Annotated in this window: 100 protein-coding genes and 1 pseudogene; 51 read left to right on the top strand and 50 right to left on the bottom strand. The window is 61.3% G+C overall.

Annotated features, from left to right (window positions below; genetic code table 11):
* Positions 1–562: AlgP family protein (locus E4P00_RS23605; RefSeq protein WP_248133157.1), on the bottom strand; the 562-nt coding region annotated here is incomplete at its 3' end.
* A 192-nt stretch (positions 563–754) separates the two neighbouring features.
* Between E4P00_RS23605 and E4P00_RS23600 the strand changes: the two genes are divergently transcribed.
* Positions 755–1,432 carry an FKBP-type peptidyl-prolyl cis-trans isomerase gene (locus tag E4P00_RS23600; protein WP_248133156.1) on the top strand — a complete coding sequence of 226 codons (678 nt, stop codon included), beginning with the start codon at positions 755–757 and terminating at the stop codon, positions 1,430–1,432.
* Positions 1,433–1,484: 52 nt separating this feature from the next.
* Here the strand turns inward: E4P00_RS23600 and E4P00_RS23595 are convergent, their stop codons facing one another.
* The 7 genes from E4P00_RS23595 to E4P00_RS23565 all read right to left on the bottom strand — a co-directional run bounded on the left by E4P00_RS23595 (position 1,485) and on the right by E4P00_RS23565 (position 7,873).
* Positions 1,485–1,943 carry an Rsd/AlgQ family anti-sigma factor gene (locus E4P00_RS23595; protein WP_078822615.1) on the bottom strand — a complete coding sequence of 153 codons (459 nt, stop codon included), beginning with the start codon at positions 1,941–1,943 and terminating at the stop codon, positions 1,485–1,487.
* Between the two features lie 208 nt (positions 1,944–2,151).
* Positions 2,152–2,673 (bottom strand): disulfide bond formation protein B, encoded by a 522-nt coding sequence (locus E4P00_RS23590; RefSeq protein WP_248133155.1) that lies wholly within the window; start codon positions 2,671–2,673, stop codon positions 2,152–2,154.
* A gap of 237 nt (positions 2,674–2,910) precedes the next feature.
* The gene (locus E4P00_RS23585) at positions 2,911–4,152 is read right to left on the bottom strand and encodes a heme biosynthesis protein HemY (protein ID WP_005792433.1); all 1,242 of its coding nucleotides are present in this window, start codon (positions 4,150–4,152) and stop codon (positions 2,911–2,913) included.
* A gap of 5 nt (positions 4,153–4,157) precedes the next feature.
* Positions 4,158–5,273, bottom strand: a complete 1,116-nt coding sequence (locus tag E4P00_RS23580; RefSeq protein ID WP_032878787.1) for a uroporphyrinogen-III C-methyltransferase — start codon at positions 5,271–5,273, stop codon at positions 4,158–4,160.
* A gap of 18 nt (positions 5,274–5,291) precedes the next feature.
* Positions 5,292–6,050, bottom strand: a complete 759-nt coding sequence (locus E4P00_RS23575; protein ID WP_248133154.1) for a uroporphyrinogen-III synthase — start codon at positions 6,048–6,050, stop codon at positions 5,292–5,294.
* A complete protein-coding gene (gene hemC, locus E4P00_RS23570) occupies positions 6,047–6,988 on the bottom strand; it encodes a hydroxymethylbilane synthase (RefSeq protein ID WP_248133153.1) in 942 nt (313 codons plus the stop codon). Before hemC ends, E4P00_RS23575 begins: the two co-directional genes overlap by 4 nt.
* Before the next feature lie 138 nt (positions 6,989–7,126).
* Positions 7,127–7,873, bottom strand: a complete 747-nt coding sequence (locus E4P00_RS23565) for a LytTR family DNA-binding domain-containing protein (RefSeq protein ID WP_078822617.1) — start codon at positions 7,871–7,873, stop codon at positions 7,127–7,129.
* A gap of 501 nt (positions 7,874–8,374) precedes the next feature.
* On the opposite strand from E4P00_RS23565, the gene argH reads away from it, so the two are divergent.
* Positions 8,375–9,769, top strand: coding sequence for an argininosuccinate lyase (gene argH, locus E4P00_RS23560; protein ID WP_005792438.1), 1,395 nt, complete (start codon positions 8,375–8,377; stop codon positions 9,767–9,769).
* Between the two features lie 97 nt (positions 9,770–9,866).
* On the opposite strand, the gene E4P00_RS23555 is transcribed toward argH, so the two are convergent.
* Positions 9,867–10,526, bottom strand: coding sequence for a glutathione S-transferase (locus E4P00_RS23555; protein ID WP_032878779.1), 660 nt, complete (start codon positions 10,524–10,526; stop codon positions 9,867–9,869).
* Between the two features lie 126 nt (positions 10,527–10,652).
* Here E4P00_RS23555 and E4P00_RS23550 point away from each other — a divergent pair, with 126 nt between their 5' ends.
* From E4P00_RS23550 to E4P00_RS23540, 3 genes are all read left to right on the top strand, one after another.
* Positions 10,653–10,937, top strand: a complete 285-nt coding sequence (locus tag E4P00_RS23550; RefSeq protein WP_032878776.1) for a hypothetical protein — start codon at positions 10,653–10,655, stop codon at positions 10,935–10,937.
* A 95-nt stretch (positions 10,938–11,032) separates the two neighbouring features.
* Entirely contained in the window at positions 11,033–11,287 is a 255-nt protein-coding gene (locus E4P00_RS23545; protein ID WP_003195403.1) for a TIGR02647 family protein, read from the top strand.
* Positions 11,288–11,455: 168 nt separating this feature from the next.
* On the top strand, positions 11,456–14,296 hold the full coding sequence (locus tag E4P00_RS23540; protein ID WP_248133152.1) for a class I adenylate cyclase: 2,841 nt from the start codon (positions 11,456–11,458) through the stop codon (positions 14,294–14,296).
* Here the strand turns inward: E4P00_RS23540 and rnk are convergent.
* The 3 genes from rnk to cyaY form a co-directional block, all read right to left on the bottom strand.
* Entirely contained in the window at positions 14,293–14,703 is a 411-nt protein-coding gene (gene rnk, locus E4P00_RS23535) for a nucleoside diphosphate kinase regulator (protein ID WP_005792442.1), read from the bottom strand. The two genes, E4P00_RS23540 and rnk, sit on opposite strands and share 4 nt — an antisense overlap.
* A 131-nt stretch (positions 14,704–14,834) precedes the next feature.
* Positions 14,835–15,053, bottom strand: a complete 219-nt coding sequence (locus tag E4P00_RS23530) for a DUF1289 domain-containing protein (RefSeq protein ID WP_248133151.1) — start codon at positions 15,051–15,053, stop codon at positions 14,835–14,837.
* 2 nt (positions 15,054–15,055) lie between these two features.
* Positions 15,056–15,388: an iron donor protein CyaY gene (gene cyaY / locus E4P00_RS23525; protein ID WP_032878767.1), complete on the bottom strand. Its 333-nt coding sequence runs from the start codon at positions 15,386–15,388 to the stop codon at positions 15,056–15,058.
* Between the two features lie 238 nt (positions 15,389–15,626).
* On the opposite strand from cyaY, the gene E4P00_RS23520 reads away from it, so the two are divergent.
* Genes E4P00_RS23520 through E4P00_RS23495 form a run of 6 tightly spaced genes read left to right on the top strand, consistent with a single transcriptional unit; the run spans position 15,627 to position 20,209 of the window.
* On the top strand, positions 15,627–15,794 hold the full coding sequence (locus tag E4P00_RS23520; protein WP_003195417.1) for a lipoprotein: 168 nt from the start codon (positions 15,627–15,629) through the stop codon (positions 15,792–15,794).
* A 9-nt stretch (positions 15,795–15,803) separates the two neighbouring features.
* The gene (gene lysA / locus E4P00_RS23515; RefSeq protein WP_248127662.1) at positions 15,804–17,051 is read left to right on the top strand and encodes a diaminopimelate decarboxylase; all 1,248 of its coding nucleotides are present in this window, start codon (positions 15,804–15,806) and stop codon (positions 17,049–17,051) included.
* 3 nt (positions 17,052–17,054) lie between these two features.
* On the top strand, positions 17,055–17,885 hold the full coding sequence (dapF, locus tag E4P00_RS23510; RefSeq protein WP_078822621.1) for a diaminopimelate epimerase: 831 nt from the start codon (positions 17,055–17,057) through the stop codon (positions 17,883–17,885).
* 13 nt (positions 17,886–17,898) lie between these two features.
* Complete coding sequence (locus E4P00_RS23505; protein WP_005792447.1) at positions 17,899–18,615, top strand: DUF484 family protein; 717 nt, start codon at positions 17,899–17,901, stop codon at positions 18,613–18,615.
* 2 nt (positions 18,616–18,617) lie between these two features.
* Positions 18,618–19,517: a tyrosine recombinase XerC gene (xerC, locus tag E4P00_RS23500; protein WP_032878757.1), complete on the top strand. Its 900-nt coding sequence runs from the start codon at positions 18,618–18,620 to the stop codon at positions 19,515–19,517.
* Positions 19,514–20,209 carry an HAD-IA family hydrolase gene (locus E4P00_RS23495; RefSeq protein ID WP_078822622.1) on the top strand — a complete coding sequence of 232 codons (696 nt, stop codon included), beginning with the start codon at positions 19,514–19,516 and terminating at the stop codon, positions 20,207–20,209. Before xerC ends, E4P00_RS23495 begins: the two co-directional genes overlap by 4 nt.
* Positions 20,210–20,403: 194 nt before the next feature.
* Here E4P00_RS23495 and sutA read toward each other — a convergent pair whose 3' ends face one another.
* The 4 genes from sutA to glnK all read right to left on the bottom strand — a co-directional run bounded on the left by sutA (position 20,404) and on the right by glnK (position 23,184).
* Positions 20,404–20,736, bottom strand: coding sequence for a transcriptional regulator SutA (gene sutA, locus E4P00_RS23490; RefSeq protein ID WP_032878753.1), 333 nt, complete (start codon positions 20,734–20,736; stop codon positions 20,404–20,406).
* Positions 20,737–20,838: 102 nt separating this feature from the next.
* Positions 20,839–21,264 carry a secondary thiamine-phosphate synthase enzyme YjbQ gene (locus tag E4P00_RS23485; protein ID WP_005792453.1) on the bottom strand — a complete coding sequence of 142 codons (426 nt, stop codon included), beginning with the start codon at positions 21,262–21,264 and terminating at the stop codon, positions 20,839–20,841.
* A 209-nt stretch (positions 21,265–21,473) separates the two neighbouring features.
* Positions 21,474–22,811, bottom strand: a complete 1,338-nt coding sequence (locus E4P00_RS23480; RefSeq protein WP_032878752.1) for an ammonium transporter — start codon at positions 22,809–22,811, stop codon at positions 21,474–21,476.
* A gap of 34 nt (positions 22,812–22,845) precedes the next feature.
* A complete protein-coding gene (gene glnK, locus E4P00_RS23475) occupies positions 22,846–23,184 on the bottom strand; it encodes a P-II family nitrogen regulator (RefSeq protein WP_002555808.1) in 339 nt (112 codons plus the stop codon).
* A 422-nt stretch (positions 23,185–23,606) separates the two neighbouring features.
* Here glnK and E4P00_RS23470 point away from each other — a divergent pair, with 422 nt between their 5' ends.
* Together E4P00_RS23470 and E4P00_RS23465 are read left to right on the top strand one after the other, a co-directional pair.
* Positions 23,607–23,870, top strand: coding sequence for an accessory factor UbiK family protein (locus E4P00_RS23470; RefSeq protein ID WP_122675333.1), 264 nt, complete (start codon positions 23,607–23,609; stop codon positions 23,868–23,870).
* Between the two features lie 215 nt (positions 23,871–24,085).
* Positions 24,086–25,582: a YifB family Mg chelatase-like AAA ATPase gene (locus tag E4P00_RS23465; protein ID WP_005792457.1), complete on the top strand. Its 1,497-nt coding sequence runs from the start codon at positions 24,086–24,088 to the stop codon at positions 25,580–25,582.
* A 6-nt stretch (positions 25,583–25,588) separates the two neighbouring features.
* Here the strand turns inward: E4P00_RS23465 and E4P00_RS23460 are convergent, their stop codons facing one another.
* On the bottom strand, positions 25,589–26,164 hold the full coding sequence (locus tag E4P00_RS23460) for a TetR family transcriptional regulator C-terminal domain-containing protein (RefSeq protein ID WP_032878749.1): 576 nt from the start codon (positions 26,162–26,164) through the stop codon (positions 25,589–25,591).
* Positions 26,165–26,276: 112 nt separating this feature from the next.
* On the opposite strand from E4P00_RS23460, the gene E4P00_RS23455 reads away from it, so the two are divergent.
* Positions 26,277–27,191, top strand: a complete 915-nt coding sequence (locus E4P00_RS23455) for an ABC transporter six-transmembrane domain-containing protein (protein ID WP_179119857.1) — start codon at positions 26,277–26,279, stop codon at positions 27,189–27,191.
* Between the two features lie 3 nt (positions 27,192–27,194).
* Here the strand turns inward: E4P00_RS23455 and E4P00_RS23450 are convergent, their stop codons facing one another.
* Positions 27,195–29,171 (bottom strand): methyl-accepting chemotaxis protein, encoded by a 1,977-nt coding sequence (locus tag E4P00_RS23450; RefSeq protein WP_148853801.1) that lies wholly within the window; start codon positions 29,169–29,171, stop codon positions 27,195–27,197.
* Between the two features lie 177 nt (positions 29,172–29,348).
* On the bottom strand, positions 29,349–30,269 hold the full coding sequence (locus E4P00_RS23445; protein WP_078822626.1) for a LysR substrate-binding domain-containing protein: 921 nt from the start codon (positions 30,267–30,269) through the stop codon (positions 29,349–29,351).
* Positions 30,270–30,420: 151 nt separating this feature from the next.
* On the opposite strand from E4P00_RS23445, the gene E4P00_RS23440 reads away from it, so the two are divergent.
* A complete protein-coding gene (locus tag E4P00_RS23440) occupies positions 30,421–31,824 on the top strand; it encodes a NorM family multidrug efflux MATE transporter (protein WP_248133150.1) in 1,404 nt (467 codons plus the stop codon).
* Between the two features lie 139 nt (positions 31,825–31,963).
* Here E4P00_RS23440 and E4P00_RS23435 read toward each other — a convergent pair whose 3' ends face one another.
* Positions 31,964–33,628: a bifunctional diguanylate cyclase/phosphodiesterase gene (locus tag E4P00_RS23435; RefSeq protein WP_005792463.1), complete on the bottom strand. Its 1,665-nt coding sequence runs from the start codon at positions 33,626–33,628 to the stop codon at positions 31,964–31,966.
* A 265-nt stretch (positions 33,629–33,893) separates the two neighbouring features.
* Here E4P00_RS23435 and rep point away from each other — a divergent pair, with 265 nt between their 5' ends.
* Both rep and E4P00_RS23425 read left to right on the top strand, forming a co-directional pair.
* Positions 33,894–35,903: a DNA helicase Rep gene (rep, locus tag E4P00_RS23430; protein ID WP_032878742.1), complete on the top strand. Its 2,010-nt coding sequence runs from the start codon at positions 33,894–33,896 to the stop codon at positions 35,901–35,903.
* A 58-nt stretch (positions 35,904–35,961) separates the two neighbouring features.
* Complete coding sequence (locus tag E4P00_RS23425; protein ID WP_043046890.1) at positions 35,962–36,534, top strand: xanthine phosphoribosyltransferase; 573 nt, start codon at positions 35,962–35,964, stop codon at positions 36,532–36,534.
* A 147-nt stretch (positions 36,535–36,681) separates the two neighbouring features.
* On the opposite strand, the gene E4P00_RS23420 is transcribed toward E4P00_RS23425, so the two are convergent.
* From E4P00_RS23420 to dadA, 6 genes are all read right to left on the bottom strand, one after another.
* Positions 36,682–38,604, bottom strand: coding sequence for an acetyl-CoA hydrolase/transferase C-terminal domain-containing protein (locus tag E4P00_RS23420; RefSeq protein WP_216090478.1), 1,923 nt, complete (start codon positions 38,602–38,604; stop codon positions 36,682–36,684).
* Positions 38,605–38,742: 138 nt separating this feature from the next.
* On the bottom strand, positions 38,743–39,153 hold the full coding sequence (locus E4P00_RS23415) for a c-type cytochrome (RefSeq protein WP_032878737.1): 411 nt from the start codon (positions 39,151–39,153) through the stop codon (positions 38,743–38,745).
* A 181-nt stretch (positions 39,154–39,334) separates the two neighbouring features.
* Positions 39,335–39,883: a cupin domain-containing protein gene (locus E4P00_RS23410; RefSeq protein WP_005792468.1), complete on the bottom strand. Its 549-nt coding sequence runs from the start codon at positions 39,881–39,883 to the stop codon at positions 39,335–39,337.
* 116 nt (positions 39,884–39,999) lie between these two features.
* On the bottom strand, positions 40,000–41,073 hold the full coding sequence (gene alr, locus E4P00_RS23405) for an alanine racemase (protein WP_005792469.1): 1,074 nt from the start codon (positions 41,071–41,073) through the stop codon (positions 40,000–40,002).
* Positions 41,074–41,151: 78 nt separating this feature from the next.
* Positions 41,152–41,505, bottom strand: coding sequence for a RidA family protein (locus E4P00_RS23400; RefSeq protein WP_005792470.1), 354 nt, complete (start codon positions 41,503–41,505; stop codon positions 41,152–41,154).
* The gene (dadA, locus tag E4P00_RS23395; RefSeq protein WP_248133149.1) at positions 41,477–42,778 is read right to left on the bottom strand and encodes a D-amino acid dehydrogenase; all 1,302 of its coding nucleotides are present in this window, start codon (positions 42,776–42,778) and stop codon (positions 41,477–41,479) included. Before dadA ends, E4P00_RS23400 begins: the two co-directional genes overlap by 29 nt.
* A 156-nt stretch (positions 42,779–42,934) precedes the next feature.
* On the opposite strand from dadA, the gene E4P00_RS23390 reads away from it, so the two are divergent.
* Complete coding sequence (locus tag E4P00_RS23390; RefSeq protein ID WP_003176896.1) at positions 42,935–43,423, top strand: Lrp/AsnC ligand binding domain-containing protein; 489 nt, start codon at positions 42,935–42,937, stop codon at positions 43,421–43,423.
* A gap of 5 nt (positions 43,424–43,428) precedes the next feature.
* On the opposite strand, the gene E4P00_RS23385 is transcribed toward E4P00_RS23390, so the two are convergent.
* Complete coding sequence (locus E4P00_RS23385; protein WP_005792472.1) at positions 43,429–43,782, bottom strand: YkgJ family cysteine cluster protein; 354 nt, start codon at positions 43,780–43,782, stop codon at positions 43,429–43,431.
* A 115-nt stretch (positions 43,783–43,897) separates the two neighbouring features.
* Between E4P00_RS23385 and E4P00_RS23380 the strand changes: the two genes are divergently transcribed.
* Positions 43,898–45,190, top strand: a complete 1,293-nt coding sequence (locus tag E4P00_RS23380; RefSeq protein ID WP_032878732.1) for an FAD-binding oxidoreductase — start codon at positions 43,898–43,900, stop codon at positions 45,188–45,190.
* Here the strand turns inward: E4P00_RS23380 and E4P00_RS23375 are convergent, their stop codons facing one another.
* Positions 45,191–45,415 (bottom strand): DUF1127 domain-containing protein, encoded by a 225-nt coding sequence (locus E4P00_RS23375; protein WP_078822630.1) that lies wholly within the window; start codon positions 45,413–45,415, stop codon positions 45,191–45,193. It lies immediately after the preceding gene.
* A gap of 166 nt (positions 45,416–45,581) precedes the next feature.
* On the opposite strand from E4P00_RS23375, the gene E4P00_RS23370 reads away from it, so the two are divergent.
* On the top strand, positions 45,582–47,006 hold the full coding sequence (locus tag E4P00_RS23370; protein WP_103734160.1) for a PLP-dependent aminotransferase family protein: 1,425 nt from the start codon (positions 45,582–45,584) through the stop codon (positions 47,004–47,006).
* A 62-nt stretch (positions 47,007–47,068) separates the two neighbouring features.
* Complete coding sequence (locus tag E4P00_RS23365; protein ID WP_248133159.1) at positions 47,069–48,637, top strand: phospholipase D family protein; 1,569 nt, start codon at positions 47,069–47,071, stop codon at positions 48,635–48,637.
* Positions 48,638–48,648: 11 nt separating this feature from the next.
* Here the strand turns inward: E4P00_RS23365 and E4P00_RS23360 are convergent, their stop codons facing one another.
* A complete protein-coding gene (locus E4P00_RS23360; RefSeq protein WP_248133148.1) occupies positions 48,649–49,791 on the bottom strand; it encodes an MFS transporter in 1,143 nt (380 codons plus the stop codon).
* Positions 49,792–49,941: 150 nt separating this feature from the next.
* Entirely contained in the window at positions 49,942–51,435 is a 1,494-nt protein-coding gene (locus tag E4P00_RS23355; RefSeq protein WP_248133147.1) for an aldehyde dehydrogenase, read from the bottom strand.
* Positions 51,436–51,665: 230 nt separating this feature from the next.
* Here E4P00_RS23355 and E4P00_RS23350 point away from each other — a divergent pair, with 230 nt between their 5' ends.
* On the top strand, positions 51,666–52,028 hold the full coding sequence (locus tag E4P00_RS23350; RefSeq protein ID WP_032878723.1) for a cupin domain-containing protein: 363 nt from the start codon (positions 51,666–51,668) through the stop codon (positions 52,026–52,028).
* Between the two features lie 71 nt (positions 52,029–52,099).
* Here the strand turns inward: E4P00_RS23350 and rpmG are convergent, their stop codons facing one another.
* Both rpmG and rpmB read right to left on the bottom strand, forming a co-directional pair.
* Complete coding sequence (rpmG, locus tag E4P00_RS23345; RefSeq protein WP_003176906.1) at positions 52,100–52,255, bottom strand: 50S ribosomal protein L33; 156 nt, start codon at positions 52,253–52,255, stop codon at positions 52,100–52,102.
* Between the two features lie 11 nt (positions 52,256–52,266).
* Positions 52,267–52,500: a 50S ribosomal protein L28 gene (gene rpmB / locus E4P00_RS23340; RefSeq protein WP_003176907.1), complete on the bottom strand. Its 234-nt coding sequence runs from the start codon at positions 52,498–52,500 to the stop codon at positions 52,267–52,269.
* Between the two features lie 458 nt (positions 52,501–52,958).
* On the opposite strand from rpmB, the gene E4P00_RS23335 reads away from it, so the two are divergent.
* Entirely contained in the window at positions 52,959–54,551 is a 1,593-nt protein-coding gene (locus E4P00_RS23335) for an ABC transporter substrate-binding protein (protein ID WP_032878722.1), read from the top strand.
* A 57-nt stretch (positions 54,552–54,608) separates the two neighbouring features.
* On the opposite strand, the gene radC is transcribed toward E4P00_RS23335, so the two are convergent.
* Positions 54,609–55,283 (bottom strand): DNA repair protein RadC, encoded by a 675-nt coding sequence (gene radC / locus E4P00_RS23330; protein WP_216090481.1) that lies wholly within the window; start codon positions 55,281–55,283, stop codon positions 54,609–54,611.
* Between the two features lie 143 nt (positions 55,284–55,426).
* Here radC and coaBC point away from each other — a divergent pair, with 143 nt between their 5' ends.
* The 4 genes and pseudogenes from coaBC to argB all read left to right on the top strand — a co-directional run bounded on the left by coaBC (position 55,427) and on the right by argB (position 59,683).
* The gene (coaBC, locus tag E4P00_RS23325) at positions 55,427–56,635 is read left to right on the top strand and encodes a bifunctional phosphopantothenoylcysteine decarboxylase/phosphopantothenate--cysteine ligase CoaBC (protein WP_015886530.1); all 1,209 of its coding nucleotides are present in this window, start codon (positions 55,427–55,429) and stop codon (positions 56,633–56,635) included.
* A gap of 5 nt (positions 56,636–56,640) precedes the next feature.
* Positions 56,641–57,096 carry a dUTP diphosphatase gene (gene dut / locus E4P00_RS23320; protein ID WP_016975923.1) on the top strand — a complete coding sequence of 152 codons (456 nt, stop codon included), beginning with the start codon at positions 56,641–56,643 and terminating at the stop codon, positions 57,094–57,096.
* A 248-nt stretch (positions 57,097–57,344) separates the two neighbouring features.
* Positions 57,345–58,757: pseudogene (locus tag E4P00_RS23315) on the top strand (phosphomannomutase/phosphoglucomutase); the annotation flags it as partial.
* Positions 58,758–58,777: 20 nt separating this feature from the next.
* Positions 58,778–59,683: an acetylglutamate kinase gene (gene argB, locus E4P00_RS23310; RefSeq protein WP_003213275.1), complete on the top strand. Its 906-nt coding sequence runs from the start codon at positions 58,778–58,780 to the stop codon at positions 59,681–59,683.
* A 166-nt stretch (positions 59,684–59,849) separates the two neighbouring features.
* On the opposite strand, the gene pyrE is transcribed toward argB, so the two are convergent.
* Entirely contained in the window at positions 59,850–60,494 is a 645-nt protein-coding gene (pyrE, locus tag E4P00_RS23305; protein ID WP_003195489.1) for an orotate phosphoribosyltransferase, read from the bottom strand.
* A gap of 82 nt (positions 60,495–60,576) precedes the next feature.
* On the opposite strand from pyrE, the gene E4P00_RS23300 reads away from it, so the two are divergent.
* Positions 60,577–61,356 (top strand): exodeoxyribonuclease III, encoded by a 780-nt coding sequence (locus E4P00_RS23300; RefSeq protein WP_003195493.1) that lies wholly within the window; start codon positions 60,577–60,579, stop codon positions 61,354–61,356.
* Between the two features lie 58 nt (positions 61,357–61,414).
* On the opposite strand, the gene E4P00_RS23295 is transcribed toward E4P00_RS23300, so the two are convergent.
* Positions 61,415–61,783, bottom strand: a complete 369-nt coding sequence (locus tag E4P00_RS23295; protein WP_005792486.1) for a DUF4870 domain-containing protein — start codon at positions 61,781–61,783, stop codon at positions 61,415–61,417.
* Between the two features lie 22 nt (positions 61,784–61,805).
* Positions 61,806–62,528, bottom strand: a complete 723-nt coding sequence (rph, locus tag E4P00_RS23290) for a ribonuclease PH (RefSeq protein ID WP_005792487.1) — start codon at positions 62,526–62,528, stop codon at positions 61,806–61,808.
* A 214-nt stretch (positions 62,529–62,742) separates the two neighbouring features.
* On the opposite strand from rph, the gene E4P00_RS23285 reads away from it, so the two are divergent.
* From E4P00_RS23285 to E4P00_RS23260, 6 genes are all read left to right on the top strand, one after another.
* Positions 62,743–63,606 (top strand): YicC/YloC family endoribonuclease, encoded by an 864-nt coding sequence (locus E4P00_RS23285; RefSeq protein ID WP_005792488.1) that lies wholly within the window; start codon positions 62,743–62,745, stop codon positions 63,604–63,606.
* 10 nt (positions 63,607–63,616) lie between these two features.
* Positions 63,617–64,237 (top strand): guanylate kinase, encoded by a 621-nt coding sequence (gmk, locus tag E4P00_RS23280; RefSeq protein ID WP_003213284.1) that lies wholly within the window; start codon positions 63,617–63,619, stop codon positions 64,235–64,237.
* Positions 64,238–64,404: 167 nt separating this feature from the next.
* Complete coding sequence (rpoZ, locus tag E4P00_RS23275) at positions 64,405–64,668, top strand: DNA-directed RNA polymerase subunit omega (RefSeq protein ID WP_003176920.1); 264 nt, start codon at positions 64,405–64,407, stop codon at positions 64,666–64,668.
* Between the two features lie 60 nt (positions 64,669–64,728).
* Positions 64,729–66,834: a bifunctional GTP diphosphokinase/guanosine-3',5'-bis pyrophosphate 3'-pyrophosphohydrolase gene (spoT, locus tag E4P00_RS23270; protein WP_005792489.1), complete on the top strand. Its 2,106-nt coding sequence runs from the start codon at positions 64,729–64,731 to the stop codon at positions 66,832–66,834.
* A gap of 24 nt (positions 66,835–66,858) precedes the next feature.
* Positions 66,859–67,239 (top strand): RidA family protein, encoded by a 381-nt coding sequence (locus tag E4P00_RS23265; protein ID WP_010566963.1) that lies wholly within the window; start codon positions 66,859–66,861, stop codon positions 67,237–67,239.
* A gap of 56 nt (positions 67,240–67,295) precedes the next feature.
* On the top strand, positions 67,296–68,036 hold the full coding sequence (locus E4P00_RS23260; protein WP_032878714.1) for a hypothetical protein: 741 nt from the start codon (positions 67,296–67,298) through the stop codon (positions 68,034–68,036).
* Between the two features lie 126 nt (positions 68,037–68,162).
* Here E4P00_RS23260 and E4P00_RS23255 read toward each other — a convergent pair whose 3' ends face one another.
* Entirely contained in the window at positions 68,163–69,014 is an 852-nt protein-coding gene (locus E4P00_RS23255; protein WP_248133146.1) for an SDR family oxidoreductase, read from the bottom strand.
* Positions 69,015–69,202: 188 nt separating this feature from the next.
* Between E4P00_RS23255 and exbB the strand changes: the two genes are divergently transcribed.
* The 6 genes from exbB (at position 69,203) to E4P00_RS23225 (ending at position 76,001) form a co-directional block, all read left to right on the top strand.
* Positions 69,203–70,186 carry a tonB-system energizer ExbB gene (gene exbB, locus E4P00_RS23250; RefSeq protein ID WP_032878712.1) on the top strand — a complete coding sequence of 328 codons (984 nt, stop codon included), beginning with the start codon at positions 69,203–69,205 and terminating at the stop codon, positions 70,184–70,186.
* Positions 70,187–70,192: 6 nt separating this feature from the next.
* On the top strand, positions 70,193–70,618 hold the full coding sequence (gene exbD / locus E4P00_RS23245; protein ID WP_003195519.1) for a TonB system transport protein ExbD: 426 nt from the start codon (positions 70,193–70,195) through the stop codon (positions 70,616–70,618).
* Positions 70,615–71,361: an energy transducer TonB gene (locus tag E4P00_RS23240; RefSeq protein ID WP_005792493.1), complete on the top strand. Its 747-nt coding sequence runs from the start codon at positions 70,615–70,617 to the stop codon at positions 71,359–71,361. Before exbD ends, E4P00_RS23240 begins: the two co-directional genes overlap by 4 nt.
* Before the next feature lie 157 nt (positions 71,362–71,518).
* On the top strand, positions 71,519–72,439 hold the full coding sequence (locus E4P00_RS23235; protein ID WP_032878710.1) for a hydrogen peroxide-inducible genes activator: 921 nt from the start codon (positions 71,519–71,521) through the stop codon (positions 72,437–72,439).
* Positions 72,440–72,447: 8 nt separating this feature from the next.
* Complete coding sequence (gene recG / locus E4P00_RS23230) at positions 72,448–74,523, top strand: ATP-dependent DNA helicase RecG (RefSeq protein WP_032881178.1); 2,076 nt, start codon at positions 72,448–72,450, stop codon at positions 74,521–74,523.
* 77 nt (positions 74,524–74,600) lie between these two features.
* Positions 74,601–76,001 carry an aminoacyl-tRNA deacylase and HDOD domain-containing protein gene (locus E4P00_RS23225; protein ID WP_005792496.1) on the top strand — a complete coding sequence of 467 codons (1,401 nt, stop codon included), beginning with the start codon at positions 74,601–74,603 and terminating at the stop codon, positions 75,999–76,001.
* Between the two features lie 132 nt (positions 76,002–76,133).
* On the opposite strand, the gene E4P00_RS23220 is transcribed toward E4P00_RS23225, so the two are convergent.
* The 13 genes from E4P00_RS23220 to tagH all read right to left on the bottom strand — a co-directional run bounded on the left by E4P00_RS23220 (position 76,134) and on the right by tagH (position 93,640).
* On the bottom strand, positions 76,134–76,508 hold the full coding sequence (locus tag E4P00_RS23220) for a hypothetical protein (protein WP_032803751.1): 375 nt from the start codon (positions 76,506–76,508) through the stop codon (positions 76,134–76,136).
* 124 nt (positions 76,509–76,632) lie between these two features.
* On the bottom strand, positions 76,633–77,559 hold the full coding sequence (gene tagQ / locus E4P00_RS23215) for a type VI secretion system-associated lipoprotein TagQ (protein ID WP_032878708.1): 927 nt from the start codon (positions 77,557–77,559) through the stop codon (positions 76,633–76,635).
* An 84-nt stretch (positions 77,560–77,643) separates the two neighbouring features.
* The gene (locus E4P00_RS23210; RefSeq protein WP_032878707.1) at positions 77,644–79,356 is read right to left on the bottom strand and encodes an SUMF1/EgtB/PvdO family nonheme iron enzyme; all 1,713 of its coding nucleotides are present in this window, start codon (positions 79,354–79,356) and stop codon (positions 77,644–77,646) included.
* Positions 79,349–80,533 (bottom strand): hypothetical protein, encoded by a 1,185-nt coding sequence (locus E4P00_RS23205; RefSeq protein WP_078822638.1) that lies wholly within the window; start codon positions 80,531–80,533, stop codon positions 79,349–79,351. The genes E4P00_RS23210 and E4P00_RS23205 overlap by 8 nt, the downstream gene beginning before the upstream one ends.
* The gene (locus E4P00_RS23200) at positions 80,533–81,237 is read right to left on the bottom strand and encodes an ABC transporter ATP-binding protein (RefSeq protein WP_078822639.1); all 705 of its coding nucleotides are present in this window, start codon (positions 81,235–81,237) and stop codon (positions 80,533–80,535) included. Before E4P00_RS23200 ends, E4P00_RS23205 begins: the two co-directional genes overlap by 1 nt.
* Positions 81,237–84,215 carry a serine/threonine-protein kinase gene (locus E4P00_RS23195; protein WP_248133145.1) on the bottom strand — a complete coding sequence of 993 codons (2,979 nt, stop codon included), beginning with the start codon at positions 84,213–84,215 and terminating at the stop codon, positions 81,237–81,239. The genes E4P00_RS23200 and E4P00_RS23195 overlap by 1 nt, the downstream gene beginning before the upstream one ends.
* Positions 84,212–84,931: a protein phosphatase 2C domain-containing protein gene (locus tag E4P00_RS23190; protein ID WP_005792503.1), complete on the bottom strand. Its 720-nt coding sequence runs from the start codon at positions 84,929–84,931 to the stop codon at positions 84,212–84,214. The genes E4P00_RS23195 and E4P00_RS23190 overlap by 4 nt, the downstream gene beginning before the upstream one ends.
* The gene (gene tagF, locus E4P00_RS23185) at positions 84,932–85,585 is read right to left on the bottom strand and encodes a type VI secretion system-associated protein TagF (RefSeq protein ID WP_103734146.1); all 654 of its coding nucleotides are present in this window, start codon (positions 85,583–85,585) and stop codon (positions 84,932–84,934) included.
* A complete protein-coding gene (tssM, locus tag E4P00_RS23180; protein WP_248133144.1) occupies positions 85,582–89,082 on the bottom strand; it encodes a type VI secretion system membrane subunit TssM in 3,501 nt (1,166 codons plus the stop codon). Before tssM ends, tagF begins: the two co-directional genes overlap by 4 nt.
* Positions 89,079–90,368 (bottom strand): DotU family type VI secretion system protein, encoded by a 1,290-nt coding sequence (locus tag E4P00_RS23175; protein WP_078822642.1) that lies wholly within the window; start codon positions 90,366–90,368, stop codon positions 89,079–89,081. Before E4P00_RS23175 ends, tssM begins: the two co-directional genes overlap by 4 nt.
* A 6-nt stretch (positions 90,369–90,374) precedes the next feature.
* Positions 90,375–91,709, bottom strand: a complete 1,335-nt coding sequence (gene tssK, locus E4P00_RS23170) for a type VI secretion system baseplate subunit TssK (RefSeq protein ID WP_005792507.1) — start codon at positions 91,707–91,709, stop codon at positions 90,375–90,377.
* A gap of 18 nt (positions 91,710–91,727) precedes the next feature.
* A complete protein-coding gene (gene tssJ, locus E4P00_RS23165; protein WP_005792508.1) occupies positions 91,728–92,237 on the bottom strand; it encodes a type VI secretion system lipoprotein TssJ in 510 nt (169 codons plus the stop codon).
* A gap of 56 nt (positions 92,238–92,293) precedes the next feature.
* Entirely contained in the window at positions 92,294–93,640 is a 1,347-nt protein-coding gene (gene tagH, locus E4P00_RS23160; RefSeq protein WP_032878694.1) for a type VI secretion system-associated FHA domain protein TagH, read from the bottom strand.
* Between the two features lie 393 nt (positions 93,641–94,033).
* On the opposite strand from tagH, the gene tssA reads away from it, so the two are divergent.
* The 11 genes from tssA to E4P00_RS23105 all read left to right on the top strand — a co-directional run.
* Positions 94,034–95,053: a type VI secretion system protein TssA gene (tssA, locus tag E4P00_RS23155; RefSeq protein WP_032878693.1), complete on the top strand. Its 1,020-nt coding sequence runs from the start codon at positions 94,034–94,036 to the stop codon at positions 95,051–95,053.
* Positions 95,054–95,107: 54 nt separating this feature from the next.
* Complete coding sequence (gene tssB, locus E4P00_RS23150; protein ID WP_003195557.1) at positions 95,108–95,614, top strand: type VI secretion system contractile sheath small subunit; 507 nt, start codon at positions 95,108–95,110, stop codon at positions 95,612–95,614.
* Positions 95,615–95,616: 2 nt separating this feature from the next.
* Positions 95,617–97,113, top strand: coding sequence for a type VI secretion system contractile sheath large subunit (gene tssC / locus E4P00_RS23145; RefSeq protein ID WP_005792511.1), 1,497 nt, complete (start codon positions 95,617–95,619; stop codon positions 97,111–97,113).
* A 171-nt stretch (positions 97,114–97,284) separates the two neighbouring features.
* Positions 97,285–97,773 carry a type VI secretion system tube protein Hcp gene (locus tag E4P00_RS23140; RefSeq protein ID WP_005792512.1) on the top strand — a complete coding sequence of 163 codons (489 nt, stop codon included), beginning with the start codon at positions 97,285–97,287 and terminating at the stop codon, positions 97,771–97,773.
* Between the two features lie 78 nt (positions 97,774–97,851).
* The gene (tssE, locus tag E4P00_RS23135; protein ID WP_005792513.1) at positions 97,852–98,367 is read left to right on the top strand and encodes a type VI secretion system baseplate subunit TssE; all 516 of its coding nucleotides are present in this window, start codon (positions 97,852–97,854) and stop codon (positions 98,365–98,367) included.
* Entirely contained in the window at positions 98,364–100,223 is a 1,860-nt protein-coding gene (gene tssF, locus E4P00_RS23130; RefSeq protein ID WP_148853787.1) for a type VI secretion system baseplate subunit TssF, read from the top strand. Before tssE ends, tssF begins: the two co-directional genes overlap by 4 nt.
* The gene (tssG, locus tag E4P00_RS23125; RefSeq protein ID WP_216090489.1) at positions 100,187–101,230 is read left to right on the top strand and encodes a type VI secretion system baseplate subunit TssG; all 1,044 of its coding nucleotides are present in this window, start codon (positions 100,187–100,189) and stop codon (positions 101,228–101,230) included. Before tssF ends, tssG begins: the two co-directional genes overlap by 37 nt.
* A complete protein-coding gene (gene tssH, locus E4P00_RS23120) occupies positions 101,223–103,877 on the top strand; it encodes a type VI secretion system ATPase TssH (RefSeq protein ID WP_248133143.1) in 2,655 nt (884 codons plus the stop codon). Before tssG ends, tssH begins: the two co-directional genes overlap by 8 nt.
* Positions 103,878–104,033: 156 nt before the next feature.
* Positions 104,034–105,980 (top strand): type VI secretion system Vgr family protein, encoded by a 1,947-nt coding sequence (locus E4P00_RS23115; RefSeq protein ID WP_248133142.1) that lies wholly within the window; start codon positions 104,034–104,036, stop codon positions 105,978–105,980.
* Positions 105,981–105,995: 15 nt separating this feature from the next.
* Positions 105,996–106,430, top strand: a complete 435-nt coding sequence (locus E4P00_RS23110) for a DcrB-related protein (RefSeq protein ID WP_248133141.1) — start codon at positions 105,996–105,998, stop codon at positions 106,428–106,430.
* 14 nt (positions 106,431–106,444) lie between these two features.
* Positions 106,445–107,593, top strand: a 1,149-nt coding sequence (locus E4P00_RS23105; RefSeq protein ID WP_248133140.1) for a DUF6531 domain-containing protein, incomplete at its 3' end; no start/stop codon positions are given.

The raw sequence follows: 107,593 nt of genomic DNA, 5'->3' as shown, positions 1-107,593 counted from the left end.
CTGCTGGTTTGGCAGCTGCAGTTTTAGCGGCTGGCTTGGCTGCTGGTTTGGCGGCAGCGGTTCTAGCAGCTGGCTTGGCTGCTGGTTTGGCAGCTGCAGTTTTAGCAACTGGCTTGGCAGCAGTGGTTTTGGCAGCGGGCTTGGCTGCAACTTTTGCGGGTGTACGAGCCCCCAGCGCTTTAGCTACGGCTTCCTTCACACGACCAACGCCTTGGGCCAGCTTCAGGCTTTCTTGAGCGTCTTTTTTGAGTTGGGAAATGTAGCTGCGGGTTTCAGCTTGACGATCCTTGAGGGCATCCAGCAGGTCCTCAAGTTCTTTGACTGCGCCCTTGGCTTTGGCTTGCGCCTTGGACTTGCCGGCAGTAGCGGCGTCTTGCAGTTTGGTACGGGACTTGTGCAGCTTTTCTTGCGCTTTACCGCGTTGTTTTTCCAGTTTGGCGAGCAGTTTTTCTGCATCAGCCAAGGCTTGGGAGCACGCGCTTTCCAGATGTTCGAGCAAGCTGCCCGAAAGTTGTTGGAGCAAGTGCAACGGGGTATTTACAGGCTTCTGTTTGGCCGACATGGTTTACCTCCTGGCTGACGTGGGTGCGGCTCATACTAGCCCTCTGCTCTTACCGCCGCTAGCGCATGTTGACAGTATCGTTGGGCTTGCGTTGCACGGTACGAAAATTCTTATCGATATAACGCAAATGCTCACCAGTTTTTACGTACTCACACTGGCATAATCCGTCGCACTTTCGCCGGGAGAATGTCCATGTCGCGTTATCTTTTTCTAGTGCTTGGCTTGGCGATCTTCGTGGCCGATGCGAGCGAGCAATCGCCGTCAAAAAACACTGCCACAGAGGCGCATGATCTAGCCTATAGCTTGGGCGCAAGCCTCGGCGAACGGTTGCGCCAGGAAGTCCCCGACCTGCAGATCCAGGCCCTGCTCGACGGCCTCAAGCAAGCCTATCAAGGCAAGCCGCTGGCGCTCGACAACGCGCGCATCGAACAGATTCTCACCGAGCACGAAGCGCAAAACGCCGCCAACGCCCAGCTACCTCAAAGTGAAAAAGCACTCGCCGCCGAACAGCAATTTCTAACTCGGGAAAAAGCCGCCAGTGGTGTTCGTGAATTGGCAAATGGGATTCTGCTCACAGAGCTGGCACCGGGCACTGGCAACAAGCCGTTAGCCAGCGATGAAGTGCAGGTGAAATACGTGGGCCGACTGCCTGACGGAACTGTCTTCGACAAAAGTACGCAACCACAATGGTTTCGCCTGAACAGCGTGATCAGCGGTTGGAACAGTGCATTGCAACAGATGCCGGTGGGTGCGAAATGGCGTCTGGTGATTCCTTCAGCCCAGGCCTATGGCGCAGACGGCGCAGGTGAGTTGATCCCGCCCTATACACCGCTGGTGTTCGAGATAGAACTGCTCGGCACTCGCCACTGACCCATAAAAAACGGTGCGACATGCGCACCGTTTTTTATCTCCCTACCAAGCTTCAGACTTGGGTGGCAGCCTCTTCCTTATGGGCGTTGTGCAGTACTTCGATCAAGCAGTCTTCCAGCTCGAAACGTTCATGCAGCAGCGCGCCCAGTTCTTTGAATTTTTCCGCTACGCATTTCCCTGCGTCACACAGGTCGGTGAACGCCAGCAGTTTTTCCGTGATCACATCGATGCGCGGGTAAATAGTCTCTGCCAGGTCGAGGCCACGCTGGTCGTCGAAGGCTTGCGCCTCTTTGGTCAGTTGCTCGTAGACGCCGAAATGGCCTGCCGATACGTAGTCAACCAGTACCCCACAGAAATCCTGCAATGGCTCGCGATTCTCACCCAATGCTTCGGGCTTGGCACCGAGAGCATCAAAGGCCCGAACCAGTTCGTGGCGTGCCTTCAGCCAGCTGTCGATCAGCTTGTGCACCCCACCCCAACGTTCCTGAGCATTCTGACAACTTTCCAGCATGATGATCTCTCTTCCCTATAGGGGCGCTGCTGCTCTGTACCTGCGCAACACTTGAAGGATTAAGCAGCAGTCGAACAAAGCCGCGTCTGACAAATGGTTTGGATACGCGTGCGGGCCAGATTATGCCCGCAGGACTATGGCTTCAAGGTACGCAGGAGAGAATGTTCATACAAGTGTTTAATCCCCTCCTACAACGCGCGCCCCGTTTTCATGACGTTGTGATGCGCAAATGCTTACTGAACAACAGCCGCGAGCATTGCATGACACCCAGGATCAACATCGCCACAAAGAACAACAGGCTCCACTCCGGCAGGCTCAGGTCAAATAGCGTCCAGTTGATTTCAACGCAATCGACAGTCCCGTTGAACACTGACCGCGCCGCCTGCCAGAACGACAGGTTTTCGATCATGTAGTGCAGGCTGGGCCAGCAATCCCGGCCCGCACCTGACGGAATATTCTGCAATAGCACTTGGCGCCCGGCAGTGATGGCACCCAATAATGCACACACGGTGCTCGCCAGCCCATACAGGCAAAGGCCGGAGCGCCCGGGATTATGAAGGGCGGCCATCAGGTTGATCAGCGCAAAAGTGGCCAGAAACAGGCGTTGTACCTGGCACAAAAAGCAAGGCTGTAGCAACGCGCCGTATTCCAGATAGAAGGACGCGCCCAACGTCAGCGCACCCGCCATGAACGCCAGCAAAAACAAGGAGCGTAAAGGGGCCAAAGACATTGTTTATCCGCACTGCAAGAGATAGGTCGCTACGGTAGAGGAAAGGCCCGACCCCTTTCAATACGCCATGGAGCAGACAATTCCGCGAAGAAGCAAGGACATTCCGCCAAGGCATGGCGGAAATCCAGTTACAACAAGTAGGAATTAGTCATCACGTCAGTTATACCGAGTGTTTATTGGGGTTTTAAGGATCGGGTGTCGGATAGATCCGAGCCAATCCATTCACCCTTTCCTACTTCAAATACGCGCGGGTACTGGCAGAGGCGAGGACAACAGACGATTGTCGAGCAACCCCAGACCTTCCTGAAACAGCTGGTTGCTGCGCTCGGTGTCGCCCAGTTGGGCCAGCAGGCGGGCCAATTCGGCACAGGCTTCGGGGTTGCGCTGTACTTGCAGGCTGCTTTCCAGATAGTCCCGCGCCTTGCCCCACAGGCTGTTTTGCAGGCACAGACGGCCAAGCGTCAGCAGCAAGCTGGCATCGCCCGGATGGTCCTTGAGCCAGCCTTCGGCAAACTTCAACTGGCGCGCCGGGTCACTGCCACGCAACAGGCCATACAGCCGAATCAGATGGCTGTCATAGTCGCGCTTGAGGGCACCACGCAGCACTTCCTCGGCCTTCGCATCCGCGCCTAGCCGACGCAGCTGGTCGGCATAAGCCAGCACCAATTGTGGCTGCTGGCGCTGGGCCGAAGTCAGTTGCTCCCAGGCACGCTCCAGAGACTGCAAGCCCGCCTCGCCCTGCTCCTCACGCTGGGCAGCCAGGCTCAGGTTTTCGCCCCAGGCACGACGTTCCAGCTCGGCCAGCTCACTAGCGGGCAAGACTTTGTCCTTGCGCAGCTCAGGCAGCAGGCGAATCACCGACGACCAATCGCCACGCTGCTGATGCAGGCGCTGTAGCTGCCTGAGTACCTGCGCGTTATGCGGGTGACGCTCGTGCATCGCCTGAAGCGTAACCAGGGCGCCTTCAGTATCGCCGCGGTCCATCTGCAGTTGCGCATGGCTCAGGGCTACGGCCAATTCCGCCTGGGGCTGGCGCTCCAGGGCGCGCTCCAGCAAGCCGTCGGACTCCTCATAGCGGCCCTGCTCATTGGCCGCACGGGCAGCACCGATGTAATAGAGCAGCGGCTGACGCTCTGCTTCGGCAGCACGGTGCAAGTGGCGCTCAGCACTGGCCCAGCGGCCCTCGGCAAGGTCCATCTGGCCTTGCTCGATCGCGATCTGCACACGGCGGCTGCGGTTGCGTCGCGACCATGGATTGACCACGCCACCGGAGGTGGTGATCAGGCTCAGCAACACACGGACCAGGTAGATCGCCAGGCCGATGGCAAACACCGCCACCAGGGTAGCCCACAGGCTTGACTCGTAATGCAGCAAATGCGGATAGGTAATCAGCACGTAGCCGGTGTGTTTCGAAATACCCACGGCCAGTGCGAGGGCGACTGCAATCGCCAGCACCAGGATCACATAGAAACGCTTCATCAGCTCTACTCCTGGGTCGCCGGTTTGCCGGCCGCGGCCTTGGCTTCGTCGGCAGACAGATGACGACGTTCAAGGTAAGCCTGCACGGCGGCCAGGCTCGCAGCCAGGTCCGGCGTCACCACCGACACGGCCTTGGGCTCAAGTTCAGCGATACGCGCCAGCATCGCCTTGCTCTGCGGGTTGTCCTGATTGAAGTTGTCTTGCAATACGCTGCGCGCTTCGCCCAGCGAGCGGCTGTATACCGCCGACTCGCCGTTGAGCGCGGCCCACTGCGCCTGCTCCAGCGCCAGGCTCAAGGCCAGGCGCACTTGGTTCAAACCCTGGCCTGCCAACAATGGCCGGATATTGTCATCCGGGTTGAAGTCGATGCGGAAATAGCGGGAAATCTGTTCCCACCACTGGCTCAACTGGTTCTGCGTATCGCTGGTGGGGCGCCCTTGGGAAGCAGGTTCCGTAAGCTGATACTCCGGGGCAATCGCCGCCAGTTGCACGACCTGGTCACGCAAGGCCGCCAGTTGCAGGTACAGGCCGGTGCGGTCTGGTTGCTCAGTGCTGCGCAATGCGGCAAGGCTCTTGGCCAGTTGCTCACGGGCGGTGAAAGCCCCTGGGTCGCTCTGCTCGCGAAGAATCTCGTCGGCGCCCTGGACCAGCGACTGCGCACTGTTGATGTCTTGCAAGGCAGACAAACGCAAACTGGCCAGACGGATCAGATGCTCCGCCTCGGCCAGGCGCCAATCCTTGCGGCTGGCGCCCAACACCGTTTCGAGGCGCTGGCTCAGGCGTTGCTGATCGCCCTGCAACTGGGCAACCAGGCGGCGGCGCTCTTCCAGCTCGTCCGCACCCGGCAATTGCGCCAGACGGGCGGCCAACTGTTGCTGGCTTTGCTTGAGGCTCTGGGATTGGTCATCCAGGGTCTGCACTTGGCTCAATTGATGTTGGCTGCTGGCTTGAAGGGCGCGGACCTGCCAGATCCCCCAGCCGCCAGCAGCTACGCCAGCAGCCCCTAGCAGCAAGGCGACGACCGCCAGGCCATTGCCACGGCGCGGCGCGGTGACCGGTGTCTCGACCGGCGCATCAAGCGCGGGCTGAGCTTCATCTTTAGGCAAGGCTGTTTCGCTCACGTATCCGTCCTTTGCGTATCAGAGAGTGGGAACGGGATAGCTCCCCAACGCCACTAACAAAGCCGCGGCACTCGCGCCGCGACAATCCACAACTTTTTTTGCGCCAGCAGCCCGCGCCATCTCATAGACGCGCGGGCTGGGCACGAACAACGGCAGCTGTGCCACCTGTGGCCAATCGGTGCCCGCCAGGGCCTGCAGGTGTAAAAAACCCTGCCCACTGCTGACCACCAGGCCGTTCAAGCGTTCAAACCGGATGCGTTGCATCAGCGCACCCGTCTCGTAGACTGGGAGAAAACGCCGATACAATTCCAGATAGTCGACACTAGCACCTTGCTCGCGCAAACGCTCTGCCAGCAACTCGCGGCCGCCCTGGCCACGCAGGATCAGCACCTTGGCGCCCGGCCGTGCAATAGCCTCGCGCAATGCAGGCAATTGAAGCAAGGCCTCGCTGTCATCGCCAGTGGCGGGATAATGAACGTCGAGGCCATGACCGGCGAGGATCTGCGCCGTCGCCGCACCGACGCTGAACCACGGCATTGGCGGCACGGCATTCCCCAACCGTTGCAGCGCCAGGCGCGCGGCCGGCTTGCTCACAACAATGACCGCGCAATAACGCTGCAACGCGTCAAACACCGCTTGTTGCTCAGCCGTGACCGCTAACGCTTGCGTCTCCAGCAACGGCAGACGGCTGCTGTATATACCGGCCTGGGACAATAAAGCCGCCAGGGCTGTCGACTCCTCGGCAGGCCGCGTCAGCAGCACTCGCCAGTCGGTCACTGCGGACCGGCCTCGCCATAGACTTTTTGCAAAATGGCACCGGCGCCTTTGTCCAGCAACTCCTCGGCAACCTGAATCCCCAAGGCCGTGGCATCTCGTTGCGGCCCACGCACCTGGGCGGTCAGCAGGGTACCGCCATCCGGATCCCCCACCAGGCCACGCAGCCACAGGCTCTCACCTTCGAGTACGGCATAGCAGGCGATGGGGACTTGGCAGCCGCCATTGAGGTGTTTGTTCAGGGCGCGCTCGGCGGTCACACGAACGTCGGTATCGGCGTGATCGAGGGGCTTGAGCAGTGCGTGGATTTCGCTGTCGACGGTCCGACATTCGATGCCGACTGCGCCCTGCCCGCCGGCGGGCAGGCTGTCTTCGACGCTGATGGCCGATGTGATGCGATCTTCGAAGCCCAAGCGGATCAAGCCGGCGGCGGCAAGAATGATCGCGTCATATTCGCCGGCATCCAGCTTGGCCAGGCGCGTATTGACGTTGCCGCGCAAAAAGCGAATCTGCAAGTCGGGCCGACGTGTCAATAACTGAGCCTGGCGACGCAGGCTGGAGGTGCCGACGATGCTGCCCAGCGGCAAGTCATCCAGGGACGCGTAGGTATTGGAAACAAAGGCATCACGCGGATCTTCGCGCTCGCAGATGCAAAAAAGGCCCAGGCCTTCAGGGAAGTCCATGGGCACGTCTTTCATCGAATGCACAGCGATGTCGGCTTCGTTTTCCAGCAGCGCAGTTTCCAGCTCCTTGACGAAAAGACCCTTGCCGCCGATTTTCGACAGGGGTGAGTCCAGCAGCTTGTCGCCGCGACTGACCATGGGCACCAGGGATACCTTGAGGCCCGGATGAGCCTGCTCAAGGCGTGCTTTGACGTATTCGGCCTGCCACAAGGCCAAGGCGCTTTTACGGGTGGCGATGCGGATTTCGCGAGAGGACATGGATCAATCCGTACTGAATAGATACGGCGGATAATAACAGCTCAGGCAAATACGCTTTGATTTGAATCAGCAAGTGCGGGGCCTCCCTGGCCACATCGCACCGGGATAAGGAAGGCAGACCGCGCCCCAGCCCTTGGGCTAAAGCTGCTGCATCATCTTGCGCACGCCGGCGACATGGCGTCGGCTGACGATCAACGCATCGCCATTGAGCCCCTTCAGGAAGAGCTGAAAGTGCCCCAGGGGTGTGCGCTGCAAGCGCTCGATACGTTCGCGGGCTACCAGCGCGTTGCGATGGATACGCACAAAACGGTCGCCGAATTCATCCTCAAGAGCCTTGAGCGGCTCATCCAGCAGCACTTCGCCGGTTTCATGGCGCAGGGTCACGTACTTGTGATCGGCAATAAAGTAGACCACCTGGTTGAGCGGGATCAGCTCGATGCCTTTGCGGGTGCGCGCACTGATGTGGCTGCGTGGCCCGTTACCACTTTGGGCCGCAGGCTGGGTCAGTGCGGCAAGTTGGGCACGGCTGGGACGCTCGGCTTTTTTCAAGGCTTTGAGCAAGGCCTCGGCGGTGACCGGCTTGACGAGAAAACTGACACCGCTGTCTTCCAGCGTCTGTGCAGAGAACTCTTCCTGGGCCGCGCACAACACCACGGCAGGTGGCGATTCGCGCTCGCTCAGGCGGGCAGCGACTTGCAGGCCATCAAAGCCCGGCATACGGATATCGAGCAGCACCACATCCGGCTTGAGGCTGTCGATCAGCGTCAACGCCTCCTCACCGCTGGTGGCACTCGGTTCAAGGACTGTATAACCCTCGAGTTCACTGACAAGACGGCTCAGTCGCTCGCGGGCTTGGGGTTCGTCATCAACGATCAGGACATTCATATTGCGCTGGATTCCTGCGTGAGTCTCGCACAAGGATAGCGTAGACAGGTGCGGTGACTTGCGTCACAGCGATCCACGCTAAGACTAGCGCGAGCGGCAAAAAGTGCCCTGAGAGCGGCACCCAAATTTACCCGGACCTGTTCAATAGCGCCCAAGACCTGCTGCCTTCGGGCATCGTCGTAGGGTTCACTGATACACAATCCGAATACCCCCCTGTTTAATGGATAGTCTGGTTATGACCGCATCACCAGGCTTTGGTGCATTCACACACTAGCAGTCCAACTGTAGACGCTCACTGAGACGATATTGCTCAATCGTCAAATATCGTTTCAATAAGTACGTATCTCCAGTCTCGTCCCGGATGCGTTCGGCGGCAAGGCACTTAGCCATCTACGACACAAATAAAATTGCCGATCACCCGCGGCACCGCCTTCACGGGCAACCCTGTTATTATCGCCGGTACACCTTCATGCCTCTTTCAAGCAGATCACGAGCGAATCCATGAGCACCGACAAGACCAACCAGTCCTGGGGCGGCCGCTTCAGTGAACCCGTCGACGCCTTCGTCGCGCGCTTCACCGCCTCCGTCACCTTCGACCAGCGCCTGTACCGCCACGACATCATGGGCTCCATCGCCCATGCCACGATGCTGGCCAAGGTCGGCGTGCTGACCGACGCCGAGCGTGACAGCATCATCGACGGCCTGACCACCATCCGCGGTGAAATCGAGGCAGGCACGTTCGACTGGCGCGTCGATCTGGAAGACGTGCACATGAACATCGAGGCACGCCTGACCGATCGCATCGGCGTGACCGGCAAGAAACTGCACACCGGCCGCAGCCGTAACGATCAGGTAGCCACCGATATTCGCCTGTGGCTGCGCGATGAAATCGACCTGATCCTGGCCGAAATCACCCGCCTGCAAAAAGGTCTGCTGGAGCAGGCCGAGCGTGAATCGGACACCATCATGCCCGGCTTCACTCACTTGCAGACCGCACAGCCAGTGACCTTCGGCCACCATCTGCTGGCCTGGTTCGAAATGCTCAGTCGCGATTACGAGCGCCTGGTCGATTGCCGCAAGCGCGCCAACCGTATGCCGTTGGGCAGCGCTGCGCTGGCTGGCACCACCTACCCGATCGACCGCGAGTACACCGCACAACTGCTGGGCTTTGACGCCGTGGGCGGCAACTCCCTGGACGGCGTTTCGGACCGGGACTTCGCCATCGAATTCTGCGCCGCTGCCAGCATCGCGATGATGCACCTGTCGCGCTTCTCCGAAGAGCTGGTGCTATGGACCAGCGCCCAATTCCAGTTCATCGACCTGCCGGACCGCTTCTGCACCGGCAGCTCGATCATGCCGCAAAAGAAAAACCCTGACGTGCCTGAGTTGGTGCGCGGCAAGAGCGGCCGTGTATTCGGCGCGCTGATGGGCCTGTTGACCCTGATGAAAGGCCAACCACTGGCCTACAACAAGGACAACCAGGAAGACAAGGAACCGCTGTTCGACGCCGCGGACACCCTGCGTGATTCGCTGCGCGCCTTTGCCGACATGATCCCCGCGATCAAGCCCAAACACGCGATCATGCGTGAAGCAGCCCTGCGTGGTTTCTCCACGGCAACCGACCTGGCGGACTACCTGGTGCGCCGTGGCCTGCCGTTCCGTGACTGCCACGAAATCGTCGGCCACGCGGTGAAATACGGGGTGGACACCGGCAAGGACCTGGCGGAAATGAGCCTGGAAGAACTGCGCCAGTTCAGCGACCAGATCGAACAGGATGTGTTTGCCGTGCTGACCCTGGAAGGCTCGGTAAATGCCCGCAACCATGTGGGCGGCACTGCGCCGGCCCAGGTCAAGGCAGCGGTCGTGCGCGGCAAAGAATTGCTCGCCAGCCGCTAAAACTGTGGGAGGGGGCTTGCTCCCGATGGCGGTGGGTCAGCTAAGATTTTCTTACCTGATACACCACCATCGGGAGCAAGCCCCCTCCCACACTTGCTCACCTTTTGGCCGCAATCATCGCCATGAATGCAGGCATCGCCGCCTGCCTGTCCGCCTCGACCTTCTGCGCGTTGGGCATTTCATTCAGGCGCCCCAACAAGGCCTTCACCTGCGGCAACTGCGCCAGCAGGTCCAGCCCGAACAGCTTCTCGCCCACGCCGCACGCCAGGTTCAGGCTGTACATGAAATACAAATCCGCAATGGTGAAGTTCTCCCCAGCCACATAAGGCGCGAACTTCCCGTGCCGACCTAACGTACCGATCCCAAGCAGCAGCTCGGCCCTGGATTTCTCCTTGATCGCCTCCGGCACCGTCATGCCGAAAAAAGCCTCGGCGAAACACGCTCGCGCAGGCAGTTCGATGTAGAGCTCGATTTCACGGCACAGCGCCAGCACCTGAGCCCGTTGAAAAGGGTCGGCCGGCAGCAATGAAGGGCCTTCCTGAGTGTGTTCGATGTACTCCAGAATCACGCTGGTTTCATTGATAAACCCTTGCTTGACGCCCAGCACCGGCACTTTGCCTCGCGGGCTCACCGCCAAGGCTTCGGGGGTCTGGCCTGCATAGAAAGGCACCTCCTCGAAAGCCAGCCCTTTCTCCAGAAGTGCAAGCTTGACCATGTTGTAGTAGTTACTGACTGAAAATCCGTAGAGCTTGAGCATTGCAGATGCCTCCAGGCAGGGTGTGGGGTTGGCTGCAAGAGTTATAGTTCCAGGCGCCCGGCCTGACCAGCAGCATCACCTGCCTGAATGGCGGTAGACTGGCACCCTTTCCTTGAGGAGCCTGCCATGAGCGAGCCGACCGATATCGACAATGACGAAGAAGAATTCACCGAAACCACGCTGATCGAAGCCATCGAAAACCAGATCGAAAGCGACAACCCGCCAGCGGCCAAGGCAACGTTCAACAAACTGACCCTGGTGGGCTACGAGCGCGACGACATCCTGAATCTGATGGCTCACGTGCTGGCCTTCGAGATTGATGCCATGCTGGACGAAGACCGTGCATTCGATACCCAATGGTATGAAACAGCGCTGCGAGCATTGCCGGAGTTGCCGCCTGAAAAGGAATAACCCCAGTACGCAGCAACACGCTGGACAGTTCGGCAAAGTGCGTTCACCTTATGGCCTGCTAGCCTCTAATAAATTTTAGAAAGTCTGGAGTCCTTATGTCGTATACCCCTGAGTTGGTTGCCGAACTGGAAATCCTTGTACTCTTCCCCTTGGACAGCACCAAGGAGGGCTTGAAAGTCCATCAGACCGCCGCTCCTACCGCCATCGCCGCTGCCAAGCGCCTCCATGCGAAAGGACTGATCGATCAGCCGGACGGGGGCTACCTGACGAGCCTTGGCCGGGATGCTGCAGAGCAGGCTCAAACCCTGCTGACCATTCTGACCACTGCCAGCACCAAAGAAGCTGCCTGACACCTGATCCCGCCCATGGGGTCCGCCCGTTGCGGACTCCGAGGGCGCTGTTGTGTGGCGCAAAAATTCTGACGCCAAAAAGCCACTTCCCTCTAAAACTCCTACGCTACTGTCTGTAGACTCCTGCATGGCTGCCCACGTCGGGCCCAGCGAGCCACCGAGTTCGACATGACCCGCACCCACGAAATCCGCCCCGATCTGGACGAAGGCATCGACCGCAAGGTGCTGACCCAGTTGCGCGCGCGTTTCATGGCCCTCAATGAGGGCCGCATGGCCCGGGCTGTCGAGGGGCTGACACCACGCCAACAAGGCGTGCTGACTTTGTTGCCGCTGTTTTTCCACGTCAATCACCCACTGTTGCCGGGCTATGTCTCCAGCAGCACCCCGGCGGGGCTGTCGAATTTCGAACCTGACGCCCAGGCCCTGGCCGAAGCCCAACGCCTGACCCGCTCGTTCTCCTATAAACCGCGCCATGGCAACCCGCCCCGCCCCATCCACGGCCTGTTCCTGATGGGCAGCCTCGGCACGCTGGCCCAGGCCGATCAAAGCGATATGGACGTGTGGGTGTGCCACGCTCCCGACCTGGACGAAAGCGAACTGGCAGAGCTGCGCAAGAAGTGCCAACTGCTGGAAGCCTGGGCCTTGAGCATGGGCGCCGAGGCGCATTTTTTCCTGATCGAACCTACACGCTTTGTCCTGGGTGAACGCGATACGCAACTAAGCTCCGACGATTGCGGTACTACCCAGCACTACCTGCTGCTGGACGAGTTCTACCGCACAGCCATCTGGCTGGCCGGGCGCACGCCGATCTGGTGGCTGGTGCCGGTCTACGAAGAAAAGCGCTACGCCGAATTTACCCACGCCCTGATTTCCAAGCGGTTTATCCGCGCCGATGAAACCCTCGACCTGGGTCACCTGGCCCATATCCCGCCGGGCGAGTTCATAGGTGCCGGGCTGTGGCAATTGTTCAAGGGCATCGAGTCCCCGTACAAATCGGTGCTCAAGCTGCTGCTGACCGAGGTCTACGCCAGCGAACATCCGCACGTGCAATGCCTGAGCCTGCGTTTTAAACGGGCGGTGTTCGCCAATCAGGTCGATCTGGATGAGCTGGACCCTTACATCATGGTCTACCGCCGCATCGAGGAGTACCTCAAGGCCCGCAACGAGCCGGATCGCCTGGAACTGGTACGACGCAGCCTGTACCTGAAGATCAACCGCAAGCTCAGCGCCGGCCAGCGCACCGCCACTTGGCAGCGACTGCTGCTGGAACGCCTGGCCCAGGAATGGGGTTGGGACCAGCGCCAACTGGCCCTGCTGGACAGTCGCAGCCAGTGGAAAGTGCGTCAGGTTGCTTCCGAGCGCCGCGCCCTGGTCAATGAACTGAACTACAGCTACCGTTTCCTCACCCAGTTCGCCCGCAGCGAACAGACTGCCAGCCTGATCAACAAACGCGACCTCAATGTACTGGGCCGGCGCCTCTATGCGGCGTTCGAACGCAAGGCCGGCAAGGTTGAGTTCATTAACCCAGGCATCGCCCCGGACCTGGCCGAAGACACCCTGACCCTGGTGCAGTCTCCCAACCGCAAGGAGCCGGGCCAGCACCATTGGGGTTTGTATAACGGCAACCTGACAGCCTTGGAATGGGAGCACTTCGCGCCGATCAAACGCAGCCGGGACCTGCTGGAAATGCTCACCTGGTGCCATCGCAACGGCGTGATCGACAGCAGTACCCGCCTGGCGCTGCACCCCGGTGTCAGCGACATGACCGAGTTCGAGTTGTTCAACCTGCTGGGCAGCCTGCAACAGACCATCGCCCTGCCCCTGGCCAGTGTCGATGAGAGCCGCTTGCTGCGCCCGGCAGTGCCCGAAGAGGTGCTGTTGCTGATCAACGTCGGGGTTGACCCGCTCAAGCATCATCGCGACCTGAATATCCTGATGACCACCGAGCGCACCGACTCCCTGAGCTACGCCGGTGTACGCGAAAACCTGGTGCTGACCCTGGACCAGGTCATGCTCAACAGCTGGAACGAGGTAATGGTCAGCCGCTACGACGGGCCCCACGCCCTGCTCGACTGCCTGCGCGACTACCTCAACCAACTACCGCCGGGGCATCTGCCACGGCTGCGGGTGCGCTGCTTCTGTCACAACCGTGCGCAGTTCATTGCCCAGCGTGTAGAAGAGGTGTTCGACACCGCACAACACCTGCTGCTTGGCCAAGGCAATCATCGTTACCTGTTGCAGGTGCAACAGCATTATCACGTCATGGAACTGACACCGGGCCAGGCCAATCATGTGTCACTGCCAACCCAGGACGCGCTGATTGCCTACCTCAGCGAGGAACTGGCCAGCTACAGCCCTTGGCACCTTGACGTCATGGCCCTGGAAGACCATGACCTGGCGCTGCTCCTGCCTATGGGCCAGGCCGATTGCGTGCAAGTGTTCTATCGAGTCAATGAAGGCTTCGCCCAGCTGTACGTACTCGACGAATTCAACGCGCTTTGGCAGCAGCGCTTGCCGTTTCATGATGAACAAAGTCTGCTGGCTCCGCTGCAACGCTTCCTGCAATCGATCCTCTATCGCCGCCAAGCGCTGTCGTCCCTGGATGCCCGACAGCCCCTGAGTGAAGTGCACACCTTGTACTATCAGTTATTGCCATCGGGCAGCAGCCGCGCGCGCGGCGTAGAGCCACGACCGGCGCCGCAAACCCCTGCCAACAAGCCGTTTTATGACGTGCAGGCAATTATCGGCAAAGGCGCGCCTGGCCAGGTGGGGATCACCCTTTACTGCAATCAGCGGGAATTTTGCGAACTGGAATTTGGCGACCAACTGTTTGCCGTGGTCGCCCGGGAGATCGTCGGGCAACGCCGGGAAACCGAACGTTACCGTTGCTACATCACTGATCTGGACTTGTCAGGACTGCTCGGTGATGTGCAAAGCCCGAGCAATTTGTACCTGCGCTACAAAGCCGAACTGGAACAGTCCCTCAATGCCGCACTGGGCCAGATTTAGAGCGAGAAAGCCCCGCCATCCTTGGGCTGGCCTTCGACACTGAGCAATTCCAGCTTGAGCGTCTTGCCACCCGGTGCAGGCCAGTCGATATGCTGGCCCACTTGCAGCCCCAGCAAAGCACTGCCTACCGGAGCCAGGATCGAGATCTTGCCTTCGTCGGCGTTCGCGTCCTTGGGGTAGACCAGCGTCAGGTGATAGTCCTTGCCACTGCTTTGCTCACGGCAATGCACGCTGGAGTTCATGGTCACGACACCCGCAGTCACTTCATCGTGACCGACCACGTCTTCGGCGCGGTCGAGTTCGGCTTGCAACGCTTCGACGCCGGGAAACTCGTCGCCCAAGCGGTCGATCAGTTGCTCAAGACGCTGCACGTCAAGACGGGTAAGAATGATGGAAGGTGCGGTCATGATTCAGGCAGACTCCTTTTTTCTGCACAAAAAAGCAAAACCCCGCCAGAAAAAGGCGGGGTTCTCACGGACCTCGATGAGTTGAGGTGTACCCGGACACTACCACAGCGTCACAAATAAACAAGATGCTGTCAGGCTTGGGCCTTGCGCTGCTCAGCTTGCGCGCAGATCACCCGGCGCCGCGCATCGTCGGCGGAGCGCCATTCACGGATGTCTTCCACGTGGCGGAAGCAGCCGAGGCAGACTTTCTGCTCGTCCAGGCGACACAAACTGATACAAGGTGACGGCACCGCCGGGCTGACATTGCTGAACAGCGGCTTGGGCGTGCGTACAGGTACAGGCTGGGTCACGGTCAGATCTCTTCGAAATCCAGCTCGGCGCCGGTATATTCCTCGACGAGGCGCGCGAGCATTTCGCCCAGCAACTCTTCACTTTTGTCGCACTGCCATTTGCCGCTTTCTTCGTCGTAGTCGAAGTGAACGCCACCGGAGCGCGCAGCCAGCCACAGCTGACGCAGCGGCTCCTGGCGACTGAAGATCAGTTGCGGGCCGCTCTCGAACTTGACGGTCAGCACACCAGCCGAGTTTTCCAGATCCACATCCAGGTCGCTGTCGTCGAAAATATCTTCCAGCTTCTCCTGGGTGGCATCCACCAGGTCGTGAAAACGGGCTTCGGTCAAACTCATTGTGGCAACCTCAAAAGTGTCTGGTTTTGCTCAAGCGGGGCACAATACGGACGCGCTTCGCCGATTGCAAAGGATACCGATTTCATAACAGATGGCAGTACGAAATATCATCAAGTAGCGTAGCCCGCTTCTTGTGCTCCTCGGCAAAGCCCCGCCGGACGGGTAGTGCGGCGCATAGGCAAGCTGCCGGGTGGTCGGTATACTCGGGCGCAATTAATGCATATTCAAGGATTTCGCCATGAAGCGCCTGATCTCTTCCCTTGCTGCGCTCGTCGCGGTCGCTTGCCTCGTTAGTGCCTGTGGCCAGAAAGGCCCGTTGTACCTGCCGGATGACAGCAAAGATCCGAATGAACAGGCGCAATCGTCGCAAAAGCCGTCAAAAGCGCATAAGCACGACACCTACTAAGGGAAACTTATGGACGCTTTTAACTACCGGGACGGCGAGCTGTTCGCGGAAGGCGTGGCGCTGTCCGCGATTGCCCAGCGCTTTGGTACCCCGACCTACGTGTACTCCCGTGCGCATATCGAAGCCCAATACCGCTCGTTCACTGACGCCCTCGATGGCGTGCCGCATCTGGTGTGCTACGCGGTCAAGGCCAACTCCAACCTGGGTGTGCTGAATGTCCTGGCACGCATGGGCGCCGGTTTCGACATCGTCTCCCGTGGCGAGCTCGAACGCGTATTGGCCGCCGGCGGCCAGGCTGAGAAAATCGTGTTCTCCGGCGTCGGCAAGACCCGCGAAGACATGCGCCGCGCCCTGGAAGTCGGCGTGCATTGCTTCAACGTCGAATCCACCGACGAGCTGGAGCGCCTGCAAGTCGTTGCCGCCGAGATGGGCGTTCGTGCGCCGATCTCCCTGCGCGTCAACCCGGATGTCGACGCCGGCACCCACCCGTACATTTCCACCGGTCTCAAAGAGAACAAGTTCGGCATCGCCATCGCCGACGCCGAAGAGGTGTACATCCGCGCCGCGCAACTGCCGAACCTGGAAGTGCTGGGTGTCGACTGCCATATCGGCTCGCAACTGACCACACTGCCACCCTTTCTGGATGCCCTTGACCGTCTGCTGGCCTTGATCGATCGTTTGGGCGAGTGCGGCATCTACCTGCAGCACATCGACCTGGGCGGCGGCGTCGGCGTACGTTATAGAGACGAAGAGCCACCGTTGATTAGCGACTATATCCAGGCCGTGCGCGAACGCATCGAAGGCCGCGACCTGACGCTGATGTTCGAGCCGGGCCGCTATATCGTCGCCAACGCCGGCGTGCTGTTGACCCAGGTCGAGTACCTCAAGCACACCGAACACAAGGACTTCGCCATCGTCGATGCGGCGATGAACGACCTGATCCGCCCGGCGCTGTACCAGGCCTGGATGGATGTCACCGCCGTGACGCCTCGCGCAAGCGAAGCACGTACCTATGACATCGTCGGCCCGATCTGCGAGACCGGCGACTTCCTGGCCAAGGATCGTCAGCTGGCCCTGGAAGAAGGTGATCTGCTGGCCGTGCATTCGGCGGGTGCCTATGGGTTTGTCATGAGTTCCAACTACAACACTCGCGGCCGTGCCGCCGAGGTGCTGGTGGACGGTGATCAAGCATTTGAAGTGCGTCGCCGCGAGACGGTAGCCCAGTTGTATGCTGGCGAAAGCCTGCTGCCGGAGTAAGCCATGCTGCTGCGTTTTACCAAGATGCACGGGCTGGGCAATGATTTCATGGTTCTGGACCTGGTCAGCCAGCACGCGCACATCCTGCCCAAACACGCCAAACAGTGGGGCGATCGTCACACCGGCATCGGTTTCGACCAGTTGCTGCTGGTGGAGGCGCCGAGCAACCCGGAGGTGGACTTCCGCTACCGGATCTTCAATTCCGACGGTTCCGAAGTGGAACAGTGCGGCAACGGTGCGCGCTGCTTTGCACGCTTTGTGCTGGACAAGCGCCTGACGGCCAAGCGCCAGATTCGCGTCGAAACCAAGGGCGGTGTGATCGAACTGGATATTCGCAGTGACGGCCAGATCAGCGTCAACATGGGCGCGCCACGCCTGGTGCCGGCGGATATTCCGTTCCAGGCCACCGAGCAGGCCCTCAGTTACCCGCTGGACGTGGATGGCAAAACCGTGGATATCGCCGCCGTGTCCATGGGCAACCCCCATGCGGTACTGCGGGTCAACGACATCAATAACGCCCCGGTGCACGAACTGGGGCCGAAGATCGAACATCACCCGCGCTTTCCAGCGCGGGTCAATGTGGGCTTCCTGCAGGTGATCGACCGTACCCGCGCGCAATTGCGCGTTTGGGAACGCGGCGCCGGCGAAACCCAGGCTTGCGGTACCGGCGCTTGTGCCGCTGCCGTAGCCGCGATCAGCCAGGGGTGGATGGACTCGCCGCTGCTGATCGACCTGCCCGGTGGACGCTTGTCCATCGAATGGGCAGGCCCTGGCCACCCGGTGATGATGACCGGGCCGGCCTCGCGTGTATACGAAGGACAGGTCCGTCTATGAGTGAGCCAAGCCAATGACCGATAAGCCTCAAGTACCCGCACACGCTACCCCGAGTGAAAGCCTGGAGGCCGCTGCTGTCGCGGCGTACCTTGAGGCTAATCCGGACTTCTTCGTCGAGCATGAAGAACTGCTGCCGGCCTTGCGCATTCCCCACCAGCGCGGCGATACCGTGTCGCTGGTGGAACGACAGATGAAGATCCTGCGCGAGCGCAATATTGAAATGCGCCATCGGCTTTCCCACCTGATGGACGTGGCCCGCGACAACGACCGCTTGTTCGACAAGACCCGCCGCCTGATCCTGACCCTGATGGACGCCGCCAGCCTGGAAGAAACGGTGATCGCCGTGGAAGACAGCCTGCGCGAGGACTTCCAGGTGCCCTTTGTCAGCCTGATCCTGTTCAGCGACAACCCGATGCCGGTGGGTCGCTGGGTCACAGGTGGTGAAGCACAGACAGCCATCGGCGGCTTGCTGTCCGAAGGCAAGACTGTCAGCGGCACCTTGCGTGAACATGAACTGGACTTCCTGTTTGGCGCCGAGCAGCGCAAGCAGATCGGTTCTACCGCCGTCATCGCCGTCAGCCATCAAGGCTTGCACGGCGTGCTGGCCATCGCCAGCCGTGACCCTGCGCACTACAAAAGTTCGGTGGGCACGCTGTTCCTGACCTACATCGCCGAAGTACTGGGCCGCGTCCTGCCGCGCCACACCACCACACTGCGCGCGGTGCGCTGACCATGGAGCGGCAACTGGACGCCTACTGCGCTCACCTGCGCAATGAGCGCCAGGTGTCGCCCCACACCCTTGAAGCCTATCGGCGGGACTTGAACAAGGTCCTGGCCTATTGTGAGAAACAGCACGTCAGTAGCTGGAAAGCCCTGGATATCCAGGCCCTGCGCAGCCTGATCGCCCGGTTGCACCAGCAAGGCCAGTCCTCGCGCAGCCTGTCTCGCCTGCTGTCGGCAGTGCGCGGCCTCTATCACTATCTCAATCGCGAAGGCTTGTGCGATCACGACCCGGCCAATGGCCTGTCCCCGCCCAAAGGCGAGCGGCGCCTGCCCAAGACCCTGGATACCGATCGTGCCTTGCAGCTGCTCGATGGTGCGGTAGAGGATGACTTCCTGGCCCATCGCGACCAGGCAATCCTTGAGCTGTTCTATTCTTCGGGCCTGCGCCTGTCGGAGCTGACAAGCCTGAACCTCGATCAGTTGGACCTCGCCGATGGTCTGATACAAGTGCTCGGCAAAGGCAGCAAGACCCGCGTACTGCCGGTGGGCAGAAAAGCCCGCGAAGCCTTGCAGCTATGGCTGCCACTGCGCCTTTTGACCAACCCGGCGGACGATGCGGTGTTCGTCAGCCAGCAAGGCCGACGCCTGGGGCCCCGAGCGATCCAGCTTCGGGTCAAGGCCGCCGGCGAGCGGGAGCTGGGGCAGAATCTGCACCCGCACATGCTGCGCCATTCCTTCGCCAGCCACCTGCTGGAGTCCTCCCAGGATCTGCGCGCCGTACAGGAACTGCTCGGCCACGCCGATATCAAGACCACTCAGATCTATACACACCTGGACTTCCAGCACCTGGCAACGGTGTACGACAGCGCCCATCCCCGGGCCAAACGCATCAAAGGCAGCGACTCATGAGTATCAAGCTGATCACCTTCGACCTGGACGACACCCTCTGGGACAACGTACCCGTCATCATCAGCGCCGAAGCGTCGATGCGCGAATGGCTGGCGCTCAACGCCTCCAAGGTCGGGGACCTACCCCTGGAGCATTTCGCCAGCCTGCGCCAGCAAGTATTGCAGCGTCATCCCGAGCTCAAGCACCGCATCAGCATCCTGCGCCATCGGGTGTTGATGCTGGCATTCGAAGAGGCCGGCTATCCCCAGCCTGAAGCGGCGCAAATGGCGGATGTGTGCTTCGAAGCGTTCATCCATGCACGTCACCAGCTCACCGTGTTCCCGGAAGCCGAGCCGATGCTCAAGGCGCTGCGCCAGCACTTCCTGCTGGGGGTGATCACCAATGGCAATGCCGATGTGCAGCGCGTTGGCCTGGCGGAGTACTTCCATTTTGCCTTGCGCGCTGAAGATATCGGCATCGCCAAGCCGGACGCGCGGCTGTTTGACGAAGCGTTGCAGCGTGGCGGGGTGGACGCCAGTGCGGCCGTGCATGTGGGCGATCACCCTGGGGATGATATCGCCGGGGCACAGCAGGCCGGGTTGCGGGCGGTGTGGTTTAACCCGACGGGCAAAGTGTGGGATGCGCCAAAGCGCCCGGATGCAGAGATTCGTAGCCTGACAGCACTACCGGAGTTGCTCCTCAGCTGGCAGTAACACTAGAGATCCAACTGTGGGAGGGGGCTTGCTCCCGATTGCGGTGTATCAGGTACCCAATGTACTGGCTGACACACTGCAATCGGGAGCAAGCCCCCTCCCACATTTAGAACACCACAAGGCTCGGATAAATCATCAGGCATGAAAAAGCCCGCAGCGACGGCGGGCTTTTTCTTACAAGCAGGAGGCAGACCTTAGATAGGTCGGCTGCCGTACTTGTTATCCGGCTTCTTCGGTGGGTCTGCAACCACGTTAGCCTCGACTTCGACCACTTTGCCGCCTTTAGCGAGGAACTCTTCCATCGCACGGGCCAGGGCATCGCGCTCTTTGTTCTTGGCTTCAACGCTTGGCAGCTCGTCTACCGAAACAGCAGCCTTGGCTTTGCCTTTGGCTTTGGGAGCCGCGTCATCGGCACCGCCATCCTCGGCATCGTCAGCAACGTCTTCCGCCGCTACTTCAAGACCTTCTTCGGTGTCGTCTTCATCACCTACTTCGAGGTCGTCTTGTTCCAGATCATCGTCGCTCATGTTCTACCTCATGACTTGCGAAAAGCAGATTAGTTATAGCCCAGCTTCACCCTCTGTCGAGGTCGCCGGAAAAAAATCAACATCCACCGGATTTCCAGTGGCTTATGCCTCTTCACCGTGCAAGGTGGCGAGGACTTTACGAGCACCGCCATGATCACGGTGCTCGCCCAGATAAACACCTTGCCAGGTCCCCATCGCCAAGCGGCCGGCCTTGACCGGCAAACTCAGCTGGCAACCCAGCAGACTGGCCTTGAAGTGCGCCGGCAGATCATCCGGACCTTCGTCGTTGTGTTCAAACCCTGCGCGGCCCTGTGGCACCAGCAGGTTGAAAAAACGCTCGAAGTCACGGCGAACCGCCGGGTCGGCATTCTCGTTGACGGTCAACGAGGCCGAGGTGTGCTGCAGCCACAAATGCAACAGGCCCACACGGCAAGCCTTCAATTCAGGCAAGCCGGCAAGCAACTCGTCCGTTACCAGATGAAAGCCCCGGGGCTTGGCCCGCAGGGTAATCAGGGTCTGTTGCCACATACAGTTCTCCGCCCATCGGCGCGCATTCTAGCGCGCTCTGGGAAAAAACAAAGTGCCGAATACGCCTTCATGCCTGTAAGACATTTGCACTCTGAAAAGTGCCGTGTGGATCCCATCACAAAGTTGATAAAAAACCCATACACCTTTAGCCAAAGACAAACACCAGACAAAAAAATGCCCGGCAAGCCGGGCATGTTTTTTTCGCGTACTTACAAGTTGTAGCCGCGCTCGTTGTGTTGCGCCAGGTCGAGGCCCACAGCCTCTTCTTCCTCAGTGACACGCAGGCCCATGACCATGTCCAGCACCTTGAGGATGACGAAGGTCACGATGGCTGTATAGATCACAGTGAAGCCTACGCCTTTGCACTGGATCCAGACCTGGGCAGCGATATCGGTCACGGTGCCGAAACCGCCCAGTGCCGGGGCTGCAAACACACCGGTGAGGATCGCACCGACGATACCGCCGATACCGTGCACACCGAAGGCGTCCAGGGAGTCGTCGTAGCCCAGCTTGCGCTTGAGGCTGGTGGCGCAGAAGAAGCACACCACACCGGCAACCAGCCCGATCACCAGAGCACCCATCGGGCCCACGGTGCCAGCGGCTGGCGTCACGGCGACCAGGCCGGCCACCACACCTGAGGCAATGCCCAGTGCACTTGGCTTGCCGTGAGTGATCCACTCGGCGAACATCCAGCCCAGCGCCGCAGCAGCCGTGGCAATCTGGGTCACCAGCATCGCCATGCCCGCCGTGCCGTTGGCCGCCGCAGCGGAGCCGGCGTTGAAGCCAAACCAGCCGATCCACAGCATGGCCGCGCCGATCAAGGTATAACCCAGGTTGTGCGGTGCCATTGGTGTAGTCGGGAAGCCTTTACGCTTGCCCAGCACGATGCACGCCACCAGGCCCGCCACACCCGCGTTGATGTGCACGACGGTGCCGCCGGCGAAGTCCAGCACGCCCCAGTCCCACATCAGGCCACCGTTGCCGCTCCAGACCATGTGCGCGATCGGCGCGTAGACCAGGGTGAACCAGATAGCCATGAAGATCAGCATCGCGGAGAACTTCATGCGCTCTGCGAAGGCACCGACGATCAGCGCCGGGGTGATGATGGCGAAGGTCATCTGGAAGGTGATGAACACGGCTTCCGGAAACAGCGCCGCAGGCCCGGTGATGCTGGCCGGGGTGACACCCGCCAGGAACGCCTTGCCCAGGCCGCCGAAGAAGGAGTTGAAGTTGACCACACCCTGTTCCATACCGGTGGTATCAAACGCGATGCTGTAGCCGTAGACGACCCACAGGATGCTGATCAAGCCGGTGATGGCAAAGCACTGCATCATCACTGACAGAATATTCTTGGAGCGGACCATGCCGCCGTAGAACAGCGCCAGGCCAGGGATGGTCATGAACAGCACCAAAGCGGTGGCGGTCAGCATCCAGGCGGTGTCGCCGGAGTTGAGGACTGGAGCAGCCACTTCGTCTGCCGCCATGGCCAGGCTTGGCATTACGATGGACAGCAGGGCTCCGAGCCCTGCGAATTTACGCAGAGTCATAGTGTTTTCTCCTGGGGCGTTGGGGTTTGGCGGCTTAGATTGCGTCGGTATCGGTTTCGCCGGTACGGATGCGAATAGCCTGTTCCAGATTGACCACGAAGATCTTGCCGTCACCGATCTTGCCGGTGTTGGCCGCCTTGGTTATCGCCTCGATAACCCGGTCAAGATCCTTGTCGTCAATGGCGACATCAATCTTCACCTTCGGCAGGAAATCGACTACGTATTCCGCGCCACGATACAGCTCGGTATGACCCTTCTGCCGACCGAAGCCCTTGACCTCAGTAACGGTAATGCCCTGCACGCCGATCTCGGACAGTGACTCGCGTACATCGTCCAACTTGAACGGCTTGATGATGGCAGTGACTAGCTTCATGAAAACTCTCTCCCGAATTGGTGGACTTGCCCCAGGAAAACAAACCCGTCTCAAGTCTAAGCGCAGTGCCTGGCTTTGTAACGCATCGTCGCCTCGGCATTTGCCGTTGCGACGCCAGCGATCCACTGGTGACGAAACCTGTACCCCTGATCCGTCGGCGCACTGCATTCGTCACAGCGACTGCATCAGTGCATGGGTCATGATCGTCTAAGCAGAAACCTTGCCAGCTCCGTAAAAACCACTGAAATCAGTCCCTTGCTCACTTGTGCCCACCCACGGGGCGTGCGTGTGGCCGCAATGCGCATCAAAACGGTGCGCAGCCGCCCGCTTTGATGCGCGAAAACCGTGCGCAACGCGGCATGAAAAAGACTATAGACGCTGCGTGATACACTGCTGGCCAACTGTTTTCCGGAATGTTTCCCATGCTCGCGCCCAAAGACCTCCTCGACGCCCTGAGCGGCCACGCCTCTCGCCTGTTCAGCGGCGACACCCCGCTGCCCCGCAATGAAATCGAAAGCCAGTTCAAGGCATTGCTGCAAAGTGGTTTCAGCAAGCTCGACCTGGTCAGCCGGGAAGAGTTTGACAGCCAGATGGTGGTGCTGGCCCGCACGCGTGCGCGGTTGGAGAGCCTGGAGGCGAAGGTGGCTGAACTTGAAGCACGGTTGGCGCCAGCCTCTGCTGAATAAACACGGTTAGTGTGGGAGCTGTCTTGCCTGCGATGGCGGTGCATCAGCGGATGATTCTTTGCTGACATACCGCTATCGCAGGCAAGCCAGCTCCCACATTTGTTTTGCATTGCCGCCCGGATACGTTCTGTAAAATCTCCCTCGCCCCGCTCCGTCCCACCTCGTCTACCCTTGAAAAACCCGCAGGAAGCGGCCCACCCATTCAAGGAACGAGCATGTCCCTCGCTATCGTGCACAGCCGCGCCCAGGTCGGCGTTGAAGCCCCCGCCGTCACCGTTGAAGTGCATATGGCCAATGGCTTGCCATCGCTGACGCTGGTGGGCCTGCCGGAAACTGCAGTGAAGGAAAGCAAGGATCGCGTTCGCAGCGCCATTCTCAACTCGGCGCTGCAATACCCGGCCCGGCGCATCACCCTCAATCTCGCGCCCGCCGACCTGCCCAAGGACGGCGGGCGCTTTGATCTGGCGATTGCCCTGGGGATCCTGGCGGCCAGTGTGCAAGTGCCGGCCTTGATGCTTGATGACGTGGAGTGCCTTGGTGAGTTGGCGTTATCGGGCGAGGTACGGGCGGTGAAGGGTGTGTTGCCGGCCGCGCTTGCGGCGCGCAAGGCCGGGCGCACCGTGATAGTGCCCAGGGCCAATGCCGAGGAAGCCTGCCTGGCGTCGGGGCTCAAAGTGATTGCGGTGGACCACCTGCTGCAAGTGGTGGCGCACCTTAATGGGCATGTGCCGATTGAGCCCTACAGGTCCGACGGCTTGCTGTACTTGAACAAGCCTTACCCGGACCTGAGTGAAGTGCAGGGCCAACTGGCAGCCAAGCGCGCCTTGCTGATTGCGGCGGCCGGCGCACATAACCTGCTGTTCAGCGGGCCACCCGGTACCGGCAAAACCCTGTTGGCCAGCCGCCTGCCGGGCTTGCTGCCACCGCTGAGCGAGCAGGAGGCGCTGGAAGTGGCCGCGATCCAATCCGTGGTCAGCCTGGCCCCCCTGAGCCATTGGCCCAATCGCCCGTTTCGCCAGCCGCACCACTCGGCATCCGGCCCGGCGCTGGTGGGTGGCGGCTCGAAGCCGCAGCCGGGGGAAATCACCCTGGCCCATCACGGCGTGCTGTTTCTGGATGAGCTGCCGGAATTTGATCGCAAGGTACTGGAGGTGCTGCGCGAGCCATTGGAGTCGGGGCATATCGTGATCTCCCGAGCCAGGGACCGGGTGAGTTTCCCGGCACGCTTCCAATTGGTCGCGGCCATGAACCCCTGCCCGTGCGGCTACATGGGCGAACCCAGCGGGCGTTGTCGGTGCACGCCGGAACAGATACAACGCTATCGCAACAAGCTATCCGGGCCGCTGCTGGACCGGATTGATTTGCACCTGACAGTCGCGCGGGAGGTCACTGCGCTGAGCCCCTCCCAACAGGCCGGTGACACCACCGCGCAAGCGTCCGCCCAGGTGGCGCAAGCCCGTGAACGCCAGCACCAGCGCCAGGGTTGTGCCAATGCATTCCTCGATCTGCCACGGCTACGCGAACACTGCCAGTTGACCAAAGCCGATGAAAGCTGGCTGGAAAGCGCGTGCGAACGACTGACATTATCGCTGCGTGCAGCCCATCGGTTGCTCAAGGTGGCTCGCACCCTGGCGGACCTTGAGCAAGTGGAAGGCATCGCCCGCCATCATTTGGCGGAGGCGTTGCAGTACCGACCAGCCGCTCATGGCTAGCACTTGTCAGGCAAAATCCAGCAGCAGCCTCGCCACTTCCAGCACCTCTTCCAGCACCGCTTCTGCCGACTCTGCGGAAGGCTTGAGCATCAGGTCATCGGCATAGCCCATCGCCAGGGCGAAGATCTGCCGTGCAGCGCGCTGACACGACTCGCAGCGAAAGACGCCATCGGCAACGCCCCGCTCGATCACTTCGGCAAGCATGCCTTGCCACTGGGCGTTGATCACCAGGTAAGCCTGGGCCATTTGCGGGTCGTGCATGGCTTCGTCCCAGGCGTCGAGCCACAGCGCCCAAGCGGCGTCAGCGGTGCTGGGCAGGCAGTCGCGCAAGAACCCCATTAGCGCCTCCAGCGGTGGCGCATCGGCCAACGGCTCGCGCACTTCATCCAATTGCTCATTGGCAAAGCGCACAAAAGCTTCGCGACGCAGTTCATTCCAGTCACTGAAATAGTGATAGACGTGACTGCGTGACAGCCCGGCATGTTCGGCCAAGTCACGGGTGGACACCGCGGCAAAGCCCTTGCTGCGAAACAGCTCAAGAGCGGCGGCGATGATCTGGTCTTTACGGTCGATACGCGACATGGGCAATTCCTTCGGGCGCCGGTAGATGAGCGGCGCTTGCTTTTTGAGCGATCGCTCAAGGATACTTGAGCAGTCGCTCAATAATAGCGTCTATCACTCCTTTGGTGCACCCATGACATCCGTCACCCCCCAAATTCTGATCGAAGAAAGCCAGAAAATCGGCCAGCAGTCCGCCAGCCAGACACTCAAGGCTATTGCCAAAGCCTATCCCGGCAAACTGTCTTGCACCTTGTCGCTGGTGGCGCTGGAGAACGCACTGTTGTTGGCCTATCCGCTGTTTGCCGGGTTCGCGGTAGATTCGATTATCCGCGGCGATGCCACCAGTGCGTTGTTCTATGCCGCCGTGGTCATGGCGTTCTGGGTGGTCGGGGCGGCACGGCGAGCGCTGGATACACGCACGTTCACGCGCATTTACGCCGACCTTGCGGTGCCAGTCATCCTCAACCAGCGCCAACAGAACCACAGCACCTCGAAATCAGCGGCACGGGTGGTGCTGGCACGGGAATTTGTCGACTTCTTTGAAAAGCACGTGCCAATCATCGCCACGGCGTTGGTGTCGATTGTGGGCGCGGCGGTAATGTTGATCGTGATTGAGCCATGGGTAGGCATGGCCTGTCTGGCCGCGCTGCTGCTGTGCATGACCTTGTTGCCACGCTTTGCACAGCGCAATCAGGAACTACACGAGCGCCTGAATAACCGCCTGGAGAAAGAAATCGGCCTGGTCGAAAAGGTCGGCGCGCCGACCCTGCGACGTCACTACCAGGTGCTGTCGCGCCTGCGCATCTGGCTTTCAGACCGCGAGGCTGCGGCGTACCTGTTTCTCGGTACGCTCGCGGCTTTGCTGTTTGTGGTCGCGATCAGCCAGTTGGCCTTGTCCCCAGGGGTCAAGGCCGGCCACATCTACGCGGTGATGACTTACCTGTGGACCTTCGTGACCAGCATGGATGAAGCGCCAGGTATGGTCGACCAACTGGCGCGGCTCAAGGACATCGGCAAGCGCGTAGACCCAGGGCTGGGCGACCACTAAGCCTCAACGAAACCGGTCCACCTCCTGACGCAAGCCTGCCGCCAAGGTTTCCAGTTCCTTGGCGGTGACTGCCAGGTTCGACACCACTTCGCGCTGCTCGCTGTTGGCCAGGGCAATGCTCTGCAAGTTACTGCTGAGCAGGGTTGCGGTGCTGCTCTGCTCCTGGGTGGCGGTGGTGATCGCAGCGAATTGCTGGCCGGCCGAGCGGCTTTGCTCATCGATACGCGCCAGGGCCGAGGCGACGTCGGCGTTGCGCGACAGGCCGTCCTGCATCAATACCTTGCCGTGTTCCATGGTGCTGATGGCGTTGCCGGTTTCCTGCTGGATGCTCTGGATCATCGCCGAAATTTCATCGGTGGCCTGGCGGGTGCGCGAGGCCAGGTTGCGCACTTCGTCGGCGACCACGGCAAAACCGCGGCCTTGCTCACCGGCGCGGGCGGCTTCGATGGCGGCGTTGAGCGCCAGCAGGTTGGTCTGTTCGGCGATGGAGGTAATCACACCGACGATCCCGCCGATTTCCTGGGAGCGCTGGCCCAAGGTGTTGATCACTGCGGCTGTGCTGTTCAGGGCAGTGGCAATATGCTCCAGCGACGATGACGCCTCTTGCATCGAGGTGCGGCCGATCCGGGTCTGCTGGGCATTCTCTTGCGCCAGGCGCTCGGTGTTGCCCATGTTGTCGGCGATGTTCAACGAGGTAGCGCTGAACTCTTCCACCGCGCCGGCCATACTGGTGATCTCGCCGGACTGTTGCTCCATGCCTTCGTAGGCGCCACCGGATAGCCCCGACAGCGCCTGGGCGCGGCTGTTGACCTGTTCGGCAGCACTGCGGATATGCGAAACCATGGTCGACAGCGCCTCACCCATCTGATTGAAGCTGCGCGCCAACTGCCCGATTTCGTCATGGCTGGACACGTTAAGGCGTGCGCTCAAGTCGCCTGCGCCCAGAGCTTGCGCCTGGCGTACCAAATCACTCAATGGCGCCAGCTTGCTGCGCAACAGCCACACCGTGGCGCCCACTGCCAGCAACATCGCCAGCACGCTGCCGATCACCAGGCGAATCCCGACTTCCCACGTCACGGCGCGTATTTCCGCCTTGGGCATACTCGCCACCACCGCCCAGGGGCCGCCTTCGAACGGCACCGAAACGCTGTAGAAATCTTCGTTATTATCGCTCCAGAAACGCCCTGCCCCCGGCGTCTTTGCCAGGTCGAGCATCACGGCAATGGCCTGGTCCGGCGCCTGCACGCCGGCTGGCGGCACCAGCCAATGCTTCTGCTCATCCAGCAGCGCCAGGGAGCCGGTCTGGCCGAGGCGGAAGCGCTTGAGGTTTTCAAACTGGGCGTTCTGCGCGTCGGTGTAATCGAAGCCGATAAACAGCACGGCGATGACCTTGCCGTTGCTGTCACGTACCGGGCTGTACTGGGTCATGTAGGAACGGTCGAACAATACCGCACGGCCGATATAGGTCTGGCCATCGGCAACACGCTGGTAAGCCGCGCCCTGCCGGTCAAGCACGGTCCCGATGGCACGATTGCCATCCTGCTTGGTCAGGGAAGTGCTCACGCGGATAAAGTCGTCGCCGCTGCGCACGAATACGGTGGCCACACCGCCGGACATTTGCTTGAACTCATCCACTTCTTCGAAATTGTTGTTCAGCACCTCATTACCCAGGTACAGGCTCGGCGTCTGTACACCGGCCACGGCCACGGGTTGGTCGGCACGCACACTCAGGCCGGCGCCGAAGCGTTTTTCAAACAGCCCGCTCAAACGCTGGGTACTCTCGCGCAAGGTGCTGTGGAAGGTATTGAGTTGGTCGGCGAGCAAACGCGCCTCGCTGGCCAGGTGCTCCTCACGGGTGTCGAGGTTGGCGGAGTCAAGGGAACGCAGGGCAAACACAGTGCTGCCGCTGATAACGACAGCCAGAATCACTGCAAGGGCGAGACCTAACTGGGAGGCAATCCGGGCACGAGGTTGAGACATGACAGCTCCTGGCCGAGGCCAGGATCATCCTGATCTCATAGCGCTGCTCGGCAAATTATCTAGTGGGAAACGTTGGTGCACGATGGTTCCAACACACCTTCTTCGGCGGCACTTGGTAATACTTGAGCGAATCACAGGGGTATCCCGCAAACGATTGCATCAAACGCCGGCCCCTACTCAATCCAGACGTTCAACCTGAGGCAACTCCATCGCTTTGACTTCACCTTGAAGAAACTCCGCCAGCCGTCGCAAGCGTTCCCCCCCGGGACGGGTTTTCGGCCACACCAGGTAGTAACTTTCCCCACTGGCGACCGCCCTGGGCCATGGCAGGCTCAGGCGTCCCTGGGCGACATCTTCGGCCACCATCAACAAATCGCCCATGGACACGCCATAGCCACGCGCCGCCGCGATCATGCCCAACTCAAGGGTATCGAACACCTGCCCACCCTTGAGAGACACCCGGGACGACAACCCCATGCGCTCCAGCCAGTTGCGCCAGTCACGACGATCAGGCGTGGGATGCAACAACTCGGCACTCGCCAGGCGGGCAGCGTCCCAAGGTCCATCATCCAGCAGGTTCGGCGCGCCCACGGGGATCAGCAATTCGGGGAACAGGTAACTGGCCTCCCAGTCCGCCGGAAAACGCCCATCGCTCAACAACACCGCACAGTCGAAGGGTTCCTGGTTGAAGTCCACTTCATCCACGCTCATCCACGCACTGGTCAGTTGCACCTCATTGCCTGGCTGCAAGGCGCGGAAGCGACTCAGGCGCGCCAATAGCCAGCGCATGGTCAAGGTGGACGGTGCCTTCATGCGCAGAATGTCATCTTCAGTATTCAAGGTATGACAGGCGCGCTCCAACGCAGCGAAGCCTTCGCGCACGCCGGGCAGCAACAGGCGTGCGGCTTCGGTGAGCTGCAGATTGCGACCGCTGCGCTGGAAAAGGCGGCAGGCGAAATGCTCCTCGAGGGTGCGGATATGCCGGCTGACCGCACTTTGGGTGATGGACAGTTCCTGCGCCGCACGGGTGAAGGAGTTGTGCCGGGAAGCGGCTTCAAATGCACGCAGGGCATACAGTGGAGGAAGACGACGAGACATTGGGAAAGCTCCGACGGCGCAATATCGGCACCCTATCAGAATCAACCAGGCATGAGTTTTAATCATGTGAACGATCGCTTTTATCCTTTTGTGCAAAGCGCCCAAAGCGCCGAGAATCAATCTCCCCCCATTTCCTGACTATTTGAGTGTGATGATCATGCAACATCCGGCACGTACCGAACTCTGGGCCATTCTGCGGCTGTCGGGGCCGTTGATTGCCTCACAGTTGGCGCACATGCTGATGGTGCTGACCGACACCCTGATGATGGCGCGCCTGAGCCCCGAAGCCCTGGCCGGCGGCGGCCTGGGCGCGGCGAGCTATTCGTTCGTGGCGATCTTCTGCATCGGCGTGATTGCCGCGGTGGGCACCCTGGTCGCCATTCGTCACGGCGCAGGCGATATCGACGGCGCCACGCACCTCACCCAGGCCGGGCTGTGGCTGGCGTGGTTGATGGCCCTGGCAGCGGCGCTGCTGCTATGGAACTTGAAGCCGGTGCTGCTGATGTTCGGCCAGACTGAAACCAACGTACAAGCGGCGGGGCAATTCCTCACCATCCTGCCTTTCGCCCTGCCCGGCTATCTGACTTTCATGGCGCTGCGCGGCTTTACCAGCGCGATCGGCAAGGCGACGCCGGTGATGGTGATCAGCCTGTGCGGCACCGTGGTCAACTACCTGCTCAACCACGCCTTGATCGAAGGCATGTTCGGCCTGCCGAAACTGGGCCTGATGGGCATTGGCCTGGTGACCGCCATCGTCGCCAACGGCATGGCGCTGGCATTGATGTGGTACATCCGCAGCAACCGCGCCTACGCCGCCTACCCACTGGGTACTGGACTGCTGCGCTTGAATACCCACTACCTGCGCGAGCTGTGGCGCCTGGGCCTGCCGATCGGCGGCACCTATGCAGTAGAGGTCGGGCTGTTTGCCTTTGCGGCGTTGTGCATGGGCACCATGGGCAGTACCCAGTTGGCCGCGCATCAGATTGCCCTGCAAATTGTCTCGGTGGCGTTCATGGTACCGGCGGGGATGTCCTACGCGGTGACCATGCGCATCGGCCAGCATTACGGCGCCGGGCAGTTGTTGCAGGCACGCATGGCCGGTCGGGTCGGCATAGGCTTTGGTGCCATGGTAATGCTGGGATTTGCCGTAGTGTTGTGGCTGTTTTCCGACCCGTTGATCGGGCTGTTCCTCGACCATGACAACCCGGCGTTCCATGACGTCATCGTCCTGGCCGTCAGCCTGCTGGCCGTCGCCGCGTGGTTTGAATTGTTCGACGGTGTGCAGACCATTGCCATGGGCTGTATCCGTGGTTTGAAGGACGCCAAGACCACCTTCCTGGTCGGCCTGGGTTGCTACTGGCTAATCGGTGCGCCCTCGGCCTGGCTGATGGCGTTCACTTTAGGCTGGGGGCCCACCGGGGTATGGTGGGGCTTGGCGCTGGGACTGGCGTGTGCGGCGGTGAGCCTGACATGGGCGTTTGAGGCGAAGATGAAGCGGATGATCCGGCAGGAGCCTGAAATGCAGCCTGCCTTTCAGGCCGCACCGACAGAATAAAGCCCTGCTCGGTCAGAACTGTGGGAGGGGGCTTGCTCCCGATTGCTGAGTGTCAGTCACTGCATTTGCTGACTGACGCACCGCTATCGGGAGCAAGCCCCCTCCCACAGTTTTAATTGTATTTGCACGTCTGGATCGCTCAGCCCAACAGCGCCTGCTGGCTTTGCCCAAACATCAGGTACTCCACCAGTTCCGCCAACGGCAACGGCTTGCTGATCAGGTACCCCTGGGCCTGGTCACAACCGAACAACCGCAACAGCTCAAGCTGCTCGGGTGTCTCCACGCCTTCGGCCACCACTTCCAGGTTGAGGTTGTGGGCCAGGTTGATCATCGCGTGTACCAATTTGCGGTTTTCTTCGCGCTCTTCCATGCCGCCGACAAAACTTTTGTCGATCTTCAACAAAGCGATCGGCAGGCTGTTGAGGTGCACGAATGACGAAAACCCGGTGCCGAAGTCATCCAGGGAGAACCGCACGCCGAGGCGGCCCAGGGCGTCCATGGTCTGCTTGACCAGATCGCTGCGGCGCATCACCGCGGTTTCAGTCAATTCGAACTCCAGCCATTGCGCTTCCACGCCACGCTCGGCAATCAGCCGACTGAGTGTGGAGAGCAATTGGCTGTCCTGGAACTGGCGAAACGACAGGTTGACGGCCATGTGCAGCGGCGGCAGGCCGCGTTCGCGCAGGTCTTGCATGTCGCGCAGGGCCCGGGAAATCACCCAGTAGCCCAAAGGCACGATCAGGCCACTCTGCTCGGCCAGCGGCACGAATTCGCTGGGTGGCAACAAGCCGCGCTCACCGTGGCGCCAGCGCACCAGGGCTTCGAGGCCGACGATATGACCGTCGTCCAAGTCCAGGCGCGGCTGGTAATGCAGCTCCAGCTCATCGCGGCGCAAAGCCCGGCGCAGTTCACTTTCCAGGTCGGCCAGGCTGCGAGCGTTGCGGTTGATGCGTTCATTGAAGATGTGAAAGGTGCAGCCCTGGGTGCTTTTGGCCTGCTGCATGGCGATATGGGCGTGCCACATCAACGGGTCAGCGCCGGCGCGGGCGCGCGCATGTGCCACGCCCAGGCTGCAGCCGATCAACAAGCTTTCGCCATCGACCCAGTAAGGCTCGGCCATCACTTCGGTGATGCGCTCGGCCATCCACTCGGCACGCTGGGGCGCGCGACGGGTGTCGATCAGCAAGGCAAATTCATCGCTGCCCAGCCGCGCCAGCTGGTCCCCGGCTTCGAGCTGGCTCTTGAGCCGCGACACCACTTGCAGGATCAACCGATCGCCGGCCTGGTGGCCGAGGGCGTCGTTGGCATGACGGAAGTTGTCCAGGTCCAGATGGCCCAGAGCCAGGCCGCGGCCTTCGTTGTCCGCCAGCCGCGCCGCCAGCAGTGTCTGGAAGCCCTGGCGGTTGGCGATACCGGTGAGCGGGTCCTGCTCGGCCAAGCGCTGCAAGGTGTTCTCCAGAACGCCGCGCTCGCGCACATGGCGCAAGCAGCGGCGCAATGTTTCAGGGTCCAGCCCATTCAGGATCAACCAGTCGCTGACACCGAGCGGCGACACCAGCGGCTCCTGCTCCAACAGCAATACACACGGCAAGCTGCAGCGGCCAGGACCGGGCTGCAGGCTGGGTGTGGTCAATAGCACGGCGCCCTGATCGTCATCGAACAGACGACTCACCGAGTCCCAGTTGGGTGCACTGATCAGCACAGCCCCTTCGCCCATCGGCACCAGGCACTCGCGCAACAACGCTGCCCATGCAGGCTCTTCGGCCAGCAGCAGCAAACGCAAGGGTTCGACAGGCGTAGACAAGCTAACTCCCTAGACTCTGCTAAATTTCGTGAGCGATGGCATTATGACGTGCGGCCTGGCAATGATAAATGCGTGACAAATGATAGGTGTTATCAAACACGCAGACTGTGAAAAATAGTCTGAGTATTCCCCACATCCTGCGGCAAAGTAGCAAAACCGGCAAATTTAGATCGAGTGGTACGTCACACCGTCGTTCTAAGGCAGCAGAATCTTGCCAGCCTGTTAAAATGCCCGCCCTTTTGAACAACGACTCCTAAAACTCCGTATGTCCCGACTCAATCCCCGGCAGCAAGAAGCCGTGAACTACGTCGGCGGCCCTCTATTGGTGCTCGCCGGCGCCGGCTCCGGCAAGACCAGCGTGATCACCCGCAAGATCGCGCACCTGATCCAGAACTGCGGCATCCGCGCCCAGTACATCGTCGCCATGACCTTTACCAACAAGGCGGCGCGGGAAATGAAAGAGCGGGTCGGCACCCTGCTCAAGGGCGGCGAAGGCCGCGGCCTGACGGTGTGTACCTTCCACAATCTGGGCCTGAACATCATCCGCAAGGAGCATGTGCGACTGGGCTACAAGCCCGGCTTCTCGATCTTTGACGAGACCGACGTCAAGGCCCTGATGACCGACATCATGCAGAAGGAATACGCAGGCGACGACGGCGTCGACGAAATCAAGAACATGATCGGCTCATGGAAAAACGACCTGATCCTGCCCGCCGAAGCCCTGGAAGCTGCACGCAACCCCAAGGAGCAGACCGCCGCCATTGTCTACACCCACTACCAGCGCACGCTCAAGGCGTTCAACGCAGTGGACTTCGACGACCTGATCCTGCTGCCGGTCAAGCTGTTCCAGGAACACAAGGACATCCTGGAGAAGTGGCAAAACAAGGTACGCTACCTGCTGGTGGACGAATACCAGGACACCAACGCCAGCCAATACCTGCTGGTGAAGTTGCTGATTGGTACGCGCAACCAGTTCACCGTGGTGGGCGACGACGACCAGTCGATCTACGCCTGGCGCGGCGCCCGCCCGGAAAACCTGATGCTGCTCAAGGAAGACTACCCGTCGCTGAAAGTGGTGATGCTGGAGCAGAACTATCGCTCCACCAGCCGCATCCTGCGTTGCGCCAACGTGCTGATCTCCAACAACCCCCACGAGTTTGAAAAACAACTGTGGAGCGAGATGGGTCATGGCGATGAGATCCGCGTGATCCGCTGCCGCAACGAAGACGCCGAAGCCGAACGCGTGGCCGTGGAAATCCTCAGCCTGCACCTGCGCACCGACCGGCCCTACAGCGACTTTGCGATCCTGTATCGCGGCAACTACCAGGCCAAGCTGATCGAGCTGAAACTGCAGCACCACCAGGTGCCGTATCGCCTGTCGGGCGGCAACAGCTTTTTCGGACGCCAGGAAGTAAAAGACCTGATGGCCTACTTCCGGCTGATCGTGAACCCGGACGACGACAACGCCTTCCTGCGGGTGATCAACGTACCGCGCCGGGAAATCGGCTCCACTACCCTGGAAAAGCTCGGCAACTACGCCACCGAACGCAAGATTTCCATGTATGCCGCCACCGACGAAATCGGCCTGGGCGAACACCTGGACACGCGCTTCACAGATCGCCTGTCGCGCTTCAAGCGCTTCATGGACAAGGTGCGCGAACAGTGCGCCGGCGAAGACCCGATCAGCGCCCTGCGCAGCATGGTCATGGACATCGACTATGAAAACTGGCTGCGCACCAACAGTTCCAGCGACAAGGCCGCGGATTACCGCATGGGCAACGTCTGGTTCCTGATCGAAGCGCTGAAGAACACCCTGGAAAAAGACGAAGACGGCGAAATGACCGTCGAGGACGCCATCGGCAAGCTGGTGTTGCGTGACATGCTTGAGCGCCAGCAGGAAGAGGAAGACGGCGCCGAAGGCGTGCAGATGATGACCTTGCATGCCTCCAAGGGCCTGGAATTTCCCTACGTGTTCATCATGGGCATGGAAGAGGAAATCCTCCCACACCGCTCCAGCATCGAAGCCGACACCATCGAGGAAGAACGGCGCCTGGCCTACGTGGGCATCACCCGCGCACGTCAGACCCTGGCCTTCACCTTTGCCGCCAAGCGCAAGCAATACGGCGAAGTCATCGATTGTGCCCCCAGCCGGTTCCTTGACGAGCTGCCGCCCGATGACCTGGCCTGGGAAGGCAATGACGACACCCCCACCGAGGTGAAGGCCGTTCGCGGCAACACCGCCCTGGCGGATATACGCGCAATGCTAAAGCGCTAGAATCGACTACTTTTCAATCTACTTTCGGCGCCTGCTGCGCCATCAGAGGAAGCTTTCCGTGGAAGCACTGCACAAGAAAATTCGCGAAGAAGGCATCGTGCTTTCCGATCAGGTTCTCAAGGTCGACGCCTTTTTGAACCACCAGATCGACCCGGCACTGATGAAACTGATCGGCGACGAATTCGCCGCGCTGTTCAAGGATTCGGGGATCACCAAGATCGTCACCATCGAAGCCTCAGGTATTGCACCGGCGATCATGACCGGGCTGAACCTGGGTGTACCGGTGATCTTCGCGCGTAAGCAGCAGTCGTTGACCCTGACGGAAAACCTGCTGTCGGCAACGGTGTATTCCTTCACCAAGAAAACCGAAAGCACTGTGGCGATCTCCCCACGCCACCTGACCAGCAGCGACCGCGTGCTGGTGATCGATGACTTTTTGGCCAACGGCAAAGCGTCCCAGGCGCTGATTTCGATCATCAAGCAGGCCGGCGCGACTGTTGCGGGCTTGGGGATCGTGATCGAGAAGTCGTTCCAGGGTGGGCGTGCGGAGCTGGATGCGCAGGGTTATCGGGTTGAGTCGCTGGCGCGGGTGAAGTCCTTGAGCGGTGGTGTGGTCACCTTCATCGAGTAATTTGCTCCACAGCAAATACCAAGTGAACACAGTTTAAAATGTGGGAGGGGGCTTGCTCCCGATTGCGGTGTATCAGTCACCAGATGTGTTGGCTGACCCACTGCTATCGGGAGCAAGCCCCCTCCCACATTTACCCTCTATTGCCTGTTAGTGCGCGGTGGCCTGGAGGCCGGCGAGTAACAGGCGCTGATACAGATCCTCCTTGAACCCCTCGGGATTATCCAAGCGCATCCGCTTCAAATGCTCGGGAAATGCCTCCGGCTCCGGCGCGTCGAGTGCCGCCTTGCCCAACTCCAGAATCTCCGTCAGCTTGAATTTGCTCTTGAGCCAGTTCAGCGCTCGCAACAAGTCCCGCTCCTCATCCGTGAAATCACTGCCCAACGGGTATTCCGGGAACAACCGTCGATGCTTGGCCTGAATCGCCTGGAGGCGTTCCGGCGTGTTGTCCGCAAAGCGCGGATCCAGCTGGAAGTCCTTGGGCAGCTTGCCGGCCTTTTGTGCCTGCTCAATCAAGTCGCCCTGGAAACGCGAGTCGGTGATATTGAGCAGCGCTTCGATCACCTTGGCATCCGTCTGCCCGCGCAAGTCGGCAATGCCGTACTCGGTAATGACGATATCCCGCAGGTGCCGGGGAATGGTGCAGTGGCCGTACTCCCAGACAATATTGGAACTGACCTCGCCCGCCGACTCCCGCCAGCTGCGCAAAATCAGGATTGAACGCGCACCGTCCAGCGCATGCCCCTGGGCAACGAAATTGTATTGCCCGCCCACACCGCTGAGCACGCGACCGTCTTCCAGCTGGTCGGCCACGCCGGCACCGAGCAATGTGACCATGATTGCGCTGTTGATAAAGCGCGCATCCAGGCGCTGCAGCCGCTTGAGTTCTTCCTGGCCGTACAGCTCGTTGATATAGCTGATGGCAGTCATGTTGAATTCGAGACGCTTGGCGTGGGTCATTTCCTGCAAGCGCTGGTAAAAACTGCGCGGCCCTAGAAAGAAGCCACCGTGGATCGACACGCCATCGGGTTGCGCCGCATCGTCCAGGGTGCCTTCGTTGGCCTGCGTCTGGGTCGCCACATCCGGGTATACCTTGCGGCGCACAATCCCGGCATCCGCCAGCACCAACAGCCCGTTGACGAACATCTCGCTGCAACCGTAAAGACCACGTGCGAAAGGCTCGACACCGCCCTCACGGCTGATCAGTGGCGCCCACTGATACACATCCAGGTCCGTCAGCAGCAATCGATAGGCTTCGTTATCGGCCTGGCGCGCCAGCAAGGCGGCGGTCAGCGCATCGCCCATGGAGCCAATGCCAATCTGCAAGGTGCCGCCGTCACGTACCAGGGTGCTGGCGTGCAGGCCAATAAAATGATCCTGGAAGCCCACCGGCATGTTCGGCGTGGAAAACAATGTGGTGCTGTCTTTTTCATCGAGCAGGTAGTCGAACGCGTCCATGCCCAACTCGGCGTCGCCGGGCATGTAGGGCAGATCGCTGTGGACCTGGCCGACAACGAGGATGGTTTCCCCGGCTTCGCGGCGCTTGGCGATCATCGGCAGCAGGTCGAGGGTGATATCCGGGTTGCAGCTCAGGCTCAGGCGATCAGGATGCTCGGCGCTGCTGGCAACCATTTGCGCCACCAGGTTCAGGCCGGCGGCATTGATGTCGCGGGCGGCATGGCTGTAGTTGCTGCTGACGTAATCCTGCTGCGCCGAAGTGCTGTGGAGCAGGCTGCCGGGCTGCATGAAAAACTGTTGCACTTGGATATTTTTCGGCAGGCTGTCCTTGTGCAGGTCGGCGAGGAAGTCCAGTTCAGGGTAGTCACCAAACACCCGCTCGATGAACGGTTCGAGAAAGCGCTTCTGCAAGCCATCGCCCATCGTCGGGCGGCCCAGGCTCAACGCGGTGTAGATCGTCAGCGCCCGCTCCGGCAGTTTGGCAATACGCCGGTACAGCGCGTTGGCGAACAGATTGGGCTTGCCAAGACCCAGCGGCATGCCCATGTGGATATGCGCCGGCAACCGCACCAGTACGTCGTCAACTGCTTGCTCGATTGAACACAACTGCACCATCGGACTGCTCCCGAACATTCCATGAATTGGAGTTGGACCGAGCTTGCCGGGTCTTTGCTGCAATGAACAGTGTCGAAACACAAATCGCGAGCACAAAAAAGCCGCCCGTAAGCGGCATTTTTGGCGAAGATCGTCTGATTACAGGCCGGACATCTTCTTGATGGCGCCTTTGAGGTCTTCATCCGAGCAATCAGCGCAGGTGCCTTTGGGTGGCATGGCGTTGATACCGGTGATGGCCTTGGCCAGGATGCCATCGAGGCCGCCCTGGTGGTCGGCGCGTTCTTTCCAGGCGGCGGTGTCGCCAACTTTCGGCGCACCCAAGAGGCCAGTACCGTGGCACGCGTTACAGTGCTTGGCGATAATCTCGTCCGGTGTTTTCGCACCGCCACCGCCCGCTGCCACGGCCACTTCCATGCCCTTGCATTCCTGGCCCTGGACGCACACCTGGCCCACAGGCTCCAGGCGCTTGGCAATGTCATCATTGGTCGCAGCTTGAGCGCTGACAGCCCATAGGGCCAGTACGGTTGCTGGTGCAGCCAGCATTTTCATAATTAGGTTCACGCGTTCACCCTCAATGGTGGCTATTCACGCCTGCGGCCACGGTTTCGCAGGCGGCGAAAGTATAACGGTTAGCCCGGGCTGCCGAAACAACCCTATTAAATAAAGGGAGATACGGCCACACGGATACAGCTATGGGAGCCTCTGCAACGCTGGCAGGGCGCCTCTTTTGTTAAAAGTTCGCGGGCGTGGCTGCGCTGATTAGTCGCGCCGGCACATCGAACGGGTTGCGAAAACGATGGGGCTTGGTGCTTTCAAAGTAGTAGCTATCGCCAGCTTCGAGCACAAAAGTTTCAAGACCGACCACCAATTCCAGGCGACCTTCCAGCAGAATCCCGGTTTCCTCGCCCTCATGGGTGAGCATTTCTTCGCCCGTGTCGGCGCCCGGCGGGTAAATTTCGTTGAGAAAGGCGATGGCCCGGCTCGGGTGCGCCCGGCCCACCAGTTTCATGGTGACGGCACCGTCAGAGATGTCGATCAGCTCATTGGCTTTATAGACGATCTGCGTCGGTATTTCCTGGAGGATCTCCTCGGAAAAGAACTCGACCATGGACATGGGGATACCGCCCAACACCTTGCGCAGGGAGCTGATCGAGGGGCTGACGCTGTTTTTCTCGATCATCGAAATGGTGCTGTTGGTGACGCCCGCGCGCTTGGCAAGCTCGCGCTGGGAAAGACCTTTGAGTTTACGGATGGATTGCAGTCGTTCGCCGACGTCCAATGCAGGAGCCTCCTAGGATTCAGGCTTTGTTGTAATTGAGCGTTATCATGGCGACAGCGTTCAGTATTTACAACACTTGGGCCTAAATCCCGGGCAGCTGCATTCGTATCCGGCCATCAAGCGCCGCAATAGAGCCTTGGCACCCGGCGCAGGTTGCAGAAAATCTGGTAGGGAATGGTATCGGCAGCAGTGGCGACGTCACTGGCGAGGATGTTCTTGCCCCACAACTCCACGGTTGAGCCAAGGCCCGCTTGGGGTAAGTCGGTAAGGTCGACACACAGCATGTCCATGGACACGCGCCCCAGCAGTTGGCTGCGCTGGCCCGCCACCAGCACCGGCGTACCGGTTGGCGCGTGGCGGGGGTAACCGTCGGCATAGCCCATGGCAACCACTCCGATGCGCATCGGCTTGGGCGTGACAAACCTGGCGCCATAGCCCACGGGTTCGCCAGCCGGCAGTTCGCGTACACAAATGATTTTGGACTCCAGGGTCATCACCGGCTGCAACCGTGCGGCAAAGGCCTGGTCTTCGCCAAATGGCGTTGCGCCGTAGAGCATGATGCCTGGGCGTACCCAGTCGCTGGCCACGCCTGGCCAGCCTAATACAGATGGGGAGTTACGCAGGCTGACTTCGGCAGCCAAGCCTTGGCGAGCTGCTTCGAATACCGTGACTTGTTCGTTGCTGCTGACGCAATCGAGCTCATCGGCGCGGGCAAAATGGCTCATCAACACGATCTTCGCGACTTTGCCGCTGGCCAGCAGACGCTGGTACGCCTCTTGATAATCCTTGGGATGCAAGCCGACACGGTGCATGCCCGAGTCCAGCTTGAGCCACACGGTCAGCGGTTTGCTCAGCTTGGCCTGTTCGATGGCCTCAAGCTGCCACAACGAATGCACCACACACCACAAATCCTGTTCGATGATCAGCGGCAACTCGTCCGCCTCAAAAAAGCCTTCCAGCAACAGCACCGGCGCGCGAATGCCGGCGGCACGCAGTTCCAGGGCTTCCTCGATGCACGCCACGGCAAACCCGTCGGCTTCGGTTTCCAGTGCCTGGGCCACGCGCACGGCACCATGGCCGTAGGCATCGGCCTTGATCACGGCGAGCGCCTTGGCCCCCGTGACTTCACGGGCCAATTGGTAGTTGTGGCGCAAGGCTTGAAGGTCGATCAGGGCACGGGCTGGACGCATGGCGGCAGGCTTCTAGGCAGCAAGGTGAAGAAAAACCGGTGCCGACCAACAACGTCGGCGCCGGGAGAGGGATCGTTGCTAAGGCAGCGCCGCCACGACGGACAGCTCTACCAGGATTTGCGGCTCGCACAATTTGGCTTCAACCGTGGCACGGGCCGGAGCGACGCCTTTGGGCAGCCACTTGTCCCACACCGCGTTCATGCCGGCGAAGTCGGCGTCAATATCCTTCAGGTAGATGGTCACCGACAGCAACCTGGACTTGTCGGTACCGGCCAGGTCCAGTAAACGCTCGATATTGACCAGGGTTTCACGGGTCTGCTGTTCAATCCCGGCACTCAGGTCGTCGCCGACTTGCCCGGCCAGATACACGGTACCGCTGTGAACCACGATCTGGCTCATGCGCTCATTGGTGAGCTGGCGCTGGATTGACATGTTGTGCGGACTCCTGGTGATTGCCATAACGGGAAATATCGAGGCCGGCGGCGCTGATCTGCGGCGTTTTCTTTGCCATCAGGTCGGCCAGCAAGCGGCCAGAGCCACAGGCCATGGTCCAGCCGAGCGTGCCGTGACCGGTATTCAGGAACAGGTTCTTGAATGGGGTGGCACCGACAATCGGCGTGCCGTCGGGTGTGGTCGGACGCAGACCGGTCCAGAAACTGGCTTGGGCCAAATCGCCGCCCTGAGGATAAAGGTCGTTGACGATCATCTCCAGAGTTTCACGTCGACGTGGATTCAGCGACAGGTCAAAACCGGCTATTTCAGCCATGCCGCCGACACGAATACGGTTGTCGAAACGGGTGATCGCGACCTTGTAGGTCTCATCGAGAATGGTCGAGGTGGGCGCCATTGCCGGGTTGGTGATCGGCACGGTCAGCGAGTAGCCCTTGAGCGGGTAAACCGGTGCCTTGATCCCCAGGGGCTTGAGCAGCTTCGGCGAGTAACTGCCGAGGGCCAGTACATAGCGGTCGGCGGTTTCCAGCTTGCCGTCGATCCACACGCCGTTAATGCGATCACCGGCGTAATCGAGGCGCTGGATGTCCTGCTCGAAACGGAACTCCACGCCCAACTGCTTGCACATCTCGGCCAGGCGCGTGGTGAACATCTGGCAGTCGCCCGTCTGGTCATTCGGCAGCCGCAAAGCACCGGCGAGGATATCCGTAATGCTGGCCAGGGCCGGTTCAACACGGGCAATACCAGCGCGATCGAGCAATTCGAACGGCACGCCGGACTCTTTCAACACCGCGATATCCTTGGCGGCACCGTCAAGTTGGGCCTGGGTGCGGAACAGCTGGGTCGTACCGAGGCTGCGGCCTTCGTAGGCAATGCCGGTCTCGGCACGCAATTCGTCGAGGCAGTCGCGGCTGTACTCGGACAGGCGCACCATGCGCTCCTTGTTCACGGCATAGCGGCTGGCCGTGCAGTTGCGCAGCATCTGCGCCATCCACAGATATTGATCGATATCGGCGGTTGCCTTGATCGCCAGCGGCGCGTGGCGCTGCAGCAACCACTTGATAGCCTTGAGCGGCACACCCGGCGCGGCCCATGGCGAGGCGTAGCCAGGGGACACCTGGCCGGCGTTGGCGAAACTGGTTTCCATGGCAGCGGCAGGCTGACGGTCGACCACCACGACATCGAAGCCGGCCCGCGCCAAATAGTAGGCACTGGTCACCCCAATGACACCGCTACCCAAGACCAGAACGCGCATTTTTATATCCTCATCACGGGCTTAGCCGCTGACGTGTGTTATTCGAGCAATGATGGACGCAGTGTAAAAAACAATCACCAGTGCATTTCACTATATAAATGCCTATATTTGGCGACAATTCTTGGCAAAAACCCTTTTCACAGAGGCGTATCCCCTATGCGTACCAACACCCAGACCAAGCGGGAGCTGGACAAGATCGACCGCAATATCCTGCGCATCCTGCAAACCGACGGGCGCATTTCGTTCACAGAGCTGGGGGAAAAGGTCGGGCTGTCCACCACTCCCTGTACCGAGCGGGTGCGGCGCCTGGAGCGCGAAGGGATCATCATGGGCTACAACGCGCGGCTCAACCCGCAGCATTTGAAAGGCAGCCTGCTGGTATTTGTCGAGATCAGCCTGGATTACAAGTCTGGCGACACCTTTGAGGAATTTCGCCGCGCCGTGCTGAAACTGCCTCATGTGCTGGAGTGCCACTTGGTATCAGGGGACTTCGACTACCTGGTGAAAGCGCGTATCTCGGAGATGGCTTCGTACCGCAAACTCCTGGGCGATATCCTGCTCAAGTTGCCCCATGTGCGCGAATCCAAGAGCTATATCGTGATGGAAGAGGTGAAGGAGAGCCTGAACCTGCCGATCCCCGATTGACTCAGTCAGACCAGCACTTGCCGGGTACTCGCCATGTACTCATGGATCTGCTTCTCGACCCGCGGATGAATCAGCTCAACCGGTCGGCGCCCATTGGGGCATGGCAAGGTCTTGGTGGTGCCGAACAGGCGACAGATCAGTGGCCGCTCGTCATACACCGTGCACCCATGGGGCCCCAGGTGCACGCAGTTCAGCTCATCCATGGCGGCCTCCTGCTCGGCGGCCGTCTTGCGTGGCAGGCGCGACATTTCCTCAGGCGAAGTGGTCACCGGCCCACAGCAGTCATGGCAACCCGGAACACATTCAAATGAAGGAATCTGTCTGCGCAGCGCGCTGACTTTCTGACTGTTGCAACTCATCGATACACATACCCAACGGCGAATAGGCGTGGATTCTGACGCAAAACGCAGCGCGCAGACAGCTTCATCGGACCGCTGTATCCTGCGTCAAATTTTCCAAACAGGGAGGCTCCCCATGACCGCCAGCGCCCGGCATACCGCGTCCTACTACGCCGCCAGCAGCGTGCCGCACCCCGAGTACCCGGCGTTGACAGGCGAGCTGCGCGCCGATGTATGCGTGATTGGCGCGGGGTATTCCGGGCTCAACACGGCTTTGGAGCTGGCCGAGCGCGGCTTCAGCGTGGTGGTGCTGGAAGCGCGCAGGGTTGGCTGGGGCGCCAGCGGGCGTAATGGCGGCCAGTTGATTCGCGGCGTCGGCCACGGGCTGGATCAGTTCGCGTCCGTGATCGGCAGTGACGGCGTGCGCCAGATGAAGCTGATGGGGCTGGAAGCCGTGGAGATCGTGCGTGACCGCGTAGAACGCTTCCAGATTCCCTGCGACCTGACCTGGGGCTACTGCGACCTGGCCAACAAACCCCGTGATTTGCAGGGCCTGGCGCAAGATGCCGAAGAACTGCGCAGCCTGGGCTACCGCCACGAGGTACGCCTGCTGCAAGCCAGCCAGATGAGCAGCGTGATCGGCTCCGAGCGCTATGTGGGCGGCATGATCGACATGGGCTCTGGTCACCTGCACCCACTGAACCTGGCGCTGGGCGAAGCGGCCGCCGCGCAGCAGTTGGGCGTGAAGTTGTTCGAGCAGTCTGAAGTGACGCGCATCGACTACGGCCCCGACGTCAAGGTGCACACCGCCCAGGGCCACGTACGTGCCAAGACCCTGGTGCTGTGCTGCAACGCCTACCTGAATGGGCTCAACCCGCAATTGAGTGGCAAGGTCCTACCGGCCGGCAGCTACATCATCGCCACCGAGCCCTTGAGTGAAGCGCAAGCGACCCGCCTGCTGCCGCAGAACATGGCCGTGTGTGACCAGCGCGTGACGGTGGACTACTTCCGCCTGTCCGCCGACCGCCGCCTGTTGTTCGGCGGCGCCTGCCACTATTCCGGACGCGACCCCAAGGATATCGGCGCCTATATGCGACCGAAAATGTTGCAGGTATTCCCGCAACTGGCCGACGTGAAGATCGACTACCAATGGGGCGGCATGATCGGCATCGGCGCCAACCGCCTGCCGCAGATCGGCCGGTTGGCGGATCAACCCAATGTGTATTACGCCCAGGCTTACGCGGGTCATGGCCTGAATGCCACACACCTTGCGGGCAGGTTGCTCGGCGAAGCCATCAGCGGCCAGCAACAGGGGCGTTTCGACCTGTTCGCTCAGGTGCCGCACATCACCTTCCCCGGTGGCAAACACTTGCGTTCACCGCTGCTGGCGCTGGGGATGCTCTGGCACCGCCTCAAAGAACTGGTGTGATCAACTGCGCCAGAACGGCTTCAGGCCTTCCTGGCGCGCCTGTTCAGCGGTCAAACCCACGTCCAGCAGCTGCTCGCGGGTCAGCGTAAGCAACGCCTTGCGCGTGTGACGACGGTGCCAGAACAGGCTCCAGCGGCTGCCGACAGGCGCAGTCGTTGCCCGCTGCTGCCCTGCTTCCAGTTCTTGGCTGTGTAGCGCCAGCCGCACATCGCTCATGCCGTTCATTTTGCTGCCCCTCGTTGGCTTATTGCCTTGAGTGACTAGGATGGGGGCACGGGCAAAACCATTACAGATCCAGCCTGTTTTTATTAAATCCATACAGATACTGCCTATGGATGGCTGAATCCTGTATTTTCACTCTATCTGTACTGGTCTATCAGGAGCGGCCGCCATGACCCTTTACGTCAACCTCGCTGAATTGCTCGGCACTCGCATCGAACAAGGCTTCTATCGCCCCGGCGATCGCTTGCCCTCGGTGCGAGCCTTGAGCGTGGAGCACGGGGTCAGCCTGAGTACCGTGCAGCAGGCCTATCGGTTGCTGGAAGACAACGGCCTGGCAATGCCCAAGCCCAAGTCCGGTTACTTTGTACCCGCCGGTCGCGAGCTGCCGGCCCTGCCCGAGGTAGGCCGCCCGGCCCAACGGCCGGTAGAGATCTCCCAGTGGGACCAGGTGCTTGAGCTGATTCGCGCGGTACCCCGCAAAGACGTCATACAGATGGGCCGTGGTATGCCAGATGTATTGTCACCCACCCTGAAACCTTTGCTGCGCAGCCTGGCGCGGGTGAGTCGTCGCCAGGATCTGCCGGGCCTGTATTACGACAACATCCTTGGCTGTATGGAATTGCGCGAGCAAATCGCTCGACTGTCGCTGGACTCCGGCTGCCAACTGACCGCTGAAGACATTGTGATCACCACCGGCTGCCATGAGGCGCTGTCGGCCAGCATCCGGGCGATCTGCGAGCCCGGCGATATTGTTGCGGTGGACTCGCCCAGCTTCCACGGCGCCATGCAGACCCTCAAGGGCCTGGGCATGAAAGCCCTGGAAATCCCCACCGACCCGATCACCGGCATTAGCCTGGAAGCGCTGGAACTGGCGCTGGAACAGTGGCCGATCAAAGTCATCCAGCTCACGCCCAACTGCAACAACCCGTTGGGCTACATCATGCCGGAGGCGCGCAAACGCGCACTGCTGACACTCGCGCAGCGCTATGACGTGGCAATCATCGAAGACGATGTGTATGGCGAACTGGCCTACAGCTACCCACGCCCGCGCACCATTAAATCCTTCGATGACGATGGCCGCGTGCTGCTCTGCAGCTCATTCTCGAAAACCCTGGCACCCGGGTTACGTATTGGCTGGGTGGCGCCGGGGCGCTATCTGGACCGGGTGTTGCACATGAAATACATCAGCACCGGCTCTACCGCCACCCAGCCACAGATTGCGATTGCCGAATTTCTCAAAAACGGCCATTTCGAACCGCATTTGCGCCGGATGCGCACGCAATACCAGCGCAATCGCGACTTGATGCTCGACTGGGTGAGCCGCTACTTCCCGGCAGGCACGCGCGCCAGTCGGCCCCAAGGCAGCTTCCTGCTGTGGATCGAACTGCCGGAGGGCTTCGACACCTTGAAGCTCAATCGCGTGTTGGTGGAACAAGGCGTACAAGTGGCCGTAGGCAGCATCTTCTCTGCCTCCGGCAAATACCGTAACTGCCTGCGTATGAACTACGCCGCCAAGCCAACCCCGCAGATTGAAGAAGCGGTGCGCAAGGTCGGCGCCGCCGCGCTCAAGATGCTGGCAGAGACGCTGCACTGACCTTTCGCCGGAAAAGGCCGTCATATATCGATAACCGCCCTGACCTGGAAGCAGCTCCCTTGATAATTCGACGGCTATTACCGTTTTTGCTGTTGGGCACCTTGGCCCTGGGCGGCTGCGCCACAGTCGACACACCGCGTATTCCCAGCGATGCCCTGCCGGCGAACGGCTCCTCGTTCGGTCGCTCGATCCAGGCCCAGGCGGCGCCGCACCAAGGGCGCTCGGGTTTTCGCTTGCTGCCCAACAGCAGTGAAGCCTTCATGGCTCGCGCCGAGCTGATCCGCAGCGCCCAATCCAGCCTCGATTTGCAGTACTACATCGTTCACGACGGCATCAGCACGCGTATGCTTGTGGACGAACTGCTCAAGGCCGCCGACCGCGGTGTGCGTGTGCGCATCCTGCTGGACGACACCACCAGCGACGGCCTCGACCAAATCATCGCCACCCTCGCCGCCCACCCCAAAATCGAAATTCGCCTGTTCAACCCCCTGCATTTGGGCCGCAGCACCGGCGTTACACGCGCCATGGGCCGTGTATTCAACCTGTCGCTGCAACATCGGCGCATGCACAACAAACTGTGGCTGGCGGATAACAGCGTGGCCATTGTGGGCGGGCGCAATCTGGGGGACGAATATTTCGACGCCGAGCCCAACCTGAACTTCACCGATATCGACATGCTCAGCGTCGGACCGGTGGCAGAGCAACTGGGTCACAGTTTCGATCAGTACTGGAACAGCGCACTGAGCAAACCTATTGATGAGTTTGTCTCGAAGATGCCCTCCAAAATCGATCTGGCCGTCGCCCGCGGGCGCCTGGAAGCTTCATTGGCGCAATCGCGTCAGCAGAACCACGCCCTGTATAACCGCCTGCGTACCTACCAGACCCGACCACGTATGGACATCTGGCGCCGTGAGCTGATCTGGGCCTGGAATCAGGCGCTGTGGGACGCACCGAGCAAGGTGCTGGCCAAGGCTGATCCGGACCCGCAGTTGCTGCTCACCACCCAACTGGCCCCGGAGCTGGAAGGGGTCAGCCGTGAACTGATCATGATTTCGGCGTACTTCGTTCCGGGGTCGCCCGGGCTGGTGTACCTGACAGGTCGGGCCGACGCAGGGGTGTCAGTGAGCCTGCTGACCAATTCCCTTGAAGCCACTGACGTACCGGCCGTGCACGGCGGTTACGCGCCCTATCGCAAGGCACTGCTGGAGCATGGGGTCAAACTTTATGAGCTGCGCCGACAACCAGGCGACCCCAGTGCCAGCAGTGGCCCGCACCTGTTTCGTCGAGGCAGCCTCTACGGCTCCGATTCGAGCCTGCACAGCAAGGCAATGATCTTCGATCGCGAGAAGTCATTTATCGGCTCGTTCAATTTCGACCCGCGCTCGGTGCTGTGGAACACCGAAGTCGGCGTGCTGGTGGACAGCCCTGAACTGGCGGAGCATGTGCGCAACCTGGCGCTGGAAGGTATGGCGCCGACGCTGAGCTACGAGGCGAAATTGCAGGATGGCAATGTGGTGTGGGTCACCGAGGACAACGGGCAATTGCACACCCTGACCCGCGAGCCCGGCAGTTGGTGGCGCCGTTTCAATGCTTGGTTCGCCACGTCAGTTGGCCTGGAACGTATGCTTTAAGCCAAAGAAGTTCAGGCAGGCTGCACTGCTCCAAACGCCCCTTGGCGCAGCAACAGCACCACCAGCCCCAACGCCCCCGCCGCCATCAGCAATGGCAGTGCATGACCGCTGACCCATTGGCTGCCCGCACCCGCCACCAGCGGCCCGATCAGGCAGCCAATGCCCCACAGCTGCGCCACGTGGGCGTTGGCACGCACCAACGCATCATCACGGTAGCGCTCGCCAATCAAAATCAGCGACAGGGTAAACAACCCACCCGCGCTGGCGCCGAACAGCACCCACACCGGCCAGATCAGCAGTGTGTGCATCAACAACGGCACCGCCAGGCTCGACGCCAGCAACAGCAGCGCACACCCCAGGAACAACGTGCGGCGCGGCAAGTAATCGGCCAGGGCGCCAATGGGCAATTGCAGCAGCGCATCACCCACGACCACTGTGCTGACCATCGCCAAGGCAATCTCGGCAGTGAAGCCCTGTTGCAGGCAGTACACCGGCAACAGCGTCAGAATCATCGCTTCGAATGCGGCGAATAACGCCACCGCCCAGGCAATCGCCGGCAAGCTCAGGCAAAAGCGCCACAGCTCGCTGAACGTGACGCTGAACGCATCAGCCGTCGGCGCCCCGGATCGCCCCAGCAACAGCAGCGGCGCCACTACCAAAAGGCCGACGCCCACCCAGAACCCGTAATCATGATCGGTGCCCATCAGGCCCAGCAGCAAGGGTCCCGACAGCTGGCTCAAGGCATAAGTGCAGCCATACAGCGCCACCAGGCGGCCGCGCCACTGCTCGATCACCAGTTGGTTGATCCAGCTTTCACCCAGGATAAATACGATGGTCAGGATCACCCCGATCATCAACCGCAGCACCAGCCACACCGGGTAGCTGGGCAGGATCGCCAGCAAACCGATAGACAGCGCCCCGGCCCACAGGCACAGGCGCATCAGGTTGGCAGTGCCGAGCCAGGACGCCATTCGGCTGGAGAACTTGGCACCCAGCAATACGCCGAATGCCGGCATCGCCGCCATCACGCCAATGGCGAAGCTGCCGTAGCCCCAGCCTTCAAGACGCAGGGATACCAACGGCATACTCACGCCCAAGGCCAGGCCAACGCTGAGTACCGATGCCAGCACGGCGAAATAAGTCGCCCAACGCATTGCCACGCTCCTGTGGATAATTTACGGGGTCGCACAAAACAGTGTGGGAGGGGGCTTGCTCCCGATAACGGTGGGCCAGTCACCACATGCAGTGGCTGACACCCAGCTATCGGGGGCAAGCCCCCTCCCACGTTTGGCCTGCAGTGCTGCTTAGAGTTTGATCCAGGTCGCCTTCAGCTCGGTGTACTTGTCGAACGCATGCAGCGACTTGTCGCGGCCATTACCCGACTGCTTGAAACCACCAAACGGTGCGGTCATGTCGCCGCCGTCGTACTGGTTAACCCAGACGCTGCCGGCACGCAGGGCCTTGGCCGTCAGGTGCGCCTTGGAGATATCCGCCGTCCATACCGCTGCGGCCAGGCCGTATTGGGTGTCGTTGGCAATGGCGATGGCTTCTTCGGCGCTGTCGAAAGTGAGCACCGACAGGACCGGGCCAAAGATCTCTTCCTGAGCGATCTTCATGGCATTGGTCACGCCATCGAAAATAGTTGGCTCGACGTAGGTGCCACCGGTTTCTTCCAGTGTGCGCTTACCGCCAGCGACCAGTTTGGCACCGTCGGCATGACCGGACTCAATGTAGGACAGCACGTTGTTCATCTGCTGCGTATCCACCAGCGCACCCACGTTGGTGGCTGGGTCCAGTGGGTTGCCCGGCTTCCAGCCTTTGAGCGCCTTGATCACCAGCGGCAGGAAGGTGTCCTTGATGGAACGCTCCACGAGCAGGCGCGAACCGGCAGTGCAGACTTCACCCTGGTTGAAGGCGATGGCACTGGCCGCAGATTCGGCGGCGGCTTGCAGATCCGGCGCATCGGCAAACACGATATTAGGGCTCTTGCCGCCCGCCTCCAGCCACACACGCTTCATGTTCGATTCGCCGGAGCGGATCAGCAGTTGCTTGGCGATCTTGGTGGAGCCAGTGAACACCAACGTATCCACGTCCATATGCACCGCCAGGGCGTTACCCACCGTGTGGCCATAGCCTGGCAATACGTTGAACACGCCTTTTGGAATGCCGGCTTCGACGGCCAGGGCGGCGATACGGATGGCGGTCAGCGGGGATTTTTCGGACGGTTTGAGGATCACCGAGTTACCGGTGGACAACGCCGGGCCGAGTTTCCAGCAGGCCATCATCAATGGGAAGTTCCACGGCACGATGGCGCCGACCACGCCGACTGGCTCGCGGGTCACCAGGCCCAGTTGATCATGAGGGGTGGCCGCGACTTCGTCGTAGATCTTGTCGATTGCCTCACCGCTCCAGCTCAGGGCATTTGCCGCACCGGGAACGTCGATGTTCAGGGAGTCGCTGATCGGCTTGCCCATGTCCAGGGTTTCAAGCAGTGCCAACTCTTCGGCATTGGCCTTGAGCAGCGCGGCGAAACGGATCATGGTGGCTTTGCGCTTGGCCGGCGCCAGGCGCGACCAGACGCCGGAATTGAAGGTGGCGCGGGCGTTTTCCACGGCGCGCTGGGCGTCAGCCGCGTCACAGCTGGCGACAGTGGCCAGCAGACGACCGTCTACCGGGCTGATGCATTCGAAGGTGTCACCGGAAACGGCGGCGGTGTATTCGCCATTGATGTAGGCGCGGCCTTCGATCTTCAGATCCTTGGCGCGTTGTTCCCAGTCGGCACGGGTCAGGGTGGTCATGCGAGTGTCCTCCTCTTATTGAATAGAGGGCCAGGCGGGTGTCCCCCCGGCAGCCTCAAAGAATTCTTGCCCGCCAGCCAGCTGTTCGGCGCAAGGCAGCTGCCACCCTAAACCAGCGGCTGGGGATGTTTCAATATATTTGACATAACGGCGGTAAACGCCCTTGCGATGTTCATTTTAATAAACATAGACTTTGGGCTCTCCAACCGCAGGCCAGACGGGACACGCACATGAGCATCCAGGATATCGTCGACTTCAGCCAAGCCAACACGGCCCCCGAACGCTACCGCCCTGCCGCAGAAAAAATCCTCAAGGGCGATCCCGAGCAAACGATCTACAACCACTACAACAGCCCGTGTGGCCAGATGAATGCAGGGGTATGGGAAGGTGAAGTCGGGCAGTGGACGGTCAGCTATACCGAGCATGAATACTGCGAGATTGTGCAGGGGGTTTCCGTACTGCGTGACGCCGAAGGCAACGCCAAGACCTTGCGCGCCGGCGACCGCTTCGTGATCCCCGCTGGCTTCAAGGGCACCTGGGAAGTGCTGGAAGCGTGCCGCAAGATCTACGTGGTGTTCGAGCAGAAAGCCTGATCAGCAAATCCCAGGCAAAAAAAAGCCCGCATCGTGAGATACGGGCTTTTTTTCACAAGGAAGAAAATCAATTACTTGATTTTGCCTTCTTTGTAGATCACGTGCTTGCGAACGCGCGGGTCGAACATTTTCTTTTCGAGCTTGTCCGGGGTAGTACGCTTGTTCTTGTCGGTAGTGTAGAAGTGACCAGTACCGGCGCTAGAGATCATTCGAATCAATTCACGCATGATAGAGCTCCTTAGATCTTGCCAGCGGCGCGGATTTCGGCCAGCACGACAGTGATGCCACGCTTGTCGATAATACGCATGCCTTTGGCAGATACACGCAGGCGAACAAAACGTTTCTCTTCTTCAACCCAGAAGCGGTGATGCTGCAGGTTCGGCAGGAAACGACGACGGGTTTTGTTATTTGCGTGGGAAATGTTATTCCCAGTCACCGGACCCTTACCGGTAACTTGACAGACTCTCGACATGCCTCAGCCCTCTAAAACCACATGCCCAACCCGGCATGGGTTGGCCGCTTAATCTCTCAGTCATTTGGCGCCAGGCGCCGCGTTTCTTTAGGGTCTTACCGGCTACACCTACAAGCGAAGGAACCGGGCCCCTAGAAAAGAGCGCTGCTTTATACCAGAAAGACCCCAGTGCAACAACAGCCCGTGTGTTTTTACCAGCGTAAATCTTGGTGCCGGACGCCCGAACCGCTGCCAGGAGGGGCCGCTGTAACAGCCGACCGCTCGTCGCACAGAATGATTTACAGCGCTCGCAGGCACAGAGAAGTGCACGGCGAAACGCGCTGAGGCGCCATCAAAACAGCATTTTGGCCAAAAGCACAGGCAAAAATGGGCTAGTCATTTATCAATCAGACCTCTACGGTAGTCTTTTTCCAGACTGCACTCGCAGATGGGCCTTCGATCTGCACAGGAAACCGAATATGCGCCTCGCTGCCCTACCACTACTGCTTGCCCCCTTCTTTATCGCACCGATGGCCGTTGCAGCCACCAACTTGAGCGTCTGCACCGAGGCCAGCCCCGAAGGGTTCGATGTGGTGCAGTACAACTCGCTGACCACCACCAACGCCTCGGCGGACGTGCTGATGAACCGCCTGGTGGACTTTGATGCGGCCAGCGGCAAGCTGGTACCGAGCCTGGCAGACAGCTGGGAAGTTTCCCCCGATGGTCTGACCTACACCTTCAAGCTGCACCCGGGCGTGAAATTTCACCGTACCGATTATTTCAGCCCAAGCCGCACGCTGACCGCCGAAGACGTGCGCTTCAGCTTCGAGCGCATGCTCGATCCGGCCAACCCGTGGCACAAGATCGCCCAGAGCGGCTTCCCCCACGCCCAGTCCCTGCAATTGCCGGCACTGGTCAAGAAGATCGATGCCCTCGATCCGCTGACGGTGCGTTTCACCCTCGACCACGCCGACTCCACCTTTCTCCCGGCGTTGAGCATGGGCTTTGCCTCGATCTACCCGGCTGAATATGCCGACAAACTACTCAAGGCCGGCACGCCTGAGAAACTCAACAGTCAGCCCATCGGCACCGGCCCGTTCGTATTCATGCGCTTCCAGAAAGATGCCGTGGTGCGCTACAAGGCCAACCCGGACTATTTCGCGGGCAAACCGGCTGTGGATAACTTGATCTTTGCCATCACCCCGGACGCCAACGTACGGTTGCAGAAACTGCATCGCAACGAATGTCAGATTGCCCTGTCGCCCAAGCCCCTGGATGTAGGCGAAGCCGAAAAAGACCCGGCGCTGAAGGTGGAAAAAACCGCTGCCTTCATGACCGCTTTCGTCGCCATCAACAGCCAGCACCCACCGCTGGACAAACCCGAAGTACGCCAGGCGATCAACCTGGCCTTTGACAAGAGTAGCTACCTCAAGGCCGTCTTCGAGGGCACCGCCGAAGCAGCCAACGGTGTGTACCCGCCCAATACCTGGAGCTATGCAAAGGATTTGCCAGGCTACCCACAGGATCTGGCCAAGGCCAAGGCGCTGCTGGAACGTGCCGGGCTCAAGGACGGTTTCAAGACCACAATATGGACGCGCCCTACCGGCAGCCTGCTGAACCCCAACCCGAACCTCGGCGCCCAACTGCTACAGGCCGACCTGGCCAAGGTTGGCATCCAAGCTGAAATTCGTGTGATTGAATGGGGCGAATTGATTCGCCGTGCCAAGGCCGGCGAGCACGACTTGCTGTTCATGGGCTGGGCCGGCGACAACGGCGACCCGGACAACTTCCTGACCCCGCAATTTTCCTGCGCAGCGCTGAAATCCGGCACCAACTTCGCCCGCTACTGCGACCCCGCTCTGGATAAGTTGATCAGCGCCGGCAAGACCACCAGCGAGCAAGGCGTACGCACCAAGCTGTACCAGCAGGCCCAGGCGCAGATCCAGCAGCAGGCGCTGTGGCTGCCGCTGGCGCACCCGACGGCGTTTGCATTGACGCGCAAGAATGTCGAGGGTTACCAGGTAAGCCCGTTCGGCCGCCAGGATTATTCGAAAATCAGCCTCAAGCCCTAGGGCGCAACCCCTTCCCTGTAGGAACGAGCTTGTTCGCTCCTACAGGAACAGAGGTGGCTATACCCATCCGTATTCAGCCATCGACAGCGGATCACCATCTCCCACAATGATGTGATCCAGCACCCGCACATCCACCACTTCCAACGCCTTTTGCAGCATTTTGGTCAATCTGCGATCAGATGCACTGGGCTCCGCATTCCCGGAGGGATGGTTGTGGCACAAAATCACCGCTGCCGCGTTATGAGCCAAGGCACGCTTGACCACCTGCCGCGGGTAAACAATCGCAGTGTCGATGGTGCCCTGAAACAACGCCTCGAACCCCAGTACACGATGCTTTGAGTCCAGGAACAGACAGCCGAATATCTCATGAGGCTCATGGCGCAACAGCGCCTTGAGGTATTGACGCACAGCCAGCGGGCTCTCCACTACCGAGTCGTCGCGCAAGCGTTCGGCCAGATGGCGCCGGGACATTTCCAGCACCGCCTGCAATTGGGCGAACTTCGCCGGCCCCAGCCCCATATGCTGGCTGAACAGCGCCTGGCTGGCCTCCAACAGCGGGCGCAGGCCGCCAAACTGCACCAGCAGATCACGCGCCAGATCCACCGCACTTCGACCGGAAACGCCAGTACGCAGGAAGATCGCCAACAATTCGGCATCGGACAGGCTCGCCGCGCCACCTTCCAACAGCTTCTCCCGTGGACGCTCCGCCACGGGCCAATCACGAATACTCATCCCACCTCCGTCTGTATCTGCTGCGCTGTTGCGCGGCAGACGCTGTGTTATCGTAGGCCCTCTTTTTTGCATGCGATTTCACCTGGGGAGGGGTCATCGCAGGCGTCACTGAACTGGCATCACTGAACTGGAAAGGCAAACCAATGCAGCGTCTGTATCGGAAACGCATCGTTCTCGGCGTCGGCGGCGGCATTGCCGCCTACAAGAGCGCAGAGTTGGTTCGCAGGCTCCTGGACCAGGGCGCGGAAGTGCGCGTGGTCATGACCCGTGGTGGCAGTGAGTTCATCACCCCGTTGACCATGCAGGCCCTGTCCGGCCACCCGGTTCACCTCGACCTGCTGGACCCGGCGGCCGAAGCCGCCATGGGCCATATCGAACTGGCCAAATGGGCCGACCTGGTGCTGATCGCCCCGGCCACCGCCGACCTGATCGCCCGCCTGGCCCAGGGCATCGCCGATGACCTGCTGACCACCCTGGTATTGGCCACCGACGCCACCGTCGCGATCGCCCCGGCCATGAACCAGGCCATGTGGCGCGACCCGGCCACCCAAGCCAATACCCAACTCCTGCAAAGCCGCGGCCTCAAGGTGTTTGGCCCCGCATCCGGCAGCCAGGCCTGTGGCGACGTCGGCATGGGCCGGATGCTCGAAGCCACCGACCTTGCGCTATGCGCCGCCGAGTGCTTCCAGCACCTGGCCCTGACCGGCAAGCACGTGCTGATCACCGCAGGCCCGACCCAGGAAAACATCGACCCGGTGCGCTACATCACCAACCATAGCTCAGGAAAAATGGGCTTTGCGTTGGCAGAAGCTGCGGTCGAGGCAGGCGCACGGGTGACCCTGATCACAGGCCCCGTGCATTTGCCGACCCCTGATCGCGTCACGCGAATCGACGTAGTCAGCGCCCGGGACATGCTGGCGGCCTGTGAAGCCGCCATTCCCTGTGACCTGTTCATCGCCTCGGCAGCGGTGGCGGATTACCGCCCGGAAGTCGTAGCCCCGCAAAAGCTCAAGAAAGACCCTACAAGCGGCGACGGCCTGCTCCTGCAAATGGTGCGCAACCCGGACATTCTGGCCACCATCGCCACCCGTCCGGACCGTCCGTTCAGTGTCGGTTTCGCTGCCGAGACCGAGCACCTTCTGGACTACGCCGCGCGCAAACTGAAAGACAAAAACCTCGACTTGATCGTTGCCAATGATGTCGCCAACCCGAGCATCGGCTTCAACAGCGAGGAAAATGCCTGCAGCGTGATCGACCGCGAGCTGCACGCCACCCTTTTCGCCCAGACGAGCAAGGGCAAGATTGCCCGCCAACTGATCTCTTTTATCGCCCAACGGCTGAACCAGGTTTAATTTTCATGCACGCTTTGCAAGCCAAGATCCTCGACCCCCGCATCGGCAACGAATTCCCCCTGCCGGCCTACGCCACACCAGGCTCCGCCGGCCTGGACCTGCGCGCCATGCTCAAGGAAGACACCGTTCTTGAGCCAGGCCAGACCATCCTGATCCCGACCGGCCTGTCGATCTATGTCGGCGACCCGGGCCTGGCGGCGCTGATCCTGCCGCGCTCCGGCCTGGGCCACAAACACGGCATCGTGCTCGGTAACCTGGTCGGCCTGATCGACTCCGACTACCAGGGCGAGCTGATGGTGTCGTGCTGGAACCGTGGCCAGACTGCTTTCAACATCGCCGTCGGCGAGCGCATCGCCCAACTGGTCCTGGTGCCGGTGGTGCAGGCGCATTTTGAATTGGTGCAGGAATTCGACGAAACCCAGCGCGGCGCAGGCGGTTTTGGGCATTCCGGCAGTCACTGACTAAGCTGAACGTGGCCGGATGCAATCGTCCGGCCACGCGCCACCGCCCGGCTTTTCAGGATGAAGAATTCGCGGAAATAATCATCGAGATTTCTCCAATGAAATCAAAGGACTACGTAAAAATAATGCTAGCGCCAATGCGCCGATGGCATTTTTACACCACGAACTCTCTGCCGAAAACGCCGTCATACCCTTCAGTTTGAGCCTGCCGGCCAGCCACATCAGGCCCGCCTTGCCCCCTTTCAGATGGAGTTTCCCCCGCGATGAGTACCGCAGCCCGCGTAGCCCCGACCTTTCCCGACAGCATTTTTCGCGCCTATGACATTCGTGGCGTGGTACCCAAGACCCTGACCGCCGAAACCGCCTACTGGATCGGCCGCGCCATCGGTTCGCAGAGCCTTGCCCAGGGCGAACCCAACGTCTCGGTGGGTCGTGACGGCCGTTTGTCCGGCCCCGAGCTGGTCGAGCAACTGATCCAGGGGCTGGCCGACAGCGGTTGCCACGTCAGCGACGTCGGCCTGGTGCCGACACCCGCGTTGTACTACGCGGCCAACGTACTGGCCGGTAAATCCGGGGTGATGCTCACCGGCAGCCATAACCCTTCGGACTACAACGGCTTCAAGATCGTCATCGCTGGCGATACGCTGGCCAATGAACAGATCCAGGCCCTGCACACCCGCCTGAAAACCAACGACCTGACCAGCGGCACCGGCACCATCACCAAGGTCGACATCCTGCAGCGCTACTCCGATGAAATCACCCGCGACGTCAAACTCGCGCGCCGCCTCAAAGTGGTGGTGGATTGCGGAAACGGCGCGGCTGGCGTGATAGCCCCGCAATTGCTCGAAGCGCTGAACTGCGAAGTAATCCCGCTGTTCTGCGACGTCGACGGCAACTTCCCCAACCACCACCCGGACCCGGGCAAGCCGGAAAACCTGGAGGACCTGATCGCCAAGGTCAAGGAAGTGGGCGCCGACGTCGGCCTGGCCTTCGATGGCGACGGTGACCGCGTAGGCGTGGTGACCGAAACCGGCGAGATCGTATTCCCCGACCGCCTGCTGATGCTGTTTGCCCGTGACGTCGTGGCGCGCAACCCCAACGCCGAGATCATCTTCGACGTGAAATGCACCCGTCGCCTGACGCCACTGATCAAGGAGTACGGCGGTCGCCCGCTAATGTGGAAGACCGGTCATTCGTTGATCAAAAAGAAAATGAAGGAAACCGGCGCACTATTGGCCGGCGAAATGAGCGGCCACGTGTTCTTCAAGGAGCGCTGGTTCGGGTTTGACGACGGCATTTACAGCGCCGCTCGTCTGCTGGAGATCCTCAGCAAGGAAAAATCCACCGCCGAAGAACTGTTTCAGACCTTCCCGAATGATATTTCTACGCCAGAGATCAATATCCATGTGACCGAGGAGAGCAAATTCAGCATCATTGACGCATTGCACGATACGCAATGGGGTGAAGGCGCCAACCTGACCTCCATTGATGGTGTGCGAGTCGATTACGCCAAAGGCTGGGGCCTGGTTCGCGCGTCCAACACCACACCGGTGCTGGTCCTGCGTTTCGAGGCGGATACCGAGGCCGAGTTGCAGCGTATCAAGGACGTGTTCCACGCCCAGTTGAAACGTGTTGCCCCTGATCTCCAATTACCGTTCTGATTTTTTGCCCGGAGCCCTGAATGACCCTCGAACGCGAAGCCGCTGCCAACACCGCCAAGGTCCTGTCCGAAGCGTTGCCTTATATTCGACGCTACGTCGGCAAGACGCTGGTGATCAAGTACGGCGGCAATGCCATGGAAAGCGACGAGCTGAAAACCGGCTTTGCCCGCGACATCGTGCTGATGAAAGCCGTGGGGATCAACCCGGTGGTCGTCCACGGTGGCGGCCCGCAAATCGGCGACCTGCTCAAGCGTCTGTCGATCGAGAGTCACTTCATCGATGGTATGCGTGTCACTGACGCGCAGACCATGGACGTGGTGGAGATGGTCCTCGGCGGCCAGGTCAACAAAGACATCGTCAACCTGATCAACCGCCACGGCGGCAGCGCCATCGGCCTGACCGGCAAGGATGCGGAGCTGATCCGCGCCAAGAAACTTACCGTGACCCGCAAGACGCCGGAGATGACCCAGCCGGAAATCATCGACATCGGCCAGGTGGGCGAAGTGATCGGCATCAACACCGATTTGCTCAACCTGCTGGTCAAGGGCGACTTCATCCCGGTGATTGCGCCGATCGGCGTGGGTGCCAATGGCGAGTCCTATAACATCAACGCCGATCTGGTAGCCGGTAAGGTGGCGGAAGCACTGAAGGCTGAAAAGCTGATGCTACTGACCAATATCGCCGGTTTGATGGACAAGGAAGGCAAGGTACTCACCGGCCTGACCACCCAGCAGGTAGACGACCTGATCGCCGACGGCACCATCTACGGCGGCATGTTGCCGAAGATCCGTTGCGCGCTGGAAGCAGTGCAAGGTGGTGTAGGCAGCTCGCTGATCCTGGATGGCCGTGTGCCGAATGCAATCCTGCTGGAAATCTTCACTGATACCGGTGTGGGCACGCTGATCAGTAACCGCAAGCGTCCTTAACCGCTGCAAATAAAAAGGCCCCGCTCGATCCAATCGAACGGGGCCTTTTGTTTGTACACAGTTCACATGTGGGAGCTGGCTTGCCTGCGATGACGGCAGTACATGCAAAAATGCACCGCCTGACACACCGCTATCGCGGGCAAGCCCGCTCCCACAGGATTCAGTGTCAGACGCCAAACTGCTCGCGGTAGGCACGCACCGCCGGCAAATGCTGCTTGAGCTGCGGGTCATCTTCCAGGAACTGCAACACCTGGTTCAACGACACGATGCTCACCACCGGGATGCCGAAGTCACGCTCCACTTCCTGGATCGCCGACAACTCACCGTTGCCGCGCTCCTGGCGGTTCAAGGCGATCAGCACACCAGCAGCTTTTGCGCCGTCCTGGGAAGCGATGATCTGCATCACTTCACGGATCGCGGTGCCTGCGGTGATCACGTCATCGATGATCAGCACATCGCCGGTCAATGGCGCGCCGACCAGGCTGCCACCTTCACCATGGGCCTTGGCTTCCTTACGGTTGAAACACCACGGCAAGTCCTGCCCGTGATGCTCCGCCAGGGCGACCGCCGTCGCCGCTGCCAGGGGAATACCCTTGTAGGCCGGACCAAAAAGCACATCAAAGGAAATACCGCTTTCAACGATGGCTGCCGCGTAGAAACGACCCAGCTGAGCCAGGGCCGAACCCGAGTTGAACAAGCCTGCATTGAAGAAGTACGGGCTGGTGCGCCCGGACTTGAGAGTGAACTCACCGAAGCGTAAAACGCCGCGATCGATGGCAAAACGAATGAAATCGCGTTGATACGCCTGCATGAAAAAAGCCTCAGATACCACGGATTTAGCTAATTAGGTGGACGGCGTGTATCATACACGCACGCGATTTTTGGGGCCATTTATGCGGATCATCAGTGTGAACGTTAATGGTATTCAGGCTGCAGTCGAGCGTGGTTTGCTCAGTTGGCTGCAAGCACAGAATGCCGACGTCATCTGCCTGCAGGACACCCGCGCCTCCGCCTTTGAACTGGACGACCCAGCCTTCCAACTGGATGGCTACTTCCTTTATGCCTGCGATGCCGAAGTGCCCACCCAAGGTGGCGTGGCTTTGTACTCGCGGTTGCAACCCAAGGCGGTCATCAGCGGCCTCGGCTTCGAGACAGCCGACCGCTACGGGCGCTACCTGCAAGCCGATTTCGACAAGGTCAGCATCGCGACCTTGCTGCTTCCTTCGGGGCAGAACGGCGATGAAGACTTGAACCAGAAGTTCAAGCTAATGGACGACTTCGCCCGTTACCTGGATAAACAGCGACGCAAACGTCGCGAGTACATTTATTGTGGCTCGCTGTACGTGGCGCAACAGAAGCTGGATATCAAGAACTGGCGCGACAGCCAGCAATCACCGGGCTTCCTGGCGCCGGAACGGGCCTGGATGGACGAGATTGTCGGCAACATGGGCTATGTTGATGCCCTGCGCGAAGTCAGCCGCGAAGGCGACCAGTACAGCTGGTGGCCGGATAACGAACAGGCCGAGATGCTCAACCTGGGCTGGCGTTTCGACTATCAGCTGCTGACCCCGGGCCTGCGCCGGTTCGTACGCAGCGCTCGCCTGCCACGCCAGCCGCGCTTCTCGCAGCACGCGCCGCTGATCGTCGACTACGACTGGACCTTGACCATCTGAGGTCTTTTTCCAGGCACAAAAAAACCGACAGCAATGTCGGTTTTTTGTGGCCGCTCGGTTACTTGACCAGACGCCAAGTCCACGGATAGCGATAGGCAATGCCCTTGTTGGCCTTGATCCCGGCAATGATCGTCAGTATCAACGCCCCTATCACCAGTACGGTCATCAGCAAAAAGCCGACCACCACGAAGCCCAGCACCAGACACACCAACCAGGCGATGGCCACGGTGATCTGAAAATTCAGGGCTTCCTTGCCCTGATCATCGATAAGCGGGTCCACATCCTTCTTGAACTGCCACAGGATCAGCGGCCCCAACACGCTGCCGAAGGGGAACACCAACCCTGCAAACGCCGCAAAATGACACAGCATTGCCAACTGGCGTACTTCCTTTGACGGTGCCGGAACCGGCAATTGGCTGTCATTCATGGCGCTTCTCCTTGGGGCGGGCTTAGTCAGCGAGTGCAGCGGTTTGCAGTGCAAAGATTTCGGTCATGCCCTTCTGGGCCAGGGCCAGCATCGCGTTCAGCTCAGCCGGCTGGAATGGCGCGCCTTCGGCGGTGCCCTGCACTTCGATGAAACCACCGGTGCTGGTCATGACCACGTTCAGATCGGTCTCGGCGGCCGAGTCTTCCAGGTAATCCAGGTCCAGCACAGGCTCGCCCTGGTACATGCCGACCGACACAGCTGCGATCATCTGCTTGAGCGGGTCACCCGCCTTGAGGCCGCCGCGCTTCTTGATCACTTTCAATGCGTCGACCAGGGCTACCATGGCGCCAGTGATGGATGCAGTACGGGTACCGCCATCAGCCTGGATCACGTCGCAGTCGACGTACAGGGTCACGTCGCCCAATTTGGACATGTCCAGCGCGGCACGCAAGGAACGGCCGATCAGGCGCTGGATTTCCAGGGTACGCCCGCCTTGCTTGCCACGGCTGGCTTCACGCTGGTTACGCTCACCGGTAGCGCGCGGCAACATGCCGTACTCTGCGGTCAACCAGCCCTGGCCCTGGCCCTTGAGGAAGCGCGGCACGCCGTTTTCGACGCTGACGGTGCAAATCACCTTGGTATCGCCAAACTCGACCAGTACGGATCCCTCGGCGTGTTTGGTGTAGTTGCGGGTGATGCGGATCGAGCGGAGCTGATCGGCAGCGCGACCACTTGGACGTTTCATAGGGGATACCTGTACTGAGGACGAAAAACTGCCGAGCATTATAGAGCCGCGAGCCGATTCGGGGCACTTCTAAAAATTCGGTTACGAATGCGCATGTTTGGGCGCCTCCTGCGCACTGCGCTACAATCCTGCGCCTCTCGACCGTAGGAGCGAGCTTGCTCGCTCCTACAGGTCGGCCTGGCCAATCTCTATCTATCCAACACGAGGTACCTCCATGGTGCACAGCATGACCGCCTTCGCCCGTGTCGAAAAAGCCGGGGTTCAAGGCACCCTCAGCTGGGAATTGCGCTCGGTCAACAGCCGTTACCTGGAGCCACACCTGCGCCTGCCCGAGTCGTTCCGCGACCTCGAAGGCGCCGTTCGTGAAGCGCTGCGCCAGGGCATTTCCCGTGGCAAGCTGGAATGCACCCTGCGTTTTACCGAAGAAACCACCGGTAAACCGCTGCAGCTGGACCGCGACCGCGCCGCACAACTGGTTGCCGCCGCCGAAACCATCGCCGGCCTGATCAAGCAACCGGCCGCGCTGAACCCTCTGGAAGTCCTGGCCTGGCCCGGCGTACTGGTGGGCGACGCAACCGACCCGCAGGCCCTGAACGCCGAAGCCCTCGCGCTGTTCAACCAGGGCCTGAAGGAGCTCAAGGCCGGCCGTGAGCGCGAAGGCGCTGAACTGGCGCGCCTGATCAACGAGCGTCTGACATCGATCGAAGCCGATGTGGTCACCCTGCGCGAACTGGTGCCGCAGATGCTTGCTACCCAACGCCAGAAGATCCTCGACCGCTTCACCGACATGAAAGCCGACCTTGACCCGACGCGTCTGGAACAGGAAATGGTCCTGCTTGCCCAGAAAAGCGACGTGGCCGAAGAACTCGACCGCCTGAGCACCCACATTCTTGAAGTACGCCGCGTGCTCAAGTCCGGTGGCGCCGCCGGTCGGCGCCTGGACTTCCTGATGCAGGAACTCAACCGCGAAGCCAATACACTGGGCTCCAAGGCGTTCGATCCGCGCAGCACCACGGCGGCGGTCAACCTCAAAGTGTTGATCGAGCAAATGCGCGAACAAGTACAGAATATTGAGTAAGGCAACCTCCATGACCCACAGCACCGGCACCCTTTACATCATTTCCGCCCCTTCGGGCGCGGGCAAAAGCAGCCTGGTCAAAGCCTTGACCGACGCTGACGAGCAGATCCGCATTTCGGTGTCGCACACCACCCGCGCCATGCGCCCGGGCGAAGTGAACGGCGTGCACTATCACTTCGTCGAGCGTACCGAATTCGTCAAGATGATCGAACACGGCGACTTCCTGGAGCGCGCCGAAGTCTTCGGCAACCTCTACGGCACCTCCCAAAGTCATCTGCAGCAGACCCTGGACGAAGGCCACGACCTGATTCTGGAAATCGATTGGCAGGGCGCCGAGCAAGTGCGCCAATTGATGCCCAAGGCACGCTCGATCTTTATCCTGCCGCCGTCGCTTGAAGCCTTGCACCAGCGCCTGACCAACCGTGGCCAGGACAGCGACGAGATCATCGAAGGGCGTATGCGTGAAGCCGTCAGCGAAATGAGCCACTATGTCGACTACGACTACCTGATCATCAATGACGATTTTGCCCACGCCTTGGATGATTTGAAGGCGATTTTCCGTGCCAATCAGCTCCAGCAAAAGCGTCAACAGCAGCGTTTCGGCAAATTACTCGCCGAACTGCTCGGCTGATTGGCTCTTCCCAAAACCGCTGCAAGGGCCTTACATTGGCACTTGTAGCGGTTTTGCGAGAGCCTGCGAAAAATCAGCGCTTCCCTAAACGCTGGTGATTTTTTAAACTGCTCAGTCCGCTCGCCCAACCGGGCAGCGCGCATCTTGCATTCGCTCCGAGGAATACCATGGCCCGCGTAACCGTTGAAGACTGCCTAGAACACGTGGATAACCGCTTTGAGCTGGTCATGCTCTCTACCAAGCGTGCCCGTCAACTGGCCACTGGCGGCAAAGAGCCCCTGGTCCAGTGGGAAAACGACAAGCCTACCGTTGTAGCTCTGCGTGAAATCGCTGAAGGCCTGATGAGCTACGAGTTCATTGCCAACGCCGAAATCGTTGAAGACGAACCGCTGTTTGCAGCGTTCGAGGACGAGTCCAACGAGGCCGTCTAAGCCTATGCCAGGTCGACGTAGCACGGCGCAGGGTCACAGTCATCGGCAGGAGTTCACACTTTGCCGAGCATAGACGCCCTCGCCGATCGCTTATCGGCCTACCTCGGCCCCGACCAGGTCAACCTGGTCCGCCGAGCGTATTTCTACGCCGAACAAGCCCACGACGGCCAACGCCGACGTAGCGGTGAGGCGTACGTCACCCATCCCCTTGCGGTGGCAAATATCCTGGCCGACATGCACATGGACCATCAGAGCCTGATGGCCGCGATGCTGCATGACGTGATCGAAGACACCGGCATTGCCAAGGAAGCGCTCAGCGCGCAATTTGGCGAAACCGTGGCCGAACTGGTCGACGGGGTCAGCAAACTGACCCAGATGAACTTCGAGACCAAGGCCGAAGCCCAGGCGGAAAACTTCCAGAAGATGGCCATGGCCATGGCCCGAGACATTCGGGTGATCCTGGTCAAGCTGGCCGACCGGCTGCACAACATGCGCACGCTGGAAGTGCTGTCCGGCGAAAAGCGTCGGCGCATCGCCAAGGAAACCCTGGAAATCTACGCGCCCATCGCCAACCGGCTGGGCATGCACGCTATTCGTATCGAATTCGAAGACCTTGGTTTCAAAGCCATGCACCCGATGCGTTCGGCGCGCATCTACCAGGCGGTCAAACGCGCCCGGGGCAATCGCAAGGAAATCGTCAACAAGATCGAAGAATCCCTGAGCCATTGCCTGGCAATCGACGAAATCGAAGGCGAGGTCAGTGGCCGCCAGAAGCACATCTACGGCATCTACAAGAAGATGCGCGGCAAGCGCCGGGCCTTCAACGAGATCATGGACGTGTACGCGTTCCGGATCATCGTCGACAAGGTCGATACCTGCTACCGCGTGCTGGGCGCTGTACATAATTTGTACAAGCCCTTGCCGGGCCGCTTCAAGGACTACATCGCGATCCCCAAGGCCAACGGCTATCAGTCGCTGCATACCACGCTGTTCGGTATGCATGGCGTGCCGATCGAGATTCAGATCCGTACCCGCGAAATGGAAGAGATGGCCAACAACGGCATCGCCGCCCATTGGCTGTACAAGTCCAGTGGCGACGAGCAGCCCAAAGGCACCCATGCCCGCGCCCGCCAGTGGGTCAAGGGCGTGCTGGAAATGCAGCAACGTGCCGGCAACTCACTGGAATTCATCGAAAGCGTGAAGATCGACCTGTTCCCGGACGAGGTCTACGTGTTCACGCCCAAGGGCCGGATCATGGAGCTGCCCAAGGGCTCCACAGCGGTCGACTTCGCCTACGCGGTACACACCGACGTCGGCAACAGCTGCATTGCCTGTCGGATCAATCGTCGTCTCGCGCCGCTGTCCGAGCCCCTGCAAAGCGGCTCCACGGTCGAGATCGTCAGTGCTCCGGGCGCTCGCCCCAACCCGGCATGGCTGAACTTCGTGGTCACCGGCAAGGCCCGTACGCATATTCGCCACGCCCTGAAACTGCAGCGTCGCTCCGAGTCCATCAGCCTGGGCGAGCGCCTGCTGAACAAGGTGCTCAACGGCTTCGACAGCGCCCTGGACAAGATTGCGCAAGAGCGCGTGCAGGCGATGCTTCATGAGTATCGCCAGGAAACCATCGAAGACCTGCTCGAAGATATCGGCCTGGGCAACCGCATGGCCTACGTGGTCGCCCGTCGCTTGCTGGGCGAAGGCGAACAACTGCCGAGCCCGGAAGGCCCGCTGGCGATTCGCGGCACCGAGGGTCTGGTGCTCAGTTACGCAAAATGTTGCACACCGATTCCGGGCGACCCGATTGTCGGCCACCTGTCCGCGGGCAAGGGCATGGTGGTGCACCTGGACAACTGCCGCAATATCACCGAAATCCGCCACAACCCGGAAAAATGCATCCAGCTCTCGTGGGCCAAGGATGTCACCGGCGAGTTCAACGTCGAGCTGCGGGTGGAGCTGGAACACCAGCGCGGCCTGATCGCCCTGCTGGCCAGCAGCGTCAACGCGGCCGACGGCAATATCGAGAAAATCAGCATGGACGAACGTGATGGTCGCATCAGCGTGGTCCAACTGGTGGTCAGTGTGCACGACCGCGTGCACCTGGCCCGCGTGATCAAGAAACTGCGCGCCTTGACCGGTGTGATCCGCATCACCCGTATGCGTGCATAACCGATCCATTACAAGGAGTCATTCATGACCAAGACAGTTATCACCAGCGATAAAGCCCCAGCCGCCATCGGCACCTACTCCCAGGCGATCAAGGCGGGCAACACCGTCTACATGTCCGGCCAGATTCCGCTGAACCCAAAGACCATGGAACTGGTTGAAGGCTTCGAAGCCCAGACCGTACAAGTCTTCGAAAACCTCAAGTCCGTGGCCGAAGCTGCCGGTGGTTCGTTCAAGGACATCGTCAAGCTGAACATCTTCCTCACCGACCTGAGCCATTTTGCCAAGGTCAACGAGATCATGGGCAAGTACTTCGAACAACCCTACCCAGCCCGCGCCGCCATCGGCGTTGCCGCCCTGCCAAAGGGCGCACAGGTTGAGATGGACGCCATTCTGGTCATCGAGTAAAACACCCGGCGCAGCCCCAAAAGGCTGCGCCGGCTTCGCTTCATAAGGATTTCGTAATGCGCAAAGCGCTTGTAGCCTCTTCGTTGCTCGCACTGTTGCTCGGCGGTTGTGCCAGCAACCCGGCCGATCTGGACGTAAGCGGTACCTGGATCAACCAGGCCGCCATCGACGCGGCAGCCAAGGGCGGCCCTTTGCGTGAAGCCCTGCAATCCTATGGCCCCAACCTTGAGTGGGAGGTCAACACCAAGGCGTTGCAGGCGCGCTACTACAACGGTTTTGAAGTAGCGGAAGGCAAGTTGTCGGGTGAAAAACCCGGCGCGTGGAGCGTGGACTTCTACGGCAGCTCCGCCACCGAACTCAAGCGCAAAGGCAAACAATTGCTGCAAGTGGCCAACGACAATGAGCCAGAGCAGCTGTTCGCCCGCGCCAAAGACCCGGCCCCCGAAGGCGCACCACTGGGTGCCAACTTCGAACGGGCACTGTATGCGGCCTACATGGGCGGCGACTGGAAGATAACCGACGGCACCGGCAACGGCGCCACAGTGCAGTTCCAGGCTGACGGCAAGATCGCCGGTCTGCCTGGCGTTGACCGTTACTCACTGTGCCTGGCGGGTGATTGCGCCTCCATGAGCGGCGGCTACGACAGCATCTGGCTGCAACTGAACGGCCAGGGCAACCCATGGATCTTCGTACGCAAGGGTGAGCAACTGGAAATCTTCCAGGCGATCAACACCGCCCAGGCCGATGAAGTGCCTTCGTTTACCCCAGGCCCGCGCCAATGGCTGCTTGAAAAGTAATAACAGCCTCGCCCAAATCCAAATGTGGGAGCTGGCTTGCCTGCGATGACGGTATTACACCCAACAAAGATGTGATTGATATACCGCTATCGCAGGCAAGCCAGCTCCCACATTTTTTGCCGCGCTTCAGCCTTTCAGAATCGCCGCATAGCCTTCCCGGTAAGTCGGGTAAGTCGGCACCCAGCCCAACGCCTTGATACGCGCATTACTGCACTGCTTGCTCCCCGCACGCCGCACACTGGCGTCATCAGCCCATTCGGTCACACCCAGGTACTCGCGCAACCAGCCCACCACCTCGGCCAATGGCGCCGGCGCATCGTCGACACCGATGTAGACTTTGTCCAATGTACCGCCCTGCTCTACGTGCCGCAGTAAAAACGCCAGCAGCCCGGCCGCATCATCAGCGTGAATCCGGTTGCCATATAAAGGCGGGTCAACCGCTACGCGGTAGCCTTGACGCACCTGGGTCAGCAGCCATTCACGACCCGGGCCGTAAATCCCGGTCAGCCGCACGATGGTGGCCGGAATACCACTATTGAGCGCCACTTGCTCAGCTTCCAGCATCACCTGCCCGGAATAACCCTTCGCTTGCGTCTCTGACGTTTCGTCGACCCACTCGCCGTTCTGCTGCCCATACACACTGCTGCTGGAGACAAACAGCAAATGCTTGGGCGCCTGGCCGTAGTCGTCCAGCCACTCCAGTACATGCTGCAACCCTTGCACGTAGGCGGCGCGATAGCCGGCCTCGTCGTGGTCGGTGGCAGCGGCGCAGTACACCAGATAATCCACCCCGCCGATTGGCCAGGTGTCCGGACAGTCCTTTTTGAACAGATCGCCGGCAATGCCGATCACGCCGTCGGGCAAGCGTGAAACATCGCGGCGCAGGCCGTGGACCTCCCATTCCGAGGCCAGCAATTGGCTAGCCAGCCGACTACCCACATCACCGCAACCGGCAATCACAACAGAAGGCGCAGACATCATAAAACTCCATTCTCAAAGGCGCAGATTAGCCGCGCGAGTGGATCAACGGCCAGTGAAAAGCGAAATAAAGTAACAGTGCCACTTTAGTTAACAAGAATTACTTGCAATAATAACCACCCATTTGTCCTCGACCCCCCTCGGTCTGGAAGGACGATCACCCATTTTTTCTCTCAGGTCCGGCCAGCATGACATGTAATACAACCCCCGCTTCGCCAACCAAGCCTCACAGCCCATCCCGCGCCTGGCGTGCGATTGCTGCGATGCTGTTCAGCGTCCTGCTGGCACCGACCGCCGCATTCGCTGATGCCACCGCCCCCGCCACTCCGGCGGCTACCGAGCAGAATGCTGCGACCCCGACGACACCTGCCGTTGCTCCAGTGGCTACCGACCCGGCCCAGGCCACGGGCGACGCCGCACCTGCCAACGAAACCGGCGTTGTGCTGGAAGAAGACAACACCCTGGGTATGGCCCATGACCTGTCGCCATGGGGCATGTACCAGAATGCCGACGTAGTGGTGAAGGCTGTGATGATCGGCCTGGCCATCGCCTCGATCATCACCTGGACCATCTGGATTGCCAAAGGCTTCGAGCTGCTGGGCGCCAAGCGTCGTCTGCGCGCTGAAATCGTCCACCTGAAAAAAGCCACTACCCTCAAGGAAGCGAGCGAAACCGCAACCAAAAAGGGCACCCTGGCCAACACCCTGGTGCACGACGCGCTGGAAGAAATGCGCCTGTCGGCCAACACCCGCGAAAAAGAAGGCATCAAGGAACGCGTGGCTTTCCGCCTGGAGCGCCTGGTTGCCGCCTGCGGCCGTAACATGAGCAGCGGCACCGGCGTACTCGCCACCATCGGTTCCACCGCGCCGTTTGTCGGCCTGTTCGGCACCGTATGGGGCATCATGAACAGCTTCATCGGCATCGCCAAAACCCAGACCACCAACCTCGCCGTCGTTGCCCCCGGCATCGCCGAAGCCCTGCTGGCTACTGCCCTGGGCCTGGTTGCCGCGATCCCTGCGGTGGTGATCTACAACGTCTTCGCCCGTTCGATCGCCGGCTACAAGGCTCAGGTATCGGATGCGTCGGCAGAAGTCCTGCTGCTGGTCAGCCGTGACCTCGATCACCTGCCTACCGAGCGCAGCTCGCAACCGCACATGGTGAAAGTGGGGTAATCGGCCATGGGCCTGCATTTGAATCAAGGCGACGACGAACTCGTCGAGAACCACGAAATCAACGTTACGCCGTTTATCGACGTGATGCTGGTGCTGCTGATCATCTTCATGGTGGCTGCACCGTTGGCCACCGTGGACATCAAGGTTGACCTGCCCGCCTCCAGCGCCAAGCCGGCGCCGCGGCCGGAGAAGCCGATTTTCCTCAGCGTCAAGGCGGACCAACGCCTGTTCCTGGGCGAAGAAGAAGTCAAGGCTGAAACCCTGGGGCCGGTGCTCGACGCCAAGACCCAGGGCAAGAAAGACACGACAATCTTCTTCCAGGCCGACAAGGGCGTGGACTACGGTGACCTGATGAGCGTGATGGATGCCCTGCGGGCAGCCGGCTACCTCAAGGTAGGCCTGGTCGGACTTGAGACGGCAGCCAAGAAATGATCACGACGCGCCACAAACTGACGCGTTACGGCACCAGCCTCGCCGTCGTGCTGGGCGTGCATGCCGTCGCGATCATCATCGCGCTCCAATGGTCCGCGCCGCAGGTGATCCAGTTACCGCCTGCCGCGATGGTCATCGACCTGGCGCCGCTGCCAGCGCCACCGCCGCCTCCGGCACCGCCCAAGGTCGTGGCACCACCGCCGCCGCCAGTTGAGGAGCTGCCGCTGCCGAAATTGGCCGAGGCGCCCAAACCGACGATCCAGGTGCCCAAGCCGGTCAAGCCCAAACCCAAGCCGCAACCGCCCAAGCCAGTGGAGAAAAAGCCCGATCCGCCCAAGGAGAAACCTTCCGAGGAGCCTCCAAGCGAAACGCCGCCGAGCAACGCGCCTGCGCAAAAATCCGCCCAGCCTGCGCCCGGGCCATCGGCACAGCAGCTTGCTGCCCAGGCATCCTGGCAAAGTACCCTGCTGGCGCACCTGCAGAAGTACAAGAAGTACCCGCCGGGCGCCCAGCAACGTGGCAAGGAAGGCATGAACCGCTTGCGTTTCGTGGTCGATGGCGAAGGCAATGTACTGTCCTACGAACTGGAAGGCCGCTCCGGCAACGCCGACCTGGATCGCGCGACTCTGGAGATGATCCGCAAGGCTCAACCCTTGCCCAAACCGCCAGCCGACTTGTTGAAAAACGGCAGTGTCGAACTGGTCGCACCCTTCGTTTACAACATCGATAAACGTCGCCGCTAGCGGAGCAATGTGGGAGGGGCTTGCCCCCCTCCCGCACTGACTTTCACCGCGACAACAATTTCCGACATTCCCCACTCAATCCCCAGCAAAGTTCTGATAACGTGCGTCTATCGATTGCAGCCGGTATGCTTGGCCCGCAACTTCATGGACGCCCGCTATGACTCTTACAGAATTACGCTACATCGTGACCCTCGCCCAAGAACAGCACTTCGGCCATGCCGCCGAGCGTTGCCACGTCAGCCAGCCGACGCTGTCGGTGGGCGTGAAAAAGCTTGAAGACGAACTCGGTGTGCTGATTTTCGAGCGCAGCAAGAGCGCCGTGCGCCTCACCCCAGTGGGCGAAGGCATCGTTGCCCAGGCCCAGAAGGTCCTGGAGCAGGCGCAAAGCATTCGCGAGCTGGCCCAGGCCGGCAAGAACCAGCTGACCGCACCGCTCAAAGTCGGCGCGATCTACACTGTCGGCCCTTACCTGTTCCCGCACCTGATCCCGCAACTGCACCGCGTCGCGCCGCAGATGCCGCTGTATATCGAAGAAAACTTCACTCACGTGCTGCGCGACAAACTGCGCAACGGCGAGTTGGACGCGATCATCATCGCCCTGCCGTTCAACGAGGCGGACGTGCTGACCCTGCCGCTCTACGACGAGCCGTTCTACGTGCTGATGCCGGCCTCGCACCCGTGGACCAAAAAGGACACCATCGATGCCGGCCTGCTCAACGACAAGAGCCTGCTGCTGCTCGGCGAAGGCCACTGCTTCCGCGACCAGGTACTGGAAGCCTGCCCGACCCTGACCAAGGGCAACGACGGCGCCAAGCACACCACGGTGGAATCCAGCTCCCTGGAAACCATTCGCCATATGGTCGCTTCCGGCCTGGGTATTTCGATCCTGCCGCTGTCAGCGGTGGACAGCCATCACTACGCTCAAGGCGTGATCGAAGTTCGCCCACTCACGCCTCCGGTGCCGTTCCGTACCGTGGCGATCGCCTGGCGCGCCAGCTTCCCACGCCCCAAGGCAATTGAGATCCTCGCCGACTCGATCCGCCTGTGTTCGGTGGCCAAGCCGCCCGCTGCGAGCTAAGCAACCGTATGACTGAGCTGTCGCAGGTGTCGGTGACGGCACTCAAGGGTGTCGGTGACGCCATGGCCGAGAAGTTGGCCAAGGTCGGCCTGGAAAACCTCCAGGACGTGCTGTTCCACTTGCCCCTGCGTTATCAGGACCGCACCCGCGTCGTGCCCATCGGCCATTTGCGCCCAGGCCAGGATGCGGTGGTCGAAGGCACTGTCAGCGGCGCTGACGTGGTGATGGGCAAGCGCCGCAGCCTGGTGGTGCGCCTGCAGGATGGTACTGGCGGCTTGAGCCTGCGCTTCTACCATTTCAGCAACGCGCAGAAAGAAGGCCTCAAGCGTGGCACCCGTGTGCGCTGCTACGGTGAGGCACGTCCCGGTGCATCGGGCCTGGAGATCTACCACCCGGAATACCGCGCCATCACCGGCGACGAACCGCCACCGGTGGACACCACCCTCACGCCGATCTACCCGCTGACCGAGGGCCTGACCCAGCAACGCCTGCGCCAACTGTGCATGCAAACCCTGACCATGCTCGGCCCGCAAAGCCTGCCCGACTGGCTGCCCCTGGAGCTGGCCCGCGACTATCAACTGGCGCCCCTGGCCGATGCGATCCGCTACCTGCATCACCCGCCCGCTGATGCCGATGTGGACGAACTCGCCCTCGGCCATCACTGGGCCCAGCATCGCCTGGCCTTCGAAGAGCTGTTGACCCACCAACTGTCCCAGCAGCGCCTGCGTGAAAGCATGCGTTCCCTGCGTGCGCCGGCGATGCCCAAGGCTACGCGGCTGCCCGCGCAATACCTGGCCAACCTCGGCTTTGCGCCGACAGGAGCACAGCAGCGCGTGGGCAATGAGATCGCCTACGACCTCAGCCAGCAAGAACCCATGCTGCGCCTGATCCAGGGCGACGTGGGCGCAGGCAAAACCGTGGTCGCCGCCCTCGCCGCCTTGCAAGCACTGGAGGCGGGTTACCAAGTCGCGCTGATGGCGCCGACAGAAATTCTCGCCGAACAACACTTCATCACCTTCAAGCGCTGGCTCGAGCCGCTGGGCCTGGAAGTGGCGTGGCTGGCCGGCAAGCTCAAAGGCAAGAACCGTGCGAGCGCCCTGGAGCAAATCGCTGCCGGCGCGCCGATGGTGGTGGGCACCCATGCGCTGTTCCAGGACGAAGTGCAGTTCAAGAACCTCGCGCTGGTGATCATCGACGAGCAGCATCGCTTCGGCGTGCAACAGCGCCTGGCCCTGCGCCAGAAAGGCGTGGGCGGGCGCATGAACCCGCACCAGTTGATCATGACCGCCACCCCGATCCCGCGCACCCTGGCCATGAGCGCCTACGCCGATCTCGACACCTCGATCCTCGATGAATTGCCGCCCGGGCGTACGCCGGTCAACACCGTGCTGGTCACCGACACCCGGCGCGTGGAGGTGATCGAGCGCGTGCGCGGCGCCTGCGCCGAAGGCCGGCAGGCGTACTGGGTCTGTACCTTGATTGAAGAGTCCGAAGAGCTGACCTGCCAAGCCGCCGAAACCACTTACGAAGACCTCACCAGCGCCCTGGGCGAACTCAAGGTCGGGCTGATCCATGGCCGCATGAAACCGGCAGAGAAAGCCGCAGTGATGGCCGAGTTCAAGGCCGGCAACCTGCAATTGCTGGTGGCTACCACGGTGATCGAAGTGGGCGTGGACGTGCCCAACGCCAGCCTGATGATCATCGAAAACCCCGAACGCCTGGGCCTGGCGCAACTGCACCAATTGCGCGGCCGGGTCGGCCGGGGCAGCGCTGCCAGCCATTGCGTGCTGTTGTATCACCCGCCGCTGTCGCAGATCGGCCGCCAGCGCCTGGGCATCATGCGCGAAACCAACGACGGGTTTGTCATCGCCGAAAAAGACCTCGAACTGCGCGGCCCGGGTGAAATGCTCGGCACACGCCAGACCGGTCTGCTGCAATTCAAGGTCGCTGACCTGATGCGTGACGCCGACTTGTTGCCTGCTGTGCGCGACGCCGCGCAAGCCTTGTTGGAACGCTGGCCCGAACATGTCAGCCCGCTGCTGGATCGCTGGCTGCGGCACGGGCAGCAATACGGCCAAGTGTGACGCCCGACGCACTTATCCGACCATCACCCGTATCAAGCTGGTTATACTCCAATGACTGTAAGAAATTGGATCAGGCCATGTCAGAAGTTGCCCTCGCCACAGCCCCACTGACCGCCCCGCCGGTCATTCGGGCGCTGCTCGCAAAGCTCGCCGTCCCCTACACGGAAGTCGCCGAACACGCGGGCCTGAACCCTGCGCGAAAGGTCCAGGCGGTGTTGCTTGAGGATGCGGTCGGTGCACTCATGGTGCTGTTCCCTCAAAGCCAGTTGCTTGACCTCAACCGCCTCACCGAACTCACTGGTCGCCGTCTCACGGCCGTAGCCCCGGAGCGGGTCGAGCGTATGCTTGGCAAGCATGACCTGAGCCTGCTGCCCGGGCTGCCGCCGCTCACCAGTTCACCTTGCCTGTATGAAGGCAGCCTGCTCAACGAGCCGAGCCTGCTGGTGCATTCGGGCGAAGCCGGGTTGTTGCTGGAAATCCCCAGTGACGCCTTCAAGAGCCTGCTCACCAAGGCCAGTGCCGCCCAGTTCGGCGAGCCATTGAGCAACATTCGCCCGAACCTGGACCGCCCCAATGATGACCGCGAGGAAATCACCCAGGCGATGCAGGCGTTCACCGCCCGCCGCATTCAGCAACGCCTGGAAGCGACCATCGAGATTCCACCGCTGGCCGACACGGCGCAAAAGATCATCAAGCTGCGCGTAGATCCCAACGCCACCATCGATGACATCACCGGCGTGGTGGAAACCGACCCGGCGCTGGCCGCCCAGGTGGTGAGTTGGGCCGCGTCGCCCTACTACGCCTCGCCGGGCAAGATCCGTTCAGTCGAAGACGCCATCGTGCGCGTACTGGGCTTCGATCTGGTGATCAACCTGGCGCTCGGCCTGGCACTGGGCAAAACCCTGAGCCTGCCCAAAGACCGTCCGCATCAGTCCACCCCGTACTGGCATCAGTCGATCTACACCGCTGCCGTGATCGAGGGGCTGACCCGCGCCATGCCCCGTGCCCAGCGCCCGGAAGCCGGCCTGACCTACCTGGCCGGGCTGTTGCACAACTTCGGCTACCTGCTGCTGGCCCATGTGTTCCCACCGCATTTCTCGCTGATCTGCCGACACCTGGAGGTCAACCCGCACCTGTGCCACAGCTATGTCGAGCAACATTTGCTGGGGATCAGCCGCGAACAGATTGGTGCGTGGCTGATGCGCTACTGGGACATGCCGGACGAACTGTCCACAGCCCTGCGCTTTCAGCACGATCCGACCTATGACGGGCAATATGCCGAGTATCCGAACTTGGTGTGTCTGGCGGTGCGATTGTTGCGTAGCCGGGGGATTGGATCGGGGCCAGATGAGGCGATTCCGGATGCGTTGCTGGAGCGTTTGGGCTTGAGCCGGGAAAAAGCTGAGGAAGTGGTCGCCAAGGTGTTGGATGCCGAGGTGCTGTTGCGCGAGTTGGCATCGCAGTTCAGCCAGGGCTAAATCTTTCACCTGATAAACCGCTATCGCAGGCAAGCCAGCTCCCACAGTTGACCGAGTTCCAGCGTTGGAACGCAGCCAGACTGTGGGAGCGGGCTTGCCTGCGATGAATCCAACTCGGTATACCTGAAAACCCTACTTCTTTTTCTTCGGCTTCAAATACTTGGTCAGCCCTTGAAACCAGATCACCAGCGCCGGGTTGCCCTTGATCTGAATCGACTTGTCCTGAATCCCCGTCATGAACGCCAGTTGCTTGTTCTTCGCCTGCATCGTGGCAAAACCGTAGGCGGCATCCTTGAAAGCAATCGCAAAGGCAGGCTCAGGGTGAACACCTGAACGGCTGGTGATGCGCTGGTCTTTGACAATGAAGTGACGGGCAACCTTGCCGTCGAGGGTCTGCAGCTGGAAGGCCAGGTCTTTGTCACCCAGTTGCTGCTGGAAGGCGGGATTGGTGCGGCTGGCTTTGCCCATCATCAGGCCAAGCACCCACAGAAGAAGACGAAATTTCATGCACACGGCCTCGGTGTATTTATTGGAGTGGCCGCAGCAGTGTAACGATTTGCAAATAGAACGCCACCGATCTTGCGCTTTAGGCGCAGATCGGCTGGCGTTTAACGCTTATAGCAACAAGTGCTTAGACGTTAGGGCAAGGTACCGGCGCCCAGTCAACCAGGTTCGGGTTGGTGCAGTTGAGCTTGAGCTGGGAATCACCCGCGTTGGCTACCTGCTTGCTTTCAGCTTGCTTGGCCTGGGCCGTTTGCAAGGTCTTCTCGGTGGTGACCGCTTCTTTCGGCACGGTTGGCAGCACCGGCTTTTTCGGTGGCTTGGTGCCCGCGCCTTTCTTCTTGGTCGGCGTCACGACAGGCGCCGCATCGGCCTGGGCCACGGTGACCACGTCGGCACGCTGCACGCCGACTTGCTGCAGATCTTTTTCGTAAGCCTGAGTGTAGTTGTTCAGGTCTTCGCTGGCTTTGCCGTTGACTGCGACGATCAGGTCATTGGATTCCTTCAAGCCCGAGACGATTTCCGCCAGGCGCTTGCGGCCTTCGGTATCGTTGACGGTCTTGGCCTTGCGGTCGGCCACAAGCTTGGTGAACGCACTCTGGTAGCACTGCTGCGACGCCTTGGCGTAGGCGGTGCTGCGGTCGATGTCGGAGACGCTTTTATTCACGTCAGCGGCATAGGAGGCGATGCGCTGGTTGTCATCGGCGATCTGCTTCTGACGTTCGGTGTAGTAACCCGCCGCGCCGCCGGCCAGGGCGCCACCGGCAGCACCGATGGCGGCATTACGGCCACGTTTTTCCTTGTCGCCGGTCAGCGCGCCCAGCAACGCACCGCCGGCCGCGCCGATGGCGGCACCGGTCACCACCGACTTGGTCATGTTCGAGTCGGTGGCACGCAGATGCTGCACCGGCTCGTAGCAGTTGGGGTAGTACTCGACCTTGGTGCTCGACGCGACCTTGGACGCAGGCGACGTAGCGCAACCGGTCAACACGGTGCTGAAACCGGCCGCGATCAGCAGCAGGTGACGCTTGGAAACCGACTTACGGGAAAAAAGCATAGATGTGATCTCTGTTAAGTTTGACTTGCCCAGCACGGCCCACCGCCGCCTGAGTCCCTTCCAAGCTCGCTAGACAGCCAACGATCAAGACCGCTGACCGCTCGCTGCGAGCAATTCCTTCAAGATCGTTGCCGGGTCGGCCCGCTGTTGCTTGCGGTAGTTGCCGACATGGCGAACGAACAGTGTCGCGCGCGTCACCAGGCTCTTGCCGAGCACTGGCTTGCGATCCAACTCTTCCTTGACCCGTTGAAACTGCGCCTGGATCACCGCATCGGTGTAGCGCGTGCCGGTGGCCAGGTTGTCGATATAAATCGCCACCGCGCCGTCGAGGGCGCTGCGTCCATTGGCAATGGCGGTGGCGAACAGCTGCGCGCTGGCTTCGTCCTTGCTGTCGACGGCCTGCTGGCGACTCTTCTGCAGGTTGGCCAGGCGAATGTTGTAGTTGCTGATGGTCTCGGCCACCAACGCCGCCGACTGGATCAGGTTGCCCGCGGCCTCTTCGCGCTGCTGGGCGATCAGCGAAACGTTGCGCTTGAGCTCTTCGTTGACCAGACCCAGCTCGGCCTGCAGCTTGGGGTCGACGCTGGCGGCGATGATGCTGTCCAGGCGCTTGGTCGGGTCCTGGGCGTCGTCGATGGCGTCGGTCAGCGCAGCGAGGCGGCCTTCCTTCTGCCATTGGGCAAACAACTCCTTGTAGCGCGAACGCGGCGCCGACAACGCGCCGATCGCCACGCGAAAGCCGGTGGTCTCGTTGCTTTGCTCGGTGCCATCGGCTGCAAACAATGGGTATTCGCGGCGCATACCGGTAAACAAGGTGCCCTCGCCTTCCAGATAATTGCCGCCCTTGACCACAAAGCCGCCATAGGTGCCCTGGCGTCGGCCGGCGTGTACCAGCTGGAACGATTCCTGGACCATTTCCGCAGCGTTGCCGATCACGTCGAACAGGCCGATGGGGTTGGGCAATTTGGTGCCGATGGGCATCAGCCGTGCCGCCTGACCGGTGCCGCCGGCGACCTGGTTGAACACCGCGTAATCAGCCAGCGGGCCATCGCTTTCGCTGCCCTCGGCGCGCCGTGGATACAAGCGGCTTTCCAGGTCCTGACGGCTCACCGCCTGGCCGCCGCGTGCGGCGTATTCCCACTCAACCTCGGTAGGCAGGCGCACAAAGCCCAGGCCGCCGTCTTCGGCTGACGAACCGCGCCCGCTCACCGGCAACAACTCGCGGTGGTACTTCATCAGCCAGGCGCTGTACACCGCCGAAAAACGCTCGGCTTCAAAACGCGACAGCTTCACCTTGGGCAACCGCCCGGCCATGCCGGTGGGCGCGTCACACGCCGGTGCCGGTTCACCGCTGGCCAGGGACTGCGCCTGGCCCATCACCTGGGCATATTGGCGTGCAGTCACTTCGTACTTGCCGATGAAGTACAGCATGGGCTTGAGTGGGGTCTTGGCGTCGGTCTTGGGCATCAGCGGCGCGATGACCTTGTTCCAGGCCTTGGGCAAGTCCTTGAGGGTGAACTGGCCGTTGATGAAGTCGCGGCGATAACCGGAAATAAACGACTGCTGGTAACCGGCCTCGCCTTCGGCAAAGGGGTAGCCGAGGCTGACTTCGCGGTCATCCAGGGTGCCCTGGGCCAGCACGTAGGCATAGCGGAACACCATGTTGCCTTCGCACGGCAGCGGCAAGCTCACGTCATCCGGCAACGGTTTCGGGTTGTCGAGCTTGTCGCTTGCCTCATCCGCCCAGGCCAGCGAGGCCAGGCTCAGCGCCACGCAGGCGCCCAGTAACTTATACATCTCTGATTCCTTCAGAAGCCTGGATACGCGCCACCCGCCACCCCCCACAGGCCGCCGCCACGGCGCTGACGCCGAGCACGGCAGCCAGGGCCAGGCCGTAGTGACGCGCCAACAGATGGCTGGCGTACTCGCCCGGCACCTGCACGAAGAGTTGATTCAAACCCGCTTCGGCCAGGCCATAGAGCCCAACACTGAGCAAGCCCGCAAAACCGGCGCTGTACAGCGCCTGCAACAGCACGAACAGCAACAGCGCGCCGGTGGAAAACCCCAGCAGGCGCAACACTGACAATTCCCGCCGCTTGCGCGCGACCGCCGCCAACGCGCCGGCAAATATCGCCGCAAAGGCTCCGGCCAGGGCCAACCCGGCGATGATCCAGAATACAATCGACAGGTTGCGGCTCAACGACTGCACTTGGGCGATGGTGTGCGCCTGGGTCGACACCAGCAGGTTCTGCCCGGCGAAATACACCCGCAGCGGTTCCACATCACTGAGGCTGCGCGCATACAGGCGAAACGCCGGATAGATACGCTGTTCGCTCACGCCCGCCACCTCGCCGTCCCAATGCAACGCCGGCACCGCACGGCCATCGCGATAATCTTCCGCCGCTTCCAGCAACGCTAAATCAGTCAACAGTCCATCACGGGCAAAGGCTTCCAACGGTAACACCGCCAGCACTTGCAACCGCGTGCGCTGGGCCTCGACGCGCCCCGCCACTTGCCGCGCAAAGCTGGTTTCCAGCCAGTCACCGGGCCTTGCCGCAAGCTTTTCGGCAGCGGTATGGCTGAGCACAATCTGATCCAAACCGTGAGGCATCGGTAAGCCTGCCAACAACGGATCACCCGCTGCGGTTGGCAACATTTCCAGGGTCAGCGCGCCCACTTGGGCCGTTGCCGCAATCTGCCGTGTACGCGGCAAAGCAAACGCCACATCGCTGCGCTGCCCCAACTGCTGGATAAACGCTGCGCTGAATCGGCCACCGCCCAACGGGATAATTTCACGGGTAGCCGGATCGGTCTCCAAGCGTTCGGTCAAACTGCTAACCAGTCCAAATTTCAGGCCGAATAACACCAGCAATGGCGCGATAACCGCTACCAGCGCCAGCACCGAACAGGCCGACAGCCAACCGTCGTTGCGATAGTCCTGCCAGGCGAGTGAGGCAAGCAGACCGATGCGCATCAGCACGCCTCCCCGAGGGTTGCGGTGACGCCGCCGTCAGCATCGCGACGGCAACCGATACGCCGCACCTGCAAGCCACTGGCGCGGGCCAGGGGTTCGTCATGGGTGGCGATCACACAGGCCGCCCGCTGTTCACGGGCCCGGGCCAGCAGCGCCTGCATCACCCGCTCGGCGTTGAGCGGGTCGAGGGAAGCGGTCGGCTCATCCGCCAGCACCAGTTGCGGCGCATGGGCCAGGGCGCGGGCACAACTCACGCGCTGGCGCTGGCCCACCGACAACGCCGCCGGGCGCTTGGCCAACTGATCGCTGACCTGCAACTGCTCGGCCAGACGCGCCACGCTGCCGTCGTCCTTCAAGCCCAGCAATTGCCGGGACAAAGCGATATTGCCGCGCACATCCAGAAACCCCAGCAGCCCACCGGTTTGCGGTACATAGCCCAAGTGCTGGCTGCGCAACGCGGCCAGGGCGGATTGCCGGTCGGCACGCCACAGCGCGCCGATGTCCTGCTGGTTGAACGCAAACTGCCCGACCTGATCCGGCGCCAATACCAGCGCCAGTAGATCCAGCAACGTGCTTTTGCCGCAACCACTGGGGCCGACAATCGCCAGTTGTTCGCCCGCTTGCAGGTGCAACACCGGAATCACCAGGCTGTAGCGCTGGCTACCAACGCCCCGGCTCTTGTGCACTGCGCTCAGGTTCAACATTACGGCAGCGTCGACAGCGGCACGCGGTACAACGCATCACCCGGTTCGGCATCGCCGAAACGGACCCAGTTGGCCACGTCGTTATGGAAGGTTTCATACAGGCGGATTTTCGAATCCAGCTCGTCGATAAAGTCTTCCTGCTCAGCCACGCTCAACGACAGCCACAAATCCTGGGTCATGTTCAGCGACTTGCTGCGGTACGGCAGGCCCTCCAGGTATTCACCGAGCAGACCGCCGTCGGCCAGGTTGCCGCCCTTGCGCAGGGCCTGCGGGTCTCGGCTCATGTAAGCCGAGGCGCTGGCAATTTCCTGGAAGAAATCCTTGGGCGAGCTTTGGGTTTTGCGCGCCGCATCCACGATCAACTTCAGCGACTGTTGCAGGTCATTGAGTTGCAGCTTGGTCAGCATCACGCACACCTGGAACGCTGGCAGTGCCGGGTTGGTCAGGTCGCGGTCGGCGGTCCAGGCGCTGACCAGTTGCGGCGCCTGGCTGGCGGTTTTGCGCCCGAGGAAGTCCATGTGCATGGCATAGCCGACCGCGGTGGATTTGTCCGCCAGGCTTGGCGCCGAACCGAGCAGCGGCACCGGTTGCGGCGTGTTGTTGCGCACCTGATGCACCAGGTCGGCGAACACTGTACCGATCTCATCGACGCGCTCACCCAGCTTGCGCACATCGCCTCCCGGCACTGGCGTGTACAGGTCACCGATCTGCGGGTTGGCGTCGGCGGTAAGGATGCGGTACTGGCTCTCGGCACCGGCGTGGGTTTTCTTGCCGACATCGGTGCGCAGATGCAGCGCGTAGATCTTGATCTGCTTGCCGAGTGCGGCCTGTCGCACTTCGGCTTCGTTCATCTGGGTAGCGGCGAACGGGTCGTTCTTGCGCAGCGCACCCGCGTCGGTGACCAGCAGGATGATGCGCCCGCCATAGCCCGACCAGTCCATGCCATCCACCGCCTGCATCACCCCGGCAAACGCATCTTCGTTGAAGGAATGGCTGGAGACGGTTGAGGCTTTGACCTGGCGCGCCATATCGAGGAAGCGCTGCGGATCGCGCCCCTGGTCGAGGCTGATCAGGGTCTTGGCGACGTACTCAAGGCCAGGGGTTTTCTTGATGCTGCTGCGAAAGCCGACCAGGCCGAAGCTGACGCTGTCCAGTTCGCCGCGCTCGGCGATACGGGTTTGCAACTCGTGTACGACGTCGCGGATCTGGTCGATGTAGGGCTGCATCGATACCGTGGTATCCACCACCAGAACCACGGCGGTGCGGAATGCATCGGCATTGGCGCTGAGTGTCGGGGTCGCCGGTGTGGCAGCCGCGCTGCGGCCTGGGTCGATAGAGGCCACGTTGAGCAACTGCACCGGCTGGCCGTTTTCATCGAAGCTCTCTTTTGAGTCGAAAATCGGCAACAGGTAGAACTGGTTTTGCGGCACCGCGCTGGCGGCCGGCTCAAGGGCCAGGACTTGCTGGTTGTCCTCAGGGTTACTCTGCGCCTTGGTCAGCACGCTTTTCGCGGCGGCAGGATCGGCCAACAGTTTCTCCACCTCGCCGGATTGGCGCAGGAACATCACGGGCGCACGCCCCGAGCGCTCGGTGAACTTGAGCACCAGGCTTTGTTTCCAGTCGCTGACCTGGGCGGCCGGCAACCAACCGTCGCTGCGCCCATCGGTGGCGGCGCCCACGCGTACCCACGGGCTGCCATCCACTTCCTTGCGCTGGTACACGTAGAGCACGGAAAACGCCGGCAACGCTTTACCCGGCGCGCTGCCCGCGTCTGCTGAAAGCTGGGCGCCGGGCTTGCTGAGTACGCGCTGGAACAGGGTCTTCTTGCCCGCCATCAGCAACGGACGTTGACCGCCATCCACTGCAGCGACAGCCACCGGTGGCGTCACCGTGGGCACCACGGCGGCTGGCGGCTGAGCCGGTTCATCGCTGCCACTCAACCACCAGTAGCTGGCGCCACCAATGGTCAACGCGACGGCGACCGCCACGGCGGCCAAGGCCAATACCGGACCACGGCGCTGCTCGGAGGGCGCACTGTGCTGGGTCGGCGTGACCACCGGTTGGCGCACTATTGGCTGCGGCTGCGGTTTATCAGTCGGAATGTCGATGGTGACAGGGGTCATGCCCGCCAGATCAAAGCTCAGAGGAATCGGCAGCGGCCGTACCAGCGTGGCGTCCGATTCATCCGCCGGCAGTTGATCCAGCGCCAACAACAACGCTGCCGCATCCGGATAACGCTGCGCCGGTTCTTTGGCCAACAACTTGCGCAGCACACCCTGGTAACGCCCGTGATGCACAGGCAATTCCGGCAACGGCTCAGTCAGGTGCGCCAGCGCAGTGGAAAGCGCATCGGTGCCGCTGTAGGGCAGCTTGCCGACGAGGATTTCGTACAGCACCACACCGAGTGCGTAGAGATCGGCGCGCCCGTCGATCTCCTGACCCCGCGCCTGCTCGGGGCTCATGTAGCTGGGTGTACCCACGGCAAACCCGGCCTGGGTGAATTGGGTGCGGTCGTCCAGCGACTTGGCGATACCAAAGTCGGAAAGTACTGCAGTGCCATCGGCGCGGAACAGAATATTCGCCGGCTTGACGTCGCGATGCACCAAGCCCTGGGCATGGGCATAACCCAGCGCCGAGGCGATCTGGCGGATCAGCGTCACCCCCTGCTCCGGCGTCAGGCCGGCAGCGATGCGCTCCTTGAGCGTGCCGTTGGGCAGGTATTCCATGGCCATGTAATACAGCTCACCGACGTTGCCGATGTCATGGATGGTCACCGTGTGCGGGTGCGACAGGCGCGCCAGGGTCTTGCCCTCACGCAGGAAGCGCTCGCAGAAACTCGGATCGGCTGCCAGCGCCGCGGCCATCACCTTCAACGCTACCTTGCGCTCCAGCGACCGCTGGGTCGCCAGGTACACGCTGGCCATGGCGCCTTCGCCGATCTCGCCTTCGATGTCATAACCTGGAATGACAATGTTCATGACGAGACCTTCACGACGAGGGTGGTGATGTTGTCCGGTGCGCCGCGATTGAGCCCCAGGTGCACCAGGCTGCGCACGATTTCGTCCGGTGCGTCATGGCTGAGCACGTCGCGGATTTCGCGGTCTTCGACGGTCTTGTTCAGGCCGTCGCTGCACAACAGGTAGCTGTCGCCGGGAGCGATCAACAGTTCGACCGACGCCACGTCCAGTTGCGCTTCCACGCCGACAGCGCGGGTGACGATATTGGAGCGCGGATGGGTGCGGGCGTCAGCTTCGCTGAGCAAGCCGCTGTCTTGCAGGTCCTGCACGTAGCTGTGGTCGCGAGAGATGCTTTCCAGCACGCCGTCACGCAGGCGATACAAGCGACTGTCGCCGGCCCACAGGCACACACCGCGCAAGCCGCGGGCGGCGAATACCACCACCGTACTGCCCATCATGGTCACGCCACGGTTGGCGGTTTCTTCGCGTACAGCGGTGTTGATGCGCAGCAGATCATTGCGCAGCGCCGCGGTGTATTCGTCGAGGGAGCGGCCCAGCGGTACATGGCGCAGGCTGTCGACGATCAAGCTGCTGACATAGTCCCCCGCGGCGTGCCCGCCCATGCCATCGGCCACCACCCACAGGCGGTTTTCCGGCAGGTCCAGAAAGGCATCTTCGTTGACTTGGCGAACCATGCCCACATGGCTTTTGCTCGCGGATTTGTACGTCGCGCCCATCTACACCACACCTTCTTGTCCGAGCAAAAACTGCGCAAAATCATTGGCGGCAGGCAAGCCCTGGCACCGTAATAAACCAGGTGAAATACGTTGCGAACCACGGCCCCACCACAGGCTCGCGCCCTCGCACGCCTGTTCGGCCAGTGCGGTCATGCGCTGATGGGGCACGATGGCGGCCACGCGCTGCAGGCCGGCGAAACGGCTGTCGACCGCACGCGGCTCACTCGCCGGAAAGCCCAGGGCGTCGAGACCCGCGTTGAAACTTTCGAAGGTAGCGCCACTGTCCAGGGTGCTGAGCAACAGCTCTTCGGCCTGCTCGAACCAGGTGTCCGGCCCGCCCACCAGGGAGGCCGGGTTGGTGTCGTGATCCAGCAAGGTGACCACGGCCAGCGGAAAATACCGCCCGACCCGATCAATGCTCGGCATCACCACGCCCGCCGCGGCATCGGGCCCGCATACGCCTGGCGCCAGTACGAAGCGCCACAACGGGCTGACCAGATACACGTTGAGCCAATCACCGCCCAGGCTGTTCTGGCTGGCGAGCAAACCCGCCGCCAGCCAGCTGTCCCACGGGCCGATAAAACTCTGGGGCAAGGCGCGGCTGACAAAGTCCCCGCGACTGGCCAACTTGCCGTAGAAACCCACAGTCGTCATAGCCGCTCCGGCAGGCTGAAACCGCTGAGCACGCGGCTTCTGAACGGGTTGAAGGCACTGTTGGCGCGCAGCTCGTAGGCGATGCTCGCACCATCAACCCGCAGGCGCAGGTTGAAGCGGTCCGGCGAGTTGCCCGCGGTGAGATCCGATTGCTCCAGCAGACGGAACCAGGCCCACGGACCGTCCAGCGTGATACCGGAGCGACCACTGGCCGACGGCGGCATGATGGAAATACGCACCACGCCGATGCTGCCAGGGTTCGGCCATTGCATCGCTACCGGGCGGCTCGGGCCGTGGTCGTAGCTCAACTGCTGGCCATCCAGATCAAGCAGAAACTGGGTGATGGTCGGGTCCATCGACACCGGCTTGAGCTCGAAACGCACGATAGGCTGGGTGCCCCCGGACCTGAAGAACGCATCGCGAATTGTCGCCGCCCGCTGGAAGGTTTGCAGCACGCCCGGGGCAATCCCCAGCTTCTGCGCCGCGCCCGGTTGCCAGCGCCAGGTCTGTGCCGATGTATCCACATAGGGCTGCAAGTATTTGCGGAAGTAGTTATCCATTACCCCGCCCACGCCGAAGAACTGGCCGAAGTCATCCAGGGTGGCGTCCCGCGCACTGCCCGGCGACATCGGGTAGCGACCGGCCAACGACTGACGATACACGTTGACCACTTCACTGACCCAGGCCGCGTTCAGCTGGTTACGCACCCCGCCCATCATGCTGTTGGTGGTGGAATTGACCACCGACTTGACCATGCCCTGCACCAGCGGCGGCTGGCGCTCGGCATTCAGGCTGACCCGCGTGGCCGCAGCCGCCGCCTGGTTCTTGGCCTCACCGAGCAAGGCATCGCCGCTGGCACCGACCATGGCGCTGACCTGCACATACAGCGCATTCATGTCCGACAGCAGGCCGTCGATGGCCGCCGGTTCGCCTTCGTTTTTGCTGACGATGCTGTTGAGTTCGGCAAAGTGCGCGGTCACCGGATCCTCCGACGCCGCCGGGGCATTCGCCGTCGGTTGCTCCTGGCCAAGCAAGCTGCCAAGGCGCTCTTTGAGCTTGTCGACGCCACCTTCCACCGGTACACCCTTGGCAGCCAACTGGCGCTCTTCGGCTTGCAGATCGGTTTCTCTGGCGACCGCCACCAGCAGCTTTTTCAGCGGCGAGGTCGGGCCGGAAATCACCCGCAGCACGTCGGCGGCCTGGGCCACGCTGGTGATCGGCACAAAGTCGATGTCGGCAAGCAGCGCATCCCACTGACGCTGGTAGTCCTGGAAGTACAAGCGACGCACATCCGCGGCCAGGCTCACCACGTTCTGCTGATCGGCCTGCTCGTGGCCCAGCACCCATTGTTCCTCGGCCAGGGTGCCGGTCTGGTTCAGGCTGCTCAGCAAGAACGCCTGACGATAGCCCTTGGCAGTGAAGAATCCACTCAACGGCTCACCCAACGGCTTGCCGCTTTTGCGGCTGAACACCAGCGCGGCGTCACGCCCAGCGGCTTCGTTGAGACGAAAGTCCGGGATGCCTTCGGGCAGTTTCTGGCGCTTGACCCGGTCATACACGCGCTGGGCCACCGGCAGTTGCTGCAACTGGCGTCGCAGGTCATCGATCAGGCGCGGGTCCAGGCGGGCGCTCGGCGGGTGCCGTTCGAACAGCGCTTGCAAGTGCCCGGCCAGCGCCTGACGCTGATCGGCCGGAAGGTCGCGGGGCAGGTTGCGATCCCAGTCCAGGGCGATCCAGGCCTTGATAAAGTCCGGATCGTAATGCTCGGTGTCGGCGAGCATCAGGTAGGCCTTGAGGCCCTCGTAGAGAAAGTCGGAGTTACCGCCGCCGTGCAGTTGCTCTTCGATGCGCGTCACCAAGCGTGGCGCGAACACGGCGATCAACAGCTTGCGGTAGACACTGGCGGATTCGGCTTCAAGCATATCGCCCTGATACAGCCCCAGCCCTTCGGACCAGCTCGGCGAATCCCCCGCGAGGTTCTTCACCGCGTTCAGCAGTGGTAGCACCGCGAGCACTTCTCGTTGTGCCGGGCTCAGGTTCTGCACGGTCTGGCCCAGGGGCGCAACTTTCTGGTCGACCTGGGCGATATACGCCTGGTTGGCGCGATAACTCACCCACCACAGGCTGCTGACCACCACGACCAGCGCTACGGTGGCCGCCAGCACACCACGTGCAATCCACTTGCGGCGCCGTTCGATTTTCGGGTTCACCCCCACCAAGCCACGCTCGGCGAAAGCCACTGCGGTGAAGAGTTTTTCGATGAAGTAACTGCGCCCGGTGCCGCTCTGGCGCGCCAGGTGCTGGCGGTCCAGGTTCATGCTCTGGGCCATGGCGCCGATCAGGCGGTCAATCGGGCTGCCTTCCTGGGTGCCGCTGGTGAAATACACGCCACGCAGCAACACGCGCTCTTCAAAGGCGTTGGGCTTGAACACACCTTCAAGGAAGCTTTGCAGACAGTCCTTCAACGCGCCGAACTGCTGCGGGAAACCGTAGATCAGGTCGCGGCGTGCCGGGTCGCGCTCCTGTTGCAGACGCTCGACCAGGCGTTCGTTGAGGCGCTGCTCCAGCCCGGCGAATTCGCTTTGCAGGTGCGCCAACGGGCTGTCGCTATTTTTGCCGTCGTCCAGGGCAAAGGTCATGCCCCACACCTGGGCGCGCTCTTCCTTGCTCAGGTTGTCGAAGAACTCCATGAAGCCCGGCACCAGGTCGAGCTTGGTCAGCATCAGGTAGATGGGGAAACGCACGCCCAACTGGGTGTACAGCTCCTGGATACGCAGGCGAATCGCGGCGGCATGGGCGGCGCGCTCGGAGTCTGTACCCAGCAGCAAATCCGACAGGCTGATGGCGATAAACGCACCATCGATGGGTCGGCGCGAACGTTGCTTTTTCAGCAGGTCAAGAAAGCCCAGCCACGCGGCTTTATCCACCGTCGAGTTGCTGTCCTGGGTGGTGTAGCGGCCCGCGGTGTCGAGCAAAACGGCCTGATCGGTAAACCACCAGTCGCAGTTACGCGTACCACCGACGCCGCGCACGGCACCGGCGCCCAACTGCGCTGCCAGCGGAAAGTGCAATCCGGAATTGACCAGTGCGGTGGTCTTGCCCGAACCCGGCGGGCCAATGATTACGTACCACGGCAGCTCGTAAAGGTTGCGGCGTTCGTCACCGCCGAGCTTGGCTTTTTTCAGCAGCGTCAGGGCTTCATCCATGCGCTGGCGCAGGGTCGACAACTCTTCGGCAGTGGCAACACTGTTGGGATCAGCCGGGGTTTCGGCGGCCAAGCTGCGCATCACCTCGGCGGCCTGGCGGCGGGCCTGGATGATGCGGAACACGCGGTAGGCAAGCCACAGCGCAAATACCAGGATGATCAGCGCCCAACGTCGCCCCTCGGGCATCAACACGTCGAGCAACGGCCCGACAAACCAGATGATCAGGCTCAGGGCAATCAGGCCCAGAACGGGGATTACCCAGCGAATCATGAAACTGAAAAACGCCTTCACTCGACGCCCTCCGCCAGTACGGTGATCTCAACCCGACGATTGCGGGCACGGCCTTCGGCAGTCCCGTTGCTCGCCAGCGGCTCGGTGTCGCTACGGCCTTCGGCGCTGAAGCGATCAGCCTGGCCGGTCTTGGCCGCGAGGATCTCCAGTACCGACTTGGCCCGGGCTTCGGACAGCGCCCAATTCGACGGGAAGCGCAGCGTGGCGATCGGGCGGTTGTCGCTATGGCCGGTGACACGCACCTGGCCCTTGACCTTGCGAATGGCATCAGCGATGCGCAGCATCAGCGGCTGGTAAGCATCGACAATGCTGGAGCTGGCGGAGGCGAACAGTTCATCGCCACGAATGGTCACCACCGAACGGTCAACCTTGTCTTCCACGGCCACGCGACCGGCCTTGATGTCTTCGGCCAGGAAGCCGGCCAGGCGCGGCCGCTCGATCACTTTTGGCTGCGCCACCGGACGGTCGATGGCCTGCACCGGGATCTCGCCCAGTGCATGAATGTTTTTAAACACTGGCTCGGCGTCCGAGGCCAGTTTCATGCGCAGGCCAAACAGCAACGCCAGCAGCAGCGCCACGCCGATCGCCACGGCGATCCACGGTGGCATGAACTGCGCCAGGCGATCACGGGCCACGGTCACGCCGCGCCAGTGCGGCGACAGCTCACGCTCGTGTTCACCACGGGCACTGCGAATCGCTGCGGCGGTGCGCTCGCGCAAGGCTTCCAATTGGCTGCGACCGTCGGTCATCACGCGGTAGCGGCCTTCGAAACCCAGGCACATGCACAGGTACAACAGCTCCAACAGGTACAGGCGTTCCCGTGGGCTTTGCAGGCAGTGGTCGAGCAACTGGAAGACCTTTTCACCGCCCCAGGCTTCGTTGTGCACGGTGATCAGCAGGCTTTGCTTGCCCCAATCACTGGTGCTGCCCCACGGCGTGCTCAACACCGCTTCATCCAGGGCGGTGCACAGCGCGTAACGGGCCAGCAGCACTTCGTTGCGCGCCACACCAGCCGCTTCGGCGCGCTCTTCGAACTGACGCAGATAGGCCAACAACTGCGCCCGCAGGCTGGCTGGCGCCGGGTGGGCGATGGTGTTGCGCAGCCGCGTCAGCAACGCCAGTAAAGGGCCGGCGGCGCTTTCCAGCGGGTTGAGGCCCTGGCTTTTGCCGGTGAGGATCGGCGCAGCCGGCATCGACAGCGGCGTCGGTTCTGCGCGTGCAGGCTCCGGCGCTCGGCCACCCGGGCGCGGCATGAACTGGGTGCGGTCATCATCATTGGGGTGCATCGCGGATTATCCTCGGATCGCCCAGAAGGCCAGGTTCAAACCCGGGAACTGCCCGGCGATATGGAACGCAAAGCCGCCGGAATTGCTCAACTGCTGCCAGTGCTCGCTGCCTCGGTCCAGCTCGTAGTAGGTACTACCGGCGTGGTACGGCAATTGGCGCGGCGCCACCGGTAACGGCAGCAAGCCAATGCCTGGCAGTTGCAGGTTGACCATGTCGCGAATGTGCTCCACCGAACCGACTTTGCTCTGCTGGCCAAAGCGTGCGCGCAGGGTTTCGCCGGGCACATCGGCACGCACCACGAGGATGAAACTGGCGTTGTCGAGCAGGGTCTTGTCGGCCAGCATCGCCACGTGGATACCGTAGGCCTTCTCCACAATCGGGATCGGCGTGGCCTTGCTGTCGATCAGCATCGACAGCGCTTCACGCAGGGCCGCCATCACCGGAGTGAAGCTCAGCGCCAAGTCATCGTGCTGGTATTGCGGGTATTCCTGCGGGCGGCGACCTGAAGTGGAGAAGGTCGAAAACTCACCGGCCAGGCTCACCAGTTCGCTGAAGAAGCGCTCCGGGTGCAGCGGGCTCAACTGGCTCAAATGCTGGATCAGCGGCTGGGCGCGATTGACCAGCTGCAGGAGCATGAAGTCGGCAATCTCCGAAGCGCCGCCAGCGCCGGAGGCCACCACGCGCCCCGCCAGGGCTTCGCCACGCTGGTGCAGCAGGCCGAGCAGTTCACTGCGAAACGCAGTCAGCGGTTTGCTTGCGGTCACATTCAGCACCGGCGGGATGTAGGTGTCGTCGAGCACCAGTGCACGGTCGGCGCGTTTTTCCTTGATGCGTACCAGGCCAATGGCGGCATAGTCGCTGATGCCGTCCTGCGCCGTCAGCAGGCGCAATGCCCGCGACCCCACGGCTACCGGGGCGCGGTTTTCGAACGGCGCGTTGTCGTCACGCACTTCACGCACCTGGCTGACATAACGCGCAGCTTCCAGGGCTTCACCTTCCTCAACCGTGTCACGCGCACCGGCACGCTTGAGCGGCAGGGCCAGGTACACCAAGCCGTCGCGCAGGTTGTCGTCGATACTCAACGGGCTCGGCGCCAGGTCATCCTGGGGGATATTGAAGGGCGTGCCATCGGGCAACAGGCCGCGGGCCGATACGATCGCCAGCTTGCCCTGGGCCAGCAGGCCCTGGTCGATCAGCAACTCGGAAAAACCCCAGGCCCCTGCCGACAACGGACGGCTGCGCGCGTCGATCAGGTTTTCCAGGTAACGGTCATGCTGCTGGAAGTGCTGCGTTGCGATGAACATGCCTTCCGACCAGACCACGCGATTGTTCCAGGACATGGGGGCTCCGATTGCTTGTTATTGGGCTGGGCTGGAGGGGGAAACCACGACGTCGGCGCGCACGGCACGCACATCGAGGCTGATCTGGTATTCGCTGGATTGGCGCGGCGCTACGTTGATCACGGCGCGCCATTGCGCGCGGTCCAACTCGCGATAGCCCACCAGCACGCCGATCTGGCGCGTGGCCGGGTTGAGGTCGCGCTGAATGCTCAGTTGCTGGCCGGGTTGCACCACCACTTCATCCTGGTCCAGCAGGTCGAGGCCGAGGGTGGATTGCGCACGGTCAGCCAGGGCGAAGTAATCGGAGCGGGAAAAGGTCGCAGCGTTTTTCAGTTCGAAAATACGCACCCGCACCGGCGCAGCCTGGCCATTGGCGCCGGGGTTGAGCCCGGCGATCGCGTGGAAATGCAACTCGACGGCGGCGCTGTTGGCTTGCGTGTCGGCCGCCGCTTCGGGTTTGGCCGCGTCGTTTGCACACGCGGTCAGCAGCAGCGCGGTAGCGGCTGCGAGTAAAAACCTGGGAATCATCCTGCGTCCTCAATGACGTGTTTAGCTATCCGTTTTATCCATAAGTGCGACGCGCTTTAGCGTCGCTGTCGTGCGCTGTGCTCTTCGTAGGCCCGGCTGAATTCGCGACCGAACAGGTCCTGGAAATCCTCCTGGGCCTCGCGCGAAATGTTGCTGTAGAGCTCGGTAAACTGCTGCCAGTACTGGGCCTGGCGCGAGCCGTTGAAAATGCTCGAAAGGCCACCGGGCTTGCCCATGCGTTCCTCCAACTGCGCCGGTTCAAAGCGCGCGAGCAGGTGTTTGATCGCCGCTTCCACGCCAGCCATCACGGCCAACTGGTGGGCGCGCAGGTCATCGAAACTGTCCCGTACCGCGATGTCCGGCGCCATAAACGCCTGGTTGCCATGACGAAGCAGCAGCAGTAACGCTTCGTCGGCATTTGGAGCGAATTTCAACGGGTTGTTTTCAGCGGGGCGGATCATCGTCTGCTGCATACGGAACTCGCCCTTGAGGCTGGCCCGGGCGCGCAATACGTCGATCAGGCCCTCGACCATCAGCCGGTAGCTGCGGCCGATGCTTTCCATCTGGGCGCTGGCGTCGGCCTGGTCCAGCCGCAACTGGTCGAGACCGGCGCCACGCAGGAAGGCTTGCAAGAGGTCGCTAGGTTGCGCAGTGTCGGCCACGGCAAGTGCAACCGGCTCGACCACAGGCGGCGGAGCAATCGGTGCTGGGGCAATCGGCGTCGGTGCAGGCGCGGCATTGGCGACCGGCGCGGGCGCAGGCGCGTCGCCAAACAGGTCCCAGTCTTCAGGAATGACAGCGCCTTGCACCACCGGTTTCTCGACTACCGGTACAGCAACCGGAGCCGGCGGGCGGAAATCGTGTTGTTCGGATGGCACATGGTCCGCCACAGTGGGCGGCGGCACGGCGGTGGGGCTGAGGAAGTCGAACAGGTCTGGCAGGGTTTCCATCGACGAGGCGCCGTGGAATTGCGGTGCGATCATCGGCGTAGGCGCAGGCGGACTCGCCACAGCGCCCATCAGCGCTTCGAAGCTGTTTGGCGACTCACCGGCAAACGGTTGGCTGTCGACGGCTTGCACGTTGAAGTCGATGCGCGCCTGGATTTCGTAATCGCCGATGCGGATCAACTCGCCATCTTGCAGCGGCTCGCTGTTACCCCGGCGCATACGAATACCGGCCTTGACCAACTCCACACCATTGGTGCTGTTATCGGTTAAGTAATAACGGCCATCTTTGTATTGAATAACGCAATGCTGGGAGGAGACGAGACGCTCAGGATCAGGCAATACCCAGTCATTATCTGAACTGCGACCAATAGCTATCCTGCCCTGATCCATGGACTTTTCAGCGCATTGCCCTGGGGTAATCTTGTGATAACTAGTGATAGTCAAACACAGCGACATCTTGCCTCCTTGCTGATGCATCGCGCGCGGTCTACCCAACGGGCCACGCTTCCCTGAAGATTTGCCCGCGGTCGCGAAAACGACCGCCAAAATCTGCTTTTACCAGCATGATCGCTGATCTTAACTGGCTTGCATGACAAAAATCCTCCATGGGCGCGCCTTTCGACCCGCCAGTCGCACAGGTTGTTAAACACCGCACATCTGTCACAGAGGGCGAATAGCTTACCTTGACAAGGCATAACTACTACACCAAAAATGCACAACTTCTTGAACATCAGTGATGGCGCAGTAGTGGCACTCTGATTGTATGACCAAGAAAACATGCACAGTTCATTGCGCAACTAATGCATGCGTTGCCCGCCTTCCAGCGGGCTGATAAGGAGATCGAACTCAGTGGATGTGCCGTTGCTGCTCACCGCCGTTTCTGCAACTTCGCCCTGTGGCGAAGACATGGAATATGACGCGCAATTTCTGCAATTGGAACGTGATGCCAAGGGCCAGCCCGAGCGCAGCATGGGCGACTCGATCCTGCCCGCCGAGCCGCCGGAGTGGCGCAGCATCCAGCAGCAGAGCCTCGACCTGTTGCAGCGCAGCAAAGACCTGCGCATCACTCATTTCCTGCTGCAAAGTTCCCTCGCCTTGCAGGGCGTGGCCGGGCTGGCTGAAGTCCTTGTCCTGATCAACGCCTTGCTGCGCGAATACTGGGCCGACGTGCATCCGCGCCTGGATGCCGACGACGACAACGACCCCACCGTGCGCATCAACGCCCTGACCGGCCTGACCTGCGACACCAATATTCGCCTGTTGCGCGAAAGCATCCTGACACGCTCACGCACCTTCGGGCCCGTGAGCCTGCGCGCCGCGCTCAACGCCAGCGGCCTGCAGAGTTTTGCCGATGAGCAACTGGGCAACCAGCAGCTCAACGCTGCATTCCTCGACAGCGACCCCGAGCTGCTGCAAGCCACCCGCGACGCGTTGATCGCAGCGCGTACGGCCTGCGAAGCCATCGAGCAACAGGTCAATGACCAGGTCGGTTCCGCCCAGGGCGTGGACCTCAGCGCCTTGAAGCAGCCGCTCAAGCAGGCCCTGCAAATACTCAATCAAGCGGTGCCCGGCACCGACAGCAGCAGCGAACCCGAGGCCGTCAGTGAAGACAATGCCCCCTCGGTCGATTTCGCCGCCGCACCCGCAGCCCCGCGCCCGACGGGCGACATCGCTACTCGCGATGACGTGTTGCGCAGCCTCGACAAGATCCTTGCGTACTACACCCGACACGAGCCTTCGAGCCCGCTGCCGGTGTTGTTGAACCGAGCGAAAAATCTGGTGCACGCCGACTTCGCGGCCATCGTGCGCAATCTGATTCCCGACGGCATGTCCCAATTTGAAAACCTGCGCGGCCCGGACAGCGAGTAAGCCGCCGGACCGTGCAGTAACAACACCGTCGCTCAAGCGACCAGGAGCAGCAACGTGGCGAAGCAAAGTTCTCAGAAATTCATCGCGCGCAACCGTGCGCCTCGAGTGCAGATCGAGTACGACGTCGAGCTCTACGGCGCCGAGAAAAAGGTCCAGCTGCCCTTCGTAATGGGTGTGATGGCCGACCTCGCCGGCAAGCCCGCCGAGCCGCTGGCACCCGTGGCCGACCGCAAGTTCCTTGAAGTGGACGTCGACAACTTCGACTCACGCCTCAAGGCCATGCAGCCACGCGTGGCGTTCCACGTACCCAACGAGCTGACCGGCGAAGGCAACCTGAGCCTGGATATCACCTTCGAAAGCATGGACGACTTCAGCCCGGCCGCCGTGGCGCGCAAGGTTGACTCGCTGAACCAGTTGCTCGAAGCCCGCACTCAGTTGGCCAACCTGCTGACCTACATGGACGGCAAGACCGGCGCTGAAGAAATCATCATGAAGGCGATCAAGGACCCGGCACTGCTTCAGGCACTTGCCAGCGCGCCCAAGCCTGCAGGGGAGCAGTAATCATGACTGACAATACCGCCCGCGAAGGCAGCCAGATCCTGGGTGCCACCGAAGAAGCCAGCGAGTTCGCCAACCTGCTGCTGCAAGAATTCAAACCCAAGACCGAGCGTGCCCGCGAAGCCGTGGAAACCGCGGTGCGCACCCTGGCTGAACAAGCCCTGGCGCAAACCGACTTGGTGTCCAACGATGCGATCAAGTCGATCGAATCGATCATCGCCGCCATCGACGCCAAGCTCACTGCCCAAGTCAACCAGATCATCCACCACCAGGATTTCCAACAGTTGGAAAGCGCCTGGCGTGGCCTGCACTATCTGGTCAACAACACCGAGAGCGATGAGCAACTGAAGATTCGCGTGCTCAACATTTCCAAGCCGGAGCTGCACAAGACCCTGAAGAAATTCAAGGGCACCGCGTGGGACCAGAGCCCGATCTTCAAGAAGATGTACGAAGAAGAATACGGCCAGTTCGGCGGCGAACCCTACGGCTGCCTGGTGGGCGATTACTACTTCGACCAGTCGCCACCCGACGTGGAACTGCTGGGCGAGCTGTCGAAAGTCTGCGCCGCCATGCACTCGCCGTTCATCGCGGCCGCATCGCCAACCGTGATGGGCATGGGCTCCTGGCAGGAACTGTCGAACCCACGCGACCTGACCAAGATTTTCACCACCCCGGAATACGCCGGCTGGCGCTCGCTGCGTGAATCGGAAGACTCGCGCTACATCGGCCTGACCATGCCGCGCTTCCTGGCGCGCCTGCCGTATGGCGCCAAGACCGACCCAGTGGAAGCCTTCGCCTTCGAAGAAAACACCGACGGCGCCGACAGCTCCAAGTACACCTGGGCCAACGCCGCCTACGCGATGGCGGTGAACATCAACCGTTCGTTCAAGCACTACGGCTGGTGCTCGCGCATCCGTGGTATCGAGTCTGGCGGTGAAGTGGAAAACCTGCCGGCCCACACCTTCCCTACCGATGACGGTGGTGTGGACATGAAGTGCCCGACCGAAATCGCTATCAGCGACCGCCGTGAAGCGGAACTGGCGAAGAACGGTTTCATGCCGCTGCTGCACAAGAAAAACACCGACTTTGCCGCGTTCATCGGCGCACAGTCGTTGCAGAAACCGGCCGAATACGACGATCCGGACGCCACCGCCAACGCCAACCTGGCCGCGCGCCTGCCGTACCTGTTCGCCACCTGCCGTTTCGCCCACTACTTGAAGTGCATCGTGCGCGACAAGGTCGGCTCCTTCAAAGAGAAGGACGAGATGCAGCGCTGGTTGCAGGACTGGATCCTCAACTACGTCGACGGCGACCCTGCGCACTCCACCGAAACCACCAAGGCCCAGCACCCATTGGCGGCTGCCGAAGTGATCGTGGAAGAAGTCGAAGGCAACCCGGGGTATTACAACTCCAAGTTCTACCTGCGCCCGCACTACCAGCTTGAAGGGCTGACGGTGTCGTTGCGACTGGTATCGAAGCTGCCTTCTGCCAAGAGCGCATAAGTAACTGTTGAACCGGTTCTTCTGTGGGAGCCGGGCTTGCCCGCGATGCAGGCGACGCGGTCTGCCAGCCAGACCGCGGTGATGCTATCGCAGGCAAGCCAGCCCCCCAGAAAAGCACTGCCCCATTGGCGGTAACCCAATATCGTGGCTGAGACCACACAGGGAGAAAACATGGCTGTTGATATTTTCATCAAGATCGGCGACATCAAGGGCGAGTCCATGGACAAGGCCCACAAGGACGAAATCGACGTATTGAACTGGAGCTGGGGCATGGCCCAGTCCGGCAACATGCACGTTGGCGGTGGCGGCGGTGCGGGCAAGGTGAATATCCAGGACCTGTCGCTGACCAAGTACGTCGACAAGGCTTCGCCCAACCTGATGATGCACTGCGCCAGCGGCAAGCACATCGACAAGGTCAAGCTGACCGTGCGCAAGGCCGGTGGCGAAAGCCAGGTCGAGTACATGGTGATCAACCTGGAAGAAGTGCTGGTCACCTCCCTGAGCACCGGCGGCTCGGGCACCGATGATCGCCTGACCGAGAACGTGACCCTGAACTTCGCCCAAGTGATGGTCGACTACCAGCCGCAGAAAGCCGACGGCACCAAAGACGGCGGCGCGATCAAGTTTGGCTGGAACATCCGTTCCAACACCAAGCGCTGATAGCCCCTGTGGCCGTGACCCCGCGCCACGGCCACAGGCATCTTGTCTCTCTCGCAACCCGTCCGTGGAGCTGCTTTGGTGGTAACTGAAATCGCTTCCCGCGACCGTCTGCAACCGTCCCTGCTGGACCGGCTGACCGACGACGACCCGACCAATCCCAAGGAAAGCGCCGACAAACGCGTGCTATCCCTGACCCAATTGAAAGCCTCGGTACTGCGTGACCTGGCGTGGCTGCTCAACACCACCTCGTTACTTGATGCCGATGCGACGCTGCACACCCCGGCCGGTACCTCGGTGGTCAATTACGGCCTGCCGGCACTGGCGGGCAACAGCGTTTCCAGCGTCGACATCAAGGCCCTGGAAGCCCTGATCTACCAGGCCATCGCCACCTTCGAGCCACGCATCCTGCGCCACACCCTGCGGGTCAAAGCCCGTGTCGGCCATGGCGAGATGAACCACAACGCCCTGAGTTTCGAGATCGAAGGTGACCTGTGGGCGCAGCCAGTGCCGTTGCGCCTGCTGCTGCAAACCGACCTGGACCTGGAGTCCGGCCACGTACGCGTGGTCAATGCCGACCAGCGGAGACGCCCATGAATCCGCGCCTGCTGGAGCTGTACAACCAGGAACTGCACCACGTGCGCGAAAGCGCCGCCGAGTTCGCCAAGGAATACCCGAAGATCGCCAGTCGGCTGACCCTGTCCGGTATGGACTGCGCCGACCCCTACGTCGAACGCTTGCTTGAAGGCTTTGCCTACCTCACGGCCCGGGTGCAGCTCAAGCTCGACGCCGAGTACCCGACCTTCACCCACAACCTGCTGGAAATCGCCTACCCGCACTACCTGGCGCCCACCCCGTCGATGACCGTGGTGCAATTGCAGACCGACCCGGATGAAGGCTCCCTGGCCAGCGGTTTCCCCCTGCCCCGCGACACGGTATTGCGCGCCGCCCTGGGCCGCGAAACCCAGACCTGCTGCGAGTACCGCACCGCACATCCGGTGACGCTGTGGCCCTTGCAGGTCAGTCACGCCGAATACTTCGGCAACCCCGCCGCCGTGCTCGGTCGCCTGGCCGCCAGCGAGCCGAAAGCCAAGGCGGGGTTGCGCCTGACCTTGCGCACCGGCGCCGAATTGCCGTTCAGCAGCCTTGAGCTGGATAACCTGCCGCTGTACCTCAGTGGTGCCGACGAGCAACCATTCCGCCTCTACGAACAACTGCTGGGCAATGCCTGCGCGGTGTTTGCACGCAAACCCGGCGGCGATTGGGTTGAGCGTTTGCCCCAAGACGCGTTGCGCTCCCGTGGGTTTGACGATGCCGACGCGGCGATGCCGGTAGTGGCGCGGGCGTTCCAGGGCTACCGGTTGTTGCAGGAATACTTCGCCCTGCCCCACCGCTTCCTGTTCGTCGAGTTCGCCGAGCTGGGCCGGGCGGTCAAGCGTTGCGACGGCCAGGAGCTGGAACTGATCGTGCTGTTCGACCGCCACGAACCGAGCCTGGAAGGCAGCGTTGGCGCAGCGCAGTTTTTGCCCTTCTGCACCCCCGCGATCAACCTGTTCCCAAAACGTGTAGACCGCATCCACTTGTCTGACCGGGTCAACGAACACCACGTGATCGCCGACCGCACGCGGCCGATGGATTTCGAGATTCACTCCTTGAGCGGCATCACCGGCCACGGCACCGGGCCGGAGCAGCCGTTTTTACCCTTCTATGCGGTGCGTGATCCGTCGCGTTATGGCCGTGACCAGGCTTACTACACGGTGCGCCGCGAGCCACGCGTGCTGTCCAGCGACCAGCGCCGCAACGGTCCGCGCTCCACCTACGTGGGCAGCGAAACCTTCGTCAGCCTGGTGGACAGCCGCCAGGCGCCTTACGGCCATGACTTGCGCCAGTTGGGCGTCACGGCGCTGTGCACCAACCGCGACTTGCCGCTGTTCATGAGCGTGGGCAATGGCAAGACCGATTTCACCCTGGCCGACAGCGCCCCGGTGCTTTCTGTGCGTTGCGTCGCAGGCCCCAGCCGCCCACGTGCCAGCCATGCCCATGATGCCAAGGCCTGGCGCCTGATCAGCCAGCTGTCGCTCAATTACCTGTCTTTGAGCGAACAGGGCCAAGGTGCCGGCGCCCTGCGTGAGTTATTGCGCCTGTACGGCGACAGCAACGACGCCGCCCTGCAATTGCAGATCGAAGGCTTGCGCGAAGTCAGCAGCAAGGCGGTGACCCGGCGCCTGCCGATGCCCGGCCCGATCGTGTTTGGCCGCGGCCTGGAAATCACCCTGCAATTCGATGAAAACGCGTTTCGCGGTACCGGCGTGTTCCTGCTCGGTGCAGTGCTGGAGCGCTTCCTGGCACGTTATGTGTCGATCAACAGTTTTACCGAGACGGTGATCCGTACCACCGAACGCGGCGAGATCATGCGATGGAAAGCCAAGCCCGGACGGCGTCCGACCCTGTGAGTACCCTGGATGCGATGCATCAGGAGCCCTGGGAATATGACTTCTTCCAGGCGCTGCGACGTATCGAGTGCGAATCGCCGGACCTGCCGCGCCTGGGCCATTCCCTGCGCCTGGCGGATGATCCCTTGCGCCTCGGGCAACAGGCCGATTGCACCTTCGCGCCGGCGACGCTGGCGTCGGTCGACCCCGGCGGCGACGGCAAGCCGGCGCGGCTGGAGCAGTTCTTCTTCGGTCTCGGCGGCCCCAACGGCCCGCTGCCGCTGCATATCACCGAGTACGTGCGCGAGCGTCAGCGCAATAACGCCGACAGCACCAGCAAGCAGTTCCTGGATGTGTTCCACCATCGCTTGCTGACGCTGTTCTACCGAGCCTGGGCCGAGGCACGTCCGACGGTCAGCCACGACCGGCCGGACGATGACTACTGGTCCGCCCGCCTCGCCGCCCTGAGTGGTCGCGGGATGCCGAGCCTGCTCAATCAAGGGCTCATCCCCGATACCGCAAAGCTGCATTACAGCGGCCATCTGTCGGCGCAAACCCGCTACCCGGATGGCTTGAAAGCGATCCTCAGCGAGTATTTCGGCCTGCCGGTAGAGATCGAAGAATACGTCGGCCAATGGCTGGAACTGCCCGAACGCAGCCGCGTGGGCGTCAGCGCCAACCAGTTGGGCGTGGACTTCTGCCTGGGCAGCCACGTGTGGGACCGCCAGCACAAATTCCGCATCCGCCTGGGCCCGCTCACGCTGGATGACTACATGGGCATGCTGCCCGGCCAACAGCCGTTCAACGAGCTGGTGGCGTGGGTGGCCGAGTACCTGGGCCATGAATTGGACTGGGACTTGAACCTGGTTTTGCAACAACCCGAAGTTCCGGCGCTGCAACTCAACGGCCAGTTCCGCCTGGGCTTCAATACCTGGCTCGGCCAACCTGCGCATGACGCCAACGACCTAATCCTGGCCCGGCATTACGCCGACCACGCCACCACCTCAAGGAATCCAGAGCATGGGTGAAATCAGTCGCGCCGCACTGTTCGGCAAACTCAACAGCGTGGCCTACAAGGCCATCGAAGCCGCCACCGTGTTCTGCAAATTACGGGGCAATCCGTATGTGGAACTGGCCCACTGGTTCCACCAGTTGCTGCAACTGCAGGACTCCGACCTGCACCGCATCATCCGCCAGTTCAACGTGGAGCCGGCACGCCTGGCCCGCGACCTCACCGAAGCCCTGGACCGCCTGCCGCGCGGCTCCACGTCGATCACCGACCTGTCCTCCCATGTGGAAGAGGCCGTAGAACGCGGCTGGGTGTATGGCAGCCTGATGTTCGGCGAAAGCCAGGTGCGCACCGGTTATCTGGTGCTGGGCATCTTGAAGACGCCGAGCCTGCGCCATGCGTTGCTGGGTTTGTCCGGCGAGTTCGACAAGATCAAGGCCGAGGCCTTGAGCGAACGTTTTGATGAATACGTCGGTGACTCGCCGGAAAACGCCTTGAGCGCCAGCGACGGCTTCAATGCCGGTGTGCCAGGCGAGGCCAGCGGCGCCATGGCGCCCAGCGCGATGGGCAAGCAGGAAGCGCTCAAGCGTTTCACTGTGGACCTGACCGAACAGGCCCGCAGCGGCAAGCTCGACCCAATCGTGGGCCGTGACGAGGAGATCCGCCAACTGGTGGACATCCTCATGCGTCGGCGCCAGAACAACCCGATCCTCACCGGTGAAGCCGGGGTGGGCAAGACCGCCGTGGTCGAAGGTTTCGCCCTGCGCATCGTCGCCGGTGACGTGCCGCCTGCGCTCAAGGATGTGGAGCTGCGCAGCCTTGACGTGGGCCTGCTGCAAGCCGGCGCCAGCATGAAGGGCGAGTTCGAACAGCGCCTGCGCCAGGTCATTGAAGACGTGCAGGCGTCGCCCAAGCCGATCATCCTGTTTATCGACGAAGCCCATACCCTGGTGGGTGCCGGTGGTGCGGCAGGCACTGGCGACGCGGCCAACCTGCTCAAGCCCGCCCTCGCCCGTGGCACCTTGCGTACCGTGGCCGCCACCACCTGGGCCGAGTACAAGAAGCACATCGAAAAAGACCCGGCGCTGACCCGCCGCTTCCAGGTGGTACAGGTTGCCGAGCCGTCGGAAGACAAGGCGCTGCTGATGATGCGCGGCGTGGCCTCGACCATGGAAAAACACCACCAGGTGCAGATCCTCGATGAAGCCCTGGAAGCCTCGGTGAAGCTGTCGCACCGCTACATCCCGGCGCGCCAGTTGCCGGACAAGTCCGTGAGCCTGCTGGACACCGCCTGCGCCCGTGTCGCCATCAGCCTGCACGCAGTGCCCGCCGAAGTGGACGACAGCCGTCGCCGCATCGAAGCGCTGGAAACCGAACTGCAAATCATCGCCCGCGAACAGGCCATCGGCATTGCCATTGGTACGCGCCAGAGCAACAGCGAAGCCCTGTTGAGCACCGAGCGCGAGCGCCTGGCGACCCTGGAAAACCGTTGGGCCGAAGAGAAAGCCCTGGTGGATGAACTGCTCGCCACCCGTGCCACCTTGCGCGAAAAGGCCGGCGTCGTAGATAGCGGCAGCGATGAACTCCGCACGCAACTGATCGACCTGCAACAGCGCCTCACCGCCCTGCAAGGCGAAACCCCGCTGATCCTGCCGACCGTGGATTACCAGGCCGTGGCCTCGGTGGTCGCCGACTGGACCGGCATCCCGGTGGGCCGCATGGCGCGCAACGAACTGGAGACCGTGCTCAACCTCGACCAGCACCTGAAAAAACGCATCATCGGCCAGGACCACGCCCTACAGATGATCGCCAAGCGCATCCAGACTTCCCGCGCCGGCCTCGACAACCCGAGCAAGCCGATTGGCGTGTTCATGCTGGCTGGCACCTCGGGTGTGGGCAAGACCGAAACCGCCCTGGCACTGGCCGAAGCCATGTACGGCGGCGAGCAGAACGTCATCACCATCAACATGAGCGAGTTCCAGGAAGCCCACACCGTGTCCACCCTCAAGGGCGCGCCACCGGGCTATATCGGCTACGGCGAAGGCGGCGTGCTGACCGAAGCGGTGCGGCGCAAGCCCTACAGCGTGGTGCTGTTGGACGAGGTGGAAAAAGCTCACCCGGACGTGCATGAGATCTTCTTCCAGGTGTTCGACAAGGGCGTGATGGAAGACGGCGAAGGCCGAGTGATCGACTTCAAGAATACCCTGATCCTGCTGACTACCAACGCCGGTACCGAGCTGATCTCCCACGTCTGCAAGGACCCGGCGAACATTCCCGAGCCGGAAGAAATCGCCAAGGCCCTGCGCCAGCCGTTGCTGGAGATTTTCCCACCGGCGCTGCTGGGACGTTTGGTGACCATTCCCTACTACCCGCTGAGCGACGAGATGCTCAAGGCGATCACGCGCCTGCAACTGAACCGCATCAAGAAGCGCGTGGAGAACACCCACAAAGTCGCCTTTGACTACGACGATGCGGTGGTCGATTTGATCGTCTCGCGCTGCACTGAAACCGAAAGCGGTGGGCGCATGATCGACACTATCCTCACCAACAGCCTGCTGCCGGACATGAGCCGTGAGTTCCTCACGCGCATGTTGGAAGGCAAGGCGCTGGCGGGGGGGCGGATCAGCAGCCGGGATAATGAATTGCACTACCAGTTCAACGATTGACCTGACGGAATGCGATAAAAATTGTGGGAGGGGGCTTGCTCCCGATAGCGGTGAATCAGTCACCCAATGCATAACTGACACACTGCTATCGGGAGCAAGCCCCCTCCCACATTGGATTCGGTTTCTTCAGTTATTACGACACTTACGGGTTAACCGATGCTATTCAACCAAGCCTCACGCCTGGCCAAGATCACCAGCCCTCTTGGGCCGGATGTGCTGTTGCTCAACGAAATGGGCGGCGGTGAAGAGTTAGGAAGGCTGTTCAACTATGAGCTGCAACTGACGTCCCTGGACGCCAACATCGACCTCAACCAGTTGCTCGGCAAGCCCATGAGCGTGGGCCTGCAACTGGCGGACGGTGGCGAGCGGCACTTTCACGGCATCGTCGCGCGTTGCAGCCAGAACATCGACCAGGGTCAGTTCGCCAGTTACCAGGTCACCCTGCGCCCATGGCTGTGGTTGCTCAGCCGCACCTCCGATTGCCGGATTTTCCAGAACCTGAGCATCCCGCAGATCATCAAGCAGGTGTTCCGCGACCTGGGTTTTTCCGATTTCGAAGACGCCCTGAGCCGACCGTATCGCGAGTGGGAATACTGCGTGCAGTACCGCGAGACCAGCTTCGATTTCGTCAGCCGCCTGATGGAACAAGAAGGCATCTACTACTTCTTTCGCCATGAACAGGATCGCCACGTGCTGGTGCTGGCCGACGCCTATGGCGCTCACACCAACGTGCCTGGCTATGCGTCGATCCCCTACTACCCCAAGGACGAGCAGCAGCGCGAACGCGACCATATGCACAATTGGCACCTGGCGCAGGAGGTGCAGCCGGGCTCGCTGGAGCTCAACGACTACGACTTCCAGCGCCCCAGCGCGAGCATCGACGTGCGCTCGGCCATGCCGCGCCCGCACACCGCCGGCGACTACCCGCTGTACGACTACCCCGGCACCTACGTGCAAAGCGCCGACGGCGAACACTATGCGCGCACCCGAATCGAAGCCCTGCAAACCCTGCATGAACAGATCGAGTTCAGCGGCAATGCGCGTGGCCTGGGCTCGGGCCATCTGTTCAGCCTCACCGGCTTCAGCCGCCAGGACCAGAACCGCGAGTACCTGATCGTCGGTTGCCGCTACTTCATCGTGCAGGAAAGCCTGGAAAGCGGTGGCGGCTCAGGCTCGGCGCAGTTTGAAAGCAGCCTGACCTGCATCGACGCCCAACAAAGTTTCCGCCCGCTGGCCAATACTCACCGCCCCATCGTCAAAGGCCCGCAGACCGCCTTGGTGGTAGGCCCCAAGGGCGAGGAAATCTGGACCGACCAGTACGGCCGCGTGAAGGTGCATTTCTATTGGGACCGCCACGACCAATCCAACGAAAACAGCTCGTGCTGGATTCGTGTGTCGCAATCCTGGGCCGGCAAGAACTGGGGCTCGATGCAGATTCCACGCATCGGCCAGGAAGTGATTGTCAGCTTCCTTGAAGGCGACCCGGACCGACCGATCATCACCGGTCGCGTCTACAACGCCGAGCAGACTGTGCCTTACGACCTACCGGAAAACGCCACCCAGAGCGGCATGAAAAGCCGCTCCAGCAAAGGCGGCACGCCGGCCAACTTCAATGAAATCCGCATGGAGGACAAGAAGGGTCTGGAGCAGTTGTATATCCATGCCGAGCGCAATCAGGACATCGTGGTGGAGGTGGATGAAAGCCACTCGGTGGGGCATGACCGCAACAAGAGTATTGGCCATAACGAGACGGTGACCATCGGCAGCAATCGTCTGCGGGTTGTGCGCAACAACGACACGGTGATCGTGGGTGGCGCCAAGTCCGACAGCGCCGCCACGCACTACACCATCGAGGCCGGCGAGAGTATTCGCCTGGTGTGCGGCGACAGTGTGATCGAGCTCAAGGCAGGCGGGGATATCAACCTGACCTGCGGCTCGTTCAACCTGTTTTCCACCGGCAGCAGCAAGATCCAGACAAAGGGCAAACTGGACATCAACCTGGGCAGTGACAAGGGCACATCGCCCGGCGCCCAGGGCGTGCAAGACACGATCAAGTCCGCCGTCGAATCAAAATTCCCCGGCAAGCCCGGCGCTGGTCAATAACGAGACTTCTTCACCATGAATTACCTGATCAACGAAGCCCAATTCACCCTGCCCGATGCCGAGGTACAGGACACCTCGATCAATATCCTCAGGTTCGCCAAGCTGGGCACTACCCTGGTGGTGAGCCGCAGCCCCTTGGCCGATGGCGAGAGCCTGCAAAGCAATTTCGAGGGCCAGCTGAAAAAGCTCGAGCAGCAGGTCAAGGATCTGCGCTATTCCCCCGCACAAGCGGTCAAGGTCGGTCCGGCGCAGGACATCGACGCGTTTGAAGTACAGAACCGTTTCAACAAAGGCAGCGACAACATTTACCAATATCAGCTGGCAATGCAGATACCCGGCACCCGCCAACTGATTGCACTGAGCTACGTCAAGACCCAGCCCCTGGGCTCTGCCGAGGCAGCTCATTGGGCGACACTCAAAAACACGCTCAATTTTACTGCTACGCCCTGAGTCGAGCCTGAGCGATGAGTGACGATCTTTGGGCTGCCCGCGAAGGCGACGCACTGCTGCACACCTCGGTGATGGCCGACATTCTCGGCGGTGTGCTGGAAGTGGCCGCCTATGCGGCGATCACTACTGTGGGCTGCCTGGCCGTTGCCGGGGCGGTGTTCCTTGCGACTGGTGCAACCATCGCCACCGGCGGTGTAGCCCTGGTGTTGGTGGTGGGCGCGGTCGTCGGTATTACCGCTGGCCTCACGGGGGCGGACTTGAAGATATCCAGTTGGTGCGAGTCCGCCGCCAACTGGGTGTTTCCGCCGGTGATTGATGCCTTCATCACCAGCGGTTCGCACAACGTGTTCATCAATGGCAAAAAGGCCGCCCGCGCCGCGGGCAAGATGACGGCTGTACCCGTCGCGCCCAGCGAGCCGGCAGCGCCGAGCTTCCTGGATATGGCCGGGGAGTTTTTCTCGCAGATGTGGCGCCCGACCGTCGCCTCGCCCGCCCCCGGCACCGAGCCGTGCCCGCTGGATACCGTGGCGTGCAACAAGCACCCGCCCATGCCCCTGCAGTTTATTGCCGAAGGTTCCAGCTCGGTGTTCATCAACGGGCAGCCTGCGGCACGCAGCGGGGATCGCAGTACCTGTGACGCCAAGATTGGAACGGCTGAGGGTCTGATTTCGCCGGATGTGCGCATTGGTGGCGAGACCATCGTGGTGCAGGAGATTCGTAGCGGCAAAACGCCGGGGGTGGGGCTGGCCATTGCCGTGGTGATGGCGTTGCGGGGCAACTTGAAATGTTTTTGGACCAAGTTGCCGTGTCTAGTGGGTGGCTTAGTATTCGGTGGCGCCGTCTCGTATGCGACCAGCAAGGTCACCTCTGCGCTCAAGAGCGCCATGAATGGCTCGCCCAATCCGGTGCACAGCGCGACAGGGGCCAAGGTCTTGGGCGAAGAGGAGGAGTTGGACTTTGTTCTGCCCGGCCTGCTCCCTATCGATTGGCAACGTTTCTACAACAGTCTCGATACACGTCGCAACGGCCTCTTCGGCGCAGGCTGGAGCGTCGACTATGAGGTGTCGGTCGAAATAGATGCCGACGAAAACCTGTTCTATATCGATGAGCAGGGACGGCGCCTGGAGATCGGTTATATCCCGTTGTCCGGTGGAGCGTTCGAT

Source organism: Pseudomonas sp. B329, assembly GCF_023127835.1.
GTDB classification, from domain to species: domain Bacteria; phylum Pseudomonadota; class Gammaproteobacteria; order Pseudomonadales; family Pseudomonadaceae; genus Aquipseudomonas; species Aquipseudomonas synxantha_A.
Note: the sequence above shows the minus strand (reverse complement) of the source record. Positions and strands in the feature narration are given on the sequence as shown.

Bases quoted from the DNA above. Each gene is read 5' to 3' on its own strand.
- E4P00_RS23600 (WP_248133156.1), top strand. From the start codon at position 755: ATGTCGCGTTATCTTTTTCTAGTGCTTGGCTTGGCGATCTTCGTGGCC.
- E4P00_RS23595 (WP_078822615.1), bottom strand. From the start codon at position 1,943: ATGCTGGAAAGTTGTCAGAATGCTCAGGAACGTTGGGGTGGGGTGCAC.
- E4P00_RS23590 (WP_248133155.1), bottom strand. From the start codon at position 2,673: ATGTCTTTGGCCCCTTTACGCTCCTTGTTTTTGCTGGCGTTCATGGCG.
- E4P00_RS23585 (WP_005792433.1), bottom strand. From the start codon at position 4,152: ATGAAGCGTTTCTATGTGATCCTGGTGCTGGCGATTGCAGTCGCCCTC.
- hemC (WP_248133153.1), bottom strand. From the start codon at position 6,988: ATGTCCTCTCGCGAAATCCGCATCGCCACCCGTAAAAGCGCCTTGGCC.
- E4P00_RS23565 (WP_078822617.1), bottom strand. From the start codon at position 7,873: ATGAATGTCCTGATCGTTGATGACGAACCCCAAGCCCGCGAGCGACTG.
- argH (WP_005792438.1), top strand. From the start codon at position 8,375: ATGAGCACCGACAAGACCAACCAGTCCTGGGGCGGCCGCTTCAGTGAA.
- E4P00_RS23555 (WP_032878779.1), bottom strand. From the start codon at position 10,526: ATGCTCAAGCTCTACGGATTTTCAGTCAGTAACTACTACAACATGGTC.
- E4P00_RS23550 (WP_032878776.1), top strand. From the start codon at position 10,653: ATGAGCGAGCCGACCGATATCGACAATGACGAAGAAGAATTCACCGAA.
- E4P00_RS23545 (WP_003195403.1), top strand. From the start codon at position 11,033: ATGTCGTATACCCCTGAGTTGGTTGCCGAACTGGAAATCCTTGTACTC.
- E4P00_RS23540 (WP_248133152.1), top strand. From the start codon at position 11,456: ATGACCCGCACCCACGAAATCCGCCCCGATCTGGACGAAGGCATCGAC.
- rnk (WP_005792442.1), bottom strand. From the start codon at position 14,703: ATGACCGCACCTTCCATCATTCTTACCCGTCTTGACGTGCAGCGTCTT.
- cyaY (WP_032878767.1), bottom strand. From the start codon at position 15,388: ATGAGTTTGACCGAAGCCCGTTTTCACGACCTGGTGGATGCCACCCAG.
- E4P00_RS23520 (WP_003195417.1), top strand. From the start codon at position 15,627: ATGAAGCGCCTGATCTCTTCCCTTGCTGCGCTCGTCGCGGTCGCTTGC.
- lysA (WP_248127662.1), top strand. From the start codon at position 15,804: ATGGACGCTTTTAACTACCGGGACGGCGAGCTGTTCGCGGAAGGCGTG.
- dapF (WP_078822621.1), top strand. From the start codon at position 17,055: ATGCTGCTGCGTTTTACCAAGATGCACGGGCTGGGCAATGATTTCATG.
- E4P00_RS23505 (WP_005792447.1), top strand. From the start codon at position 17,899: ATGACCGATAAGCCTCAAGTACCCGCACACGCTACCCCGAGTGAAAGC.
- xerC (WP_032878757.1), top strand. From the start codon at position 18,618: ATGGAGCGGCAACTGGACGCCTACTGCGCTCACCTGCGCAATGAGCGC.
- E4P00_RS23495 (WP_078822622.1), top strand. From the start codon at position 19,514: ATGAGTATCAAGCTGATCACCTTCGACCTGGACGACACCCTCTGGGAC.
- sutA (WP_032878753.1), bottom strand. From the start codon at position 20,736: ATGAGCGACGATGATCTGGAACAAGACGACCTCGAAGTAGGTGATGAA.
- E4P00_RS23485 (WP_005792453.1), bottom strand. From the start codon at position 21,264: ATGTGGCAACAGACCCTGATTACCCTGCGGGCCAAGCCCCGGGGCTTT.
- E4P00_RS23480 (WP_032878752.1), bottom strand. From the start codon at position 22,811: ATGACTCTGCGTAAATTCGCAGGGCTCGGAGCCCTGCTGTCCATCGTA.
- glnK (WP_002555808.1), bottom strand. From the start codon at position 23,184: ATGAAGCTAGTCACTGCCATCATCAAGCCGTTCAAGTTGGACGATGTA.
- E4P00_RS23470 (WP_122675333.1), top strand. From the start codon at position 23,607: ATGCTCGCGCCCAAAGACCTCCTCGACGCCCTGAGCGGCCACGCCTCT.
- E4P00_RS23465 (WP_005792457.1), top strand. From the start codon at position 24,086: ATGTCCCTCGCTATCGTGCACAGCCGCGCCCAGGTCGGCGTTGAAGCC.
- E4P00_RS23460 (WP_032878749.1), bottom strand. From the start codon at position 26,164: ATGTCGCGTATCGACCGTAAAGACCAGATCATCGCCGCCGCTCTTGAG.
- E4P00_RS23455 (WP_179119857.1), top strand. From the start codon at position 26,277: ATGACATCCGTCACCCCCCAAATTCTGATCGAAGAAAGCCAGAAAATC.
- E4P00_RS23450 (WP_148853801.1), bottom strand. From the start codon at position 29,171: ATGTCTCAACCTCGTGCCCGGATTGCCTCCCAGTTAGGTCTCGCCCTT.
- E4P00_RS23445 (WP_078822626.1), bottom strand. From the start codon at position 30,269: ATGTCTCGTCGTCTTCCTCCACTGTATGCCCTGCGTGCATTTGAAGCC.
- E4P00_RS23440 (WP_248133150.1), top strand. From the start codon at position 30,421: ATGATCATGCAACATCCGGCACGTACCGAACTCTGGGCCATTCTGCGG.
- rep (WP_032878742.1), top strand. From the start codon at position 33,894: ATGTCCCGACTCAATCCCCGGCAGCAAGAAGCCGTGAACTACGTCGGC.
- E4P00_RS23420 (WP_216090478.1), bottom strand. From the start codon at position 38,604: ATGGTGCAGTTGTGTTCAATCGAGCAAGCAGTTGACGACGTACTGGTG.
- E4P00_RS23415 (WP_032878737.1), bottom strand. From the start codon at position 39,153: ATGAAAATGCTGGCTGCACCAGCAACCGTACTGGCCCTATGGGCTGTC.
- alr (WP_005792469.1), bottom strand. From the start codon at position 41,073: ATGCGTCCAGCCCGTGCCCTGATCGACCTTCAAGCCTTGCGCCACAAC.
- E4P00_RS23400 (WP_005792470.1), bottom strand. From the start codon at position 41,505: ATGTCAATCCAGCGCCAGCTCACCAATGAGCGCATGAGCCAGATCGTG.
- dadA (WP_248133149.1), bottom strand. From the start codon at position 42,778: ATGCGCGTTCTGGTCTTGGGTAGCGGTGTCATTGGGGTGACCAGTGCC.
- E4P00_RS23390 (WP_003176896.1), top strand. From the start codon at position 42,935: ATGCGTACCAACACCCAGACCAAGCGGGAGCTGGACAAGATCGACCGC.
- E4P00_RS23385 (WP_005792472.1), bottom strand. From the start codon at position 43,782: ATGAGTTGCAACAGTCAGAAAGTCAGCGCGCTGCGCAGACAGATTCCT.
- E4P00_RS23380 (WP_032878732.1), top strand. From the start codon at position 43,898: ATGACCGCCAGCGCCCGGCATACCGCGTCCTACTACGCCGCCAGCAGC.
- E4P00_RS23375 (WP_078822630.1), bottom strand. From the start codon at position 45,415: ATGAACGGCATGAGCGATGTGCGGCTGGCGCTACACAGCCAAGAACTG.
- E4P00_RS23370 (WP_103734160.1), top strand. From the start codon at position 45,582: ATGACCCTTTACGTCAACCTCGCTGAATTGCTCGGCACTCGCATCGAA.
- E4P00_RS23360 (WP_248133148.1), bottom strand. From the start codon at position 49,791: ATGCGTTGGGCGACTTATTTCGCCGTGCTGGCATCGGTACTCAGCGTT.
- E4P00_RS23355 (WP_248133147.1), bottom strand. From the start codon at position 51,435: ATGACCACCCTGACCCGTGCCGACTGGGAACAACGCGCCAAGGATCTG.
- E4P00_RS23350 (WP_032878723.1), top strand. From the start codon at position 51,666: ATGAGCATCCAGGATATCGTCGACTTCAGCCAAGCCAACACGGCCCCC.
- rpmG (WP_003176906.1), bottom strand. From the start codon at position 52,255: ATGCGTGAATTGATTCGAATGATCTCTAGCGCCGGTACTGGTCACTTC.
- rpmB (WP_003176907.1), bottom strand. From the start codon at position 52,500: ATGTCGAGAGTCTGTCAAGTTACCGGTAAGGGTCCGGTGACTGGGAAT.
- E4P00_RS23335 (WP_032878722.1), top strand. From the start codon at position 52,959: ATGCGCCTCGCTGCCCTACCACTACTGCTTGCCCCCTTCTTTATCGCA.
- radC (WP_216090481.1), bottom strand. From the start codon at position 55,283: ATGAGTATTCGTGATTGGCCCGTGGCGGAGCGTCCACGGGAGAAGCTG.
- coaBC (WP_015886530.1), top strand. From the start codon at position 55,427: ATGCAGCGTCTGTATCGGAAACGCATCGTTCTCGGCGTCGGCGGCGGC.
- dut (WP_016975923.1), top strand. From the start codon at position 56,641: ATGCACGCTTTGCAAGCCAAGATCCTCGACCCCCGCATCGGCAACGAA.
- argB (WP_003213275.1), top strand. From the start codon at position 58,778: ATGACCCTCGAACGCGAAGCCGCTGCCAACACCGCCAAGGTCCTGTCC.
- pyrE (WP_003195489.1), bottom strand. From the start codon at position 60,494: ATGCAGGCGTATCAACGCGATTTCATTCGTTTTGCCATCGATCGCGGC.
- E4P00_RS23300 (WP_003195493.1), top strand. From the start codon at position 60,577: ATGCGGATCATCAGTGTGAACGTTAATGGTATTCAGGCTGCAGTCGAG.
- E4P00_RS23295 (WP_005792486.1), bottom strand. From the start codon at position 61,783: ATGAATGACAGCCAATTGCCGGTTCCGGCACCGTCAAAGGAAGTACGC.
- rph (WP_005792487.1), bottom strand. From the start codon at position 62,528: ATGAAACGTCCAAGTGGTCGCGCTGCCGATCAGCTCCGCTCGATCCGC.
- E4P00_RS23285 (WP_005792488.1), top strand. From the start codon at position 62,743: ATGGTGCACAGCATGACCGCCTTCGCCCGTGTCGAAAAAGCCGGGGTT.
- gmk (WP_003213284.1), top strand. From the start codon at position 63,617: ATGACCCACAGCACCGGCACCCTTTACATCATTTCCGCCCCTTCGGGC.
- rpoZ (WP_003176920.1), top strand. From the start codon at position 64,405: ATGGCCCGCGTAACCGTTGAAGACTGCCTAGAACACGTGGATAACCGC.
- E4P00_RS23265 (WP_010566963.1), top strand. From the start codon at position 66,859: ATGACCAAGACAGTTATCACCAGCGATAAAGCCCCAGCCGCCATCGGC.
- E4P00_RS23260 (WP_032878714.1), top strand. From the start codon at position 67,296: ATGCGCAAAGCGCTTGTAGCCTCTTCGTTGCTCGCACTGTTGCTCGGC.
- E4P00_RS23255 (WP_248133146.1), bottom strand. From the start codon at position 69,014: ATGTCTGCGCCTTCTGTTGTGATTGCCGGTTGCGGTGATGTGGGTAGT.
- exbB (WP_032878712.1), top strand. From the start codon at position 69,203: ATGACATGTAATACAACCCCCGCTTCGCCAACCAAGCCTCACAGCCCA.
- exbD (WP_003195519.1), top strand. From the start codon at position 70,193: ATGGGCCTGCATTTGAATCAAGGCGACGACGAACTCGTCGAGAACCAC.
- E4P00_RS23240 (WP_005792493.1), top strand. From the start codon at position 70,615: ATGATCACGACGCGCCACAAACTGACGCGTTACGGCACCAGCCTCGCC.
- E4P00_RS23235 (WP_032878710.1), top strand. From the start codon at position 71,519: ATGACTCTTACAGAATTACGCTACATCGTGACCCTCGCCCAAGAACAG.
- recG (WP_032881178.1), top strand. From the start codon at position 72,448: ATGACTGAGCTGTCGCAGGTGTCGGTGACGGCACTCAAGGGTGTCGGT.
- E4P00_RS23225 (WP_005792496.1), top strand. From the start codon at position 74,601: ATGTCAGAAGTTGCCCTCGCCACAGCCCCACTGACCGCCCCGCCGGTC.
- E4P00_RS23220 (WP_032803751.1), bottom strand. From the start codon at position 76,508: ATGAAATTTCGTCTTCTTCTGTGGGTGCTTGGCCTGATGATGGGCAAA.
- tagQ (WP_032878708.1), bottom strand. From the start codon at position 77,559: ATGCTTTTTTCCCGTAAGTCGGTTTCCAAGCGTCACCTGCTGCTGATC.
- E4P00_RS23210 (WP_032878707.1), bottom strand. From the start codon at position 79,356: ATGTATAAGTTACTGGGCGCCTGCGTGGCGCTGAGCCTGGCCTCGCTG.
- E4P00_RS23205 (WP_078822638.1), bottom strand. From the start codon at position 80,533: ATGCGCATCGGTCTGCTTGCCTCACTCGCCTGGCAGGACTATCGCAAC.
- E4P00_RS23200 (WP_078822639.1), bottom strand. From the start codon at position 81,237: ATGTTGAACCTGAGCGCAGTGCACAAGAGCCGGGGCGTTGGTAGCCAG.
- E4P00_RS23195 (WP_248133145.1), bottom strand. From the start codon at position 84,215: ATGAACATTGTCATTCCAGGTTATGACATCGAAGGCGAGATCGGCGAA.
- E4P00_RS23190 (WP_005792503.1), bottom strand. From the start codon at position 84,931: ATGGGCGCGACGTACAAATCCGCGAGCAAAAGCCATGTGGGCATGGTT.
- tagF (WP_103734146.1), bottom strand. From the start codon at position 85,585: ATGACGACTGTGGGTTTCTACGGCAAGTTGGCCAGTCGCGGGGACTTT.
- E4P00_RS23175 (WP_078822642.1), bottom strand. From the start codon at position 90,368: ATGCACCCCAATGATGATGACCGCACCCAGTTCATGCCGCGCCCGGGT.
- tssK (WP_005792507.1), bottom strand. From the start codon at position 91,709: ATGTCCTGGAACAATCGCGTGGTCTGGTCGGAAGGCATGTTCATCGCA.
- tssJ (WP_005792508.1), bottom strand. From the start codon at position 92,237: ATGATTCCCAGGTTTTTACTCGCAGCCGCTACCGCGCTGCTGCTGACC.
- tagH (WP_032878694.1), bottom strand. From the start codon at position 93,640: ATGTCGCTGTGTTTGACTATCACTAGTTATCACAAGATTACCCCAGGG.
- tssC (WP_005792511.1), top strand. From the start codon at position 95,617: ATGACTGACAATACCGCCCGCGAAGGCAGCCAGATCCTGGGTGCCACC.
- E4P00_RS23140 (WP_005792512.1), top strand. From the start codon at position 97,285: ATGGCTGTTGATATTTTCATCAAGATCGGCGACATCAAGGGCGAGTCC.
- tssF (WP_148853787.1), top strand. From the start codon at position 98,364: ATGAATCCGCGCCTGCTGGAGCTGTACAACCAGGAACTGCACCACGTG.
- tssG (WP_216090489.1), top strand. From the start codon at position 100,187: ATGGAAAGCCAAGCCCGGACGGCGTCCGACCCTGTGAGTACCCTGGAT.
- tssH (WP_248133143.1), top strand. From the start codon at position 101,223: ATGGGTGAAATCAGTCGCGCCGCACTGTTCGGCAAACTCAACAGCGTG.
- E4P00_RS23115 (WP_248133142.1), top strand. From the start codon at position 104,034: ATGCTATTCAACCAAGCCTCACGCCTGGCCAAGATCACCAGCCCTCTT.
- E4P00_RS23110 (WP_248133141.1), top strand. From the start codon at position 105,996: ATGAATTACCTGATCAACGAAGCCCAATTCACCCTGCCCGATGCCGAG.